The following is a 115,343-nucleotide window of genomic DNA, read 5'->3' as shown; positions in this document are numbered from 1 at the left end:
TCAACAATATGATTGGGATGTGCTCTTTGTACAGTCTCAATGGCTTCTGCGTCTTCCTCTTCACCGTAAACAGGCAATAATATTGCGTTGTTACAAATTAAGTAATTTGCGTACGATGCCGGCAGGCGGTCCCCTTCGTCATTTACAATATTAGGCAGCGGCAGATGAAACTGTTCATGCTCAGGCAGCTCAAGGGCGCACTCGTCGCACAACGCTTTCAACCCTTCAAAGTGACTGTCATTAGGACGGTTGTTACACGCCTGGATCACTAGGCCTTTGTTCGGCGTGAAACGCACTAATGTGTCGATGTGACCGTCAGTATCATCGCCTTCTAAATGACCATGTTGCAAAATAGTAACTTTGCTGCAGCCTAGCATATCTTTAAATGCATCTTCGTAAGCACTTAACGACATATCACCGTTACGTTCAGGGTTAAGTAAACACTGGGCAGTACTTAATAGGTGTCCGCCTTCATCAATTTCCAGCGCGCCACCTTCTGCCACAATTGGGCTGCTGCGAAGTACAGATTTACACATGCTGGCAAGATAACGCTGATTCGCCAGATTATCTTCAGCGGCGTTAAACTTTTTGCCCCAACCGTTAAAGCGAAATTCTACCGGCGAGCCATTGCCTTCACTGTCTTTACAAGTGATGAAGCCGTAGTCGCGCATCCATGTGTCGTTAAATGAGGCAGGAACAATAAGCACTCGAGCGTTCTCTGGTAAACGAGAATTAAGATCGTCTACGTCACTCGGCGCACATAATAAAATCACACCCGCATCGTTGCGGTTTACTGCAGCAATCACGTTCAGATACGTCGCTCTCGCGTCTTCTAACCATGGAGCCCAGTCGGTTTGCGCATGAGGCCACGCTAACATAACAGCATCAATGTTATGCCATTCAGGCGCCATAGTACGGTTGCCGTGCATAGTAAAATTCCAAATAGCTACGAAATAGGGTTCGGATTATAGCCATGCCTCAGCATGAGACCAAGGCAAATGGCGATGAAATTAATTGGCGGTGACGATTACTTTAAGCCATAAGGAAAACTGAAATGAACGAAAAGGGGGCGGTTTTTATTTCAAATGCCGCCCACCGTTGAGGTGAAGGGTTTGCCCTGTCACATAGTCACTATCAAATAAATAGTTCACGGCTTTCACGGCCTCTTGCGCCCCCGGTACTATCTCTAATAGTGATTTTTCTAACGCTTTTTGCTTATAAGCTTCGTCATCACCCTCATTGAACATAAGCAAAGCTGGGGCAATGCTATTTACTTTTACCTTTGGTGCGAGCTTCTTAGCAAATGATAGGGTCAGGTTGTGCAGGGCTGCCTTACTTGCCGCATAAGCCATGTGTTTCTCGCTGCCTGTTTCTTGAACGTAGTCAGTCATATGAATAATGTCAGATTGAACGTCGCAATCACAAAGAGCCTTTTCAAGTGCCAAGTTTATGCGGTAAGGGGCAACAGCATGGACCAACATCATTCGTTCAATCAAGCTATGCTTGTCATGGTTATCTTTTTCTTGCGCCCAATCTGACGCGTTGTGGATCACCGCTCGATAGGTTTTACTGATTGCCTTAATCTCATCAATTGCTCGATCAATAGCCGCCTCAGTGCTAAAATCCGCCTGTAAGACTGTAGCACCTTTATCCTCAAGCATTGAAATACTTGGACGAAGTGTTCGATAAGTCACGACAACGTGGTGGCCCTGGTCAAGTAAACTATTGGCCATAGCTAAGCCTAAACGTTGGCTTGCGCCTGTAATTAACACAGGTGAATTCAAGATGATGTCCTTCTTTCGTAAAAGGTAACGGTTTTATTATTCTGTGCCAAATGCACAGTCGGTAGCAATGACATTAAATAAAAGTCATGTTGCCAAGTAATCGATCTGTAACGAACTCATGCTCGTACAAGATCAAAAAAGAAGTAACTACGGATAAAGTAATGTTAGCAAAAGAAGCGGTAATTGTGCGCGACGCACTAGACCCCTCTATTTCAGAGCCAGCACAACGTGTACGAGAAGCATTAGAAGCTAAAGGTTTAGAAACACCTATGGTGGCTAATGGTCTTACTGACGAGCAAAAGCGCAAACGAATTGAAAGTGCTATGCGTGACGTAATGGACACGCTTGGCCTTGATCTAACTGACGACAGTTTGTGTGATACGCCCACGCGAATCGCTAAAATGTATGTTAATGAAATCTTCGGTGGATTGGACTACCGCAAATTTCCTAAGATTACTGCCATTGAAAACAAAATGCAGATTGACCAGCCTGTACAGGTATCTGATATAAGCCTGACCAGCACCTGCGAACACCACTTTGTTACTATTGATGGCACGGCAACCGTTTCTTATATTCCAAAAGATACAGTAATCGGCCTTTCAAAGATTAACCGTCTTGTGGGTTTCTTTGCTCAACGTCCACAGGTACAAGAGCGTTTAACTCAACAAGTGTTAGTTGCGTTGCAGACGTTGACCAATACTGAAGACGTAGCGGTGAGCATTAACGCCACGCACTATTGCGTTAAGGCGAGAGGGATCCGTGATACTAATTCATATACGAAAACGTCTGCGCTCGGCGGCCGTTTCCTCACTGATAATGAATTGAAACGAGAGTTCTTTCGGTAGTTGATGCTTGTTGAAATTCCTGCATCGGAACTTTATTCAAGAACTTTAAAAGCCGCTCATGAAGCGGCTTTTTGTTTGCTAACATTTTGCTACGCTTTCCAATGCGCTTTATTTGATAACAAGCTCTGCATCCAGTGAATCGACAATCAAATTGATACGGCCACCAATACCATCGGCCGCCGTTAAACTGAGTACTTTATTGCAGCACCCACAAGATTCATGCTGTTCGTGATACATGTCGCGAACTGTTTCTAACTGGAAGTCATTTATTGCGCCGCAATACGGGCACATGTATTCCAAAGCACTATCACTTTGCATCGTTTTATCCGTTACCATGTTAAACATATCCATATGACATAAGTCGAATCCCGCTGTGTAATACTTCTGCGTGAAGCAAGAAACAAACCACACACAACAAGAAGAGTGCTACTTCCGCGTCAATCAGTTTGAGAGCCAGTCAAACACAGGCCAAGCTACCAAAGTTATGCGGAAGCTACGTGAACTATCTATTCACTATAAAAAGTATAGTGGGTATTTATTGGTGTGCCTGTGAAAAAATGACTTATTCGATAAGTCACTGGCAGTAAAGATAATTAATTTGGCGACTAAGCCGCGGATAACTTGCTAACCACTTTTCAAACAGCAATTAGCAAGATATGACGAAAGCTCGAGCTCTAATCAGTAAGAAGCCACATTTGTTGAAAAGGCTCAAGCAATAGTGGTGATGCATTCATTTCGACCGTTTCATCAGTTAGCAAATCTCGGCTTGATGCGCCCTTTAGTGTTGCCAAAAGGCTACGCTGAATGGTCTGAGGGTGCTCACTGAAGTTACATATCACAAGCAGCTTGTGACCCTGTGTATTTTCCCGAAGAAAAGCAAAGCAATGATGGTTATCGGCATCTAAAATTTGGGTGCTAGACTGCCCGAAAATCGCATTTTGCTTTCTAATTGCTATCATTTTGCGCAATCCGTTAAACACGCGAAGGCTCGCAGTCTCTGTAGGGTTGGCAGGCGACGTGTTTCCTAGCGCCAATTCCGTATCTGCGCGGGTAACAGCAATTCGGTTTACCCATCTGTCGTCGTGCTTTTTGGTGTCATCAAATCGATAGCTGTAGTCATTAAGCTTGCCTACTTCATCACTTGAGTAAAGTAGCGGAATACCTCCAATGCTAAAGGTGATACCGTAAAGCAGCATCATTCGTTTCACAGCGTCATCAATGCCTTTTGAATCGTTGGATTTAAGTGCGCCTTCTAGCCCACATAAAGAGGCCAGTGAACCACACACACGACAATCGCCGTTAGAAGGGTTTTCAGCAAACGGCACGCCGTTGGCAAAACTTCCTTCAAAACGACCGGTATAAAATTGATTAAGAAAATGGCGGTGATCGAATGCGTTAATACCCAGTTCGTTGGCTACCGCGTCGTCGAAGGTCCATCCGATATCGTCGTGGCATCGCACGTAGTTCACCCATGTGCAGTTCTCAGAAATAGAGAAGCTCTTTTTCATTGAGCGCGTAAGCAAACGGGTTTTACGCGTGGCTAACGAATTCCACAGCAGTGCCATTAGCAAAGGGTTGTAGGATAGCTGACACTCATCTTTGTCGATGTACTTAAGTACTTCGTCAGGGTGCACGATGGCTTCTGACTTAAAGACCACGGCAGGCGCTACAATTTGTAAGCAACAGTTGAACGCTTGTATAAGAACATGGGCCTTTTCCTGATTTTCGCAGTTAGTACCAAGCTCTTTCCAAATAAAGGCCAACGCATCTAAACGCAGTGCAGCGCTACCTATATTGGCCAGAAACAACATTTCAGACGTGATAGCGTTAAACACCTCAGGATTACTGTAGTTTAAATCCCATTGAAAGCTGTTAAATGTCGTCCATACCCATTTTTCTATCTGTTCATTAAAGGTAAAGCTACCTCTTCTTACCTGGGGAAATATTTCTCTTAAAGTATGTTCGTACTGATCGGGAATGGTTCTGTCATCGAAAAGGTAGTAGTAGTCTTGAAACTGCTTCTCACCAGCCAGTGCAGCTTTCGCCCAAGCGTGCTCGTCAGAGGTATGATTGAACACAAAGTCGAGAACAAGGTTTATTCCCTCTTTCTGAAGTGCTGAAGCAAGCTTTTCCAGGTCTTTCACTGTGCCTAGCGTTGGATTAACCTTGCGATAATCCGACACAGCATATCCTCCATCGCTATCCCCTTTGGGCGCATCGTATAAAGGCATTAAGTGCACATAGGTAACGCCTAAAGACTTAAAGTAGGGAATTTTGTCATGCAAGTCATTCAGAGTGGGGCCCATCAGGTCAACATAGCAGGCCATGCCGACTTGCTGTTCATCGCGATACCAAAGCGGGTTTTTTAACCTTTCATTATCAAGCTTTTTGAGGGCTGGTTTACGGCTTTTTAACCCGTCTCTTAATATTTCAACCAGTTTTTGTAAATGAAAGTAGCAGTCATACTGGTGCCCATAAACGTAGGTATATTTGTCAAAAAGACGAGGAAAATGTTCCTTCAAGCGACGCGTAAAAGTTGTTGCATCTTTCTTACTTAGGCCAGATAAATCGGTTGATGCCAAGATTCGGTCTAAACATACACCACTGTCAGCAGCATAGCTCATAGAAAACTCCAAAGTGCGACGCTTAGGTGCGTCATACAACCTATCCTAATTAACAGGTTTACAGGCTTTTTAAATTCTGTTAACTTTTATCTTAAACGATTAAGCTCATTTATCAAGTTTATTACATCGTTATTTTTGACCTACTGAATGCGTGCAATGATCAACGTGTTTTTGTGAAGTTTAGAAGGGCGGAACAAGGCCTTTCATACCGTGCTTGTGAGACAGACTATGCCCAATCATGATCCTAGTAGCAGAATTATCAGATGGCTAACCTACCTAATGTTTATGATGTTTGCGATGACGTCAGACTCGGTAGGCGAGATAATCAAAGAAGTGAAAGTGGCGTTCTCTGTCACCAATGCTCAAGCAAGCTTAATGCATTCACTCCCCATGTTAGGTATTGCCTTATCGGGTCTATTCCTTGGTTTTTTGGCTGATAAGTTAGGCCGCAAGCCTACCATTATCATTGGTTTAGCGTTGTTTGGCCTTGCATGCTACAGCTTCTTAATTGCTAACGACTTTGTGTTGATTGTAAGTTTAATGAGCTTATCTGGTGTTGCCGTGGGTATCTTTAAAACAGGTGCGCTGGCGCTCATCGGTGATATTTCAACATCGACCAAGCAGCACACAGCAACTATGAATGGAGCAGAAGCCTTCTTTGGCGTTGGCGCAATTATCGGGCCTCTTATTGTCGCTTATCTTATTCATCAAGGCGTTGCATGGCAGTGGCTTTATGTAATCGCTGGTGGTGTTTGTACGCTACTTATAATCGGTGCTTTGCTGGTGAAATACCCCGCTTACACTCGAGATACAGCCTCAGGTGAAAAGAAAGTATCGATAGCGCAGAGCTTAAGTTTAGTGAAAAACCCCTATGCTTTAGGATTTTCAGTAGGCGCGTTTTTATATGTCGCCGCAGAAAGCGCCATTTATGTGTGGATGCCGAGTTATTTAGTGTGCGATGCGACTACGCTTAAAGCGACCTACGATTGTTATACTGAAGGCTTCTCTCAGACCCTTGCAATATACTCGGTAACGGCATTCTTTATCCTTCGTGCTGCAGGGCGTTTCGTAGGCATCTGGATGATGTCTCACTTCAACTGGGCATTGGTTCTTATGGTGTTCACTGGTGCTATTGTACTGTGTTTCGGTCTTGGTCTGTGGGGCGGAAAACAGCTTGCGTTGTTTCTATTCCCGCTAACGGGCATTTTTATGTCAGTAATTTATCCTACCTTTAACTCAAAAGGCATAAGCTGTTTCCCAAAACATCAACACGGAAGCGTAGCCGGAGTAATCTTGTTCTTCACCGCAGCAGGTGCGGCCGCAGGGCCTTTCATCATGGGCCTGGTGAGCGACGCCAACGGTGGCGACGCCAAGTATGGCTTTATGGTAGCCACGGGTTTTGCTGCCGTGCTCTTTGTTGGCTTGGTGTATAACTACATTAAGAACCCTACCAAAGAACGTTTAGCGGAAATTGAGGCAAGCGAATACGCCAACTAAATGCAATGCTCGCTCTTTATTCCTTAAAACCGTAACGTGCCGGGCTTGCTCTCGGCACTGGTTTTTCCTCACGTTGTTGTTTAAGCTTCGGTTATTCCTATCAGTTTCTAGTCTAATCACGTTCCATGGATGAGTTAAAACAAGCGCAAGCCCTTTACGACACTCTCGTAGAATTTGCAGTGACCTACAGTTTCCAAATTGTAGGCGCCATCATTATTTTTCTGCTTGGCTGGTGGGTGGCCAATAAAATAGGCCACATGGTTGAAAACCTGATGGTCAGCAGAAATATCGATATTACGCTGAGCCGCTTTACCGGCGGTGCCAGCAAGCTAGTGGTATTGGGTATCGTAATAATTATAGCATTAGGTAATGTGGGCATTAGCGTAACCCCACTTATAGCCGCCGTAGGTGCTGTAGGTTTAGGTGCAGGTTTAGCTATTCAAGGTATGTTGGCCAATTATGCCGCTGGCTTTACCATAATTATTACCCGTCCTTTCGTTGTTGGCGACACTATCCGCGTGCGTGGTGTTGCAGGGGTGGTCGATCAAGTCATGTTGCCCTATACCATTCTTATTGACGAAGACAATGTTCACATCCAAATACCCAACAAACTGATAGTCGGTGAAATCTTGCATAATTCTGCAGAGAACATGTTGATTGAACTTGAAATTGGCGTTGCCTATTCCAGTAAGGTCGATGAGGTAATCGATGTGATTCGCAAGGCTGTTGAAACGGTAGATGGAGTCAGCGAAGAAAAGTCACCCGCCATTGGTGTAGATAATTTTGGCGACAGCAGTATTAACTTTGGTATTCGGGTTTGGGCGCCAGCTGTAAGGCATTTCGAAGTGCGCTATGCACTAAACCAAGCCATTTTCAATGCCCTTCAGCAGCATGATATTGAAATACCATTCCCGCAGCGGGAAGTCAGGATGCTCGACCAATAAAAGTTTGTATCGCTATTGATAAAAATGCCGACTAAGAGACCCCTTATTCGGCATTTTTCTATTACGGCTTCGCGATTTTTAGATTTCGTATAGCTCTAGGGGTAAACCGTCAGGATCTTGGAAAAATGTAAAGCGTTTGCCGGTGTATTCATCGGTTCTCACTGGCTCGCATTCAACTCGCTTATTCGTTAGGTGGTTAATCATTTCATCAAGGTTGTCCACCTTGAACGCTAAGTGCCTAAGTCCTTGCGCTTCTGGGCGCGACGGTCTTTGCGGTGCCCCCGGAAACGAAAAAAGCTCAATCTGACTGCCATCAGGTAACGCGAGGTCACATTTGTAAGAGTCTCTGGCTTCACGGTAGTTTTCATCAATAATCGAGAAGCCCAACACGTCCGTGTAAAACGTCTTTGAGCGAGGGTAGTCACTACAAATGATAGCAACGTGGTGAAAGCCTTTCAGCATCTTAATTTCCTTAATATTTATGCTTACGGCATCTCTTGACCGCGAGCAGCCTCAAATAACTTGTACCAGTGCTCTCGACTTAAATGAACATCTTCAGCCTTTTGGCTTGCTTTAATTCTGTCAATATTGGTACTGCCCAAAACGGGCGCAATGTTGGCAGGATGTCGCATCAACCAGGCCAAAACAATCGCTTCAGGCGTAGTTTGATATTCACCTGCAAGTTGAGCCACTAAGTCTGCTGTTGCACGGTCATTACTATTTTCAACTTTTGCACCTGTGTATCTACCTTGTGCCAAGCTTCCCCATGCCTGAAGTTGCACGTTGTTCATCATGCAGTATTCAAGTGTGCCGGGCGCATAACCTGTATCGCGATTAGCAGCACTGTTGGTAGTAATGCCGTCTTCTAACCAGTCTCTAAAGCCAAGGCTCATTTCAAGTTGGTTGGCAACAATAGGTGTGGAAAGTGCAGACTGCAGGTAATTAATTTGGTGACCATGCATGTTTGAAACGCCAACATGCTTTATTTTACCTTGCTGCTGAAGCAGCTTCAGTGTACCGGCGACTTCGTCTAGCTCCATAAGTGGATCTGGACGATGCAGCAGCAGTATATCAAGCTGTTCTATTCCTAATCTAGAGAGAATGCCTTCAACCGACGTGTGAATGTGATTTGCTGAAAAGTCGTAACGCTTTGGTCCTAAATCATCCTCAAATCGTATTGCACATTTAGATTGGATAATCATTTTGTCTTTTAATTCGGGCGCTTGCTTGAGCGCTTCACCAAAAACCGTTTCGGCTTTGCCGAACGTATAAATATCAGCATGATCAAACACATTAATATCTAAACTCAGTACAGTATCGATGATGCTTCTTGCTTGGCTTATATCGGCTTTGGTTGCCGGTTTGTCGTTCCAACCGCCACCTAAGCCCATGCATCCATATATTAGGCGGCTTGCGTGTGGAAAGTGTGCATTCATGTCATTTTCTCCCTGTTTGAGAATATCGAGTGGGCAGGGCCTGTATTAGCTCAAGGCTTGTTTTAAAAGCACTGTAATATGGTCCAAGCGATAAGAAAAGTCTGATTAGGCGAGCGTATTTTTACTGTCGACCGTTAGCCTAGCTTGAAGGTTTATGGTGTTGCAGCACCGATAAAGATCATTTTTGCGATGTAGGCGTGTATTTAAATCAATCAGTGGGCTTTTTAAAAGCTGAGTTCAAGGAAAAGAGGGCATATGTTTAAGCAGTTAGTTTCAATGATTATGGCGGGTATGGTGTGTGTGGGCTTGTCTGGCTGTACTGGCGTACCTGACAAGGTAGTGCCGGTTGAAGGCTTTGAGCTTCCTCGTTATTTAGGGAAGTGGTATGAAATAGCGCGCTTTGACCATAGCTTCGAAGAAGGATTAAGCGAAGTTACGGCAACCTATAGCATGCGCGATGACGGAGGGGTTAAGGTAATTAATCGCGGTTTTTCAGTAGAAGAAAATGCATGGGATGAAGCCGAGGGCAAAGCGTATTTTGTAGAGTCTGAAACGACAGGGCATCTGAAAGTATCGTTCTTTGGCCCATTTTACGCTAGCTATGTAATTATGGAGCTAGATAAAGAAGGTTATCAATATGCTTTGATAACAGGCCCAGATAAAGACTACCTTTGGATTTTAGCGCGAACACCTTCTATTTCAGATGAAGTCCGCACCCGTTTACTAGAAAAAGCGACATCGGCTGGGTACGACGTTAGCAAGCTTATTTGGGTAGAGCACGGCGAAGAGAATTCATAGCCACTTTCGAGCGAGTTGTTCTGCGCGCAAAATGGGAATTGTGCTATTATTGCGCGCATCTTCCCCTCTGTTTGAATAAGTACTAAGAGAGACAAGGCATGCAAACGCTCACCATTACTACGCCAGACGATTGGCACCTTCACTTTCGCGATAACGAAATGCTAGCTGAAACAGTGCCTGCAACCGCACGTTGTTTCCAGCGCGCTATTGTTATGCCAAACCTTGTACCACCGGTGGTTAATGCTGAAATGGCCGTGGCGTACAAAGGGCGAATTGAAGCTGCGCGACCTAAAGGCAGTAGCTTTGAGCCATTAGTGACCTTATTCCTTACTAATCAAACTACACCTAAAGACATTATCGATGCAAAACAAGCGGGCGTAACTGCGTGTAAGCTATATCCTGCAGGGGCCACTACTAACTCAGATGCGGCTGTAAAAGGCATTCAGGCTTTATACCCTGTATTTCAAGCCATGCAAGAGCAAGGCTTATTGTTGCTAATTCATGGTGAGGTGACCGAACATCACATTGATATTTTTGACCGTGAAAAAGTGTTCATTGATACCCATTTAGGGCCTATCGTTGACGCATTCCCTAAGCTGAAAGTGGTGTTTGAGCATATTACAACAGCAGATGCCGCAAGCTTCGTAGCGGGCGCCAGCGAATTTGTTGGAGCCACCATTACCCCTCAGCACTTATTGTTAAATCGCAACGATTTACTGGTTGGCGGCGTACGCCCTCATAACTATTGCTTGCCAGTGCTAAAACGCAACACGCATCAGAAAGCGTTGCGCGATATGGTGGCAAGCGGCAACAAAAAATTCTTCCTAGGTACCGACTCGGCACCTCATGCAAAACATAAAAAAGAAAATGCTTGCGGCTGCGCGGGTTGTTATAGCGCATGGTCTGCAATTGAGCTTTATGCCGAAGTGTTCGAGCAGCTAGGCGCAATAGATAAGCTTGAAGGATTTGCTAGCCATTACGGTGCAGATTTTTATGGTTTACCACGAAATACGACTACAATGACATTAGTGAAAGAGTCGTGGACGGTGCCAGAACAAGTAACCCTAGCTGATGGCACCGATATGGTTCCATTTTATGCGGGGCAAACGTTGCAGTGGAAATTAGAAAAGGCATTTCAAGCGTAGTTTTTGTTGTTATTGTCTGTTTATGTGCCCTGTGGAGTTCATCCACTTGGGCACAAGCATTCTCTTACTCTCACGCCCCCGATTTACCAAGTACCCTTTCTCCCTCTGAGAAGCAGAGTATTCAATCTTACTCACTCACAGTGTTTAAAAATGCCTTATCAAAAAATGGCATTGATTTAACGCCTGCTACTAACACTTTATCGAATAGTGCCGACGTCCTTATCAATTTGATCAGAGATGAAAATAACGAAGATAGTTATTATTGGATCACGCCGCTATTTGCCTTTGAATGTGGAAATAATGTTCGTTGTACGCCGAATGCGGGCAGTCAGGCGACGACAATAGCAGTGAGCTATATCGCACTGAGCAAAAGTGAAGGTTCTGCCGATATTGCAGAGCGGTTGAGCGAACTGATTGCTCAATACAAAGGTTCAGATGACTTCACATTGCTTGCTAGCGCAATGCGGGATGTACTGAAAGCATCTTTCCCGGCCACAATACTTACTTTTGGAACACTAAGCTTAGCAGGTGAGCTGCATGCTAATACCGACAATCTTTGGGTCATCGCCGACATTGTGCCACTTTTTTCAGAGGTGGGAGAGCGAGGAAAGCTTAAAGGTATTGCTGCAGACTTGGTCAGAGACATATTAGATGAGATGACGCTAAAGCAGAATATCCTTTCCGCGCCATGGGAACGTATTGCAAAGGAAGCAATGACCAAGTCTAACGTATTGGTATTCTCAGTAATTCGCACGCATGAAAGAGAAAGCGTGTTTCACTGGGTAACGCCGGTATCAAGAAACCTTCATGGACTGTACGGCATCGATAAGCCCTATTTTGAATCCTTTGCCAACGTACCAAAGAACTTTAGGGTTGGTACCTTATTGGAAGACTATCGCTATAACGTTGCGATAGAGCATGGCTTCAAAGTAAAAGCCTATGATTCGTGGCAGGCATTAGTGGATGCACTGATCAACAACGAAATTGATACTATTTTCGGTTCTCAGGGGGCAATTGACTTTGGATGTAACCCAAAACAATTTAAATGTGAGACAATAACCCTATCGAGTAAATACGACATTTCAACGGCCTACCTAGCACTGTCAAAGAAAGACACCTGTGTTTTAGTTTTAGAGAAGCTCAAGTTAGCGGCGGCCGGTGTGAAAATGAGTGACAAGTTTAATGAGCAGCTTTCTTCCTGGAGTGACATGGTGTCCCAAGAATACGGCATAGCTCATCATACCGAACATGGTGTAGTGCACCTTTGGAACCCAAATTAATGACAGTTGAAACAGTTAAGCACTTAGATATAAACCCTGCCATCACCAAGGCGCTAGACTCACAAGGCATTTACCAACTTTCCCCTATACAGGCACAATCGCTCCCTGAGGCGTTGCAGGGGAAAGATGTGATAGGCCAAGCGCAGACGGGCAGCGGCAAGACTCTGTGCTTTGTAATTCCTGCCTTACAGCACGTAGAAGTGAATGATTTTACCACGCAGGCCATCATACTTTGTCCTACCCGAGAGCTTGCTGATCAAGTGGCTCAGCAGTGCCGTTCGGCGGCTAAGAACATCGGTAATATTAAAGTGACCACGTTATGTGGTGGCCAGCCTATGGGGCCGCAGATTCAGTCACTGAAACATAGCCCGCACATCATTGTGGGCACGCCGGGTCGCGTAATGGACCATGTGGAAAAGCGTCGAATTGACCTAAGTAACGTAAAGTTGCGTGTCCTCGATGAAGCCGATCGCATGTTAGATATGGGCTTTGAAGACGATTTACGCATTATTTTCGGTCAAACGCCAAAACAAGTGCAAACCCTATTGTTTTCTGCAACCTTTACGGAACAAATTGAGCGTGTAGCCAAGCAGTACCTGCACAACCCGGTAACCTGTAAAGTTGAGTCTCAAGACAGTAAACCCGCTATCACCCAATTGGGCTACAACGTGCTCCCGCACACACGCACTCAGGCGCTTAAAGCGGTACTTACCCACTACCAACCTAAAAATGCCATTGTATTTTGTAACCGCAAGGTTCAGGTAAATGAAGTGGTTGAGGAGCTTATCGAAGATGGCTTTAGCGCAGCTGGACTTCAGGGGGACTTGGAACAGCATCAACGCACATCGGTGCTAATGCAGTTCGCCAGCGATGCGCTACAAGTACTTGTTGCCACCGATGTAGCTGCGCGAGGGCTGGATATTGATGATGTTGCCTGCGTAATTAATTATACGGTAAGTGAAGAGCCGGAAACCCATATTCACCGCATTGGTCGCACGGCGCGAGCAGGCGCACAGGGCATGGCGGTAACGCTAGTCAGCGATGACGAAGAGCACTTCTTGCGAAAAATAGAAGTATTGCAAGAAAGCGATATTCCACTTAAAGGCGCACAAAGCCTGCGTTTTCATAAAAACAAAATTACTCAGCCTGAATTTACCTGTATTTCACTAAGCGCGGGTAAAAAAGAAAAGCTTCGCCCAGGCGATCTGGTGGGTGCACTTACCAAAGATGCGGGCATTCCTGGCGACGACTTGGGCAAAATTAAAGTTCAGAACAGCATGAGTTTTGTCGCAGTGAAAACGCGAAGCGTGAAAAAAGCCATGGCGCACTTTAGAGAAGGTAAGATTAAAGGAAAGCGTATTAGAGCCCGAAAGCTTTAATATGCGCTCTTAGATCTAAGTACTGACGTTATTCAATGGAAGGTGAGTGTGGTCGCTGAAACTGACTTGAGCGTGTTACTGAAAAATCTGAATCCTGTGGCGAGTAGTGAAAATTACGTTTTTACTACCTTGCCTGCTGACAGATTAACTAGTGCGTTAATTTCAGTAGCTAAGGGGATGTTTCAAGAACGCGAGGGCACCACCCTTATTCTTCCGGTTGCCGCAGCCGAGAAAGCTAATCTGCAATTTGAAGGTTATTACCGCTGTATAACCTGTGAAGTGCATTCTAGTTTGGAAGCGGTAGGCATGACTGCAGCTATGTCCACCGCACTGGGTAAGGCAGGAATTAGCGCCAACGTGGTGGCCGCTTATTATCACGACCATATTTTCGTGCCAGCTGAAAAAGCCGACTTGGCGATAGACGTTTTAACGTCGTTGTCTAACTAGGTCTGACCAATCTCTTCCTGCCTATTCTCTTTTCTCAAAAAACCATCAACCAGCCCCATGGTTAAGCAATATTGGGCACCATAGTAAGTTGTCATTACCCAAATGGTAGACAGTGGAAGCGGGGTTTTGAAAACCGACTGGGCGAGAATGGCATCTGATATCACAAAAAATAACGCACCGGTTACGATCAGCTTAGTTTGAGCCAACCACACTGCGGTTAAACCCATCAGTGTGATTACGCTAATATAGGCGACTACAGGGTAAAATAAGGCTTTCGACGCTGGCAGAATGTGCACTGCCATCATTACGGCAAAGCTAATCATAATAATACTAATGAACCACTTTGGTTTGCGTGAAATGATATGGTCGCCGGGCGTTTCTTGTAGGCGGCGATGCAGCAACGCAAAACACATAGCATACGTTAAATGGGCAACAAAAAAGCACGCCAAGCCAGTAATAAAACTATCAGCAAAGGGCAAGGCCAGACTAACATCTCCGGCAAGACTAAAAAGTAACGCCGCCAACACCATGTATCGCGGCATGGCGCTAAGTTTTGTATAGGCGAAAACTGCCAGTACCACAATAGGCAGGGCTTTGGGTAAGAATTGCGCCACGTAGGGGGTAAGCGGCAGCGTTGCCAGGTAAATCAACGCTAAGCTGCTAAAGACAATAGTTGTTCTTACATTCATATTTAGCCTTTTTGAAACTGCTCGGTCATACACTTCAACACGACAAAAAAAGCCCCAGTTTGGTGAAGCAAACATGGGGCTTTAGCTATCGAATTTTATATGCGCTATTCAATGTGCGCGAATTACCAAATTTTTACGCGTTCTTCTGGTGGTAAATACAACGCATCTTCTTCGGTCACGTTAAACGCTTCGTAGAATTCAGGTACGTTGCGAACAGCACCGTTAGTGCGGAACTTCGTAGGTGAATGGGTATCGGTTTGTACTTGGCTGCGCAACGCCTCTTCGCGATATTTGCTTGCCCAAACCTGGCCGTAACCAATGAATACACGCTGGTCGCCAGTGAAACCGTCTAGTTCAGGGGCTTCTTCACCATCAAGAGACAGGTGGTAAGCTTTAAGTGCGATGCTGATTCCGCCAAGGTCGCCGATGTTTTCACCTAGGGTATATTCACCGTTTACGTGCAAGTCAGGCAGAACCTCAAACTGGTTATACTGTTCAATCAAGTTCGCAGTGCGTGCTTCAAACTCGCCGCGATCTTCATCAGTCCACCAGTTTCGCAGAACGCCGTCACCGTCGAAGGTTGACCCTGAATCATCAAAACCATGGCCAATTTCATGACCAATTACCGCGCCAATGCCACCGTAGTTAACCGCGTCTTCGGCGTTCATGTCAAAGAACGGAGGTTGAAGGATAGCCGCAGGGAATACAATTTCGTTTAGCGGTGGGTTGTAGTAAGCATTAACAGTTTGTGGTGTCATGCCCCATTCATGGGTCCACACTGGGCCGCCTTGTTTCTTAAGCATTTCTTCGTACAGCACGTCCGAAGAACGCTTAAGGTTTCCAAACAGGTCACTGGCATTAACTGTCAGAGCTGAATAGTCTCTCCACTGGTCTGGGTAACCAATTTTCACGGTAAACTTAGATAGCTTGTCTAGTGCTTGTGCACGGGTTTCATCTGTCATCCAATCAAGATTTTCGATACTTTCTTTGTAAGCTAACAACAGGTTATTAACCATTTCCATCATGCGATCTTTTGCTTCAGGCGGGAAGTGCTGTTTTACATAAACCTTACCGATTAGCTCGCCTACATGAGCATTTGAAAGGCTTACTGCACGACGCCATTGTGGCTGTTGCTCTTCAACACCGCGAAGCACTTTGCTGTAGAAATTGAAGTTTGCTTCATCAAGCTCGGCATTTAAGCGACTGGCTGAAGCATTTAACAAGCCCCACTTAAGGAACGTTTTCCAATCTTCCAGTGAGGTTTCTGCAATAACGCCATCAATGTTTTGCATGTAGTCTTTTTGCAGGATGCCTAGCGAAGGAATGTCGCTAATGTCTGCTTCAGTAAGATAAGCGTCCCAGTCGAACTTAGGCATTAACGCTTTAAGTTCTTCAATTGTCAGTTTGTTATAGTTGGCAGCAAAGTTACGGGCCTGCTCTTTTTTCATATGTAGCTGAGCAATTTTAGTCTCAAGTGCGAACAGCATATCCGCACTTTCTTTAGGCGCGTCGAAACCCGCCAGCTCAAACATGGTTTGAATATGTTTAACGTAGGCATCGCGAATGGTTTGTGATGTTTCGTCGTCCTTGAAGTAGTACTCGCGCTCAGGAAGGCCTAAGCCCGACTGCCACGTGTACATCAAATATTCTTTTGGCGACTTAAGATCAGGGTATTGAGTTAGGCTGAACGGCGTACCGTAGCCATAGCGAGCTGCATAAGCGAAATACTCAGCAAGGTCGGTGTAGTCTTCAATGGCATCAATCTTAGTTAACTCAGGCTTTAGCGGTGTCATACCAAGTTCGTTGCGGGTTTCCATGTCCATATAGGCACGGTAAAAATCACCGACTTTTTGCTCGTCGCTGCCCGCTTTAAAGTCGCCTTCGGCAGACGATTTTATAATATCCATAACGTGATCTTGTGCTTCATCGCGAAGAATTACGAAAGAACCGTAGCTCGATTTATCTGCCGGTATTTCAAAATTATCAAACCACTTGCCGTTTACGTAGCGGAAAAAGTCATCACCCGGGTCAACAGACAGATCCATATTTTCTTTAATGACACCTGAAGAAAGCTGTTGTTGAGCCTCTTCGGTAGCCGCGCTTTGTGTCTGTTGTTCTGTGGATGAATTTTGTGGGCTACAAGCCGTGAGGGCCAGTGCCACGCTTAAGCTTAAAACGCTACGTAACATGTCGAGTTTTCCTTTTCATTTTATTGGGCGACATTTGGACTTGCCGCTTATTGTTTTAGTGCGTTGCGAAACCTGTGCATCCCTTCGAAAGAATGGTGTGGCGTATTGCGTGCACGCTTTTTACTAATTTTTAGCATGGCGGGGGGGATAGAAAAAGTGTTTATAGTGAAAATACACAGCTTGTAACAACTTGTAGGGCTAATTTCGCTATAGTGTTTTTTCTCACACACTAAAACATTCAAGGAACGGCGATGGACTTACACAATACCCCTTTCGATAGCGTATCACCCTGTGAGTACGCCGATGCGCTGCCAAGAGAGCAGTTCATGCACTATGCGATAAAACCATTGTGGGAAGGCATGCCACGCATTGCGGGTCCAGCATTTACCGTTAAGTGTGAGCCGGGTGATCATCTTATGCTGCATGCGGCGATATATCGCGCAAGCCCCGGTGACGTTATTGTGGTTGAAGCCGATGATGAATTCGCTGTGGCGGGTGGTAACGTCTGCGCGATAGCCCAGTCTCGCGGCATTAAAGGCTTCGTGATTGATGGTGTTATACGCGATCTTGCTGAAACCCGTGACAACAAATTCCCGGTATTTGCCAGGGGCGTTATACCCAAGCCAGGAGCCAAAAAGTGTATAGCCCCGTTAAATGAGCCGATTACCTGTGCAGGTGTAACGGTTCACGCCGGAGATATCATTGTTGCAGACGAAGAGGGCATTGCAGTAATTCCAAGAGATGAGGCGCTAGCAGCCTATGACATTGCTCAAAAACGTGCCCAGAAAGACGGCTCTATGTCACTTGAACAATGGCAGGCTGAACATGTTGAAAAAGTAGAAAGCATACTCGCTAAGTTAGGCTTTGCAGAGTGAAGGCTGACAGGAAACTAGCTTAGTGTTGAGTTGTTTTATGTAAGCGCTTCTCCAAATAATAATTTTCGCCAAGTATCAGCCTGTGCCAAATATTAACTAAAGTTAAACGAGCTTTGCGGTAAAAAAGCACCGCAAAGTTCAACACACTTTCAGTTATCGTGTAGAATTGTGACCTAAGCATTTTGGGGCATACGTAAACGTGCTCTGTCACTGAATAACTAACGAGTTCTACATGTTTTCATTTTTTGAAAAGCTGACCCAGCCTTTCCCTGACACGCCGCCTACCCAACCGCCAACAGGTATCGTTGCATTTTGTAAGTACTACACAAAAGGCATGTGGGGCGTAATCCTTACTGTTTCCGTGCTAAGTGCCATTGTTGCCATGTTAGAAGTGGCGTTGTTTGGCTTTTTAGGGCAGTTAGTTGACTGGTTCTCTGATCAAAACCGAGACACATTTTTAGCCGACCAAAAATTTACCCTCATTGGCATGGGTTTAACCGTGCTCGTTTTTATTCCATTGTTTATTTTATTGCGCTCGTTGTTTTCTCGTCAGTCCTTGATGGGGAACTACCCCATGCGCATTAGATGGCAAGCGCACCGCTATTTGCTTGGACAAAGTTTAACCTTCTTTCACGATGAGTTTGCCGGCCGTGTGGCCACCAAGGTGATGCAGACTGCACTTTCGGTAAGAGAGACAGTAACCAAGGTTCTCGATTTGCTGGTGTACATCAGCGTTTATTTTATCTCTATGGTAGTGCTTATTTTCAGCACTGACTGGCGCTTAGCCATGCCGCTTATCGTGTGGTTCTTTGTGTACATTGGCATTTTAAAAGTGCTGGTGCCTAAACTAAAAGAAGTCTCGCAAAAGCAAGCCGACGCGCGCTCATTAATGACCGGACGTATTGTTGATAGCTATACCAATATCACCACTGTGAAGCTGTTTTCACACAGTCGCCGCGAAGCGGATTACGCTAAAGAAAGCATGGATGGTTTTCTTAAAACGGTTTACCCGCAAATGCGTTTGGTCACCGTGTTGGAATTCTGTGTGGAAATGGCTAACGCCATTCTTATTTTCACCATCGGGGCGCTATCCGTGTATTTGTGGATGGAAAACATTGCGAGCCCTGGCGATATCGCCATTGCTATTAGTCTGTGTTTGCGACTAAACGGTATGTCGCACTGGGTTATGTGGGAAGTATCAGGTTTGTTCGAAAACTTAGGCACGGTGCAGGATGGCATGAATACACTAGCGCAGCCTATTGCAGTAAAAGACAAGCCAAAAGCCGACGCGTTAAAGGTAAATGGCGGCGGGATTAATTTCGATAATGTGCATTTTTCTTATTCAGGTGCAGACAACAAACCTATTGATGTGTTCACTAACTTGGATTTAGCCATTAAGCCTGGAGAAAAAGTGGGCTTAGTGGGGCGTTCTGGGGCGGGTAAATCGACGCTGGTTAATTTGCTCATGCGTTTTTACGACACCCAGAGTGGTCGCATTGTCATTGATGGCCAAGATATTACTGAAGTAGGCCAAGAGACGCTTCGTGCTAAAATCAGCATGGTGACTCAAGATACCTCTCTGATGCATCGCTCGGTACGCGATAACATTCTTTACGGACGCACGGATGCGACAGAAGAAGATATGATCCGTGCAGCCAAACAGGCCGAAGCGCACGACTTTATTCTTACGCTTACCGATAGTCACGGTAGAACAGGGTACGACGCTCACGTGGGTGAACGAGGCGTGAAGCTTTCAGGCGGTCAGCGCCAGCGCATTGCCATAGCTCGCGTATTGTTAAAAGATGCGCCTGTATTAGTGCTGGACGAGGCCACATCAGCGCTAGATTCAGAAGTTGAAGCGGCAATTCAAGCCTGTCTGGATAAAGTGATGGAAGGCAAAACCGTGCTGGCTATTGCGCATCGACTGTCAACCATTGCGCAAATGGACAGGTTACTTGTTCTGGATAAGGGCAACATTGTAGAGCAGGGAACCCATACCGAGCTTATTGCGCACAATGGCATATATGCCAAGCTTTGGGCGCACCAAACGGGCGGATTTATAGGCGTTGAATAGGCAAGGAGCGAATTAGCGTTCAATCGCAGATGGGATGGATAAACCGCTTGTATCTTGAAAGTGGTTAAGTATAATACGCGTCCCTCCCTTGCGATACCGCACTTTCCTTAGAAAAGACGCACAACTCACAAGGGCAGTGTAAGTAAATTTTGTCTTATCGACACCACAGGGGTGTAGTTCGAATTGGTAGAACAGCGGTCTCCAAAACCGATGGTTGGGGGTTCGAGTCCCTCCACCCCTGCCAAATTTACTTAAACTAAGAATTTTTAAGTTGCGCATTTTTTAGATGCGTAAAACAACGACGCTGTAGTGCTAGGATCGTAACATGAGCGAAAAGACGGAAAATCAGTCCAATGCATTGGACATGTTTAAATGGGTAGTGGTTTTTGCACTACTTGCCGGTTTAGTAACCGCTAATACAATGTACGGTGAGATCTCGGTACTATACCGTGCCATCGCAATTGTTGTAGTTGTTGGTATAGCTGGTTTCATCGCGGCAACTACCGAAAAAGGTAGCACCTTCTTGAGCTTCGCTAAAGAGTCTCGCACAGAAGTTCGCAAGGTTGTGTGGCCAACTCGCCAAGAGGCGAACCAAACTACACTTATCGTGCTTGCAGCGACGTTAATTATGGCACTAATTTTATGGGGACTAGACGGCATCATCGTTCGTGTAGTTGGCTTTATTACAGGAATAGGAGCATAACCGTATGTCTGAAGAAGAAGCAGTAAAGAAAAGATGGTACGTAGTTCAAGCCTATTCACAATATGAGTCTCGCGTTAAGAAGACCCTGCTTGAATACATCAAGATGCACAACATGGAAGACTACTTCGGTCAGGTACTAGTACCAACAGAAGAAGTAGTAGAAATGCGTGCTGGTCAAAAGCGTAAGTCTGAGCGTAAGTTCTACCCAGGTTATGTATTGGTAGAAATGGCGATGACGGAAGAGTCATGGCACTTAGTGAAAAGCGTACCTCGCGTACTTGGTTTCATCGGCGGCACATCTGACCGTCCTATGCCAATCACGCAGAAAGAAGCTGACGCTATCTTAAATCGTCTTGAAGAAAACGTTGATAAGCCAAGACCAAAGACGCTGTTCGAGCCAGGCGAAGTTATTCGCGTTATCGATGGCCCATTTGCAGACTTCAACGGTGTGGTAGAAGAAGTAGACTACGAAAAGAGCCGCGTAAAAGTATCGGTGCTTATCTTCGGTCGTTCTACTCCAGTAGACCTAGAATTTGGTCAGGTAGAAAAAGGCTAAGCCTATTCAAGCTACCGTATAGTATTTTTAAAAAGCCCCGTTTGACGGGGCTTTTTTGTATCTAGATAACGATAAAAGGAGAGCGGTGAATATTTATAAAAATTTGCATGTTACTACAACGTAGCATCCTCTTGACCTAAATAAGCCAGAAATAACAGCTAATAAGCGAAAGAAACATAAACATAAACTGCAATATTGTTGCGGTTTTTTCAGAGACTTTATCGCTCTTTGTAAAAGAGTCCCAAAATCTGACGCCCAGCGCACGTTTTAAGATTAGGTTCATTCCACAAACTACCATGACCCAAATGAACACCGTTCCGATATCTACCATTTTAAATTAGACCTTCACTCATCTGTTGTTTCTAAACCCTCTAGATCCGACGCCAAATTTGCTATAGCGCCCGAAACTAACCCACCACCTACGGATGTTGCGAGAGAGCTGAAACCTTTAACCGGACTTAAAGCGCCTGCACCCATTCCGGCAAGTGTTCCTGTAGCGATGGTACTGAACGATGCGTTACGCCCGCCACCAATAATTGCCCCGTAGAAACCACCTATGCCTCCGGCTATAGCGCCTAAAGCATTGGCCCAAAGTGCACCAGAAACATTTGAGATCTCATGATTGTTTAATTCTGTAGGTTTTTCCATTGTTTGATTATCCTTTCAAAATAAATGATGGGCTTCACACAGTGTGCGTAAAGCCAACTTAACTCTGATTCACTTTGCCTATGAAAAATACTGACCTTTCGATGGTTTTTTATTCTAAATAGCCCTTGCATAGTAATTAATCACCTTATATAATGCGCGCCCTTTTAAACGGAAACGGGAAGCCGATTGAGCAAATAATCTCTGTATTTGCGAGGCGTTAGACCCAAACAAGAGAGCATGTAAAATGGCTAAAAAAGTAAGCGGTATTATCAAGCTTCAGGTTGCAGCAGGTGCTGCTAACCCAAGTCCACCAGTTGGTCCTGCACTAGGTCAACACGGTGTAAACATCATGGAATTCTGTAAGGCTTTCAACGCGAAAACAGAAAGCCTTGAGAAAGGCGCTCCAGTACCAGTAGAAATTACTGTATACGAAGATCGCTCTTTCACATTCGAAACTAAGACTCCTCCTGCGTCTTACCTGCTTAAGAAAGCAGCGGGCATCAAGAGTGGTTCTGGCCGTCCTAACACTGAAAAAGTGGGTAAAGTTACTCGCGCTCAGTTGGAAGAGATTGCTAAAACTAAAGAGCCAGACCTTACTGCAGCTGATCTAGATGCAGCGGTACGCACTATCGCGGGTTCTGCTCGCTCAATGGGCTTGAACGTAGAGGACTAATCGAATGGCTAAATTAACTAAACGCGCTCGCGTAATCCGCGACAAAGTTGACTCTACTAAAGAGTACGAAATCAACGAAGCAGTAGCGCTTCTTAAAGAACTAGCAACAGCTAAGTTCGCAGAAAGCGTAGACGTATCTGTTAACCTTGGTATCGATGCGAAGAAATCTGACCAAAACGTTCGTGGTGCAACTGTACTACCTAACGGTACTGGTAAAGACGTTCGCGTTGCAGTATTCACTCAAGGTGCAAATGCTGAAGCAGCTAAAGAAGCTGGTGCAGACATCGTTGGTATGGACGACTTAGCTGAGCAAGTTAAGAAAGGCGAAATGAACTTTGACGTAGTAGTTGCTAGCCCAGACGCGATGCGTGTTGTTGGTCAACTAGGTCAAATCTTAGGTCCACGCGGCCTTATGCCTAACCCAAAAACTGGCACTGTAACGCCTGACGTTGCAACGGCAGTTAAGAACGCTAAAGCTGGTCAGGTACGCTACCGTAACGATAAGAACGGTATCATCCACGCTAGCATCGGTAAGATTGCGTTCGAAGCGAACCAAATACAAGAAAACCTTGAAGCGCTACTTGAAGCATTGAAGAAAGCTAAGCCTTCTTCTGCGAAAGGTACATACATCAAGAAGATCAGCCTAAGCACTACAATGGGTGCTGGTGTTGCTCTTGATAAGGCTTCTGTAGGTCTTTAATTTCGCTGAGCTTAGGCTTATCGAAATCTCTTAAAGGTTATGGGTTGGAGCTGTGACAATTAGCAGTGCTAATAAGCAGCTCCCGTCCTAGACCGCAGGTGCGGTGTGGTGAAAGAGGTAAGAGAACTTTCACAGTCAACACACTGCTTAATACAACAACCTGCGCAGACGGTGGTTTGACTCAGACTCTCTGGGGTAACAAACACCGTAGAGCGGTATCAACCATGAGGGTTGGTATCAATCTGTGAACCCTGACGGCGTAAGCGGGTAACCGCAAACAAAGTCAGATACAAAGAGGTGAACTCAGTGGCACTAGGTTTAGCAGCAAAAAAAGAGATCGTAGCAGAAGTTTCTGAAGTTGCGTCTCGCGCTCTATCCGTAGCCGTTGCTGAATACCGTGGGATGGAAGTTGCAGAACTGACTGACCTACGTGTTAAAGCTCGTGAGCAAGGCGTATACCTAAAGGTTGTACGTAACACACTTGCAAAGCGTGCTCTAGCAGACAGTCAATTTGCAGACTTAGACAGCGCCTTAACTGGTCCGCTTATCTATGGTTTCTCTATCGACGCACCAGGCGGTGCGGCACGTCTTTTCAAAGACTTCGGTAAGACTAACGATAAGCTAAAAGTTACAGCACTATCTATTGGTAGCGGTCTTCTTGGTCCAGAGAAATTGGACGCAGTTGCAGCACTACCTACCCGCGACGAAGCGCTTGCGAAACTACTTGCAACCTTCAAAGCACCAGTTGGGAAATTCGTTCAAACAATCAACGAAGTTCCTGGCAAGTTTGTGCGCGTATTGGCGGCGGTCAAAGACACCAAGTAATTGGCGTTTTTGGCATATTGATTTTTTTAACATTTTATACCCAGGAGTTTAGAGAACATGGCTCTAACTAAAGAAGATATCTTAAACGCAATCGCTGAAATGCCAGTAATGGAACTGGTTGAACTAATCGAAGCGGCTGAAGAAAAATTCAACGTATCTGCTGCAGCTGCTGTTGCTGTTGCTGGTCCAGCTGCTGGCGGTGACGCTGCTGCTGCAGAAGAAAAGACTGAATTCGACGTTGTAATGACTTCATTCGGTGGCAACAAAGTTGCAGTTATCAAAGCAGTTCGCGGCGCGACTGGCCTAGGTCTTAAAGAAGCTAAAGAAGTAGTTGAGTCTGCTCCTAAAGCTATCAAAGAAGGCGTAAGCAAAGATGAAGCTGAAGCACTTAAGAAAGAGCTTGAAGAAGCTGGTGCAGAAGTAGAAATCAAGTAATCTGACATAGTCAGATTATTGCCTGAGACGGCAAGGCTGGTGGTTTTTTAAACCACCAGCCTTTTTGCGCTGTATAGTGTGTAGAATCTAACCCTTGGTTACACTACTTAAAGCGCCATTCGGAAATACCCATAAAAAGCATAAAAATCCAACAAGTTAACTAATAATTGGTTAAATTTTGTTGTATGCTGGTGTATCTGCCCGAAAAAGGGTTGTGGAAGTTTGTTGCTTAGTGCGCCATTTGAAACGTAGCTTTTAGCCCATAGCACGCGTTTTAAAGCATTTTGCAGCAGGTTGGGTCATAAATCAGCAGGCTGAGGAACCCATGGTTTACTCTTATAGCGAAAAGAAACGTATCCGTAAGGATTTTGGCAAACGCCCACAGGTATTGGAAATTCCATACCTTCTTTCAATTCAGCTTGATTCTTTCAAAAAGTTTATTGAGATCGATGCAGATGCTCAATACGGTTTGGAAGCAGCATTTCGTTCCGTTTTTCCAATTAAAAGCTACTCAGGTAGTTCAGAGCTTCAGTATGTAAGCTACCGCCTGGGAGAGCCCGTTTTCGACGTTAAAGAATGTCAAATTCGCGGCGTAACTTTCTCTGCTCCGTTAAGAGTAAAACTACGGTTAGTGTTGTTCGATAAAGACGCTGCGCCAGGTACCGTAAAAGATATTAAAGAACAAGAAGTGTACATGGGCGAGATCCCGTTGATGACTGAGAACGGTACGTTCGTTATCAATGGTACAGAGCGTGTTATCGTGTCACAGCTACACCGTTCACCTGGTGTATTCTTTGATCACGACAAAGGTAAAACCCACTCGTCAGGTAAAGTGCTTTATAACGCACGTGTAATTCCTTACCGTGGTTCGTGGTTAGACTTCGAGTTTGACCCGAAAGATAACCTATTCGTACGTATCGACCGTCGTCGTAAGTTGCCTGCAACGATTATCTTACGCGCACTTGAAATGACGTCTGAAGAAATCCTAGATACTTTCTTCGACAAAGTAAGCGTACGTATCGACAAAGACAAACTAATGATGGAAGTGGTTCCAGATCGCCTACGTGGTGAGACGGCTGCTTTTGATATCATTGACGGTGAAGGCAACGTTGTTGTTGAAACGGGTCGTCGTATTTCTGCGCGCCACACGCGTGCACTAGAAAAAGCCGGTCTTACAGAACTTGAAGTTCCAGCCGATTACCTAATTGGCCGTGTTTACGCAGCTACTTATGTAAACGAAGACACAGGCGAAGTGATTGTAAGCGCGAACGACGAACTAACCCTTGAAAACCTAGCGGCACTTAGCCAAGCGGGTATCAAAGAGTTCGAAACGCTTTACATCAACGAGCTAGATCACGGTTCATACATTTCAGATACGCTACGTATCGATTCTTCAACTAACCGCCTTGAAGCACTAGTTGAAATTTACCGTATGATGCGTCCTGGTGAGCCACCAACGAAAGATGCAGCTGAAACCTTGTTCGATAACTTGTTCTTCTCTGATGAACGTTACGACCTATCTTCTGTTGGCCGCATGAAGTTCAACCGCCGTCTTGGCCGTGAAGAACTTATTGGTGCTGGTACACTAGATAAAGAAGACATTATTTCTGTAATGAAGCAGCTAATAATGATTCGTGACGGTAAAGACGAAGTAGATGACATCGATCACCTAGGTAACCGTCGTATCCGTTCTGTAGGTGAAATGGCAGAAAACCAATTCCGCGTTGGTCTTGTACGTGTTGAGCGTGCAGTTAAAGAGCGTCTAAGCTTAGGCGACCTAGACAACGTGATGCCACAAGATCTTATTAACGCTAAGCCTATCTCGGCTGCGGTTAAAGAGTTCTTCGGTTCATCTCAGCTTTCTCAGTTCATGGACCAAAACAACCCGCTATCAGAAGTAACGCATAAGCGTCGTATTTCTGCATTAGGCCCGGGTGGTCTTACACGTGAACGTGCAGGCTTCGAAGTTCGAGACGTACACCCGACTCACTACGGTCGTCTATGTCCAATCGAAACGCCGGAAGGCCCGAACATCGGTCTAATTAACTCATTGGCAAGCTTCGCGCGTACCAATGACTTCGGTTTTCTAGAAACGCCGTTCCGTCGCATTGTAGACGGTGTGGTAACAGACGAAATCGATTACTTATCTGCAATTGAAGAAGGTCAATTCGCAATCGCTCAGGCAAACATCGCGTTGACTGAAGCAGGCGAGTTGGTTGACGACCTAATTCCATGTCGTCACCGCGGTGAAACTACCTTGATGCCGAAAGAAGACATCAAGTACATGGACGTTTCACCTCAGCAAATCGTTTCAATTGCTGCAAGCATTATCCCATTCCTAGAGCACGATGATGCGAACCGTGCACTTATGGGTGCGAACATGCAACGTCAGGCAGTACCTACACTACGCGCTGATAAGCCGCTAGTTGGTACCGGTATGGAAAGAACTATCGCGGTTGACTCAGGTGTTACTGTAGTTGCTAAGCGCGGTGGTGTGGTTGATTACGTAGATGCCAGCCGTATCGTTATTAAAGTAGACGAAGATGAAATGCTTCCAGGTGAAGCAGGTATCGATATCTACAACCTGACTAAGTACACTCGTTCTAACCAAAACACGTGTATCAATCAGAAGCCTACTTGTAGTGTTGGCGACCCGATTGTTGCAGGCGACGTGCTAGCTGATGGTCCTTCAACAGACCTAGGTGACCTTGCACTTGGTCAGAACATGCGTATCGCGTTCATGCCGTGGAATGGTTACAACTTTGAGGATTCAATCCTTATTTCTGAGCGTGTAGCGCAGGAAGACCGTTTTACTACTATCCACATTCAAGAGCTTAGCTGTATCGCTCGTGATACTAAGCTTGGGCCAGAAGAAATTTCTTCTGATATCCCGAACGTGGGTGAATCTGCACTAAGCAAGCTTGATGAGTCAGGTGTTGTTTACATTGGTGCGGAAGTGAAAGGCGGTGACATCCTTGTAGGTAAAGTAACGCCTAAAGGTGAAACGCAGCTTACGCCAGAAGAAAAACTACTACGTGCAATCTTCGGTGAGAAAGCGTCTGACGTTAAAGATACGTCTCTACGTGTACCTAACTCTGTTCACGGTACGGTAATCGACGTTCAAGTATTTACCCGTGACGGTGTAGAGAAAGACAAGCGTGCGCTAGAAATTGAAGATATGCAGCTACGTCAGGTTAAGAAAGACCTTACTGACGAGTTCGAAATTCTTGCAGACGGTATCTTCGCACGTGCACAAACTGCACTACTACGTGCTGGTGTTGACCAAGCTAAGCTTGACAGCCTGCCGCGTGAAAAGTGGTTTGAAATCGCACTTAACAGTGAAGATGCACAGCTAGAGCTAGACCAAATCGCTGATCAGCATGCTGAAATCAAACTTGATTTCGATAAGAAGTTTGAAGGTAAGCGTCGCAAGATCACTCAAGGCGATGATCTAGCCCCTGGTGTGCTTAAGATCGTTAAGGTTTACCTTGCGGTTAAACGTCACATCCAACCGGGTGATAAAATGGCCGGTCGTCACGGTAACAAAGGTGTTATCTCGACTATCCAGCCTGTAGAAGACATGCCATACGATGCTAACGGTACGCCGGTAGATATCGTTCTTAACCCACTAGGTGTACCGTCTCGTATGAACATCGGTCAGATCCTAGAAACGCACTTGGGTATGGCTGCACACGGTCTTGGTGTGAAGATTGATCGCATGATTAAAGAGCAGCGCGAGCTGGCTGAACTACGTGACTTCCTGAAGAAGGTGTACGAGCTTGGTGAGAATCACCAAGAAGTAGACATCGATAGCTTCACAGACCACGAAGTTCGTCGTCTAGCGGAAAACCTTCGTAAGGGTGTTCCAGTAGCAACACCTGTATTTGACGGTGCTCGTGAATCTGAAATCAAAGAAATGCTGAAGCTTGCTGATATTCCAGAAAGCGGTCAGATTGCTTTGTTTGACGGTCGTACCGGTCGCGAATTTGAGCGTCCAGTTACGGTTGGTTACATGTACATGCTGAAACTGAACCACTTAGTAGACGACAAAATGCACGCGCGTTCTACTGGTTCTTACAGCCTTGTTACACAGCAGCCTCTTGGTGGTAAAGCGCAGTTCGGTGGTCAGCGCTTCGGTGAGATGGAAGTGTGGGCACTTGAAGCATACGGTGCAGCATATACCCTTCAAGAAATGCTTACCGTTAAGTCGGATGACGTTAACGGCCGTACCAAGATGTACAAGAACATCGTCGATGGCGACCACAGAATGGAACCTGGCATGCCAGAGTCATTCAACGTACTACTTAAAGAAATTCGCTCGTTGGGTATCAACATCGAGCTTGAAGAAAAGTAATACGGCGTTAGCCACGTAATGTTATGAGATGGCCCGGCGCTTGCGCCGGGCTCTAGAGACTGACTCCGCTGGGAGAGTAATGTGAAAGACTTATTAAAGTTTCTAAAGCAACAAAACAAGACTGAAGAATTCGATAATATTCGAATCGGTCTGTCTTCACCTGACATGATCCGTTCATGGTCATTCGGTGAAGTTAAAAAGCCTGAAACAATTAACTACCGTACGTTCAAGCCTGAGCGTGACGGTCTGTTCTGTGCGCGTATCTTTGGTCCGGTTAAAGACTACGAGTGTCTTTGCGGTAAGTACAAGCGCCTTAAGCACCGTGGTGTTATCTGTGAGAAGTGTGGCGTTGAAGTTACACTGACTAAAGTACGTCGTGAGCGTATGGGTCACATCGAGCTAGCTAGCCCGGTAGCACACATCTGGTTCCTTAAATCACTTCCGTCTCGTATCGGCCTAATGCTAGATATGACACTTCGTGATATTGAACGTGTACTTTACTTTGAATCATACGTGGTTACAGAGCCAGGTATGACTACGCTTGAGCGCAGCCAACTTCTTAACGAAGAAGAATACTTGGATGCACTTGAAGAGCACGGTGATGAGTTTGAAGCGAAGATGGGTGCTGAAGCAGTATTCGATCTTCTTACAGCACTAGACGTAGACGCAGACGTTGCGGCTATGCGTGAAGAGCTGCCTTCAATCAACTCTGAAACTAAGCGTAAGAAAATTACTAAGCGTCTTAAGTTGCTTGAGTCATTCCAACAGTCTGGCAACAAGCCAGAGTGGATGATCATGACGGTTCTTCCGGTACTTCCACCAGATTTACGTCCTCTAGTACCACTAGATGGCGGCCGTTTTGCAACGTCTGACCTTAACGACCTTTACCGTCGTGTAATTAACCGTAACAACCGTCTTAAGCGTCTTCTAGACCTAGCTGCTCCAGACATCATCGTACGCAACGAAAAGCGTATGCTTCAAGAGTCTGTTGATGCGCTTCTAGATAACGGACGTCGTGGTCGTGCGATTACGGGTTCTAACAAGCGTCCACTTAAGTCACTTGCAGACATGATCAAAGGTAAGCAAGGTCGTTTCCGTCAAAACCTTCTTGGTAAGCGTGTTGACTACTCAGGCCGTTCTGTAATTACCGTTGGTCCTACGCTACGTCTTCACCAGTGTGGTCTTCCTAAGAAGATGGCACTTGAGCTATTCAAACCGTTTATCTACGGTAAGCTTGAAGGTCGTGGTCTTGCGACAACAATTAAAGCTGCTAAGAAGCTTGTAGAGCGCGAAGCACCAGAGGTTTGGGACGTACTAGACGACGTTATCCGCGAACACCCGGTACTACTTAACCGTGCACCTACACTTCACCGTTTGGGTATCCAAGCATTCGAACCAACACTAATCGAAGGTAAAGCGATTCAGCTTCACCCGCTAGTGTGTGCGGCGTACAACGCCGACTTCGATGGTGACCAAATGGCGGTACACGTTCCGTTGACAATCGAAGCACAGCTAGAAGCACGTGCACTTATGATGTCAACGAACAACATTCTGTCACCTGCGAACGGTGAGCCAATTATCGTACCTTCACAGGACGTTGTATTGGGTCTTTACTACCTAACGCGTGACAAAGTAAACGGCTTAGGCGAAGGCATGGTATTCACCAGCCCGAATGAAGCAGAAAAAGCATACCGTACAGGTAATGCTGAGCTTCACTCTCGCGTTAAAGTACGTATTACTGAATACGACATCGATGAAGATGGCAACAAAACTGAGAAAGTAACGCTAACTGACACTACTGTTGGTCGTGCGATTTTCTCATTGATCCTTCCTAAGGGTCTGCCGTTTGAAATCATCAACCAAGCGATGGGCAAGAAGCAAATTTCAAGACTATTGAATGCTTGTTACCGTACGCTAGGTTTGAAAGACACAGTAATTGCTGCTGACCAAATCATGTATACCGGTTTCCACTACGCGATGATCGCGGGTGCGTCTGTTGGTATCGACGATATGGTTATCCCTGCTGCTAAGAAAGACATCATCGACGCAGCAGAAGCAGAAGTTATCGAAATTCAGGAACAGTTCCAAAACGGTCTTGTTACCGCGGGTGAGCGTTACAACAAAGTTATCGATATCTGGTCAAATGCCAACGAAAAAGTTGCTAAAGCCATGATGGATAACCTTAAGACTGACATCGTAATTAACCGCGATGGCGAAGAAGAAGAGCAATCATCATTTAACTCTGTTTACATGATGGCCGACTCGGGTGCTCGTGGTAGTGCCGCTCAGATTCGTCAGCTAGCTGGTATGCGTGGTCTGATGGCTAAGCCAGATGGCTCAATCATCGAAACCCCAATTACGGCGAACTTCCGTGAAGGTCTGAACGTACTACAGTACTTCATCTCCACTCACGGTGCTCGTAAAGGTCTTGCGGATACCGCACTTAAGACAGCTAACTCGGGTTACCTAACGCGTCGTCTAGTAGACGTTGCACAAGACTTGGTAATCACTAACGACGACTGTGGCACATTCGAAGGTGTTCAAATGACACCACTAATCGAAGGTGGTGACGTTGTTGAACCACTACGCGAGCGTGTACTAGGTCGTGTGGTAGCAGAAGATGTACTTAAGCCAGGTACTAACGAAGTGCTAGTAGAGCGTAACGTTCTTCTAGACGAAGCGTTAGTAGACATGCTTGAAGCTAACTCAGTTGACCAAATCATGGTTCGCTCGGTAATCACTTGTGACAACGACTTCGGTGTTTGTGCTAAGTGTTACGGTCGTGACCTTGCTCGTGGTCACATGGTGGGTAGCGGTGAATCGGTTGGTGTTATTGCAGCACAGTCAATCGGTGAGCCAGGTACACAGCTTACCATGCGTACGTTCCACATCGGTGGTGCGGCATCAAGAGCATCTGCTGAGAACAGCGTACAAGTTAAGACGGCGGGTAGCCTTAAGCTACACAATGCGAAGTTCGTACGTAACTCTGACGGCAAAGTGGTTATCGTTTCTCGTTCAACAGAACTTACTGTTATCGACGAGCAAGGCCGTGAGAAAGAGCGCTATAAAGTACCTTACGGTGCTGTACTTAGCGTGGATGACGGTGCAACTATTGCAGCTGGCGACGTTGTTGCTAACTGGGATCCGCATAGTCACCCAATCATCACTGAACGAGCAGCTAAGATTAGCTTCGCAGACATTGATGACTCTAACACCGAAATGCAGCAAGACGAGCTTACTGGTCTAACCCGTATCGTTGTTAAAGACCTTGCGAAAGTAAACTCTAAAGAGCCTAAGCTAATTCTTGAAAGCGACGAGTTCGGTCTTCAAGAAATTCGTCTTCCAAGCTTCACAACCATCGAAGCGAAAGAAGGCAAAGTGGCTAACGAAGGTGACGTGCTAGCACGTATTCCTCAAGAAAGCTCGAAGACTCGTGATATCACGGGTGGTCTACCGCGCGTTGCGGACCTATTTGAAGCACGTAAGCCTAAAGAGCCTGCAATCCTTGCAGAAATCTCAGGTACTATCGGCTTCGGTAAAGAGACCAAAGGTAAGAAGCGTCTTGTAATTACACCTGCTGAGGGTGACGCATACGAAGAGATGATTCCTAAGTGGCGTCAGCTTAACGTATTCGAAGGTGAGAAAGTGGAAAAAGGCGAAGTTATCGCCGATGGTCCAGAGTCTCCGCACGATATCCTACGTCTACGTGGTATCTCAGCAGTAGCAAACTACATCGTGAACGAAGTTCAGGAAGTATACCGTCTACAGGGTGTTAAGATTAACGATAAGCACATCGAAGTAGTTATCCGTCAGATGCTACGTAAGTGCATTATCACTAATCCAGGCGATACGCAGTTCCTTGAAGGCGAACAGGTTGAAGTATCGAACGTTAAAGTGGCTAACCGTGAAATTGAAAAACACGGCAAGATCCCAGCGCAGTACGAAACACAACTGCTTGGTATCACTAAAGCGTCACTGTCTACTGAGTCATTTATCTCAGCGGCATCGTTCCAAGAAACAACACGTGTTCTAACTGAAGCTGCGGTTCAGGGTAAAGAAGATGACCTACGCGGTCTGAAAGAAAACGTAATCGTTGGTCGTCTAATTCCAGCGGGTACAGGTTTCGCTTACCACGAACGCCGTGCACAACGTCGCAAAGAGCAAATCGAAGAAATGTCAGTGTCTGCTGCTGAAGCAGAACAGGCATTAACCGAAGCGCTTAATGCTGGTGCAGACGAAGATACTGCCGAATAAGGCAAGATCATAGGAGTACGTTAACGTACTCCTAACAATTTGGCAGTCCAGTTGTACAGATTGCAGATAAATTAACTGCTTAACCTTTGTACACCTTGACAGTCAGAGCGATGATCTTTAATATTCCGCGACCCGATTTTGGATAGCCAATAAGTGGCTCGATAAACGGTCGCGGTTTTTTGTATCAGCGCTCAGTGAATGTTGACGAGCACAATGTTCACAAACAAGAGCGATTAAGCAATTAATCGTATTAATATGGACCCAATCACAGTGATTGGGTTTTCGTAGTTTTTAATCAGGAGCTAGTTAATGGCAACAGTTAACCAGTTAGTGCGCAAGCCGCGTAGAAAGCCCGTTGAAAAAAGCAACGTAGCTGCTCTACAAGCTTGTCCACAAAGACGTGGTGTATGTACTCGTGTATATACTACTACGCCTAAGAAACCAAACTCTGCACTACGTAAAGTATGTCGTGTACGTCTAACTAACGGTTTTGAAGTTTCTTCATACATCGGTGGTGAAGGTCACAACCTACAAGAGCACAGTGTAGTACTTATCCGTGGTGGTCGTGTTAAAGATCTACCAGGTGTTCGTTATCACACAGTTCGCGGTACTCTTGACTGCGCAGGTGTAAACGATCGTAAACAAGCCCGTTCTAAGTACGGCGCGAAGAAGCCTAAGTCATAACGGTTCTCCGTTAGTAAGGCCAAACTGAAGTTTAAGAGTTTTGGGTTTTCCCTGAATTCATACGGAGAATAGAAAATGCCAAGAAGAAGAGTCGTAGGTCAACGTAAAATCCTACCAGAGCCAAAATTTGGTTCACAACTGCTTGCGAAATTCATGAATGTCGTAATGCTCGACGGCAAAAAGTCAGTCGCTGAAAAAATCGTTTACGGTGCGCTTGATATTGTTGCTGAAAAAACCGGCAAAGCACACCTAGATATCTTCGAGGAAGCGCTTGATAACATCCGCCCAACAGTAGAGGTTAAGTCTCGTCGTGTTGGTGGTTCAACTTATCAGGTTCCAGTTGAAGTACGTCCAGTTCGTCGTAACGCGCTAGGTATGCGTTGGATGGTTGAAGCTGCACGTAAACGTGGCGAAAAGTCTATGGCACAACGCCTAGCGGCTGAAATGCTAGACGCAGCAGATAATAAAGGTTCAGCGGTTAAGAAACGTGAAGACGTTCACCGTATGGCCGAAGCAAACAAAGCGTTTGCTCACTACCGTTGGTAATCAACGTTATTTAACTGAGAGAGATTTATGCCTCGTAAGACCTCGATTGAGCGTTATCGCAATATTGGTATTGTGGCTCACGTGGACGCGGGTAAAACCACGACCACAGAGCGTGTTCTGTTTTATACAGGACTGTCTCACAAAATCGGTGAAGTGCACGATGGTGCTGCTACCATGGACTGGATGGAGCAAGAGCAGGAGCGTGGTATTACTATCACGTCTGCTGCAACGACTTGTTTCTGGTCTGGTATGGAGCAACAGTTCGATCAACACAGGATCAACATCATCGACACCCCTGGACACGTTGACTTTACTATCGAAGTAGAGCGTTCATTGCGTGTACTAGACGGTGCAGTTGTTGTTTTCTGTGGGTCTTCTGGGGTAGAACCTCAATCAGAGACAGTCTGGCGACAGGCTGACAAATATCAAGTGCCACGCCTTGTGTTCGTTAATAAGATGGACCGGGCTGGCGCTGATTTTGAACGTGTTGTGGGTCAAATCCGCAAGCGTTTAGGCGCAAACTGTGTTCCGATTCAAATCAACATGGGCGCTGAAGAGAATTTCCATGGCGTCATCGACCTTGTGAAGATGAAAGCCATCAACTGGAATGAAGAAGACATGGGTATGACATTTACCTATGAAGACATTCCGGCTGAATATTTAGATACCGCTGAGCAGTACCGTACCGAAATGATCGAAGCGGCTGCAGAAGCATCTGATGAGCTGATGAATAAATACTTGGAAGGTGAAGAGCTTTCTGAGGAAGAAATTCGTTCAGGCCTTCGTCAGCGTACGCTGAACAACGAAATTGTTCTTGCCACCTGTGGCAGTGCCTTCAAAAACAAAGGTGTTCAGGCAGTACTAGACTCTGTTATTCATTATCTTCCGTCTCCAACAGAAGTTAAGGCCATCACTGGTGTACTTGACGACAAAGACGAGACAGAAGCAGAGCGTCATTCAAGCGACGATGAGCCGTTCTCAGCGCTAGCATTTAAAATAGCGACCGACCCATTTGTGGGTACGCTAACCTTCTTCCGTTGTTACTCTGGTGTAGTAAACACGGGTGATACGGTTTACAACCCTGTTAAGGGCAAGCGTGAGCGCTTTGGTCGTATTGTGCAAATGCACGCGAAAGACCGTGAAGAAATTAAAGAAGTACGCGCAGGTGACATTGCTGCGGCCATTGGCCTTAAAGATGTAACAACCGGTGATACGCTTTGTGACCCTAATCATGTTATTACGCTAGAGCGTATGGAGTTCCCAGAGCCGGTAATTTCAATTGCGGTTGAGCCTAAGTCGCAAGCTGACCAAGAGAAAATGGGCATAGCCCTAAGCAAGCTTGCAGCTGAAGATCCGTCATTCAAAGTAAAAACTGACGACGAGACTGGCCAGACGATTATCTCAGGTATGGGTGAACTTCACCTTGATATCATTGTCGACCGCATGAAGCGCGAATTTAAAGTTGAATGTAACGTAGGTAACCCTCAGGTTGCTTATCGTGAAACCCTTCGTAAATCTGTTGAAGTTGAAGGGAAGTTCGTTCGTCAGTCAGGCGGCCGCGGCCAATTTGGTCATGTATGGCTGCGCATTGAGCCTCAAGAAGAAGGTTCAGGCTACGAATTTGTGAACGAAATCGTCGGTGGTGTGGTACCAAAAGAGTTCATTCCAGCGGTCGATAAAGGAATTCAGGAGCAGATGCGAAGTGGTGTTCTTGCAGGGTATCCAGTACTTGATGTAAAGGTTACGTTGTTTGACGGTTCATACCACGACGTTGACTCTTCTGAAATGGCGTTTAAGATCGCCGGCTCTATGGGTTTCAAAAAAGGCGCCGCAGAAGCAAATCCGGTGTTACTTGAACCCACAATGAAAGTTGAAGTGACTACTCCAGAAGACTGGATGGGTGATGTAGTTGGTGACATTAATCGTCGCCGCGGCATGATCGAAGGTATGGAAGATGGCGTCGCAGGTGTTAAAATAATACGTGCTAAAGTGCCGCTTTCAGAAATGTTTGGCTACGCAACTGACTTGCGTTCACAAACACAAGGTCGTGCTTCATACTCAATGGAGTTCTTCAATTATTCTGAGGCGCCGAACAATGTGGCGCAGGCTATTATTGAATCTAGAATTTAATCTAAATGAAGGTTCGGTCCGGTCTATTGGTGGGTCGGACTTTTAACTTAGGAAACGAGAAAAATGGCAAAAGAAAAGTTTGAACGTACGAAACCCCACGTAAACGTGGGTACAATCGGCCACGTTGACCACGGTAAAACTACGCTAACTGCAGCAATCACTACAGTTCTTTCAAAGACTTACGGTGGTAACGCACAGGCTTTCGATCAAATCGATAACGCGCCTGAAGAAAAAGCACGTGGTATCACCATCTCTACTTCACACGTAGAATACGATACTCCTACTCGTCACTACGCACACGTAGACTGCCCAGGACACGCTGATTACGTTAAAAACATGATCACTGGTGCTGCTCAGATGGACGGTGGTATCCTAGTAGTAGCTGCGACTGATGGCCCTATGCCACAAACTCGTGAGCACATCCTACTTGGTCGTCAGGTTGGTATTCCTTACATCATCGTATTCATGAACAAGTGTGACATGGTTGACGATGAAGAGCTTCTAGAGCTAGTAGAAATGGAAGTTCGTGAACTTCTTAACGAATACGAATTCCCAGGTGATGACCTACCAGTTATCCAAGGTTCAGCTCTTAAAGCGCTTGAAGGCGACGCAGAGTGGGAAAAGAAAATCATCGAGCTTGGTGAAGCGCTTGATTCATACATCCCAGAGCCAGAGCGTGCAATCGACAAGCCGTTCATTCTTCCAATCGAAGACGTATTCTCAATCTCAGGCCGTGGTACAGTTGTAACGGGTCGTGTTGAGCAAGGTATCATCAAGGTTGGTGAAGAAGTAGAAATCGTAGGTATCAAAGATACTACTAAGACTACTTGTACTGGTGTTGAGATGTTCCGTAAGCTTCTTGACGAAGGCCGTGCAGGTGAGAACGTTGGTGTTCTTCTACGTGGTACTAAGCGTGATGAAGTTGAACGTGGTCAAGTACTAGCTAAGCCTGGTTCAATCACTCCACACGTTAACTTCGAAGCAGAAGTATACGTACTATCTAAAGATGAAGGTGGCCGTCATACTCCATTCTTCAAAGGCTACCGTCCACAGTTCTACTTCCGTACAACTGACGTAACTGGTGCTGTAGAGCTTCCAGAGGGCGTAGAAATGGTAATGCCTGGTGACAACCTTAAATTCAAAGTTGAGCTAATTGCTCCGATCGCGATGGAAGAAGGTCTTCGTTTCGCAATCCGTGAAGGTGGTCGTACAGTAGGTGCTGGTGTTGTATCTAAGATCCTAGACTAATCTAGACTTAGCAACACAAGCCAAAAAAAGCGCACTTAGGTGCGCTTTTTTTATGCCTGCGATTTAGTTCGTGATTGTTGTGCCCTCTGAAACACGCCGTAAACCCATCCTTGCTTTTATGTAAGAGCTCCGATACCGCAGCCCTGCGGTGTCAGGTTTAGAGAGCGATTTCCCTCTGTAATAGGCATAAAAAAGCTAGGGCTATGCCTAGCTTTGATATTTAGGTCGGTAGCAACAAGGGGGGTTACATTTGCTCGACTTTGTAGCCTTTCGCCTTTAATAAGGCGATAACACTGTCATCGCCAACTAGGTGGCCAGCACCGACTAAGACAAATTCTTGGTCATCATCGCCAAACATGGCTTCGATTTGAGGTAGCCAGTTTTGGTTGCGCTTAGTAAAAACATCGTCGTACGAAGCGGGAGACTCACGTTTGAATGTGTCTACCACCACTTCATCGATTTTCTGAGTATTCCCTTCTCTCCATGCTTTTATGGTGCTTTTAAGCATGTCTTTTAGCTCTGGTAGCGTTTCCAAAGTTTCAGAAATGAGGCGGTCTTCTTCACCGGCTCCCATATTGGCAAGCATACTGATTTGAAAATCTAACGATTCCAGATATTCACTGGCTTTTCCGTCGCGAGCAGCTAACTGCATGAAGTAGGCATCTACACCTTGTCCAGCTAGCTGAGAGCGTTGTGCTTCCATAGCTACCAGCATTGATGCAACCATGCCTGGCTTAAATTGCGCTAACTGATCGGCTGTTGCGCCAAAGTTGGCTAAATAAACATTGAGAGCCTGATAGGTCTCTTCTGATACATCATCTTTAAGCGACTTACCGTCTTTGTAAGCTAGCCCAGCCATCATTTTTTGCTGACCTTCAATATCCGTTGGGGCAGGCATTTTTACTTCAAAAACTAAAGTGTCACTTTTTTCATAGGTTTCAGTGAACGTAGCGGGCAATGGAAATTCAGAGATTGGCAGAATATGTATTGTACCACCTACATAAACCGCATCATCGCCTTTCGACACTTTCCAAACCGAGGTCTGGTCGTGCTCTACATTTCCTGCAAAGGCTGTTGCCGAAATAGCGAAACTTGCCGCCATTGCCCATTTACGAAGGGGTATTCTTTTCATTGTATATATCCTTATTAATTATTCTACCAAGATGTCTTACAGTGTATTGGCTACATGCAGCTTAATTCTTCCTGTCTGCCCCCAAAACACACTGCGCTCGACTAGTATTTCCAATCATATCAGATGCACAACCAAGTAAGGACTGATCTTCAATACAGATTTTATTACACTTTGTTGTGTCACCTTGATGTAGAACCACTATACCTGCGGTAACACGCCGCGGTCGCGAACATTTTAACTCTCGCTGAGTGAGTAATTATCTGTGCGGACTGGTATAAACTATATGTTGAAGCTTCGGGCGAGTGAATACGTTACGCTATGCACTCCATATTCGGTGTAGGCTGGTAGGATTTATACATTCTTGGCACCAACTCGCTGCTTATTAACTTTAACACTGCAAATAATGTCAAAACCTAACGAACCAAAAACACAGACCGTTAGTGATGCTCTTAAGCATGCTATCGAAAAATTTCCGACGACACCTATCGCAGAGGTTAAGGCAACGGTACCTCAAGATGCTGCAAGTTGGCGGGAGCTCGTGCAGCAACGAAATGCGCAGCAAAAGAAAAAAATAAAGAACATGCGTAAACAATTAGGTGTCAGTGTGGAGTTACTGGAAATAGCCGGCGTAACAGTTCGTAAGCTCACGCCGAAAGAGGTGTCACCGCATTTTGAAAACTATGTTTATATAGACGTGCATGGGGGCGCCTATGTATTTTTTGGCGGCTTGCCGAGTATTGAAGAAGGGTTATTGATTGCATCACGGTTAGGAATAACCGTATTGAGTGTAGATTACGCTATGCCGCCACATGCCCCAGCACCTGCCGCGCTTTGTGATTTAAAAGCTGTATACCTAGCGCTTTTAGATAGCGTTGACAGTCGTCGCATACTCGTTGGAGGGACATCTGCAGGCGCCGGGCTGGTTCTTGCACTTGTACAGTCACTGGCCGCCGAGAGTATAAGCCTTCCTTGCGCTATCTATACAGGCACACCATGGGTAGACTTAACGCAGGCAGGGGATAGTCGACAAGTTAATGAAGGTGCTGATCGTGTGCTGGTTACCTACGAAGGGCTACTACAATCTGCGGCAGCGCTTTACGCTGGAACTATCGACTTATCACACCCTAGTGTTTCGCCTATTTATGGTGACTTTACTTCGTTTCCGCCTGTTTTCATCGTGGCAGGAACACGCGATCTATTTTTAAGCGATGCAGTCCGTCTGCATAGAAAAATTCGCGATTTCAACGGTACGAGTCAACTTGAGATTGTGGAAGGACTGTCTCATGCCGAATACCTCATTGCCCATGAAACTCCAGAGTCTTATATGACTTATGATGAACTAAGGGCATTTTTCTTACAGAATCTCTAGCTCAATTCTACAAAACCATACTGTTACAAAACACCTTTAGCCAATGAAAAAGAAAGCCATATAAGCTTGTGCTTATTCTTAATCAACCCGCGTTTTATCAGTTCTGACTGTCAGTTTAGTGTAAATTTGTAAAAGCATATGCAAATAATAATAATTTGCATTTAGTTTAATCTCTCTGTATTTTACTCGGTGCCAAAATTCAACTCGGTACATTTAGGCATTTAATCACACACTTAAAAGCACTAAAGGGACTTCTTTTTCATGAAGAAAATGAATACAAAAAAAAGCGCACTAGCGCTGACAGTCACCGCAGCAATACCATTTGGAACCGCACTCGCTCAACAAGAGAATACCGCAGTTCAAGAGTTAGAAACCACTAAGGTTCAAGCTACCGAAGAAGCGGGTTATAAAGTTGACGAAACCTCTTCAGTAAAGCTAACGCAACCCATCGCGAATACCCCTCGTTCGATCAACGTGATTTCAGAACGCCTTCTTGAAGATCAGGGGATTACCAACTTAAACGATGCGCTTCGAAACGTTGCAGGCGTATCAACGTTTGGTGGTGGTGAAGGTGGTGGCGGTGTCGTGTCTGCCAGCGACAAGGTCACCATTCGTGGTTTTGATGCACGCTCAAATATCTATGTAGACGGTATTCGCGATATAGCTGGTTACAGCCGCGATACCTTCAACTACGAAGCTGTAGAAGTTATCAAGGGCGGAAGCGGCTCGTTAGACGGTCGCTCTACCGGTGGTGGTAGCGTTAACCTGGCAACTAAACGTGCGCGACTTGAAGATTTTGGTGCAGTGTCAGGTCGCTATGACTCTTTCGAAAACGCACGTGTAACACTGGATTACAATAAGAAGCTTTCTGAGAATGTTGCGGGCCGTTTAAACCTGTTATACAGCGATGGCGGTGACTTCTTTGACAATGGCGTTGAGGAATACCAAACCACTGGTGTGGCGGGCTCATTACTTTATAAAGTGAATGAAGCAACAGACATAAACCTTGATGTATTTGTGATGGAGCAGGATAACGTTCCGGTGCTTGGTCTTCCCTTCCTAACTTCAGCGGCTGCAGAAGCTACAGGTCAGCCCGAAGGACCGATAGATTCGGGTTTATGGGACGAATATTACAGTGTGCCGGGCCGCGACTTCGAAGAAGTGTCGACACAAATGTACACCTTAGTTATCAATCACAAAGTAAACGACGTGGTAACGCTTCGTAGCCAAACCCGTTTTGGTAGCAACGAAAAAGAGTCAGTAATTGGTCGTCCGTGGTGGAATTCAGGTGAAGAAGCTAACCTATTGAATGCTGAGCGCTTGCAAGCATTGGACGAAGAGACTGATTTATTTGTATCACAACTAGACGCAATTCTTTCACTTGAATCTGGGGCTTTGAAGCATCGAGTTGTGCTGGGTGCAGAAGTAGCAGAAGAAGAGCGTACCAGTTTTGGTGTGACAGCAAATTACACCTATGTCGATGGGCAAGGCAATGTGTTGGAAGCTCCCACCATTAACCCTTTCGACTTGCAAAACAACGTGTTTGTAACAGGTGGCACAACGCGTAGCGGCAATGACACTTCGGGCGATGCGAGCACGGTAGCCTTATATCTTCTAGATACCATTAAAGTCGGTGAGCACCTTCAAGTAGACATCAACGCGCGTTATGACGATTTTGATATTTCCGGTTCTGCGTGTAGCCGACGTAACGGATGCTTCGATGGCTTAGATGCGCAAGACAGTTACTTTAGCTACGGTGCAGCGGTGAGCTATATGCCTACAGAGAACGGTAATATTTACCTAAGTCACAGTAACTCTAAGCAGCCGCCCGGCGTAGCGTTAGCGCTATCAACCAACGCCGCGCAAAATGCGGTAAGGCCTGAAAATGCAGTAACCACTGAACTTGGTGTGAAATGGCAGTTCTTTAACGACCAGCTGCTTGTTAGCGGTGCTGTGTTTGAAACTACGAAAGACGTGGTCGATTCACAAAATATTGAAGACGGTGTCACAGTGTATTCGCTAGCGGGTGAGCAAGAGTCTAAAGGCTATGAAGTCAGCGTTACAGGTATGCTAACGGACTCACTATCAATCTCTGCAAACTATGCGAGTTTAGATACTGAAGTTACCCAGGACACGACAGCGGATTCTATCGGTAACGGTCTACAAGCGTCGCCAGATGATACGGCTAACATTTGGGTTAACTATGCTGCAATGGATAACAAACTGAATGTGGGCGGTGGTATCTATTACAACTCTGGTGAAACCTACTGGCGCAGAAATACGGCTTATTTCACGGTCGATTCTTACACTACGCTTTTCCTAATGGCATCTTATCAAGTGACAGAGGATCTAAAGCTTCAGTTAAACGTTGATAACTTAACAGATGAAGAGTACGTGGTAGATTACAGCGCTAAAGGGCACTTCCGTCCAGGGAACCCTCGAAGTGTAGCTGTCTTTGCTAACTATACTTTCTAATTGAGTATTCGTTATTATAAAACCAGCCTTAGGTAAAAAGACCTCTGGCTGGTTTTTTATATTTTACTCGCTTTGCCACAATGGGAACATCATGCTGGTTAGAATTGAGAACTTCCTTACCAAACAAGAAGTCACCGATGCGGTGTCGCTTCTTGAGAAAGCCGATTGGGTTGATGGCGCTGTAACAGCGGGGCATTTAGCGTTACATGCCAAGAAAAACCTGCAGTTGCCTGAAGATTCTCCCACGGCACGTCAGCTCGGAGATTTCATTTTGAGCTTGATGGGTCAGTCGCAGCATATTCTTGCAGCAGGATTACCAAACAAGATATACCCTCCTATGTTCAACTGCTATCAGAGTGAAGGAGAGTTTGGCGATCATATCGACAATACCATTAGGCGAGTGGCAGGAACCGCTGTAAAGGTTCGTACGGATATCTCAATGACGGTTTTTCTCAGTGAGCCCGAAGAATACGAAGGGGGAGAGCTCGTGATCCAAGATACTTATGGAGAGCAGCGTGTGAAATTCGCGGCGGGCGATATGGTAATGTACCCATCAACCAGTTTACATAAAGTGACGCCAGTTACAAAAGGCCGTCGGCTCGCGTCCTTTTTTTGGATGCAAAGTTTAGTAAGAAGTGCTGAACAACGCCGTATTCTGTACGACTTAGATATGAGTATTCAGGCACTTAGCGCCGAGACGCCTAATAACGCTGAAATTGTCAGGCTTTCGGGTGTGTATCACAATCTGTTAAGACAGTGGAGTGAAACCTAAGCTTAAAGACCTGCAGGTCATGCGTGTTTGCGCGGTGAAATTTTCTAAGAAATTGACTAAGCTGTGGGCCATAAACAGTGCTTATTTATTTCTTCTATGGTGCCTACGCCGCAAAGCGCCATTGTCATTTCAAGCTCGTCTCTCAACAATCGAATAGTGTGAGCAACACCTAATGCCCCCGCCGTGGCTAATCCGTACATCAGAGGCCGACCAATAAGCACGGCGTTAGCACCCAGTGCCATGAGCTTTACCACATCAGCGCCTCTGCGCACACCGCTGTCGGCCAGTACCATCATTTCATCACCAACCGTTTGGCGAATAATAGGAAGCATTTCTACCGGTGAAGGCACGCTGTCCAAAGCACGGCCGCCGTGATTCGACACTACAATACCCGCTACGCCAAGTTCTGCTGCTTTTTGAGCGTCCAGTGGATTAAGAACACCTTTCAACACAATGGGTAATGACGTGTGTTGCTGGATAAGAGCAATATCGTCCCATGTAGGAGCCTGTGCCATAAGCCCTTGAAATACCACGCTCTTGCCTTCTCCGGGGTGCACTAAGGGAGGAGGCGTATCTATATTGACCGCGCGCACATTTGGAGGGAGCGAAAATTCAGCTCTCTGCTCACGGTTTCGCAAGCCGTTAATTGGCGCATCGATGGTGATTACCAATGCTGAAAACTGAAAATGTTCTGCTTTTTGTATGAGTTCTAGAGTTTGTGAAAGGGTAGGTTGAACATAGAGTTGAAACCAGCGGGGGCTTTCCACCTGACTAGAAATATCTTCAAAGGAGCAACTGGCTAACGTGCTCATCACCCATAAGCCGCCTTGAGCTTGTGTTGCCATCGCCGTAGCAATCTCACCATTGGGATGCGCTAACGCTTGATAAGCAACAGGCCCTGAAATTATAGGGTGTTCAAACTGCTGCCCTAACAAGGTGGTTTTAGTTCCCCCCAGTTTGACATCTTTCAAAGCGCGGGGAAGTAAACACAGGTCGTCTAATTTTTCTCGATTTCTTCGCATCGACAATTCATCTGCAGAGCCACCGGCAATATATGCCCACGATTGTGGGGTTAGTCGCTCCCGAGCCAGGGTCTCGTAATCAGACAGTGCTGCAAGGGTTTTAGGAATTGTATTTAGCGGTGTTTTAAGCATATTCGTCAGTTTTATGTAAAGAAAGTAAAAAGCCTTTCAATATTAATTAAATTGCAAATGATAATAATTGTCATTAAGATGCAGTGCGATTTGAGCACGATTAGCCACTTCTTGCAAATAAGAAGAGAAATAAAGCGATGAAAATTCCCTATGACAGACAGGGGATGCAAGTTTCTACGGATAGTCTCACTTTTGGGCATTCTTTCTTGGAATAACAATAATCACACCAATTGCCCTAACTCAAATAGTTAGTGCTTTGCTCATGTTTGGCGGTAGAGCCATTTATGAAGACAAGCCGCGCGTAACAAGACACAACATTTTGAAATGGCGAGCCACTGGCTGGCCAACACTCAACACATTAAGGATTATCAAATGCCTGTAAATGGTAAGCGCATTATTTTGTTAGGAACCCTGTTTCCCATGTTGTCAGCGGGTGTGCTGGCGCAAAGCGAAGAGATAGAAACGCTCGACACCACCGTTGTGCAATCTGCGTCTGAAGAGCTGAAGCAAGCCCAAGGCGTGTCTATCATTACGGAAGAAGATTTCAAACGTCGTCCTGTCACTAACGATATCGCTGAAATTGTAAGAACCATGCCGGGTATCAACCTTACAGGTAACTCAAGCTCAGGACAGTATGGCAACAAACGTCAAATCGACATTCGCGGAATGGGTCCAGAAAATACGCTTATTTTAATTGACGGCAAGCCAGTGTTGTCGCGTAACTCTGTAAAAATGGGCCGTTCAGGCGAGCGAAACACACAGGGCGACAGCAACTGGGTTCCAGCTGAAGCGATTGAGAGCATTGAAGTTATTCGTGGTCCAGCAGCGGCTCGCTATGGCTCTGGCGCATCAGGTGGTGTTATCAATATTATCACTAAGTCTCCTGATGAAGCTTCTACCTCTATCACCGCTCAGACCGAGCTTTCTTCAAATAAATACGAAGGCGACAACCGTCGTTTTAACCTAGTAACAAGTGCGCCTTTATCTGAGCGTTTCTCTCACCGCACTATTGTTAACTACAACGAACAGGACGCTGACGACCCACGCGTAAATTTAGACGCAACAGACGTAACAACGGGCCGCGGCGGCACAGCGAAAGCGGTAGGTGCAGGACGTGAAGGTGTTGAAAACATCGACGTGCGTACTCTTGTTCGCTTCGACCAAGATGATATTAATCGCTGGGACTTTGAAGCAGCCTATAGCCGCCAAGGCAACCGCTATGCCGGTGACAATGCATTTCAAGGCGTAAGCTACCCCGTTGATGAAAATGGCAACGTCATCATTCCAGACGCTGAAGACCTGGCAGAAACCGATGCTCAGAGCTTAATTGGTGAAGAAACACTAGTAATGCACCGTCGTACGTTCGGCGTAACACACAATGGTGAGTATGACTTCGGCGATTCATTTAGCTATATCCAATACGAAAGCACGTCTAACAGCCGTTTAGGTGAAGGCTCTGCAGGTGGTGGTGAAGGTCGCATTAATAGCCTTGAGATGACCACCATCAAATTAGAGAACATTACGGCAAAGACCGAGTGGAATGTGCCTTTAACGTTAGGCGGCTTCAATCAAACCGCAACGTTTGGTGCGGAATACCGCAAAGAGACCCTAGACGATTCAGTTAGCAATCAGCTTTCTCTGAATGTGGTTGATGACGGCACTATTCCTGGTGTAGAGACTGACCCAGAAAATCGTCCATCTGAAACCGACGCCACGCTTGTAGGTGTGTATGTTGAAGACAACATCATGCTAACGGATTCAATCACGCTTACGCCTGGACTGCGTTTTGATGATCACAGCAAAGCGGGTACAAACCTTAGCCCGAGCTTGAATGCATCATGGCAGGCATCGCCTAATATTGTGGTTCAAGGTGGTATTAGCCGTGCTTTTAAAGCACCAAATCTCTATCAATTAAACCCTAACTACGTGTACTACACACGAGGTAATGGTTGCCCAGTTGACTTCTCTAACCTAGGTGGCGGGTGCCACATTCTAGGAAACCCTGACCTAGAGCACGAAACCTCAGTAAACAAAGAAATTGGTGTTAACTACACCAACGAAGAGGGTTTGAACGCGGGTATTACTTACTTCCACAACGACTATAAAGACAAAATTGGCACCGGTAATGTACCGCCAGAGTATGTGTTACCTGGCGAAGAAGGTGGCGAGGCAAACGTTCAGGTATTCCAGTGGTTTAACGTTCCTGAAGCGGTTATTTCTGGCCTTGAAGGTAACTTGTTGTTCCCTGTAACCAGCACTATTGAGTGGTCGACCAACTTTACCGTGATGCTTGAGTCAGAAGATAAATCTACTGGCCAGCCATTATCTATCGTTCCTGACTACACAGTGAACTCGCTAATAAGCTGGCAAGCCACCGATGCACTTGAGCTTGTGCTTAGCGCTCAACATTACGGTGAGACAGAAAGCCCTACGGCCAGCGTTAATTCGGGCGCCGTTATCGAAGCTGATGATCGCGAAGCCTATACCATCACCAACATTAACGCCATTTACGCGTTCGACGAAAACTTAAGCTTCAACGTGTCGGTTAAGAACTTGTTTAACGAAAGCGTTAAGCGTGAAGGTACACAAGCATCTAACGCAGGGGCGAATACTTTCAATGAACCAGAAAGAAGCTTCTTGTTGTCTGCTACTTACCAGTTCTAATACTTAGCAAGCAGTAACAAGACATTAAAAATGCCGGCCTCGATAGCGATATCGACGTGCCGGCAATCTCATTAATTCAGCCAAGAGATGTAAGGGATTTGAATGAAAGTTAAAAGAAGTGCAGCGCTTTCTTTTGTACTGGTATCACTTGCCGTGGCCTCATCAGGTATTGTGATGGCAGCAACAAAAGCCAGCGATATCGACGGGCTCACTGAAAAGTGGATTAGCATTGAGCGCCAGACGCAAAAGCTAGAAAACGAGTGGCGTGAATCAGAGCCTGCATTGCGTCAGCGTATTCAACTGCTTAAAGCTGAACGTACTCAGCTGCAGAGTATGATTGACGAAAGTAAGGCTGCAACCACCGACGTAGAAGCCCAGCGAGAAGCACTGCTCTCTGAGCAAAGTGAGCTTGAAGCACAACAGGGTGGGGTAGAGCGTGCATTGACTGGAGTAATAGGGCAAGTAGACAGCCTTTACTCGTCGCTTCCTGAAATTATTCGCCAGACGTGGGATAAAGAGCAAGCCGAATTAGCGGCTGACGCCGACACGTCAAATAAGCTTCAGGTTACCCTTGCAAAACTTTCATCCCTTGCGCAATTCAATAGCAAGCTTCTGGTTAACGAAACCGTAATGCGTGCTCCCGATGACAAAGATGTATTAGTTAAGCAGTTCTTTGTTGGCAGCAGCTATGCGTGGTTTACCAACGCCGATGGTCAATATCAGGGGGCCGGTCGCGTTAAAAATGGCGAGTGGCAGTGGCAATTCAGTGACAATGTAGATAGCGAATCGGTGGCCCTTGCCGTCGCTATTTTTGAGAAAAAGCATGAACCTGACTTTGTTTCTTTATCACTTACACTGGCTAAAGGAGAAGGCGAATGAAATGCTTATCTCACGTCCTCACAACATTTAATCCAATGTTGAAGTCCTCTCTCATCGCAGCATGTGTTGCTTTGTGCGCAGCTGTGGTTTGTGTACCGGCAGTGGCAGCGCCTGAAGATAGCATGCTGGCCAATATTAAAGACGCGAAAGCGCGTCTGGATCGCACCGAAAGCAAAATTAGTAAAGAGCGGGTAGCGCTGGCTAATGAATTGCGTGCGCTTGAACAGCAGGTAATGAAACTGCGCAATGAAACCACGGTAGCTCGCCGTAAAATGGACGAAAGAACCCTTAGTCTTTCACAGTTAGAAAATCGCCTATCGAGCTGGAGCGAGCAACAAGAGTTCCAACAAAATTTGTTGAGCCGTTTCCTGCTTCAAACTGGTGTAGACAGTCTGTCATTAAGCGAAATGAGCTTGTCTGACAAAGTCCAGAAAGTGGGTGAAAAAGCGAAAGAGTTTGCCAATCAACAAACCCCTAATTTCAGTGCAGGAAAGGTTGTACTGGCGAATGGCGAAGTGACCCAAGCAAAAGTGCTTACTCTTGGCCCGGTGACGTGGTATCTGGCGCAAGCACAAAACGTTGCGGGTACGGCAGAGCGTAAGCAAGACCTGTTTACCTCTACGTCCACTTTTTCAGATACGGATACCGAAAGCCTTGCAAGCTTGGCAAGCAGCGGCAATGGCAGCATTAAAATAGATCCTACCCTTGGCCGCGCAGCAACGCGCGAGCAAGCGTCAGAAGGGGTAATTGAACATGTTGTGAAAGGCGGAGTGTGGGTGATCCCTATCGTTTTGTTTGCCCTTCTCGCTACGCTTATCGCACTGTTTAAAGTTATTCAGCTATGGCGCTTACCGAAGGTTAAGCAAGTAGCATCAGGCAAAGCTCTGGTGAACATGGTGGGCAGTTCAGGTGTGGGCTTCTTTGATGGCATGCAGCGCGAGCTGTATGACATAACTAAGCGTGCAAGCACGCCAACTGAACGCGACGATGAGCTGTTTTCTGCACTCCAGCAAGACAAAATCAAGCTAGAAAAATACAACGGCACCATTGCTGTAACTGCTGCCGTTGCACCCTTGCTAGGTCTTCTAGGTACGGTAAGCGGCATGATTGAAACCTTTAGAATGATGACGGCATTCGGTTCAAGCGACCCCGAAGTTATTTCTGGCGGGATCGCTAAAGCCTTGGTTACGACAGAGTTAGGCTTAGTTGTGGCCATACCGGCATTAATTCTAAATGCCGTACTCTCTCGCAAAGCGCGACATTACTACGAAGAGCTCGAAAGTTTCGCGCTTGTACTTAGCAATGACGAGCCTGACGTTGCTGAGAAAAGCGACCAAAAGAGTGATGGTCAACAGCAAGCGAGCGCAAGCTAATGATTGAACAGCTAGCGGGGAATGCATTGTGTTGGTTAATGCTGCTGGTGGCATGGTTTGCTTACCAGCAAATCTTTGTGTTGTTTACTACACGCAAAGAGATAGCCCAAGTGCGTGATGGAGAGAAAGAGCTAACAAAGCGAGAAATGGTACCTGCCGTACTGGTTAGTGCTCTTCCCTTGATGGGCCTGCTAGGAACAATAGCAGGCCTACAAGTGAGTTTCACCGGAATGATGTCGTTAGGTGTCGATAGTCAAGTCGTCACTGGTGGCATTGCCGATGCACTTTTTACCACTCAGCTTGGCTTAACCTTGGCTATTCCTGGCTGGCTTTTGTTGATGTTTGTTAATGGTGCGGTAAAGCGTGCCGTAGCAAGGGAGGCGTAAACATGGCAAGTCGATTACAGCGACGCCTTGAAAACCAGCAAGCGCAAGGCATTGATATGTCTCCGCTACTAGACGTGGTTTTTATACTTTTAATTTTCTTTATCGTTTCAACAGTGTTTGTAAAAGAGACTGGGGTAGAGGTAGATAAACCACAGGCAATATCAGCACAAAAGCTCGATCAAATGGCCATTATGCTGGCAATTACCCGAACCGGTGAAGTGGTGTATGACAGTGCCAATATCGGTGTGAGCGGTGTGCGCTCTACCGTTGAGCAATTGTTGATGAAAGAACAACGCCCAGTAGTCATTCAGGTAGATAAAGCCGTTCGCTCTGAATTACTGGTAGAAGTCATAGATGAAGCCAAACTGGCGGGTGCCGACACGGTAAATATCGCCACTTTGAAGCCATAGCGAACGAGGCAAAATTCAATGAAATACAATCTTCAACCTTCTCTACTTAGCGGTGCGGTGCTCGTTAGTGCGCTCGGCGTTATGTGGCTAGGGCACTTTTTGTCTAATCTGCAGCCCGACACTATGGTTGTGCGCAAGTTAGACATTGCGGTAACACCTCCACCGCCGCCGCCCCCTAAAACGCAAAATGTAGTGGAAGAGACTGAACTTGTTATGCAGGTAGAGGGCAGTGGCGCAGCCATGACCATGGCGGATTTAAGTGTTGAGCCAGATATTCAAGTGCCAAAGCCCGACATGCCAAATGTCAAAGTGACCCAAACCCAATGGGATATGCCTGATATTGAATTGGACGCCTTTGGGCTAAGCGAACTGGATTCAAAGCCTACCTTGCTGACTCCGGTCAAAATACGTTTCCCCAAGCGACTTAAAAAGCAAGGTATCAAGCGGGTGATTGTAAAGCTCGACGTCATTATTGACGAACACGGCAACGTAAAGCTGATGGATATTGTCGAGAACCCGCATCACGAGCTCAATAAAGAAATAATGCGTTTTGTTAAAGCCAGCAAATTTACATCGCCCTACAAAGAAGATGAAGCGGTGAAGGCGCGTTTTATTTGGCCTGTAGTTATAGAGGCCTAATAGAAGCCTATTAAAGGCCTAGTTTAGCGCAATAAAGCGAAATAGAAGCTAAAGAATTTAGAGGTTGATTGAGACAATGTTAAACAAGATTACAGCCGTAACTGTCCTCAGCTGTGTAGTGAGCGCGCTGGCTTTTGTTAAGCCAGTAAGTGCGAAAATAACGGTGGAATTGGAAGAACCCGATTGGCAGTTTGTCATGCGTCAGCATCATAGAGATGATCATCGTGAACGTATATCCCGTGAAGAAGGTGAGTTTATCGGGCGCATTCAGGCCGACTTGCAAGCAGGCAATTATTCAAACGTTGCCAGCGCATTTGCAACCCAAGATATTTCTCAATTTAGTCCACGCTTGCGTGAGCTTTACGGACAAGTGCTATTGAATGAGAAAAACTACGCACTTGCCGAAAAAGTGCTGTTAGACGTTATCGATGCTATGCCAAACCTTCCATCGGCGCACAGAAGTTTGAGCATGGCGTATTTAATGACAGATAAATTGGCCAAAGCACGCACTCATTTAACTAAAAGCGTAGAGCTAGGTATTCAAGATGCCCAACTTTTCGGGCAGCTAGCCTATACCAATGTTCAGCTTGGCAAACCTGTCACCGCTATTGGTGCTTATCAAAATGCGTTGATGCTCGAACCTGAAAACAAGCAATGGTATCAAGGTTTATTGTTCGCGCTTATTGAAAGTAATGCACTTGCACAGGCGGAAAGCTTGCTAAGCGAAATGTTGGTAGATGATGAAAGTAATCAGCAGCTTTGGCTCCAACGGGGACAAATAGCGTTAAAGCAGGGTGACATGGTAAAGGCGCTGAGCAGCTTAGAGACCGCCCTTTCTTTAGGTGACCGCTCGCTGTCGAATTTGATTTCAGTGGCCAAATTGCACGTTTCTGACGGCAGTCCGCGGCGCGCAGCAGACATACTGGCTACCCATGCGAAGACTTTCATTACCGACAAAGATGGGGAAGGCTTTGACGCTTACTCCAAAATAGCGGCTTACTTAGCGGCTAATGAGCAGTGGTCTGATTTAGGTAAATTAACGCAAGCTGCCGACAACAATGTGAAAAAGCTCACGACCTCTCAAGCAGCTACGCTTAATGTACTTAAAGCTCAGTTGGCTATGGGCAAAGGGCAAAGCAAAACGGCAATTTCCCTTTTAACCAAAGCCATTGCTGACGCCCCTGACAATGGTGAGGCGCTGTTGTCTCTTGCTTCACTTTATCGTCAACAGAACAACGTCGAACGTGCCAAAATGACCTATCTACGAGCTGAGTCACTCGCCGACGTTAAACAGCGCGCCATGCTCGGGCGTGCGCAAATTGCCATAGATCAGCGTCAGTACCAAGATGCACTTACGCTTTTACGACAAGTCTATAAATCGTACCCATCCCGTTCTGATTTACTTGGCAACATCCAGTCACTAGAAAACCTAGTGAAGAACACAATATGAAAAGCCAAACGGTGAACCGCGTCGCCATAAATCGTGACCGATTGGATGTCGCACTTAGAACGCTGATTGCTGTGGCACTGGGCTACGCTTTTTCAGCGTGGCTAAGCAGTGCTATCGCCAATTTTATAGGGGCTGACGGACGAGAGCACGAAGTGCTGGTAAGAATGCTGTTCTTTTGTGTTTACTGCACCTTCATCCTTTTTACGTTCATCTTTGATACGACGAAAAAGGCGTCCATCATAATGACAGCGCTCTCTGCGTTAGCCTTATGTCTTTATTCAATCAGTACAGGGCTTTAACATGAAAGGGAATGTCAGAAAGTCTATGACGTGGCTTCATACTTGGAGCTCGATACTTGTTGGTTGGTTACTCTTTGCGATTTTTTTTACCGGTACGCTGTCGTTTTTTAGAACCGAAATAACCTATTGGATGCAGCCAGAACAACACGCCGCAGTACCCAGCGAAAAGGCGCTAGAGCACGGTTTACGTTATCTTGCGATCAATGCGCCCAATGCAAGTGAATGGCAACTCTCACTACCAGATGCGCGCTCGAATACACTCGACTTGTCGTGGCGCGACGCTAATGCAGGTAACGAGCGTCGTCGAGGTCCACGGGTCATGTTGAACCCGTCCACGGGTGAAGAGATAAAAGTAAGGGAAACGGCCGGTGGCAACTTCCTTTATCGTTTTCATTTCGAGTTATACGGTATCGACAGAACCATTGGACGCTGGATAGTAGGCGTAGTCAGTATGATGATGTTTGTTGCTATTATCAGCGGCGTCATCATGCACAGAAAAATCTTTGCCGATTTCTTTATGTTCAGGCCAAAGAAGAAGCTGCTGAGCTGGATAGATGGGCACGCCATAAGTGCGGTATTAGCACTACCATTTCATATCATGATCACCTTTTCTGGTTTGATTCTATTAGGCGCCACGCTATTGCCTTTTAACAGCGAGGAGCGCGTGCGGCACCGTCCTCAAGGTACAGAAGTACGCCAGAATGCGCAGCAGCAAAATCTAGCTTCACCAGACATTAATGCCTTATTGGCCTTACCCATCTCTTCGATGATTGCTCACGCTGAGCGCACATGGCAGGTGCCGGTTGAAAGCCTATCTATTACTCACCCGGGTAAAGCTAACGCTCAGTTTACGCTAAGTGGGAACAACAGAACGCAGTTAAGTGCGGGGCGTGGAGGAAGTAGTGCGCTGGTATTTAACGCACAAGGCGAAGTCATTAACGAGCGCCCAGCCTCAGTAGCCGCTAACGCCAGCCAGGCGACGTATAACTATTTGGATATGCTACATCAAGCGCGCTTCGCCGATACCCTTACTCGCTGGTTACTATTTTTTGCCGGTATTCTGGGTACCATTATGGTGGGAACGGGCTCTGTTTTGTGGGTAGTGAAACGGGCAAAGCAGCAGCTTGGAGAGTTTGGTTTTGAATTGGTCAGAGGCAGTAATATAGGCAGCATTGCAGGATTAATGTGTGCGACCGGTGGCTACTTTTGGGTAAATAGACTACTTCCTGCTGATCTAACGTCTCGAAGCTTATGGGAAATTAAGGTGTTTTTCGCAATATGGCTGGTATGTGTGGTTGCAGGGTTTATTTGGCGAGACAAAAAAGGGTGGGTAGTTCAACTTGGCTTTGCAGCAGTGTTGTTTGCGCTTGTCCCTTTGCTTGACCACCTCACCTCAGCAACAGGCTTAGATTTCGCGGTTGCAAATGGTGATAGCCTGAGAGTGGGTTTTGACCTTATGTGCATAACACTTGCGGCAGTATTTGGCTATGCTGCTTACCACGTCACAAAAGCCAAAGCCGTGAAAGCAAAACGGGTAAACAGCGCACCTTCACCAAAGCGAAAAGACACAGCTCGCCAAAATAAGCCGCAAGGTGACAACAGCGAGGCATTAATATGAGTATCATTCTGGATGTGGTGTTCGCATTTGTGCTTACTTATTTGAGTTTCTTACTACTCTCGCTTGGCAACAAGAAGCATGCCGGTATCACTCGACTAACCAGCACACCTTCACCACTACTTTTAATTGTACTTCATAGTTTAGCGTATTTGCTTATGGCAATAAGCCTCATGAACTGCATAGACGTGTGGAAGACCGAAATTGGCGTGGTGGTATGGATAGGGCTTTTACAGCTTGCAAGCGTGATGGTTTCAGCAACGTTTACCTATTTACCTACCCTTTACACCGTGGTGTGTAATTACCTATTGCTTGTCGCTTTTTGGGGGCCTCGTTTACGCGAAAAGTGAAGCAATACTTAAAGGTTGTTGAGCAAAAAATACAATAATGAGAATAAATCTCATTTACATTGAAAAGGGTGGAAATATCTGTATTATCTAGCCCGTTGAATTAATCAATATCACCGAGTAGTACAGAGAGTTAGCAACGAAATTATGAGTTTTTCTTTAGGCGGCATCCGCCAATGGCACTGGATTAGTGGCGCAGTCTGTCTGGTCGGGATGATGTTATTTGCCCTAACGGGGATTACGCTAAATCACGCTGCAGACATTCCAGCGAACAGAACTGTAACGTCAGCTGAATCAAGCCTACCACCGTTGGTTGTCGAACAATTGGTTTCTCTGGACACCGGTGACATAGCCATTCCAAGCGAACTCGTCGCGTTTATGCAGTCGCAAGAGGGTATTTCACTACCTTCATCGGTGACGGGAGAGTGGGATGGTATTGAATTTTATGCCGCTTGGCCTGGACCCGGTGCTGACAGTTGGATAGCAGTAGATGCTGAACTTGGCACAGTAACTTATGAAAACGTTGATAGAGGATGGATATCTTATTTCAATGACCTGCATAAAGGGCGGAACACGGGAAATGCCTGGCGCTGGTTTATCGATATCTTCGCTGTTGCCTGCATTATTTTTAGCGTAACTGGGCTGCAACTATTAATGCGTCACTCGAAAACACGCGCGTCTACTTGGCCCATTACTACGCTCGGTGTGCTCATCCCGTTTGTCATTATTTTACTGTTTGTGCACTAGCGCGACGCTAGTGGCACTTACCTACACAATTTTAAGGAGTGTTTACATGAAAATGCGAAAAGGCGCAGTTATCGCATCGACTTTATTAAGTATGACATTTGCCTCTGGCGCTATTCACGCTGCAAGCCAAGCCAAACTTGACGTGGCCTTACCGCAACTTGATGTGGCTGAATATCACAAACCTTATCTTGCCGTGTGGATTGAAGACAGTAAACGCAAGGCTACTCAAGTCGCCGTATGGTACGACGTTGAAATGCGTGAAGACAAAGGGAAAGAGTGGCTTAAAGACTTGCGCCAATGGTGGCGTCGTAGTGGGCGAAGCCTTGATTTGCCTTATGACGGACTTACCAGTGCAACAAAAGGCCCAGGCGATTACAGCCTTGATTCGCAGTTAAATAAAGCGTTAGCACAACTGCCAGAGGGCGATTACACGCTTCGCGTTGAGGCATCACGAGAAGTAGGCGGAAGAGAAGTACTGTCTCTGCCATTTTCATTACCGCTATCTGCTGCGTCACTACCGGTAGAGGTGAAAGGAAATTCAGAACTTGGGCGTGTAGTACTGCGTCTGGAAGACTAATCTGCTGAGGCGCTAATTCAACGCTCACTCAGTAGAGATCCAATAAGAGGACATTATGAAAAAACTATCAGTAAAAGCTTCAGCCATTGCGCTAGCAGCAACACTTGCCGTGTCATTTTCAGCCAGTGCGCATCGCGCGTGGTTACTTCCAAGCTCTACCGTACTATCAGGTGAAGAAGCTTACGTGACGTTTGATGCTGCTATTTCAAATACTATTTTTCACCCTGACCACTTCGCAATGAACGCCAGTAACTTAGTGGTTCAATCACCAGAAGGTGAAGCCGTAGACGTAGAAAATATGGCACGCGGTAAGTACCGAACTACGTTTGATTTGAAATTAAACAAAGAAGGTACATACAAACTGACGTCTGCCAGCAATGGTATTCGCGCATTTTGGCGAGATGAAGAAGGCAAGCGCAAGATGTGGCCGGGCCGTGGTGAAGAATATAAGCCGGAAGAGTTCGCAACAGCCGTGCCTAAGAAAGCAAAAGATCTTCGCGTAATGCAAAGCTCTCGCCGCGTAGAAACGTTTGTTACTCTTGGTGCGCCATCGAACAAGGTGTTCACGCCTGATAACGTGGGTTTGGAGCTAGTGCCAGTGACTCACCCTAATGATTTGTTCGCCACCGAAACGGCAACGTTCAAGTTACTTATTGACGGTGAGCCTGCGGTTGGCGCCGAGGTGGAAGTTGTGCGCGGTGGTATGCGCTACAGAAATGATCAGGAAACGATTAAAGTCACGTCTGACAAAAATGGTCAGATTGAAATTACATGGCCGCAAGCCGGTATGTACTTTGTAGAAATTGGCTATGAAGACGATAAAGCGCAAAAGCCTGCAACGTCTCGTAACGGTAGCTACTCAGGCACATTTGAAGTACTTCCGCTGTAATAACCGCACGTTATTGCGCAGCTAGGGGCTGTAAACGTTCTTTAAATACTCACAGAGCAACAGCCTCTTAAGTTTCTAGCTATTTCAATACAACGGCATAAAAGTTAAGCACATGACAGAAACACACCGTCTACTCATAGCAATAGTAAGCATTGGCATGTATATGCTGTGGGTAGCGGTGTTATTTTTTAAACATCGAAAGAAAAACAACTATGCGGTATCAGGCGAGGAGACCCTTGTCGTATACGCAAGCCAAACCGGTACAGCTGAAAAAATTGCCCGCGCAAAGGCCGCGGCGCTATCACAGCAAGAGCAAACGTCGGTAGTGTCCATGGCATCTTTGAAACTCAACACGTTAAGTAGTGTGTCGAAAGTCATTTTTGTTGTGAGTACCTACGGTGAAGGCGAACCCCCTGATGCGGGTAGAACCTTTAGTAAAGCGCTAAAAAAAGCGTCGTCGAATCAATCTGAGTACCTTTCCCATCTGTCTTTTGAAGTGGTGGGATTAGGCGATAAGCAATACGCCGCGTTTTGCCAATTCGCAGTCACGTTGTTTGATAATATCAGTGCACTAGGAGCACGTGCGCTTTCTCCGCTAACGACATTAGATTCAGGGAAAGGTGAGCATTTGTCTTTGCTTGGTTCGTTGCCACAGGATGAACAGCACCCCACCCATGCTTTCACACTGAAAAATCGGGTTCAATTAAATGAAATAAGTCTAGCTTCTGGCGAGATTTCAAACGAACCCTCTGACCACTCTGAGAGCAAACCTTCAAACCCAGCGTCGCCAGGCCTGTTCGGCTTGTCGTTGAACGTTGACCATTCTAATCAGACACAAGAATTACATGAACAATGGGAAGCGGGTGACGTGTTGGAAGTACTTATTCCTCAGCAAGCAGGGGAACCAACAGTTAGCCGAAGCTACACCATAGCGTCGGTACCACAAGAGCACGACGTAAAGCTTGTAGTTCGACAGCTGGTTAAAGACAACGGCCAACTCGGGATAGGTTCAGGCTTACTTACTCGTTCCTTGCCTCTTTCTCAGTCAGTACAGGCCTACATTCGTAAAAATACCAGCGCGATTATTGCAGACACAATGTGCCCATTGCTTTTGATTGCGGCGGGTAGCGGTATTGCGGGGGTACGAGCACAGCTTGCAAAGCGCGCACTACTTGAGAACGCAGGGCCAGTATGGATATTTTTTGGCGAGCGTAATCCTGCGCAAGATGACGTGCTAGATAAAACACTATCGCCTTTTCAAAATAGTGACTGTATTTTCAAAAAGTCAGTGATTTTCTCCCGTCAAGAAAACGGGGGCTATGTTCAACAGCGCCTCGTAGAGCAGCGAGATGAGGTAAAATCCTTCTTAGGTGATACCGGACAAGTATATGTATGTGGTCACTTTGAGGGAATGGGCCAAGGCGTTGATAAAGCGTTGCGGTCTATACTTGAGGAACAAGCATACAATGTGCTAGCTGACGAAGGGCGTTATCACCGCGACCTTTACTAATGTGGAGAACAGCAGGCAACTAATGTCTGTTTTACGCTTTCCTGTTTCACCGCTGAATCATCGCTAATAAACCTCAAAAGCCTTACAGCTAAATCCCAAACTTTGAGTTAGACTTTAGTCTAATGTGTCAGGCCCTTGCCTTGTCGCATGTTTAAATATGCGCAACAGTACGTTGGGCATACCTTAAATAGGTGTTTTCTTATTCAGGTATGACCTTTCGCCACCGATAATTGGTGTAATGTTTGAACTGAAAATAAGAAAATCAACAGGCTAGGGGCTGCTGACCTTTGTTGTACGTTTAAACCAAAATTCGTACACCAAAGAACAATAGGCCCTAGGGCCTGTCGATAAAACAAATTAGGACGACAGTATGCAGTCTATTGCCATTGTTATACTGGGCATCATCGGAATGTTGCTCGGTTGGTTCGTATATTCGAAGTTTATTGCGAGCCGTATATTTAAGTTGGATGATAGCTTTGTAACACCAGCCCATACAATGAAAGATGGGGTGGACTATGTTCCCACCAATAAAGTTGTATTGTGGGGGCACCATTTCACTTCCGTGGCGGGGGCAGCACCCATCGTAGGTCCAGCTATTGCTGTCTACTGGGGATGGGTTCCTGCGGTACTTTGGGTTGTGTTCGGTACGATATTATTTGCCGGTGTGCACGATATGGGCGCCTTATGGGCCAGCGCACGCCACAAAGGCAAATCAATGGGCGCGCTGTCTGAGACCGTCATCGGAAAACGCTCTCGTTCACTATTTATGATAGTGATCTTCCTAGTACTCTTAATGGTTAACGCGGTATTTGGCGTGGTTATCGCGAACTCTTTTGTCTCCCAACCCAATGCGGTATTCCCAGCTTGGATGGCAATCGCAGTTGCATTAGTCATAGGTCAATTGCTTAAACGTAATTTCAGCCTCATACCCTTGTGTATTGTGGGGATTATTGTGCTTTACGCATCGGTGTATGCGGGTAGCTATATCCCACTAAGTCTACCGGAAACCATGTTTGGTTTAGCAGATAAAGCAAACTGGATCATTATCTTATTTATTTACGCCGCTATTGCATCGCTGTTACCAGTTTGGATGCTGTTACAGCCTCGTGATTTCATTAACGGTATGCAGTTACTTGTTGGCTTGTTCCTGCTTTATGGTGCAGTGTTTTTTGCTATGCCGGATATCACGGCGCCAGCGTTTAACGCTCAAACCGCTGTCGATTCTCCAAGTCTTATCCCGCTGTTGTTCGTTACTATAGCGTGTGGCGCTGTTTCTGGTTTCCACGGTATTGTGTCTTCAGGTACCAGCTCTAAGCAGCTAGACAAAGAGACCGATGCACGCTTTGTTGGTTACCTAGGCGCGGTCGGTGAAGGTTCACTGGCACTTATCACCATTGTCGCTGTGAGCGGCGTTGCGTTTGCAGCTTCTCCAGAAGAATGGCACGAAGTATACAGCCACTTGGGTGCGGGTAGCGTGGGTGCATTTATCACTGGTGGTGCGAACCTAATTCAGCAGGGTTGGGGGTTGCCGGTAGATTTCTCGTCAACGATCCTTGCGGTAATGGTTGTTCTATTTGCTGGCACCACCATGGACTCGGGTGTGCGTCTGCAGCGCTACATAATCCAAGAATGGGGCGATATCTATTCAATTGGTGCACTTAAGAACGGCGTGGTTGCAACGCTTGTAGCTGTTGGATGTTGTCTATTGCTGGCCTTCGGTGCAGGTGGTGCGTCAGGCAGTGGCGGTATGATTATTTGGCCGTTATTCGGTTCTACTAACCAGATACTAGCCAGTTTAACCCTGTTAGTAATCTCGGTTATGCTGATTAAATTAGGTCGACCAGCGAAATATACGCTGATTCCAATGGTGTTTGTACTGATTATGGCCTTCTTTGCTGGGCTTATTAAACTTAAAGAATACTACGTTGAAGGTAACTATCTATTGGTATTCTTAGACGCAGTAGTACTTATTGTGTCTGTGCTTGTTATGCTTGAAGCTTTTTCTGTGGTGTCAAAACTCAAAAAGGAATCGAAGCTTAAAAAAGAGCAAGCCAACGGATAAGTCACTAGCGACAAAAACTTTCATGGTTGACCTCGTGGTTTAAAATTACACTTTCGAGACAGTCAACATTCGGCCAGTGCATTTGTACTGGCCATTTTTCTTTCCTTTAAAAGCAAAACGCACTCGCATAAATCAGGTTAATCAGTTTTGCTGATTTTCTGTCATACAGCATATCTGTTATTATACTTACCGTTCTAAAACACCGTTATCTTTGTTGTCAAAAGCCGCGTTCTTCAACGTGACCTTTCAACGAAATAACCTGTGAGGCTTTGTGTCAGATATCATTTTACTTGGACAAAATTTCCTAGCACTTTTCGTTGAATCCGCGCCTTGGTTACTTCTCGGTTTGCTGGTGGCGGGTATCATGCACGAATTGGTACCCGTTTCGTTTTTGGAAAAGCACATGGGCAGCTCATCGTTTGGCTCAATTACAAAGGCCGCGGTTATTGGTGCGCCTTTACCTCTGTGCTCTTGCGGCGTTATCCCAGCGGCACTTGGGCTTAGGCGTAGCGGTGCATCTAAATCTTCCACTATCTCGTTTTTAGTGTCTACGCCCGAGACGGGCGTAGACAGTGTTTCTGTGTCCTACGCATTGCTTGGACCGTTGTATGCCATTGTCAGACCCATCGCGGCCATTATAAACGCTATTTATGCTGGATTGATGGTGCGTTTTTTCGCAGAAGCAGAAGAGGCTCAACAACGACAATCTGAGGCGACGCAATCATCGTGCTGTGGTTCAAAGCAAGCACCTAAACCAGAGCCGCAAATACAGGCCAGCACGTCTTGTTGTGCAAGCGAAAAAACACATGCTCATAACCACGAAAGCACAGACAAGCCCAAACACGAGTCTTCGCCTTCGAAAATCACAAGCGTGCTTTCATATGCCAGTGGCAAGTTACTTGAAGACATTGTGATATGGTTATTAATTGGATTAGCACTTGCCGCGGCAATTAAAACGTGGGTACCCACCGACTTTTTAACGCAATGGGGTGATGGCGTGGTCGCCATGCTAGTGATGGCGCTAATCGGCATTCCTATGTACATATGTGCTACAGCATCAACGCCACTCGCGGTTGGGTTTCTTGCGGCGGGGCTATCGCCCGGTGCTGTTTTAGTGTTTTTAATGGCGGGACCCGCCACTAACGTATCAACGATGGGAATGATCAAAAAAGAAATGGGCACGCGAACGTTAGTGCTTTACCTTTTCAGTGTTATCTCTGCGAGTATTGGTTTTGGTTACGCACTGAACTACCTAGTATCTTCGTTTTCTTTAGCCTCTATGATCAAAACGCAAAGCCATGTTCATGAGCACGGTGCAGACGTTCAAGTGATTTATGGGCTATGCGCGATTTTATTGGCGGGGTTAATGTTAAGGCTGGGTATGAAAAAGCTGCAGCAACACCGTCATAACCAAGAGCAACATTCGGCGTGCTGCGGCTAACAGTAGCCCAGCGGATGCCTTTCATAATAAAGCGCTCAAATGATATTCATAGAGCGCTTGTATATCCCGCTCTATTATCCATAATAGTCGTTCAACTTATTAAAATTAAAACGCGTTTTAACCTACAAGGACGCTTGGAATAACTACATGCTTTTACTTATTGTGTACGTCTTCATTGCACTGGGCTTTTCTTTTTTGTGCTCCATTGCAGAGGCTGTGATTCTGAGTGTTTCGTCCGCTTATATCTCTGTGTTAGAGAAAGAGGGCAAAGCCAGTGGTGCGCTACTACGTAAACAAACCGATAATATAAATACGCCTTTATCAGCAATATTAACGCTGAACACTATTGCTCATACTATGGGGGCTGCCGGGGCAGGTGCGCAAGCGGCAGCAGTATTTGGTGACGCCTATCTAGGCGTTATTTCAGCAGTCCTTACACTCCTTATTCTTATTTTTTCTGAGATTATCCCTAAAACACTTGGTGCAACCTATTGGCGAACACTAGCGCCAGTAACCGCATATTTTCTTAAATACCTTTCAATTGTACTTATGCCGTTCGTTAAAATGTCTGAGCTAATGACGAAAGGCTTTAAAGAAGACAGCCCACTTCGCGGGTTAAGCCGCAGTGAGCTACACGCCATGGCAGAGTTGTCGGGGCAAGAAGGTCAGCTAGCAAATCACGAAGCGGCGTTTCTGCAAAGCTTGTTAAGTTTGCACGAGCTGAAAGTGAAAGATGCGATTACCCACCGCACGGCGCTATTTAAAGTGTCGGAGTCGATGACGGTAGAAGGCTTTTTCCACAAGCACGCCAATATAGAATTTTCTCGTATCCCTGTGTTTGAAGACAGCGACTCAGAAAACATTACCGGCTTTGTGATGCGTTCTGATTTATTGGTGGCACAAGCCAGAGGTAACACTGATAAGCCGCTTTCTGAATACGCAAAAGACATGGTTACCGTGTTAAACACTATGCCGCTGTCAGTCACCTTCGAGCACTTCATCAATAAGCACGTGCATATGTTACTGGTGGTTGACGAGTACGGCGGTTTAGAAGGGGTGCTTACGCTAGAAGACCTGCTCGAACGCTTGCTAGGTGTCGATATCGTAGATGAAAAAGACACCACGGTGAGCATGCGTAGGCTTGCCAAGATGATGATGAAACGCAAAGAACAAATGATGATCAAAAACGTACCCGATGCGTCACTTGAGAGTTCGTCTAAAAAATAGAATTAGCGCCAATTCACTCGTAATGTTTAGCCATTATTAAGGATGATAAATATGAAACAGGATTTATGGAAAAAAGCATTGAGAACAGAATATTCAGCCCACGAAAATATTGTTAAGCGAACCCAACCATCGCTCGTTTTAGCGGCTTTGCTCGCGACAGGTTTCACGGCAAGTGCAGCTGCACAGGAACTGAGTATCCCATGTGATGATCTTGAAGAAAAAGCGCTCGCAGAATCGAAAGCTGATGAAGTAGAGCGCATAAGCGCATTTACACCAGCGAAGCCTTTGAAACGTGTCGATCCTAAATACCCATCTCAAGCCATTAGAAAAGGCCGAGAAGGTTGGGTTAGGCTAAGCTACGTTATCGACGAAGAAGGCAGAGTGAAAGACCCTGTTGTAGAAGACTTCTTTGGAAGCCCTTCTTTCAAACGCAGTGCACTGTCAGCGGTTAAGAAATGGCAATATAACCCCGCGATCAAAGATGGCGAACCTACCCAGCAGTGTCATCAAGCAGTCCAAATGGATTTCGCTATAAGCGGAAAAAGCGGTGCCACACGCAAATTTATTAAAGCTTATAAAGACGCAGAAGAGTGCTTTAATGCGGGTGATGTTGATGCGGCTGATGAAGCACTTAAAGAGCTTCTAGCTTGGGATACGCTAAACCGCTATGAAAATACGTGGTTGCTAAACTTGGAGTCTCATATAGCGAGCAAACAAGGCGACGTAGAGAGGGAAGCGCAAAGCCTAACGCGATTACTTGCCAGCAACGGTAGTAAGCGCTTCAATAACATGGTGTTTAATGAAGATTATGTGGCATACGCCCTTCAGAGAAAAATCATACTCGATGCTCAGCGCGGGTATTATGCAGAAGCATTAAAATCCTACACCACACTTCAAGACATGGAAGCGCAAGAAAAGCGTATTGGCGAGATCGCGCCGCTAATTAGTCAGATTGAAGAATCTATTGCATCTGAGCAAAACTTAACCGTGCCCGTAACGATAGGAAGTGATGGGAATTGGTTCCATACTCTTGTGCGAAGTAAGTTTGCTTTTGGCAACATCCAAGGCGAGCTTGATACCGTTGAAGTCCGTTGTGATACTCATCGAGAAAAATTCACGGTTGCCGAAGCGCATGTCTGGCAAATTCCAAACTCTTGGGGACAGTGTCAGGTGATGGTGAAAGGTGACAGCGAAACAAAATTTGATTTAATTGAAGTGGCCAAAGGGTAGGACGAACAACAGTCGCGTCGCTACAGAGTTACAGTGAACGCCAGTTGAAATAGTTGCTCTCTATAGTTCTCGTCGGATTGGAAAAAACGCAAATTCTCCTGATGCCCTGAATTTAATTGCCACTCTGTGCTAACGGATAAATAAGAGGTAATGTCGTACCTTACGCTAACGGTAAAGGCGTTACCTCTGCTCCCATTCGGGTCATACATAACATCATCGTTATCTACCACCTGATACCAGTCCCCACGCATGGCTAAAGTTAAATCTTCCCAGCCTAATTGCTTTAGGTTGTATGCCGCACCGATATACGCACTGGAAAAATCGTTGTCTACGATATGCTCCCCCATCAAAGTGTCACCTAGTAGCACTTGAGAAAACACCGTTAACTCAGGTCGTGGTAAGTATCGGAGTGTTAATGAATGAAAGCGCGTATGCCAAGCATAAATACGGTCAGGGTCAACAATGTTCGGGTCTGCATTATTGTCGTAATAGTAATAACGCAACTCGGCCTTTCTAGCATAGGCTAAGTGAGCTCCTACGTAGTACCCAAACCGATTGTCAATTTCCCTGAAGGGTTCAGTCCATGCCGGTGCGTTTAACTTATCTTCATCGACGACGCCGGGAATGGGGAGGAAGTTTACGCGATCATTATAAACGGACTGCCTGTCGTGAAGGGCAAACCCTCGCCAAGAAAGCAGAGTGCCGGTGGAATCGTTACCTTTGAATACGCTGCCTAATACTTTCCATGACCAGTGGCTTCTTAATTGCCTGCCATTTTGTCGTAGACTTACTTCGATGCCGCCCGTTCTTAGTTCTTCACCCACCCAACTATTAATTGCTGAGTTGCTTAGAAAGTGAGGCGATAACCAACCCGCGTCGGTATTTTCCGCTGAGAGAGCAGGAAAAAATGCCCCTATTTTTACTTCAGGTTTTATGCTGGATGCGACTAACGGGCGATATTTTAAATAAAGTTCGGAGAATCCAACCTTTTGTTCCCCATCGCTATAACCATTGATGACGCCAACTGCCGACCAACTATCCGCTAACATAAAGTCAGCTATCACTACAGCATGAGAGAGCTGTATGCCGTTACTTTCATAACGCTGATGGCCGGCCCCCATTTGCTGAAAGCTTCGCGAATCATCTTTTGCCACAAAGCTTGTTCTTACTAGGGCCTTGGTTTCTCCGTGAGCCTGAAGTGTCAAACTCGTGCAAAGCAAACAGACGGTTAAGGCAAAGACATTACGCATTAATAATCGCCAAATCCTTCGTCGAAGTCATCGTCACTGAAAACTGCATCAAGAACAAATTTGTATTCTTGTGAGTTGGTGATATGCAATGTTGCGCTGTTAAATAGTTTCACATCAGGTTGCTGCGGGTGCCAGGTCATAACACTGTACTCGCCTACCGGAAGTGAAACATTCATTAGGCCTTCTTCATTGGTTTTTGCGAAAAATGGGCTGTCGGTTACCACAATATAGCCCAGCATCCAGTCGTGAATATTGCAGCCAATATCTACAATACCAGCTTGCTCAAAGCGAAGCGGTTCAGCGGTAAACTCTTTATAGAGTTTTAGCTCAAACTGTTTTGTAGGGGAAAAAGAATACACGTGATGAAAAAGATTATCTGCGTTTGGAAACGAAATATCTGTGCCTGATTGAACAACAAGCACGTGAGGTGCAAATTGTTTATCGATTTGATTCATTATGGCGGGCTCTTCTTCACGCTGTGGTGTTGACGCGAGCGTAAAGTTAGGCGTTAGGGTTAACACCATATCTTTCACAGGCTCCCCATTGGCGTCGCTAACGTATATCGAAATGCTTGGCGTTGCTGATAAGGATGTCTCAGCGGCATGTGCCCATGAAAGAGTAGCGCCGGCTAGTAAGAGAGCGCTCGAAGTGAATGTACCTGTGATAAAACTAGTTATGTTGAACGTGCTCGCCCTTCGATGAGAAGTAAAGAAAATAGAAAGCGCAAATGACATGGATTTAATCAATAACGTGTTGTTTTTTTGCATTGTGATTCATTCTTTATAATGGCTTTAGCCTTAGACAGAAAGACAAAGCGCTATGCGTCCATTGTTGACACGAAAGCATATGACTACGTATAGCCTATTCAATACCAATCCGTATAGATAATAACCTATGTGGACTGGTATAAGGTATGTGCTCGGCTTTCGCTATCTATGTAGCAAAGTTTATTAGACTTTAACTATAGACCGAGTTGGACGTTTTTTTCATTCATTTACATCAAAGGAAAGCGCGCGCTGACGACTACACCTGTACTATCCTTCCGATTGAATAAAGATAACTGACCTTTGTGGAAGGTCATTATGATGTTGGCAATGTAAAGCCCTAGCCCCAAGTGCGGTGAAGAGGCATTTTGCACATCGTTTTCTTTTCTCACCGACACCATAGACTGAAGCAACTGAGACCTCATTCCTTCTGGAAGGAGCGGTCCGGTATTACTAATGGTTAGCTCAGCTTGCTTGTCCTTAACCGTAATACTGACTTGGATTTCACTTTCTTTTTCACTGAAATCTACGGCGTTAGCGATAACTTTATCGAACATTTGAGCCGTAAGTTCAGGGGAGCCAAGTATGCGCGCAGTATCAGCATTGTGGGTAAAACTAAAGCGTCGATGGCTATAGGCATGTTCGTAACCAGCAATACACCCAGATATCACCTTAACTAAGTCGAATGGTTCTAAATCTTCTTGTTGAATGGCCTGCTCTAATCGGGTGGCTTCACTCATACTGTTTAATATTGTACTTAGGCGGTTCACCCCTGATTGCGCCCTCTCAACAAAAACGGCTTGTTGGTCGGCGTCATTAACCTGAGTCAGCATATCCAGCGACGATTTTACCACGGCAATGGGCGTTCTAAGTTCGTGAGACAAGCGGGACGCCATGTTTTCTAAATAGGAGTTGTACTGCTGTAACCGCGAAAGCACATCCGCAAATGAACGGGATAAGTCACCAATTTCATCACGCTGATTTGAAACCGGAAGGGTGCCAATGATTTTGCCATTATCATCTATCACCGCTTCGGTGTTATCGCGAAGGGAACGAATGCGGTTTGAAATTCGCGTGGCGAACAGCAGTAACCCTAATGTACCTATGGTCATCACTGCTAAAATCACGTGAAAGAGCTGTTCCAACGCCCGGTTCCGCAACGTACGAATACCGTTAGTGGTTTGCTCTACAATAACTGCCCCCATTACGTTGCCTTCAATAAAAATTGGGTAGGCAGCGGAGAGTACTATGGCTTTGTTATCGGGTGACAAACGCCATAGTGAATCGGGTTGGCCATTCAGCGCAGTGCCTAAATCCTGCCCTACCAATGCATAAGCATCGTCTAGCTCGTCAATGAAGTCGGCCGGTGGCCGTGTAAGAATTTGATAATAAAGTGGAAGTAACCACTCACTTTCAACCCAGTGCCAAATTGCATTTGAAGAGGTTTCTTTTTCATCTACTTCAATACCAGTGGCCGATTGAATGTCACCAGCGCGGGCGAGTACCCGCTTGTGCTTATCTACAACCCATACCCGTGAATCGGCATATTTTAAACCTGCCAGAATGCGCTCAATTTCAGGGGAAGGAGTGATAACAGTACCTAATTCAGCGAGCTCTTTTGTATTAGCCGTACCTAACGCGTACTGCTTCAATCGACTTGCCCTGTCGTCCACATCGACAATTGAAAATGCCAAGCCGCCTGTGGTCATAGATAGCGGAAAGCGCAGTTCAATGTTGTAGCCCGTGGCAGTCTCTTGCCATCGGCCTTGAATAGAGAGCGCGTTCTCTACCGCCCGAGTTGTCGTTGTGTTATCTGCGAGCTTGTACGCATTTACCCAGCCACTTTCATAAGGAGCGACAACATACCTTGCTAATTCTCCCTGTGGAGTTTCCATGCCCACAAGCAGGTGGTCGCCTGTTTCAACACTTAAACTATTGGGTTGTCGCCACAGCAGCACGTTATCACTGACTTCAAACATGGCATACAGAAATTGACCGTAGCGCCCCACCATATGCTTAAACGACAAGCTAGTGGGTTCTCCCGCATAGCCATTGTAATACTCAATAACTTCGCCACTGCCATACTCACTCATTAACTCGCTGACTTGCTGCCAGTCGTTAAGTTCGCCATCCAGTCGAATGGGGGATGGGATAGGTGGCGCGTAAAGATCTGTTCCAGGGCGCACGTCTTGAAGATACGCCGATTGGCTATCAAATAAAGCGGGACGCTCGTGAAGGGCAGTGGCAACAGCTCGCGCCGTGCCAATCATGGTTTGTTCTTGACCGTTTCGTAGATACTGCTCAAGCTCCCACACATAGTTATAACCTAAGTAGGGTATGGTGAATAAGAACAGCGACAGCACCATAAGCTGAAGGCGTATTGAAAAGCGAAATCCCATGTTTTTAGTCGGTTGCCCTTATCTTTTAATCAGACGAAACGCAGTTTTAGTCGAAAGCCCGCTACAGCTGCCAGCGATATCCCATGCCGTACACGGTGTCGATATGATCGAAGTTAGGGTCAAGCTGCACAAACTTTTTACGCATACGTTTGATATGCGAAGTAATGGTGGTGTCGTCTACCACCATTCTGGATTCATCCATGAGCTGTTGGCGGCTTTTAACATGGCCAGGGCGCTTAATAAGCGCATGCAGCATCCAAAACTCTGTTACCGTCAACAAAACGGGCTGGTTTTGCCAGCTTACCGTCATTCTCGACACGTCTACTTTTAAGTCGCCCACTTTTAGCTCATCTTTTTGTTCTGTGGGGGCAGCAAGTAAGTCTGTACGCCTGAACAAGGCTGCAATGCGTGCTAGCAGATGAGCCATGCTAATATCTTTAGTCAGGTAGTCGTCCGCGCCCATTCTAAGGCCGCTGATAGTATCTACGTCGTTATCTCGTGCAGTAAAAAAGATGATAGGTAGGGTTTGTGATAAACCTCGCAGTTGCTGACACAGCATAAAGCCCCCCTCAATTTCATCTTTCAAACCAATATCGATAATGGCTAAGTCGGGTAAGGTGTGGTTAAACGCTTCAGCAGCAGAAGGCCTGTCCTCATAGGCATTCACGCTATAGCCCTGCGCTTTAAGCGCCATAATGTAATTTTCGCGAATGGCCGCGTCATCTTCCACTAATGCAATTGTCTTTGGCATACATTAACCCGCAAATATAATTCTGATAGAGCGCACACTATACCTATGAATGACAGCTATTGCCTAAGTTCGGCATAAAATCCTCAAGCCTGCCTCATTTACGCCATATTTTAGGGGCTTATCGTGAACTTTATCTTTGGCGGCAGCCCCACACAACGTCCCGAAGCGCGGATTAATAAAACGCTTGGCGTGCAGCTTCACGTGCTAAATCTATAGGAAAGCTAAATCACCACCACATTTCCACAATTACGCGCTTTTTTTGCCATGAATAACGGGTTTAATAGTATTTGTCCGTCGAGTTTAGTGCACTGCTTTTTTTAAGTGCCAAGCAAGATAGGCGGATTGCACTGTAGAAGCCTCTTCAAAGACTAGGAGAGGGGAAACAGTGCCGTGGAAGGGTAAGGCTGAACTTCTACGTAAAAGTCTCAATGATCTATTCAGACTGGTATTAAGCTACCCTTTGCGCTGCGTGCTACCCCAACGGTACGCGGCGCTTTTTTATTGGGGTTGAAAAAAGGCGTTTTCGCTCTCATTTAGAAGACGAAAGCTTAAACTGTTTAAAGCAACCACTAAACGCGAGTGTATTCATTTAATAGCATGAACTAGGTTACACTTCGTTGGTTGTAAGTTGTTAGCGACAGATAACTGCATCTCACTAAAGTTAATTAGGGCGTGCTGACCTTTGGTTTGCATCAAAGGTCAATACGTCTTAGTGATCACACTCTCACTACGGGCAAATCATGAAAGCGTTGGACATTAAAGGGTTAACCAAAACCTACAAAGGTGGCGTACAGGCACTAAAAGGCGTCGACCTTACAGTACAAGAAGGAGACTTCTTTGCATTACTTGGCCCAAATGGGGCGGGTAAATCTACCACTATTGGTATTATCAGTTCACTTGTAAACCAAACCAATGGCAGTGTGTCGGTGTTTGGTTATGACCTCACAACGCAAAAAGAGCAAGCCAAAGCCTGCATTGGGCTGGTGCCACAAGAGTTCAATTTCAACCAGTTTGAAACTGTACTGCAAATTGTATTGAATCAGGCAGGTTACTACGGTGTGCCGCGCAGTATTGCGAAAGAGCGCGCTAAAAAATACCTTGCCCAGCTTGACCTGTGGGAAAAACGCGATGCCCGCGCGCGTGAGCTATCGGGTGGTATGAAGCGAAGACTGATGATTGCTCGAGCACTCATGCATGAGCCGAAATTGCTTATTTTAGATGAGCCAACCGCGGGCGTAGATATTGAAATTCGCCGCTCAATGTGGGGCTTCTTAGAAGAGATTAATCGTCAGGGGATCACGATTATCCTCACTACCCACTATCTTGAAGAAGCAGAAATGCTGTGTCGCAATATCGCCATTATTAACAAGGGCACCATTGTCGAGAACACCAGCATGAAAGCTTTATTGTCTAAATTAAGCCTAGAAACCTTTGTGTTGGATATCAAAATTCCAGAGGGCATGACGACGACAGATGACCTACTAACGGGCTTTGAACACCGTTTGATTGACGACCATACCCTTGAAGTTGATGTTGAGAAAACGGAAGGATTGAATCCGGTTTTCACCCAGCTAAGTGAAAAGGGTATTCAAGTAATGAGCATGCGCAATAAATCAAATCGCCTTGAAGAGCTATTTGTGCGTTTAGTTGAATCAGCGAAGCAAGCTGGCTAAACCCACAGCAGGTAAAGGTGAAAAACATGAAAACTGAAAGTACACAAATGAACACAGAAGAAAACGTGGGTTGGTTTAAGCAAAACTATGTGGCGCTAACCACTATTTGGATAAAAGAATGTACGCGCTTTTTGCGCATATGGGTACAAACCCTTGTGCCGCCAGCTATTACAATGAGTTTGTACTTCGTGATATTCGGTAGCCTCATCGGCAACCGTATTGGCGAAATGGGCGGCTTTACTTACATGGAGTTTATTGTTCCCGGCCTTATTATGATGTCGGTGATCACAAACTCCTACGCCAACGTGTCCTCTTCATTTTTTAGTGCTAAATTTCAGCGCAATATTGAAGAGCTGTTGGTGTCACCAGTACCCACTTCGGTCATCATTCTCGGGTATGTGGGCGGCGGCGTGGCCCGCGCCATACTGATAGGTATTATCGTTACCTTAGTGTCGCTGTTTTTCGTTGATGTTCAAATACACAATTTGGGCATTATTGCGCTCACGTTGTTACTCACTTCTACCTTGTTTGCGACTGCGGGTTTAATTAATGCGGTATTTGCGAAGACCTTTGATGATATTAGCGTGGTTCCAACGTTTGTATTAACACCGTTAACTTACTTAGGTGGTGTGTTTTATTCACTTACCCTATTGCCTGAATTCTGGCAGTGGGTGAGTAAGGCGAACCCTGTTGTGTATATGGTCAACGGGTTTCGTTATGGGTTCTTAGGGGTCTCTGACGTAAATGTAACCTTGTCGCTTGCCTTGTTAGTGGGCTTTAATGCACTGCTATTTGGTGTGGCGTACTACCTACTTAAAACGGGTAAAGGTATTCGTAGCTAATGGCCAGCGGTAATTCTAGAGAAATCACAACATCGCAGGTAGGTATTCACGATAAGTTAGACGACTTAGTGAAAAAGTACCAAGCGAGTGAAAATAAGCGACCGATTAGCGACCATACACAAGCCGCGTTTGATGATGTCAGCGCTTGGCTTGATGGCTTTAGCGGCGAGATCATTTTAGATTCATGCTGCGGCGTTGGCGAAAGTACGGCGAATATTGCAAGAGCAAACCCCGATGCGCGTGTTATCGGTATCGATAAGTCGGCGCTGCGGGTGGATAAACACGAGCATTACAGCGCACAGCAAGATAACTATCGGGTTATTCGTGCCGATGTGAACGACTTTTGGCGCTTAGTAAAGCAGTCTAATTGGAACGTGACTCAGCACTTTCTGCTGTATCCCAACCCCTATCCTAAAAAGACGCAGGTTCAAAAGCGCTGGCACGGTAGTGCGGCCATGGTGGACCTGATGGCGATCACTCCAAATATTGAAGTGCGTAGCAACTGGCTTATTTATCTAATGGAATTTGCGCAAGCGGCTAAACATTACGGCATGGTATCTGATTTATCTGAAGTTACTGGCGATGATCACATGACGCCGTTTGAGCGAAAGTACCGAGGGAGCGGTCAATCGTGCTGGCAGCTTAACTGCCGTAGCGAAGAAAGCTGAGTCTGCTATAGCAGCAAGAAATACTGAAAGCTGATAAAAGTGGGGTGAGATGAAAATCTCGCCCCGTTTGTTATTCAAATTCGTATAATTCGCTTGTTAATGGCGCGCAGTGGCACTTCGCACATTCGCCATGGGCGGACTAAACACATATCCCTGTGCATAACGAATGGGCAGGCGTTTTACGCGTTCTAGATGCGCCTCATCTTCTACGTGCTCGGCAATAGTGCTTACTCCATGGCGTTCACATAGCGACAGCAGATAGTCTACATATTCCCTCACTGCCTCTTGTTCGTCATAGTGTTTAATTAGCCCGCCAGCGAGCTTAATCCCCCGAACCGGCAAGTTCATAAGCGCTCGTATATTACCTGGGCATGATCCAACGTTGTCGATGAAAACGCCCAGCCCCACATGCATGCTTTTTTCGATAAATGCGGTAAGGCTTTTCGGATTGGATAGGGCAGTAGAAGCACTCACTTCTATACTTACACGCTCCGGCGTGGGATAGCTTGCTAAATGGGTGATGAGGGTATTAGTAAGCTCTACATTGTGAAGGTCATTGGCAGTTATATTGATGTTCCAAGGGATATTAACGTCGTGAAAATAGCTGGCACATTGCACAAACATGCTCGCTGCAAGCGTATTTACGTGTTGTTCGCGCTCTATAAGGTAGAGAAATTCGCTAGGTAAAAAAGTCTTATCACCTCGGGTTATCAAGCGTGCCAGGCACTCGTAGCGCCATACTCCTTGGCTTTGTAAGTCAACGATGGGTTGAAAATAAGGCACGATATCATCGATAGAGAAATCCTCGGAAATTTCACGAATGGGCATAAACAGACCCCCTTGCTTTGAAGCAGTACTTTATCGCAGCGATGAATGCTTGAATGTGAGTTCAATGGCTACTTAGGCTCGCAATTAGAAGATGGAAAACCAATACGAGAGACCCGTGTTGGTACTATTCATAAATTAAATATAGTAGAGACTGATAAAATTTGCGGTACAAAATTCGGGGGAATTCGTTTAAATACGTGTGCAGAGTTAACCGCTTCATAAGTTTTTTGCATGTAATAAAACGTTAATAGTCGCTTAAATGCCGTACGCTAACCCTTGGCGAGCATTGCAATCTGATGTAAAGTGCGACACCCTGAAAGTATTGTGATAAGTTTTCAGGTTTGGCAACGAATGGACCGCGTCAACGCGCATTAGCCCAGCCGATGTACCGTTAAGGGATATGTTGGATAAATAGCTGCACCAGTCGCAAAGTAATTGTGTCGAATGCTATTTGGCTAAAAGGAAAAGTAAGTGTCAGGCCGGTGTCCTACAAAACCGCCTGTTGATTTCGCCCAATAAATGTAAGCGAAATGTGTGATTGTTTTAAGTATGAGGTGTGTTGAGTGGGTGAAGCGCAAGTTAGTTTAGAGCACCTGTTTAGGGTCTTTACCAAGCCTGAACACAAAGACTCAAAGCTGGCTCAAATAGAGCAGCATTTATCTGACAATATCTTAGATTTTTTGTCGCAGCACGTAGTGACAAAAAAGACGTCGTTAGAAGAAATTGAAAAAGACTTTTCAGACTCCAAGGTGCCTGAGTCACCCGAGTTTGTGTCTACTCATGCTGAAAGCTTGTTAGATAAGCTTGTTGCTCATTCAGTTAATACTTATTCTCCTACCTTTATTGGTCACATGACCTCAGCGTTGCCCTATTTTCACCTGCCGCTTTCTAAGTTAATGGTCGGGCTTAACCAGAACTTGGTTAAAATAGAAACGTCTAAAGCTTTCACGCCGCTAGAACGTCAAGTATTGGGTATGATGCACAACCTTGTGTACGATCAGCCTCAAAGCTTTTACGACAACCATCTACACAGTGCGGCCCATTCTTTGGGGGCATTTTGCTCTGGCGGAACCATTGCCAACATCACTGCCTTATGGGTGGCTCGCAACAAATTACTAGGCCCACAAAAAGGGTTTTCTGGCGTGGCAAAAGCAGGTCTTGCCGCTGCCTATCGTCACTACGACATTAACAATTTAGGCGTGATGTGCAGTAAACGTGGGCACTACTCGCTGTCAAAGGCTGTGGATGTATTGGGGTTAGGTCGCGAACAATTATTAACTGTGCCCGCGCCAAAGCAAACCCTAGACCCAGCAAAAGCCCTTCGCATTGGTAAACGTTATCAAGAGGAAGGCAATAAGCTTCTTGCTATCGTTGGGGTAGGCGGTACCACCGAAACAGGGCACGTAGACCCGCTAGACGAGCTTGCTGACGTAGCCAAAGAGTTAGGCTGCTGGTTCCATGTAGACGCAGCCTGGGGCGGCGCTACGCTGTTCTCGGCGCGCTATCGCGACAGACTAAAAGGTATTGAACGCGCAGACTCAGTGACTATTGATGCACATAAGCAAATGTACGTGCCAATGGGCGCAGGAATGGCGCTTTTCAAAGACCCACAAAATGCCAATGCGGTAAGACATCACGCCCAATATATTTTGCGTGCAGGCTCTAAAGACTTAGGTGCTACCACGCTGGAAGGCTCCCGAAACGGTATGGCCATGATGGTGTACTCGGCGCTGCATATATTCGGTCGCAAAGGGTACGAGCTACTTATTGATCGCAGCATTGATAAAGCCAAAGACTTTGCGCAGATGATTGATAAAGCCCAAGACTTTGAATTGACGACCACACCTATTCTATCACTGTTGACCTATCGCGTTTGTCCCGCTGAAGTGCAGGAAAAGCTAAAGCATGTGAATGCTAAAACCCGCAACGCTATTAATGAGAAGGTTGACGCCCTTGTTGTTGCGGTACAAAAGCAGCAGCGTGAAGCAGGTAAGTCTTTTGTGTCTCGTACTCGCCTGGAAGCGCCGGATTATCCTTCCCAGTGCATTACTGTATTTCGCGTGGTGTTAGCGAATCCGCTTACCAGCCATAACGATTTGGCCGCGATTTTAGCTGAACAGCACTTAATTGCGAAAGAGACTCAGGCTTGGAAAGAGCTAATGGATTTCGTTCGCGAAACAGAAACCGTTGCGTCTTAAAGACTTCAGCAGCAACAAATAAAAAAACGCCCGATACAGGCTCTGTTTAGGAGTCATGCATCGGACGTTTTCTCTTGTAGTTCGAGACTATCCGCGAGGATTGGTATTACGCTTAATCTCGCGTAATTTGCATATTATCAATTAAGCGTGTCTTACCCATAAACATAGCAACAAGCAGAACTAATTCTTTGTCGCTATCGTTAGCTGGTTCAAAGGTGGCGGCGTTAACTACCTGACAGTAGTCTTTCTTAAAGCCTTTTGCTTCAAGGTTACTGACCATGGCATTTTCAAGCTGAACAAAGTCGGTGTTACCACTTTCTATGCCCGCTTTTAAGCGCTGCATTTCTGCAAAAATAGCACTCGCCGTCGCTTTTTCAGTGTCTGTCAGGTAGCCATTTCTAGAGCTCATTGCTAGGCCTGACGTCTCGCGTTCAGTAGAAACCCCGTGAACCTTCACTGCCATTGATAAATCGCGAGCTAACGCGCGAATAACTTGTAGCTGCTGGAAGTCTTTTTCACCAAAAAACGCATCGTCGGGCTGTACCATGTTGAAAAGCTTGGTCACCACGGTAGCGACGCCGCGAAAATGGCCAGGGCGACTGGCGCCACAGTGCGAGTCTGAAATACCGGGCACTTCAACGAACGTCTGCGCATCCAGACCTGCCGGATACATTTCCGCTACGCTAGGTAAAAACACCGCGTCTGCACCCACAGAAATAAGCTTAGCTTTATCTTCTTCGATAGTGCGTGGATACGCGTCTAAATCTTCGTTCGCACCAAATTGCATGGGGTTAACAAAAATGCTAACCACCACTTTGTCGTTGTGCGCTTTCGCTTTTTTAACTAGTTTGAGATGACCATCGTGCAGGTTGCCCATAGTGGGTACAAAACCTACGGTTTCACCATTACGTCGCCATGCGTTCACCGTGCTGCGTAATGCTGAAATACTATCAACCACCTTCATAATTTACCTCGTTACTCGAAGCTGTGTTCAGCCGATGGGAACGCACCGCTTTGCACATCTTCAATATATTTTGATACGGCTTTGCGCATATCGCCGGTTTCTACAAGGTAGTTCTTTGAGAACTTCGGCATATAGTTTGCGCTGATGCCAAACATGTCGTGCATCACCAGAATTTGACCGTCGGTATCTTTGCCTGCGCCTATACCGATTACCGGTATGGTTAGGGCTTCGCTAACCGCTTTGCCTAGCGATGAAGGCACGCACTCAAGCACTAATAACTGAATACCGGCTTCTTCCAACGCTTTCGCTTCGCTAAGCAGTTTTTCAGCCTGGCTCGCTTCGCGGCCTTGTACTTTAAAACCACCGAATACGTGCACTGACTGAGGCGTTAAGCCTAAATGGCCACACACAGGGACGCCGCGCAGGTTTAAGCCTTTGATGGTGTCGCACAACCAGCTTCCACCTTCCATCTTAACCATACTTGCACCTGCAGCCATAAGCTTTGCTGCATTGGCGTAGGTTTGCTCAGGAGTGGCGTAAGACATAAACGGCATATCGGCTAATACGAAGGCGCGTTCAGTGCCGCGACGCACACTTTTCGTGTGGTAGGCAATGTCATCGATGGTTACCGGTAGGGTGTCGTCTTCACCTTGAAGAACCATGCCTAAAGAGTCGCCAATAAGAAGGGCGTCAACGCCTTGTTCGTCGAACATTTTGGCGAAGCTGGCGTCGTAAGCGGTTAAAGAGGTGATCTTTTCCCCGGCCTGCTTTTTCTTAAGCAAGCCCGATACAGTTACTTTCTTCATGACATGTCTCAGATTGATATTGTTGGTATCGTGTGGCGAACTATACGGATTTTGCCGCTAATTGGAAGAGCGCAGGCGACGAAGTCCATCCAGCGAGCAGTTAGCGACCCATGCCGAGATGGGTTTGCCATCGTGCATAACCATATTGGGCGCAATTTCAAACAGCGGCACCATAACGAACTCGCGCTCTGCCATGCCGTAATGGGGAATGATTAAGTCTGCGGTGTCGATAGTTTCGCTGCCGTACAACAAAATATCCAAATCCAACGTGCGTGGTCCCCAGCGCTCACCTTTGCGCTCACGGCCTTCTTCCAGCTCAATGCGTTGCAGCTGCTTCAATAAGCCGTGCGGCTTTAACGAGGTCTCAATTAAGCACACCGCGTTAATATAGTCAGGTTGGTCTTGCGGCCCCATCGGTTTACTAGAATAAAGTGAAGAGGTTTTAAGTACGCGGGTGTCTTCGATTTGACCTATCGCATCAAACGCGCGCTGGGCTTTTCCTTGGCTATCGCCGAGGTTGCTACCTACACCAATGTAAACGTGCTCTTTATGCATCAGGACCTCGCTTCGCTGGTTTACGCTTGCGCTTACGCGGGGCACCTTTAGCGCCGCCTTCGCTTTTGCGAAGGGCGTTAAGCATGCCTTTCTGCTTACCGTTGTCAGCGTGCTGGAAGTGCGTCCACCACTGCGCTAGCTCTAATAGATCGCCGCCTTCAATTTGGCCGCGGGCAAGTAAAAAGTCATAGCCCGCTCTAAATTTAGGGTGCGTAAGCAATTGGAAAGCGCGACGGCCAAAGCGCTTAGGTAGGCGTTGCTGTAAAATCCAGATGTCCCGAACCACGGTAGAGAAGCGTTTAGGGATCATAATACGTTGTGTTTGACGTGCGATGACCTCGCCTGACGCAATATTAAATGCATCGTGAGCATTTAAGCCAGACTCGCTTTGTAAGCGTTGTGACTCTTCTTCAACCGGATACCAGAGTAGTGCGGCATAAAGGAACGCTGGCGTAACACGCTGGTTGCTATTAATACGCTCGTCGGTATTGGCAAGTACGCGACGTACAAACTGCATTTCACGGCTGTTTTCATCTTTCAAAAACGGTGTTAGCTGAGGGAACAAAGGCTCGATTAAGCCGTATTCGTGCAGCATTAAGAAAGTTTCTTCTCCCTTACCCGATAAAAACAGTTTAAGGGTTTCTTCAAACAAGCGCGCTGGTGGAATGTTCTGTAAAAGGTTGGCCAGAGATTTTATCGGTGCAGCGGTTTTTGCTTCAATGCGCATGCCAAGCTTAACGGCAAAGCGCACCGCACGTAGCATGCGTACCGGATCTTCACGGTAGCGTGTTTCCGGGTCGCCAATAAGCTCAACTTCTCGTTTTTCTATGGCGGCTAAGCCATTAGCGAAGTCTTTTACCGTAAAGTCTGCCACGCTGTAATACATGGCGTTAAAGGTAAAGTCACGGCGTTCAGCATCTTCTTCAATGGTGCCAAATACGTTATCGCGTACTAATTGACCGTGAGCGTCGCGCTTTGCGACAGCCTTGCCCTTGGGAAGGTTTTCGTCTTCGTCAGTCTCTTGGTGGTGCCCACGGAACGTGGCAACTTCAATGATTTCACGGCCAAACACAATGTGGGCCAAACGAAAGCGCCTGCCGATAAGGCGGCAATTTCTGAACAAGCCTTTAATTTGTTCAGGTGTGGCGTTCGTCACCACGTCGAAATCTTTTGGTTCGTGACCCATCAAAATGTCGCGTACACAGCCTCCTACCAAATAGGATTCGAAGCCAGCTCCATTAAGGCGATACATTACTTTTAATGCATTTGCGCTTACGTCTTCGCGAGATATACCGTGTTCTCCACGGGTCATAGTCCTTGGCTTTAAAGCGTTAGGAGACGAACTCTCTTTTGAAAAAGCGCGCTTAACAGATTTAAAAACACGATGAATGATGATGGTATCTCCGCAGACTATAAAGGTTCGCTATAATAAGTGGATTCATGCTGTGGAACAATAATTTCGGGTGTTTTCACTACTTTTTTCCTATCCCACATTGAAATGGCCGTCTTAAGCGCCGAATCAATATCACCAAATTCTGAGGCATTTGGAAAGGAAAAGCCTAAAAAGTGCATCACACGCACGAGATTATCTAAAGCTGTTTCGTTTTTAACTGGCGCTGCACGGTTTTGTTTACTTAGTTTTCTGCCTGGTGCCACGGCAGCGACCGGCACGTGACCGTATTCAGGAGTAGAATAGCCCAGCGTGTGATATACGGCGCGCTGTAAAGGCGTGACATCAATTAAATCACACCCTCTAATGACATGGTTAACTTGCTGAAATACGTCATCTAAAATCACGACAAGGTTATACGAAAATAAGCCGTCTCGACGTTTCAGTACTACGTCTTCGGCTATTAAATCGGAGTTTGAATTAGAGGGCATAACTTTGCCCATAAGCACGTCATCAAAGGCTTCAAGTTGAGTATCTATTTTTAAACGAACTGCACAGTCCTGTGTGTTGGAGTGTACTGGCTCAGTCCGACAGTAGCCGTTATAAACACCGCCCATGGCTTTAATTTGCTTACGTGTGCAGGTACAAAAATAGGCTTTTTGTTGTGTAAGTAAGCCATCGAGAACCGCTTGATAACGGGCATGTTGTTGGCTTTGATAGATGACGTCGCCGTCCCAATACAGGCCGTGGGCTTCTAGGGTAGTGAGTATGTCTTTATCTACACCTTTAATACAGCGCGGCTCGTCTATATCTTCCATACGTAGTAGCCATTTTCCGTTATGGCTTTTGGCATCTAGGTAGCTGGCAACAGCGGTAACTAACGAACCGAAGTGAAGTTGGCCGGATGGAGAGGGAGCAAAGCGCCCTACATAGTGGTTATGCATAATAAAGGCTTAACAAAAAGCCCCATCTTTTCGGGATGAGGCTTTCTATATCAACGTAATCGAGGCTAGTAACTTAACCTTGAAGTTGTTTTTCTTTAATTTCAGCCATGGTCTTACAGTCGATACATAAATCTGCTGTAGGACGAGCTTCTAAGCGACGAATACCAATTTCGATACCACACTGGTCACAGAAGCCGAAATCGTCTTCTTCAATTCGCTTAAGCGTTTTTTCAATTTTCTTTATTAGCTTACGCTCACGGTCACGTGTACGTAACTCAAGGCTGAACTCTTCTTCTTGAGCTGCACGGTCTACAGGATCAGGGAAGTTTGCTGCTTCATCCTTCATGTGCGTTACTGTACGGTCAACTTCTTCACGAAGTTGATTGCGCCATGCTTTAAGCAATAGACGGAAGTGCTCCATTTGGGGCTCGCCCATGTACTCTTCGTCAGCTTTTGGCTCGTACGGCTGTAAACCTGCCAGCGCTAATAGTCCTAGGGATTTTGTTTCTTTTCCTGTTGGCATCTGCCACATCTCCTACACTACGACATCCATCTTGTCCTGATTGGACCGATATCTATATCAGACTCGACAACTTCAGGCAATCAATCGTGTCTATGTAATTATTATGCTGGTGTATTGCTTTCATAAATTAGCCAGGTGTTTTTTCATTTAGCCCACTGGCTACCAGCAAACGCATTAGTGCGTTCTCCCACTAAAACAAGGCGCAAATATGAAGGCGAAATGAAAAAAATCAACCTATTTTTTATAAAATCAAAGGGAGTGTTTGATTTAATAGGATTTTTTGTTCCTCTATTATACAGCTTGCCGCCAAAACCGTTACGCCAGCGTTTGCGGCAATCTTTACGCTTTCTGCATAAGTTGGATCAATATGCTCGGCCACTTGTACACTTTCGATGGCGGTGTGTTGTACGCAGAATAATAGATTGGTTTTTATACCACTGTCAGATAAACGAGCAAGTTCTAAACAGTGCTTCGCGCCGCGTTGCGTGACTGCGTCGGGGAAGAACCCTTTGTTTTCATCTGCTAAGGTGACGGATTTAACTTCCATATACTCAGTAACACTCTGATGTTCGGCATTTTTTCGAGTTAATGCAAAGTCGAACCGGCTATTGGCGGTTGGCGGTGTTACTTCTGCTTTCCAATCTGTGATGTCTGAAAATTCGCTTAGCACCTTGTTATCTAGCGCTTCCGCCACCAGTTTATTAGCATTGTGCGTATTAATGCCGATGAAGTGACCATCAAATGTTTGGGCTAGCTCCCATGTATACTTGAGTTTTCGATTAGGGTTGGTGGACTCACTTAAAAAGACAGTGTATCCAGGAACAGCGCAGCCAGTCATAGCGCCAGTATTTGGGCAATGTGCAGTTACAATAGTGCCGTCGTCTAACTCAACATCGGCAAGAAATCGCTTGTACCTTTTTATAAGGGTGCCGCGTAATAAGGAAGGTGAAAACTTCATGTGACGCCTTTTTTAGAATGTAGGTGAAAACACGTTAGTGTGTTTCGCTAATTGATATGTGTGCTTTTGAACGAGCACGTATAGCGTATGCGCTTAGCGAACAAAGCGTATGTGGTTAGCGAACAACAAGCGCAGTAAACAAGGCGCCAAAGAGTAACAAACATTTGTGCAAGCGCAAAAAGCGCTTTGCAATAATATAACGATGTAATAAGGAATAAAACGCGATGGCAGAATTTACCGTTAGCCTTTCTAGAAACAGTGCTGAAGCAGTGTGGGGCGAGAGTGCTAAGCTTTCTTTCACTGAATCAGGTGCAGTTATTCACCTGCCTGACGACAAGCTTAATGAGCGTTTAATTCAGCAAGCGGCAAGAAAACTAGATGGCTTAAGCCTGCCAGCAGTTACGCTAAGCGGTGATTGGCACAAAGAGCAGCAGTGGGCTTTTGCACTTAGCTTCACGCGTGCGCGCAAACCAGCGTTAATAAAATGGGCCGAAACGGCTGACAAAGAAGCGCTAGAGCAAGAATATGCGGCGTTACTATTTACCCGTCAGCTGGTAAACGAAACACCTGAAGATCTAAGCCCTGAAACCTTAGCAACCCGAGCAGCACAGTGGCTTAAGTCACTGGGTGGTGACAAGGTCACTTACTCAATGACGGTAGGTGAAGATCTTAAAGAGCAGGGCTGGATTGGCATTTATAATGTGGGCCGCGGTAGTGAACGTCCGCCTGCAATGCTGGTACTTGATTACAACCCAACAGGTAATACGGATGCGCCGGTTGATGCCGTGCTAGTTGGAAAAGGCATCACCTTCGACAGCGGTGGCTACAGCATTAAATCAAGCGAAGGCATGTTAGATATGAAATGTGACATGGGCGGCGCAGCGACGGTAACAGGGGCATTAGGGCTATCTATTTCTCAAGGCAGTGAAAAGCGTATTCAGCTTATTTTGTGCTGTGCAGAAAACCTTATTAGCGGTCACGCTTATAAGTTGGGTGATGTGCTTACCTATAAAAATGGGGTAACCGTTGAAGTGGTTAATACCGATGCTGAAGGACGTTTAGTGTTGGCTGATGGCCTTATGGCGGCAACAGAAACGGGCGCACCGCTGATTATTGATGCAGCAACACTAACCGGTGCTGCAGTGGTTGCACTGGGTTCTGATTACCATGGCGTATTCTCGTTAGATGATAATGCCCGCGAACAAATGCTTAAAGCAGCAAAGGCAGAAAACGAACGTTTTTGGCCGCTACCACTTGAAGATTTCCACGCAGAGCGCTGTCCATCGGCGTTCGCAGATACAGCAAACAGTCGCCCGATGAAAGGTGGCGGTGGTGGCGGTGCATCAAACGCTGCGGGCTTCTTATCACGCTTTGTTAAGCCAGAAGGCTGGGTACATTTGGATTTAGCCGCTGCTTACCATGGCGGGGCAACATCTGAAATGCCGGTAGGGGCAACAGCGAAAGGTATTCGCTCAATTGCGAGAATGCTGAAAGACTTCAGTGCATAAATAAAATAGCGTTCGACGCCTCCAATGGCTGTCGAACGCTGCTCTATTTTTAAACGTCGCACGTTGTGCCACGTGGATGTGTAGAGGCAAAGCGAATAACGTTACTTGAACTAACGTCGCTTCGCGCAAAAAAATAAAAAGGGCGTGACTTTGCAAAAAATCACGCCCTTTTTCTGTAAATTAGATCCCGCCTAAACGCTCGGCTAGCGTTTTATAGCGTTCAACGTCGCCACTGTCGAAAAGTGGGTTACCGTCGGTGTCTTTATCTTTCGAAACCAAAAGGCTTTCACGCTCAAGGCGCTCTACGCGCACTTCTTGTACGCCAAGAAAAGCAGCCACTTCTTTAACAGTCATCAAACTCATTGCAATATTTCCTATTTTTGGTTGTTCTTATTGAGGATTAACAGGTTCCAACGCCGAACAATGCGCAGAACAAAACGTTAAACAAAATGATGTTACCCACTATTACATCAAAAGCTCTGGAGATAAGACATTATCCAAAAGGTGTAGAAAAAGCCAATTGGGCTGTTTGAATTCTGACCGTGAATAAGGCGAAAACACCGCTTAGAAATGACAAACACTTCTCCCTACGCTTTAGTAAAGCGCACTTTCGTTATTTTTCGAGTATTTTTTGCAGGCTCTAGATAAATGAAAAACAATCATGCCTTAAAAGGTGTTTTTAACTAAGTCAGCTTGGTTTACCATTGCGCGCCTAAAACGACCATCAGTAAGAACTTTGAGTTATACTCAATGGTTTACGCGCAAACGGGCTTAGCCTCACAACCGGAGACAGTAAAAAAATGGATACTTGGTCTGCTGCCATCATGCTCTTTTTGATCATGGATCCCTTAGGTAACCTCCCTGTGTTCATGTCGGTACTCAAATCGATAGAACCAAAGCGTCGTCAAGTCATCCTAATTCGAGAATTATTATTCGCTCTTGGCATCCTGTTTCTCTTTTTGTTCAGTGGCCAATCGGTTCTCAACTTTCTGAACGTGGAACAAGAGACTGTAAGTATCGCTGGGGGAATTATTCTGTTCCTTATTGCGCTTAAAATGATTTTTCCATCATCGGGCAACCCCAGTGGATTAGCTGTAGGTGAAGAGCCTTTTCTAGTACCTCTAGCTATTCCTATGATAGCGGGCCCTTCAACGCTGGCTGCGCTTATTCTTCTTGCCAACCAAGCGCCAGACAGAATGGCTGACTGGTCGATTGCGCTTGCGGCTTCATGGTCGATAAGCGCAGTGATCTTACTATTTTCAAATGTGTTCCATAAAATTCTGGGGGAGCGCGGTCTAGTTGCGATGGAGCGATTAATGGGTATGATCCTAGTTATGATTGCTATCCAAATGTTGCTGGATGGCGTTACCCAATATTTCATGCATGCCACTGGAGCCCTTTAAATGGCAAAGCAAAAACTTAATACCTTTGGGCGCGTTCGCGCCTTGGAAGGCTGGAAAGCCGTTGCATTCGGTGCTGCATTACTTGAGCGTATGCTACCCAACTACACGCTTTTCTGTGAATTAACGGAAAGTGGTGATGCAAGCGCATTGCGCAACTGTTTGAATTTGGTGTGGGAAACGTTGAAATCACCCAAGAGCAAATTCAACATTGCGGTACAGCTTGAGAAAGTTGAAGTGGCTACACCTGATACCAGTGAGCATGACAACTATGGCGTTTATCCAGCAATTGATGCAGCTATCGGTCTAGCTGGTTTGCTAAATTTGATGGCAGGCGACGATCCGCAAGGCGCAGTGGTCATCAGCAAGTTATCGCAAGGCAGCGTAGAAGCCTATTTGCTAGAAAGCGAAGAAGCCGATGACGAGACTGTAAAAGGGCATCCGCTGATGGAGTTTGAAGTTGAGGTACAAAACGAATTGCTTGATTATGTAGAGCAAGCCAAATACCCAGCGAAAGCGGCAGACGAAATGAAAGCACTTGCCTTGGAAGCTGGAATCTCCAATATTGGTCTTGAGCTTTAATGACAATGCAACTTGATCTTGCTTAGGTAAAACGAGCAACAGATCCTTAGCTCTTATGCTCAATAAAAGCCGTGTACTTAGTTAAAGGTCACGGCTTATCTCTACTCAATTGAGGCACTTCAATCGTTATCAATCAACATATCTCAATTAGCATATAGCGCAGCGCGCTAGTTTGTTTGTCTTTAATAATTTGCCAATGGGCGGGGAGAGCGGGCGTTGTTAGCGCACTTTCGTGCTCTAAATACACCACGCTACCACTATGAACAAGTTTGTTATCTTCTAGCGCAGCCAGCGTAGGTGCTACCAATGATTTCGCAAAAGGCGGATCGACAAAAATAATATCGTAAGGCGCTAGGCTGATGCCTTTTAAAATACCTAGTGCGTCCCCTTGATGAACGATTGCTGACGCCAGTTCATTTGCTTTTAATAAGGTAAGATTACTTTTAAGCTGGCTTGCTGCCTGTTTATCCAGCTCTATAAAATCACAATGTGCTGCATAGCGAGACAGAGCTTCTAAACCTAGTCCACCAGAACCCGCAAATACATCCAAGCAGCGTGCATCGTTTATGTACGGCATTAACCAGTTAAACAAGGTTTCTTTGTTTCTGTCTGTAGTTGGCCTTAACCCTTCTGCATTGAGTACGGGTAACTTTCTACCACGCCATTGGCCACCGATAATGCGTATTTGCCCAGGACTATTTGTGCTTTGGGTTTTCCCTGATTTTTTCCCTTTTTGGGATGAATAAGGTTTTTTTGCAGAAGATGTTGCCCGAGTAGGGCGAGAAACTCGCTTCATAGTGGCTGACAATGGTATCATGCGTTCATACATTAGGCGGCAAGTGTAGCCGAAATTGCTAAGAATTTATAAGGATTTGTCCTAACGATGTCGAAACTTTTTGGCTGGTTCAGTAAGAACAAAAAAGCAGATAAACAAAAAGCCCAAGCGGAAGAAGAAGCTCGCTTACAGGCAGAAGCTGAAGCAAAGGCGAAGGCGCAAGCTGAAGAAGACGCCCGCGCTAAGGCAGAAGCTGAAGCAAAGGCGAAGGCACAAGCGGAAGAAGAGGCCCGCGCTAAGGCAGAAGCTGAAGCACAGGCGAAGGCGCAAGCGGAAGAAGAAGCTCGCGCAAAGGCAGAAGCTGAAGCACAGGCGAAGGCTAAAGCCGAAGAAGAAGCGCGTGCAAAGGCAGAAGCTGAAGCGCAGGCGAAGGCGCAAGCGGAAGAAGAGGCTCGCGCAAAGGCAGAAGCTGAAGCACAGGCGAAGGCTAAAGCCGAAGAAGAAGCGCGTGCAAAGGCAGAAGCTGAAGCACAGGCGAAAGCCCAAGCGGAAGAAGAAGCCCGCGCAAAGGCAGAGGCTGAAGCACAGGCGAAGGCTAAAGCGGAAGAAGAGGCCCGCGCAAAGGCTGAAGCGCAGGCGAAGGCGCAGGCGGAAGAAGAAGCGCGCGCAAAGGCAGAGGCTGAAGCACAGGCGAAAGCCCAAGCGGAAGAAGAAGCCCGCGCAAAGGCAGAGGCTGAAGCACAGGCGAAGGCGCAAGCGGAAGAAGAGGCTCGCGCTAAGGCAGAAGCTGAAGCGCAGGCGAAGGCTAAAGCGGAAGAAGAGGCTCGCGCTAAAGCAGAAGCACAGGCTAAAGCCAAAGCCGAAGAAAAGCCTAAAGAGAAAAAGTCGTTATTTGCACGTTTAAAAGAAAGCCTATCTCGTACAAAAGAAAACCTAGGCAGTGGTATTGTTAGCCTGTTTAAAGGCAAAACCATCGATGACGAGCTGTACGAAGATCTTGAAACACAACTGTTAGTTGCTGACGTGGGCATGGATACTACGCAAAAAATCATCGATCACCTAACCGATAGTGCTTCTCGAAAAGATTTAAAAGATGCCGAAGCCTTGCTGGAGATCATGAAGCAGCAAATGTCGGGAATGTTGTCTCAAGTGAATCAGCCTCTGTCAGAAGTGATGCAGGCCCATGATTCCAGTGAAGGCCCGTTCGTTATCTTAATGGTTGGCGTAAATGGCGTAGGTAAAACCACGACTATTGGTAAGCTGGCTAAGCAGTTCCAGCAAGAAGGTAAGAAAGTGATGCTTGCTGCGGGTGATACCTTTAGAGCGGCGGCGGTTGAACAGCTTCAAGTATGGGGCGAGCGCAACGATATTCCGGTTATCGCACAGCACACTGGCGCTGACAGTGCATCGGTACTTTACGATGCACTAGAAGCAGCAAAATCGCGCGGCACAGATATCCTTATTGCCGACACGGCAGGGCGCCTGCAGAATAAGAACAACTTGATGGAAGAGCTTAAGAAAGTGGTTCGCGTAATGAAGAAAATTAATCCGAATGCGCCTCACGAAGTTATGCTTACATTGGATGCAGGTACAGGGCAAAACGCCATTAGCCAAGCCAAGTTGTTTAATGAAGCCGTGGGCTTAACAGGCATCACGCTTACCAAGTTAGACGGTACAGCGAAAGGCGGCGTTATATTCTCTATTGCCGATAAGTTTAAAATTCCTATAAGGTATATAGGTGTTGGCGAAAGTATTGATGATTTACGCCAGTTTGATGGACAAGAATTTATTGATGCGTTGTTTAGCGAAATGGACACACCTGAAAGCTAAAACCAGCAAAGCGGTAGGGAAAAATAATGATAAAGTTTGAGCAGGTAAGCAAAACCTATCCGGGCGGACAACGTGCGCTAAGCAAGGTGAATTTTCATATTGCGCCGGGTGAAATGGCCTTTTTAACAGGGCATTCTGGCGCAGGAAAAAGCACGCTACTTAAACTTATCAGCCTAATGGAGCGCCCAACAGTAGGGCGCGTTCTTATTAATGGCCACGACCTTAACGCTATTACCCGTCGAGATATTGCCTATATACGCCGCGATATCGGCATGATCTTCCAAAGTCACCAGCTGCTGATGGACAAGTCGGTTTTTGACAACGTGGCGTTACCGCTAGTCATTGAGGGTTACACCCACAAAGAAATTCGCAAGCGCGTAGAAGCTGCGCTTGAAATGGTAGGGCTAAGAGATAAAGCGCGTTGCCTGCCTATTACGTTGTCTGGTGGTGAGCAGCAGCGAGTGGGGATCGCGCGAGCAGTAGTAAATAAACCCCCGTTACTGCTGGCAGACGAACCGACCGGTAACCTCGACCCCAAGCTTTCCATGGAAATCATTCGCCTTTTTGAAGACTTCAATCAAGCGGGCGTGTCAGTACTTATTGCAACCCATGATTTAGGGCTGATTGCTCGCATGCGTTATCGCACGTTGACCCTCAAAAATGGTCAAATGATCACCGATGGCCTTACTGACGACCTTGATGGCACAAGTTCAGCCAGCAGTGAAGGAGACTGGTCATGAGCATTTTGTTTAAAGGGCGTGCAAAAGGGGCGTCTTCTGCCAAAGTAGGCTTTGTCCAATCTATCGTGATGTTCTTTGTCAGCCATGTGCGCCAAGCGCTGGCGAGTCTTGGAGAGCTGTGGCGTCAGCCGCTGGCATCTTTAATGACTATTGGGGTACTAGGCCTGAGTATTACGCTACCTAGTACGCTTTATATCATGGTGAAAAATACTGAGAAAATTACAGCAGGCTGGGATCAGGCGTCAGAAATATCTCTGTTTTTAAAGCCAGATATCAACGCGGCAAGTTCGCAACAGCTGGTGGCACGATTAAACAGCTGGTCTGAAATAGACAGCGTTGTTTATATTCCAGCGGATGATGCGCTTAAAGAATTTCAGCACTTGTCAGGGTTGGGCGATGCCATCGCCTATCTAGAGAAAAACCCACTGCCTGATGTAGTGCTAGTAACGCCAAACGAAAAACACGCGTCGCCGACGGCAGCGAAAGCACTGCTAGATAAACTGCGACAGCAGCGTGAAGTTGATATAGGTAAACTGGATATCGAATGGTTAGAGCGTTTATATGCCGTTATCGATATTGCCAGAGACTTGGTTACGCTAATAGGATTACTACTTTTCATCGCCGTTGTACTAATTATTGGTAACACCATTCGTCTGAATATTTTGAACAAGTATGACGAAATCGTAGTGATGAAGCTGGTTGGCGCAACCGATGCGTTTATCCATCGCCCGTTTTTATATACAGGCTTCTGGTATGGCCTATTGGGCGGACTAATGGCGTGGTTTGCCGTTATTATCATACTATGGTGGATGGATAGCAGCATCACTACGTTTGCAGCTATGTATCAGAAGGATTTCAACATTACCGGATTAACCGGTTCTGCATTGCTGACTATGCTGGGACTATCGGTGTTGCTCGGTTTACTGGGCTCACTTATCTCTGTGCAGCGTCATGTAAGGGAAATAGAGCCCAAGTAGTCGTAGACGTGAGTATACTTACACGCCTACAGTGCGAAATATATAAGTCACTGTATGACGTTATTGGTGGTAAGTAGGCGTGTGCTTAGTTTTGTACTTAAGCTATCGCACGGGGGTAGTGTGAGGAGATAGCGCTGCGTACTCCATTGCCCCAAATGATGGCTTGGTTATACAGCATATGCAGCTGCTTCTGGTCAATATTAAGCACTTTAGCTTGTTTTATGACATTCATCCAAAGGGCGCTTTCAAAGGCGCGAACCAAAGTCATATAGCTGTTCATTTCCAAGTTCTTGCCAAGTAGTGCATCGTTAACCTCATCGGAGAGCGGCAGCTGCTTTACAATGTCTGTCATAGACTGATCAAGTAACCCTTCAAGAAGCGAAAATAAACCAACCAAAAAGGAGATGGGCGGATTATTTCTAAGACCTCTACGCTCAGCAAGTAAGTCGAAAAACTTAGCGCGAACTAAAGACATATGAATGATTTCAAGGGGCTTTTCATCGCCTAAGTTCGTTAAACTTAACAAAGCGATGAATTTCTTAATCTCTACTTCACCCATGTAATTAAGCGCGTGCTTTAGTGATGTAATTTTGTAACGCTTATTAATAGTGGGGTTATTGATAAACTTCAGCAATAAGAAGCTTAAGGTGGCGTCTCGCTCTATAATTTGGCTGATACGGTCTATGTCAAAGTCGCTGCTAGAGCTTTCGCCCATCAAATCAACAATGTTCATTTTAGACGCAGGAAGCTGTCGTAGAATACGTGCTTCCGGTTGCGAGAAAAAATAACCCTGGAAGAAGTCGAAACCCAAATCTACGCACGTTGAAAAATTATCTTGCGTATCAACCTGTTCCGCCACTAATTGCACGTTCGCATCGTGATAGCGCGGAATGTGCTTTTCAATGGTTTCAAAGCGGGTTTTTGTCACATCGACTTTCACAATATCGATAAGAGGAAATATGTCGTGTTTTGAACCCACCATCATGGGATCATCGATAGCTAGCTTAAAGCCAAGTTGCTTTATGTGCTGGCATGCTTCGAATAGTCCGCTGGTGTTGTCGGATGGATCAGCCAGTTCAACCACTACCGACTCAGGGTTAAGCGATGTAGGAAAGCGCGAAATAATTGTATCTGACGAGAACGTGATAAAAGACGTTTTTTCGCCGCTGATATCATCAAGCCCAAGTGGATGGAAGTGCTCAGAAATATACTTAGCTTTCTCTTCGTTATGTTCCGGATAAGCACCAGACTTGCCATCTCTGAACAGAAGCTCATAGGCGAAAACACTTTTGCTTTTATCTAAAATAGGCTGGCGAGCTATAAACGCGAACATAATCTATTCCTGATACAACACGGTTAAGGTTATTTTTATTGTTATATTTAGAGGCTTAGCTAGCGCTACGTCACACGCTAAGGTTAGGTGTTCTTTAATGTGTCATCCAAAAGAACTGACCCTAGTCTATGATATGTAAGCGCAATCTAACAACTATTCAACGATTAATTTCACATCAACTGGCGTAATCGTAGGCTTAGTTGTCGTTCAAAGCGGCCTTATGAATGTGTTTAGCCCACTTTATCGCTTCGTTGTAATAACTATGCAGAAGACTCTGTTTAACACCATACTTTGTTGCGAATTGCTGAATGCCCGTCCATTTAGCTCTTTCAAAGAATTGTGACAGCGTCAGGCAGTTGCGAAGCACACCAGGGCTTCCGCACAGGGCATCTTTAACGTCGTCACTAATTGGAACCTTGCTGACCAAATCGTCAATTCGCTGTTCCATCATGGCATCAAGCAAAGAAAGCAGGCCAGTAAGAAAACCTTTTAACGGGTCATCGGCACCTTTAAGCTGGGTGTAGACCAGTTCACAGAACTTTGCGCGAACAAGCGCCATTTGCATTAGCTCAGTAGGCTGACCATCGCTTAGGTTTGCAAGAGCCAGCAGTGATATGAACTTCTTCACTTCTACTTCGCCCATAAAGGTTAACGCGTGTTTAAGTGACGTTATTTTATGTCGCTTGTTGACCAGAGGATTGTTGATAAACCGCAGCAGCAAGTAGGTAAGCGAGGGATCTCGTTCAATGATTTTGTTTACTTCATCGAAATTAAGTTTTGCTTGGCTACTTAGCGTAAGTAACTCCATCATGGTTAGGCTGCTGGGCCCTAACTTTCTGTGCCTTACAATTTCGGGTTTAGCTAGAAAGTATCCTTGGAAATAGTCGAAACCCATATCTTTGAATTTATTGAATTCTTCATAGGTCTCAATTTTTTCTGCAACCAACTGTATTTTGTTCGACTTGAAGCGTTCGACAAGGGCGGGAATTTTTTCGTGGGGGATCTCTGTAATGTCAATTTTGACTATGCTGGTAAATGGAATGAATGCTTCCCACTTCCCTTTCATGTCATAGTCGTCAAGAGCAATAGGATAGCCAAGACCTCGAATATGTTTGCAAGCGGCTACCAGCGCATCATCAACGTCAACGGTTTCTACAATCTCAATGACCACTTTGCTTGCATCCAGAGAGGTCGGAAAACGAAACATAAGTGTGTCGCGGTGAAAGTTGATGAAGGCTTTCTTATCTCCGGTTATCTCCTCAATACCTAAGCTTAAATGGGTAGAGGTAAGAATTTTCGAGGTAGCCTCGTCAGGAGGTATATCGGGAAAGCAGTTATCTTCTCCAACACGAAAAAGTAGTTCGTAGGCGTAAACTTCTCTGTTTACATTAAATATGGGCTGTCTAGCGACGTAAGCAAACATCAAGATCCTCTTTGCTTCACTTGCCTTACTCCTTTCCTTAAGTATTTCCCTTCCAGTCTTTTATAATTGTTGTCTGGAAAATGCTGTACAGCGGTTGTAGTGCAAAATCGATTAATTCAATCTATTATTTTCAGTTTCCAGCCAGAAAAGCAAGGTATAAGATGACATATACAAGGTTTATATACTGTATTGACGCGTAGGCACCTTGCTGCCTTATCTTAGAGATAGTGGAAATCTTATGTTTCGGGTAACTAGCGTGTAATAAATAAGCGTTGGATTTCATACCAGTGAGATTAGACTTCACTTTGGTATGTGTAATTAAAGTATAATGATGTAGTGGTTAAATGACCGACCCAAAGGCACGACGCCAGAAAGTGCAGCGTGTCATTCGATGTGAAGTCGATAGTCTAGGCTTAGTGTTTGCGGTGAATGCATTCGTAAATGGACCGCAAGCTTTAAAGTTGAACTTTTTTTCTTAATTTAGGTCTTGATATTGTAGAAATAGTCACTATACCTACATATCGGTTAGACTTCATATCTTAATTAGGTCTCGCGCAGCTTCGGTTACTTTGCTAATATGAAGCGGCAATAAATGAGGTGAACAATGAGCAACAATTTGCAATCTATGGCCCTGTCAGTGCCACACAGCGGTAGCATTGAAGGCTACATCCAAGCTGTAAGCAGCATTGATATGCTTAGCGCTGAGGAAGAGCGCGAGTTGGCAGTGCGCCTTCGCGAAGACGAAGACTTACAAGCCGCTCGTAAGCTAGTAATGTCACATCTTCGTTTTGTAGTGCACATTGCAAAATCTTACTCAGGTTATGGCTTACCACAAGCCGACTTAATTCAAGAAGGTAATATCGGTCTGATGAAAGCCGTTAAGCGTTTCGACCCAACAGTGGGCGTACGTTTGGTTTCTTTCGCGGTACATTGGATCAAAGCAGAAATTCATGAGTTTGTACTTAAAAACTGGCGAATAGTGAAAGTTGCGACAACCAAAGCGCAGCGCAAACTGTTCTTTAACCTTCGTAAGGCGAAGAAGCGTCTTGGTTGGTTTACTCATGACGAAGTGCAAACAGTAGCGAACGAATTGGGTGTGAGTACAAAAGAAGTGCTTCAAATGGAAGCGCGTATGAGCTCTCAAGACCAAGCGTTCGATTTAACTGCGGACGAAGATGAAACAGGTAACTTTGCGCCAGTTCAGTATTTAGAAGACAAATCTTCAGATGTTGAAACTGACGTAATTAACAACGACTGGGATACAGCGGCGAGCAAGCGCTTGTACTCAGCGATTAAAACGCTAGACGAGCGTAGCCAAGATATCATCGAAACTCGTTGGTTAGCAGACAACAAGATTACTTTGCAAGACTTAGCTGATAAATATCAGGTTTCTGCAGAGCGTGTTCGTCAAATTGAAAAGAACGCGATGAAAAAGCTTCAAGCAGCTATGGTCGCGTAGTACACGCAGTGCATAGCTTACAAATAGCTTAACGACAAAAAAAGCGCCTTAACGGCGCTTTTTTTATGAGTGGATTTTTGTTCTTAGTGACGGCTCGTACGAATTAGTGATGATCGCTAACCCGTAACGCTACTCTTCTTCATTTTTAGAGGGAGGAAGTACGTAGAATACCCCTTCAAATTCCGCCACAGGGGTGTCGCCATCTAAAATTGCCACACTCAGCTCAAACCTTGCCTTGTTGTCGTTCTCTAGCGGCTTGAATTTTCCAGACAAGGTTTCAATATTACAGATTGCCCTTGGTTTCATCGTGATGGGTTTGTGGTAATGAATATCACCATCGCCCAATACAATGTCACCGTCTAATCCACGCTCTTTAAGCTGCAGGTAAATCATGCCCCAGCCAGTTAGTGTAGCTAAAGAAAAAATACTGCCAGCAAACATAGTGCCGTGAATATTGATGTTTTTGTTTAATGATGCACGGGTTTCAAGCGTGCGGCCTGTGTACTGGTAAAGCTTAATTCCCATGTGCTCGGTAATGGGAATGGTCTCAGACCATGTCTCTTGCAGTGATTTACACCACTTAGGGTGAAGTACTAATGTGTTGTTTTCAGTGAACTTCTTGACCATTTGTTGACGTTTCAGCATGCCTAGTTCGTTAGGCGCTTCACGCTCAACTTCAAAGCCACATGCGCTAAAAAAGTCGATAGATATTTCGCGGCTGTTCGTTACAGCGCGCTCGGCGCCCAAGTCTTTCGCAACGTTTTCGAGTGCGGCCATGATCATTTGGCCTAAGCCCTTGCGTTGATGGCCTGGGTGAACCGCAATATGACGAATTTGTGCCTCTTCGGCTGTGTTCAAATGCACACGGCCGCAAGCTACAATTTCGCCATTTCGGTTAGTAATAATACGGTGCTCTGCGACTTGTTCATATTCGTCTTTTTCAGAGCCTGGAGGGAAATTCCATGGCTGGCGTAAGTGTTCCCACCGAAAATGAAAATAGGCTTCAAACTCGGCATCGCTTTTTGGTGTGACTACCTTGTACACAATAAACCGGCCTTCTTAAATGAATGAACGAGTATTTAAACGTAAGAATACATGCGGTACAAGCTTAATTATGTAAGCAAGTTTGGGATGCTGACGAAGCGTACGATTTTACCCGCTAAACGCTAAATTGAAAGGTGACGGGGCCGTCATTAATTAGGCCTACTTGCATATCAGCGCCGAACTCGCCGGTGGCCACCACCATACCTTTATTTTTTAGAGACTGAACGAACTTTTCATAAATGGCTTGGCCGTGTTCTGGCGATGCACCGCGTGAAAAACCAGGACGATTACCTTTCTGCGTATCGGCTACGAGTGTGAACTGAGAGACCACCAGTATTTCGCCTCCCACTTGCTCAACATTTAGATTCATTTTTCCGTCTTCGTCACTGAACATGCGATATCGACAGAGCTTATTTGCTAGTTTCTCTATTTCCGCGTCACCGTCTTCTTTCTCAACACCCAAGAGCACCAACATGCCTTTACCAATTTCGCCGATAACATTACCGGCAACGGTGACATTGGCTTCCGATACGCGTTGAATTAGTCCTATCACTTCGACGACTCCTGAATAAAGCGAGACATGTCGCGGGTAGCACGGCAGAGCGCGTAACCTATACTAGGCTCGGAAGTACTGTGCCCCGCGTCGGGGATAATTTGTAGCTGACTTTGAGGCCACGCTTTGTGAAGTGCCTCCGCCGCTTCTGTTTTGCAGATCATGTCGTAACGACCATGTACAATTGTTCCAGGAATATGACTTATTTTGCTAATGTTTTCAAGAATATAGTTTTCATCTAGGAAACATTGATTAGATAGGAAATGGCATTCCAATGTGGCTAAACAGGTGACTAGCTGCATAGGGTAATTAGTTGTCGAATCACCCACACCAGGTGGTAGAGTTATACGAGAAAGTCTCTCTTCCCATTGGTACCATCTTTTAAGCGCTGAATGTCTTAGTACATCATTGCTAGAACGCACCATTGCGCTATAGAAATCACACACTGAATTAGAGGTCACAGGCTTAGGCACATCTTTTGTAAATTTCCGGTAATACTCGGGAAATAACTGAGCTGCACAGCCATTTGGCGATAAAAACCAATCCCTGTCTTCCTGTCGAGCTAAAAATACGCCACGTAAAATGAGTCCTGTCACTCGCGGTGTGTACTTTAACGCGTAGAGCAGGGCGAGTGTCGAACCCCACGAACCGCCAAACAAGAGAAATTTTGGAATTGAAAGGTGTGTACGTAATGCTTCGATATCTTCAACATTCGACCAGGTGTCGTTATTTAGCGTGTCAGCTATAGGCGTAGAGCGGCCGCAACCACGTTGCTCATAGCCGACAATGCGATACTTATTGCTGTCAAAAAAGCATTTGTAATTAGGGGGTAAGCCTGCACCTGGGCCTCCGTGAATAAAGAGCACGGGGATGCCGTTTGGATTACCACTTTGCTCGAAGTAAAGCGAATGCCCACTTCCCACTTCGATAAATCCATTTTCATAGTAGGTAACATCGGGGTAAAGTCGTTTCATTTTGTTTCTGCGCGTTGTGTGAGTGCCTGTTTTAGTTTAGTTTATTGTTATACAAACGGTTGCGTGCTGACTGCTTCAACGCTGTTTATGCTTGTAAAATAAGCGATAAATCTTAAGTGTATACTATAGAACAAGTGTCATTACGTGCTAGCTAATCATATTATAGTCATAAATGCGAGGATGTTTATATGGCAGGTCAAGGATCGGGCGGTAATGTAATCGCCGCAATTTGTAACTTCTTTATTCCTGGTTTAGGTCATTTGGTTCAAGGCAGAATACTGGGCGCGCTGTTCTATTTCATTACCGTAGGCGTGTGCTATGCCCTGGCTGCGACCGTCGTTCTTGCTATCGTATTCTGGCCATTAGGTGCCATTTTGCATCTAATCAGTATTATAAGCGCAGCGCGCTTTAGAGGTGGAGTAACCGCATGAAGCTACTTGCATCAGCATTTGTTGCTATGCTTGCCCTTAGTGGGTGTCAGTCTGCATATTACGCAGCATGGGAAAAGGTGGGCGTTGAAAAGCGTGATATCTTAGTAGACCGCGTTGAAAACGCGAAAGAATCACAAGAAGACGCTCAAGAGCAGTTTAATTCGGCGCTGGAGGCATTCAGCGCGGCAGTTGCGTTCGATGGCGGTGAGCTTGAAGATGTTTACAATCGATTAAACGGTCAGTACGAAGATAGTGTTGCCGCCTCGGAAGAAGTGAGTTCACGTATAGACAAGGTGGAAAGTGTAGCTGAGGCTTTATTCGATGAATGGTCTGAAGAGCTAGAGAAGTATGAGAACGCATCGCTGAAGCGAGATAGCGCAGCGAAGCTTCGCGAAACTAAGCGTCGTTACGCTTCACTAATGACGGCTATGCGCAAAGCGGAAAGTAAAATGCCGCCGGTATTAAGCGCGCTTCAAGATAATGTGCTGTACTTGAAGCACAACTTAAATGCCAGCGCGATAGGCGCGCTGCAGGGCGAACTCTCTACTATCGAGAACAACGTCGCTCAGCTTATCAGACAAATGAATTCTGCTATTGCAGAGTCTGATGCGTTTATTTCTTCAATGAAAAACTAGCTTTTAAGCAGTAATAGATAGAGAGGGAGCGAGCAGCTCCCTTTTTTATTTTAAACCTAAAGGGCTGGTTATTCTTGGGGTACCTTGCGGGGTTCGTTTTCTGCTTTTCGGTTTTCAAACGCTTCACCCAGGCTGCAGGTAAATTCAGCACCAAACAGCACAATTATCCACGACAAATACACCCATAAAAACAGAATGGGTACCACCGCAAGCGCGCCGTAAATAAGTTCGTATGAAGGAAAGTTCGTAACATATAGCGCAAAGCCTGACTTGGTAATTTCAAAAGCGATAGTAGCCACGATAGCGCCCACCAGTGCGTGACGAGCAAAGACTCTTCTATTAGGAACCACCATGTATAAAATGGTGAAAGCAAGCATGGCTGCGCCGCTTGGTACAAGGCTGAGTAAGAAGGTGCCAAGACCTGGTGTGTATTCTTCGGTGAATGCCGCTAATCCAGTCAAATAAGAACTGACCACCACACTGGAGCCGATTAACATAGGACCAAGAGTGATCACCATCCAGTAAATAGCAAAGGTATACACAATCGGTCTGTCACTTTGCGTACGCCAAATTCTATTTAAGGTTTTATCTACGTTTGATATAAGCATTAACGCAACGACCAGCAGCGACAAAATACCAATAGCACTCATTTGTGAGGCATTGCCTACGAAATCGGTCATGTATTTATGCACCACATCACTGGCGGTAGGAACAAAGTTGCTAAAAACAAAATGTTCGAGCTTGCTTCTCACAGATGCAAAGGCAGGAAAAGCCGACATAATGGTAAAGGTCACCATAATAAATGGTACTAAAGATAACAACGTTACATAGGCTAAATGCCCAGCAGAGATAGTAATATTGTCTTCTCTACAGCGCTTTATGAAGATGCTAAAGAGATCTCTAACCTGAGGAGTAACATTGTCATATAAGGCTTTAACCTTGTCTAAATCCACTCAATTTCTCCTGACGATACCGTGTAAATGGTAAACAGCGCGGTCTTATCTATGCGGACTGTTATAAAGCATCGATAGTTCATTACATGTTATATCAGATGGTAACTGCGGGCGGCCTTGGTGGCAAAGTTTAATGCAGGCTTTATACAACAAAGGCGCATTGACTGCGCCTTTTGTGGAGTGCTTCGTTAAAAAACTTAAGCACGGTCTTGATTGTCGTATGTATTAAGCGCCTGAACGCACGCCGAGCATGTGGCAGATGGCGTAGCTTAATTCACTACGGTTCAACGTATAGAAATGGAAGTGTTTTACCCCTTCTTTAGCGAGTACTTTAACTTGGTCCATAGCAATGTTAGCGCCTATAAGATTACGGGTAGCTTGGTCGTCGGCATCAAGGCCGTCGAACATTTTGTGTAACCATCCCGGCACATGAACATTTGTGAACCCCGCAAATTTCACCAGTGTTTGGTAGTTGGTTACCGGCAAAATACCCGGAACGATATCTAAGTCGACACCCGCTGCGGCTGCACGGTCTCTAAATCGAAGGTACACACTCGTATCGAAAAAGAACTGGGTTATCGCTTCTGTGGCACCTGCTTCTGCTTTGCGCTTAAGGTTTAGTAAATCAAACTGCGCATTTGGTGCTTCAGGGTGCTTCTCTGGATAGGCAGCAACAGAAATATCAAAATCGGCAACGTCTTTTAGCAAGGCAACAAGATCAGAGGCATACATCTCTGTCTTTTCTACTCCTGGCGGTAAATCGCCACGAAGCGCAACAATACGGCGAATACCTGAGTCCCAGTAGTCTTTTGCAATTTGCTTAAGCTCATCACGGCTAGCATCAACACAGGTCAAGTGAGGAACCGCCGCGACACCGGTTTGCTGCTGAATGCGTTTTACAACGTCGTGGGTTCTGTCACGCTCACCGCTATTCGCGCCGTAGGTTACCGACATGTAGCTTGGCTTTAGTGGCGCTAGACGTTCAACTGACTTCCACAGGGTCTGTTCCATGGCTTCCGTTTTAGGCGGAAAGAATTCAAAAGATACATCAATATCACGCAGTTCCGACAGGGACTGGTTTAATGCATCGATACCTTGTGCGTAAGAAACCATGGCTTTTTCTCTCAAAAATGTATTCTTATAGACGTTTAGACGTCTAAATTAAAGAATATATGTCTAGACGTCAAGAGGTTTACACTGCTCAATTGACCTTTTCGTGAACTTGTTTAGAATTTCTCTTCATAACATAAAAAAGAGTAGACCGAGTTAGTACAATGGCAGAATGGAACGGTAAATATATTCACCCCTACGCAGAGCATGGCAAGAAGAGCGAACAGGTAAAGAAAGTCACTGTCTCTATACCTATTAATGTGCTTAAGGCGCTTACTGATGAGCGTACTCGCCGCCAAATCAATAATCTGCGTCACGCCACTAATTCAGAACTGTTGTGCGAAGCATTTTTGCATGCGTTTACCGGTCAACCATTGCCTAACGATGATGACCTGCGCAAAGACAATCCCAATCGCGTACCGGCTGAAGCAAGACGCATTATGGAAGAAATGGGCATTGATCCAAGCTTCGAAAACGATGTGTCGGAAGACGACTGATATTTGGTATTAAAGAGAAACGGCGCTTTGTTGTAAGTTATTGCTAATTGATAACCTACAACACGGCGCCGTTTTTATGTACTTGTATTCTCGAAGCGCACTTTTTAGCAAATAAAGGTTGAGCACTAGCCCCTCCATTTTTTGCCTTATGCGCCAGAATTTTATTCTTCTGGGCTTTCAGGCACGCGTGCAACGCCAGATTCAATCGCAGCCTTAGATACGGCGGTAGCAATACGCTCGCATAAACGCGGGTCCATAGGTTTAGGAATAATGTACTCCTTACCAAATGTCAGACTAGTACTCTTACTGGCAGCTAGTACTTCTTCTGGTACAGGCTCCTTCGTGATAGCACGAAGGGCTTCTACTGCCGCTACTTTCATTTCATCGTTAATGGCCGTTGCACGAACATCTAGTGCTCCACGGAAAATAAACGGGAAACACAGTACGTTGTTAACCTGGTTAGGGTAGTCCGAGCGTCCGGTAGCCATAATAAGATCTTTACGTACTTCGTGAGCAAGTTCAGGCTTTATCTCAGGGTCTGGGTTAGAACATGCAAATACAATTGGGTTTTCAGCCATCAAGGCCAGTGTTTCTGGTGGTAAAACATCCGGTCCTGACACACCAACAAAAATATCCGCGCCTTCCATTACATCTTCAAGCGTACGCTTGTCAGTATTGTTAGCAAATAGCTTTTTGTGCTCAGTTAAGTCTTCGCGACGAGTATGGATAACGCCTTTTCTGTCTAGCATATAAATACGCTCACGCTGGGCACCACACTTTATAAGCAGTTCCATACAAGCGACCGCTGCTGCACCGGCACCCATACACACAATTTTAGCGCTCTCTATGCTTTTACCCTGAATTTCCAGAGCATTAAGCATGCCCGCTGCAGTTACAATAGCGGTACCGTGCTGATCATCATGAAATACCGGAATTTTACAGCGCTTAATTAGCTCTTGTTCAATCTCAAAGCATTCAGGCGCTTTAATGTCTTCTAAGTTAATGCCGCCAAATGTGTCAGCGATATTCGCTACCGTATTAATGAACTCTTCGGTCGTACGATGCTTCACTTCAATGTCAATGGCATCCAGGCCAGCAAAGCGTTTAAACAGAAGGGCTTTACCTTCCATAACAGGTTTCGATGCCAGTGGGCCTAGGTTACCCAACCCTAAAATTGCGGTTCCGTTACTGATAACGGCAACCAGGTTTCCTTTACCCGTGTACTTATAGGCGTTATCTGCATCTTCAGCAATTTCTCTGACCGGCTCGGCAACGCCTGGGCTGTAGGCAAGAGCAAGGTCATCGACGCTGTCTGCTGGCTTAGATAACTCTACGCGGATTTTTCCAGGTGTGGGTTTGGCGTGATAGTCGAGTGCGCGTTGTCTAAAATCTGACATGTAAAAAGGTATCCTTAGATGTAGGGTTCATCGGTGTTTTCGTTCACGCTCTGTAGCTATTTTATTGTCGTTATAGTTATAGGTAGATAAACGTAAGCGCGTTACAACCAAGTAATGACAAAAGTGATTATAAATAGTTGTTAGCACTAGGGCTTGTTGATCTTTGTTTTACAGCAATCATCAATAGGCCCCAAGGTGGCATGTGGAAAAGCAGACTAGGCGTTAACCTTTACTGATTTTGTTCACATACCTTAATGGATACAAGCCTCTGGTTTATGTACCCAAAAGCGCCATAAGTCTTGAAAGCAATGCATTATTCACAGAATTAATGCTCACTATCAAAGTGCCGATCGCAACTCTAACACAGCCAATCACTGTGTACATATCTGATCAGAATTCTCATATACCAATGTAGGTTAGGCGTACTAATTAGACCAGTAAAATGGGGCTATAATTGCCATTCATGCTATTTATTTTGACTTGTCATAACATTCTGTAGGTCTATTGTGTGGAGGATAAAAACAAAGCTATCAAAGGGATCCACGTTCTCATAAATGCATTGGACAGAAACCCAAATCAGGAAAATAGAACGCAGGGAGACACCTCGTTAATTCTCCATCCAATATTTCTGATAAAATCCTGTGAAAGCCCACTCAAAATTCGCGCTGAAGGCGAGGATATGACAGAAAGAAAACTAATAACCGTGCTAACCGATGTGTGCGAAAGCGTAAAATCTACCAATAATGGATTTGTTTGGCTAACTCACGTAGGGCATTGGAGAGCGCCGCAAGTGATTGCCGTGTTTAATACTGAGCAGGAGAAGCAGCGGGCGTTAACTAATGGTTGGGATATAGACTTCATAAACCAAGTGAATATTGCTTTAGCGTCAATTAAGTCAGCACCCGTTGGTATTTATTTTGATAGCGAAGAAGAGTGTAAGAAAGTGAGTGGCGGCAATTGGGATAGGCATTTATCTAATGTTAAAAACCTTCACTGAGTTCAGGTTACGCTGAATGTTGTAAATTAAGCTAAAAACGTTTTCAGAAAGGCGAGTTGCAGGGCTTGTTACACTGGCTAGGTACTGGCCTGACGTAGGATAACGGCGGTAAAGCGCTGTTTGGCACACCTTGTTTGTGTGAAGCGTGAATTTTAAGCAATAAAAAAGCGCCATAAAGGCGCTTTTTTCGAACTCGATATCAGGCTTACTTTTTGCCCAATGCACCGAAACGCTTCTTGAAGCGATCAACACGACCACCAGTGTCAACGTTACGTTGCTTACCAGTGTAGAATGGGTGACATGAAGAACATACGTCTAGGTTGATGTCTTTACCAAGCGTAGAACGAATGTTCATTACGTTACCACATGAGCAAGTTGCTGTGATTGCTTCGTATTTTGGGTGGATATCTTGTTTCATTGGGTTACCTCACATAATAAGGCCGTATCGCTATACAACCCGAAGTCGCACACCATACGTTACTTAATTCAAATGATAAGTCGTTCAAAGAACAGCCTATCGCAAAAGAGCGGCGCATAATAAAGGATGGCAGGGCCTTGATCAAGCGGTTTTTGGCCAAATGCTAAACAAGAGAGCTAGTCAAGGCAGCCGTATAAAAAGGTAGCCATATAAAAAGGCCAAACTAAAAACATTCCTTTTATGCTTACCTGTAAAGTATGTTTAAATATTTGTCTTTCAAGGCTGGGCCAGATGCTCTAGTGGCAAAATCATGCGCCAATAGCAAAATGTGTAGCTAGCTGTTAGCAGCGCAAACTGCTGTAACGTATAGGTCTGCAAGAAGCCTCAGTATAATTAGTTTCAACATAAGAAGCTTAGTAAGCGCATTACGCGCTGTAACAATCGTCAAATAAGGTAGAACCTTCGCAATGGCCTTTATCCAAGTTGCCGTGCCAGTGCCGCTGCGCCAACTTTTCACGTATACCCACGATAACGCACTAAGTGCGGGTGTAAGAGTGGTTGTGCCTTTCGGTCCGCGCAAACTTGTGGGTGTAGTTGTTGAAACCCTACACAAACCTGAAAGCGACATTGAAAACTCCAACAAGCTAAAAGCCATTGAGTCAGTACTGGACGATACCCCCATTATAGACGAGGTGTTGCTGAAAATGGCCCAATGGCTGTGGCAGTACTATCATCATGCGCCGGGTGAAGTGCTACACGCCATGCTGCCTGTTTTATTGCGCAAAGGCGAGTCAGCAGCGCCAGCACCCCAAGACATGTTAATACTTACCGAAGAAGGTAAGCAAACGACTGCAGACACGTTATCGCGGGCGCCTAAACAACAAGCTTGTTTTACTGCAATGGCTGGTGGTGCCTTATTAGCGTCCCAAGCGCGCAAGCAGTATGGCGCACCTGCGGTCAAAGCACTTGTCGATAAGTCATTGGCAAGCATTGAAGAAGTCGCGCCTGAATTTAAGTCAGGCAGTTGGCTTGCCTCGTTATCGGTGTCTGAAAAGCCAATTCCAGATACTGAGCAGTCGGTTGCCATTGCCGCACTTAATCGTCAGCAGGGCAATTTCGCTGTAAGTTTGCTTGAAGGGGTTACCGGTAGCGGTAAAACGGAAGTGTACCTTCAAGCCATCGAACCCTTACTGCGCGACGGAAAACAAGTGCTTATACTTGTGCCAGAAATTGGGCTGACGCCGCAAACGGTGTCACGCTTTGAAAAGCGCTTTGGTATTGCAGTGGGCGTTTTACACTCTCAGCTTTCTGATAAAGAACGGTTACATGTATGGCAGAGAGCAAAAGCAGGTGAACTCGGGATAATCATCGGTACTCGCTCGGCTATTTTCACCCCGCTGCACAACCCCGGCATGCTGATTGTGGATGAAGAGCACGACGAGTCTTTTAAACAACAAGATGGACTTCGCTATCACGCCCGTGACCTAGCAGCCATGCGGGCTAAGCAGCACAATATTCCTCTTTTATTAGGCAGCGCCACGCCCGCACTCGAAACACTTAATAATGCGCTAAGCAGTCGCTATGCCCATTTGCAGTTAACTAAGCGAGCGGGAGGTGCGAAAAGCACGCATCAGCATGTGTTGGACGCGCGTGACCAACCCATTCACTACGGTATTTCACAAGGCTTGCTAACGATAATGCGCCAGCATATCAACGCGGGAAATCAGGTATTGGTGTTTGTGAATCGCAGAGGCTATGCGCCAGCGCTGCTTTGCCATCACTGCGGCGAAACCGTCATGTGTAAGCGTTGTGACCGCCCGTATACGGTGCATAAAGCGCAGAACCGTTTGCAGTGTCATCACTGCGGCGGCATGCGCTCAATGCCATCAAACTGCGAAGCGTGCCATCACAATGAATTAGTTACGGCGGGTACGGGCACCGAGCAAGTCGAGCAAGGGCTTGCAAGTTTATTTCCCGATGTTAAACAGGTACGAATAGACAGCGACACCGTGCGGGGCAAAGATAAACTGCACCAAACACTGGATGCAATAAACCGCCAAGAGTACCAGCTTCTGGTCGGTACCCAAATACTATCAAAAGGTCACCATTTTCCGCATGTAACCTTAGTGGCGGTGCTAGATTGTGATGGTGCACTTTTTAGTGCCGATTTTAGAGCACCAGAAAAGCTCGCTCAGCTTGTAACTCAGCTTGCAGGAAGAGCAGGGCGCGCCAGTAAACCTGGTGAGATGTGGCTTCAAACACACAACCCTCATCACCCTTTGCTACAAGATTTAGTGCACAATGGCTATGGGCATTTCGCCAGACACGCTTTAATGGAGCGAAAAGCGGCAGGGCTTCCCCCATTTATTAGCCAGTTTGTCATTCGCGCAGAAGCGACCGACAGCAGTTTGGCCTATCGCTTTTTACAAGACAGTAAGCAAGTATTTCTCCAGCAGCATGCCATTGAGCTAAATGGCCCTTTTCCTTGTCTAATTGAAAAGCGGCAAGGCAGGTTTCGGTTTATGCTGGTATGCAGCCATGAAAAGCGTGCGCCGCTTCACAATGCGCTGCGTTTGGCGCTGCCATTTTTACAGGCGTTGCCACAGGCAATGAAGGTAAGGTGGTCGATAGATATTGATCCTACCGATTTCAGTTAGCTTGTTGGGTAGCAATACGTTAAAATTTCTGCAGGATTGAAGTGCAGGAAAGCTGCTGCTTCATAAAGATTTGGTATATGACGTTTTCTTACGCATACAAACAACGATAACAAGTAGGAATATTGCCGACTATGGCTCAACGCGATTATGTCTCTCGTGGACGCTCTCCTCAAAAAAAGAAGCCTGCTGGTAAAGGTAGAAAACCGGCCAGAAGCGCTCAATCAAATGCGCAATCTAACGCCCCGGTTTCTGGAAAACTTCCTATTGTGCGCCTTGTTGGCGTATTCGCATTGGTGATTGGCTTTGGTGCATTTTTGTGGTCAATAAAAGACAATGTAGAAGACGACGTGGATACACAAGCTTCACGACCTGTGGCTCCTACAGAAGAGACGTTACCTGAGCTTCCTGAAGAAGAATGGGAGTACATTAAGACCCTTCCAGGATATGAAGTAGAAGTTGAGGTCAAAGAGCAAGAAAAATCTGACAAACGCTATTTAATGCAGTGCGCCTCGTTTAGAACCCGCGCGCAGGCTGAAGAGATGAAAGCCAAAATTGCATTCCAAGGTTTAGAGGCGCTTATCAGACACAGCACTGGCAGCAACGGCGATTGGTTCCGCGTTATTCTGGGCCCTTACGAGTCTAAGCGTGACGCAGAAAAAGCCAAGCACAGTCTGCGTAAAGTGAACATTGCGACATGCCAAATTTGGTACTGGAATTTGTAGCAGTTTGTTGTAGGTAAAACTTAATGCGGTGCATACGGCGCTGAAATAGCGCGTAGAGAAAGGATGCGTTTACAAGGAAGTATCAATGAGTATTGCCATCACCGAACAACCAAATTACGCCGCTTATAGCGTAGAAGAGCTTGAGGACGTTCTGGAAAATATTGATAAGCAGGCCTTTCCAGAACGCTATCAGGCCGCAAAAAATGAGCTCGCTGCTAAGCGGGCAACGCTGCCACCTGAGAATGATACGGATAGCGCCCATCAAGATGAGCATTTTACTCGACCTAAGTGGTCTGAGCTTCATCCAATAACACGTATCAGTAACGGCGCTTTTTTAGTACTTATTGGCGCTTTGATTGTATCGGCATTCACCAACTTTATCGTGATTAACGCATGGCTAGATAATTCAACATGGGCCATTGTTTTATTTACTTTTGTTTATTGTGCCTTTTATTACCTGTCTATTTCCATCGATAAACGACAAGCGCAATTTGTGATGAAAGATTGGCGTGGAAAAGTAACAATTTTCACCATGCCGTTTTTGGGGCTTATTTTTACTTGGAATTTTATTGATAGGGCATTGCCCTACACGCTTCACTTAGCGTCTGAAAAACAAGAAACGGAACTGAAATTTGCTTATGAAAAAGGCAGCGGCTCTAAACACTGTCGACACTCACTGTTGTTAAAAGAGAGCGGTACCTTGTCAGATGGGCGATTATGCTTAAATCAAAGTGAGCACAAACGCTTACCAAATAAAGGATGGGTGTATGTTAAGGGCTCCGAAAGTGGTTTTGGTTTTGACATTGAAGGGTATAGATTTCGCTAAATTTCAACCATGAATGCCTGCGTACTAATCACTTCAAATGCAATTAGCCCAAGCAAAATGAGATTGACCAAAACCGTTACCCAATAAACCCTCATGAATGCCGATTTACTACGCTTGTGTTTAAAAATTTGTTGGGCAAGCAATGCGCCAGGCCATCCCCCCACTAAACTTAATAAGTGCAGCTTTGCTTCTGATACTCGCCGTTTTTCCTTTTTTGCAGCCGATTTGTCTATGCCGTAAAACAGTATGGTAAGCAAACTTACCGCGCCATAAACGATAGGTACTATAAACGGTAGCCGACCTGACAATGTAAATAACGCAAGTGCACCGAAGAAAATACTCAGAATGATAATATTACGTTTTCTTTGCGAGGTTGGCTTATTGGCGCGTAAACGTTTTGCTTTGTGATCCTTGAGTAAGCTGATGTTGCAGGCGCGGTGATTACCATTTCTATCCTGCTCAACTTCATAAACAATAATGTCGCCATTAACAGGGCGCCTAGAGCGTTGTTTAAACGCTTTGATATGAGTAAACGCGCGCGTGCCTCCACCGTTAGGCTCTACAAAACCATAACCTTTAGCATCATCCCACTGTTGAATTCTTCCCTGATACTTCACTACCACTCCTTTAAAACCATAATGTAGCGTCTTCAGTGTTACCACTTTATCTGCATTTCATTACCTAGGCATCATTTCAACTGACCATAGGCTCCATTGGCGAGAGTATGCACTCGATAAATGGTGTATTCAATAAGCACCGTATGCGCTAAGCCCATATAGTAGGCAGCTCTGAGCGCACATTCTTTTGTCTTACCCTTGAAATTAAAAAGCCTTCCCCCACTTATTTGTTATTGAATTTGAACGCTGCTGCCTTTGCTAGACGAAAAACGCAGCGGCGCCCAGCTAAACGGGGAATTAACGTGACAACGATTGTATCTGTACGACGTGGGAATCAAGTGGTAATGGCCGGTGACGGACAGGTATCACTGGGCAATACCGTAATGAAAGGTAATGCGCGCAAAGTGCGCCGTTTATACCACGACAAGATTTTAGCGGGCTTTGCTGGTGGCACGGCCGACGCATTTACGCTGTTTGAGCGCTTTGAAGCAAAGCTTGAAGCCCACCAAGGCCATTTGACCAAAGCGGCAGTAGAGCTCGCCAAAGATTGGCGGACTGACAGGGCGCTTCGCAAACTAGAGGCACTGCTTGCCGTAGCCGACGAAACCGCATCGTTTATTATTACCGGTAACGGTGATGTGGTGCAGCCAGAACAAGATCTTATCGCGATTGGCTCTGGTGGTAACTACGCGCAAGCCGCAGCTACTGCACTACTTGAAAATACAGAGCTAAGCGCAAAAGAAATTGCCGAAAAAGCGTTGACCATAGCGGGTGATATTTGCGTATTCACTAACCATAGCCAAACGGTTGATGTACTAGATTACTAAGTAATAGCTGAGTGCTGTTATCGGCTTGCTGTCGCTCGTATGAATTTGAGTACAGCAAGCGCTGTTAGAAAAGGGTTTATTCATGTCTGAAATGACACCAAGAGAAATTGTTCACGAGTTAGACCGACATATTATTGGTCAACAAGGTGCCAAGCGCGCTGTATCTATTGCACTTCGAAATCGCTGGCGTCGTATGCAGCTTGAACCTGAGCTGCGCCAAGAAGTTACGCCAAAAAATATTTTGATGATTGGCCCTACGGGTGTGGGTAAAACTGAAATAGCCCGCCGTTTAGCAAAACTTGCTAACGCGCCGTTCATTAAAGTTGAAGCGACTAAGTTCACTGAAGTGGGTTATGTAGGTAAAGAAGTTGAGACCATTATTCGTGATCTTGCTGATATTGCGGTGAAGATGACGAAAGAAAATGAAATGAAAAAGGTGAAATTCCGCGCAGAAGAAGCAGCGGAAGAGCGCATTTTAGACGTTTTGCTGCCTCCACCAGAAGATGCATGGGGTAATAAGGAAAACGTTGAAGATCGCGGTACGCGCCAAGCATTTCGTAAAAAGCTTCGTCAGGGCGACTTAGACGACAAAGAAATTGAAATTGATGTGGCACTTCCGCAGGTGGGCGTAGAAATTATGGCGCCTCCAGGTATGGAAGAAATGACCAATCAGCTTCAGGGCATGTTCCAGAACTTGTCGGGTTCGCAAAAGAAAAAGAAGAAGCTGAAAATTAAAGAAGCGTTCAAACTACTTATTGAAGAAGAGGCTGCACGCCTTGTGAATCAAGAAGATTTGAAAGAAAAAGCCATTGAGTCGGTAGAGCAGCACGGTATTGTGTTTATCGACGAAATTGACAAAATCTGTAAGCGTGAGGGCAACTCGTCGGCCGATGTGTCTCGCGAAGGTGTTCAGCGTGACTTGCTTCCACTTGTGGAAGGTTCAACGGTATCGACAAAACACGGCATGGTTAAAACTGACCATATCTTGTTTATCGCTTCGGGCGCATTCCAAATGAGCAAGCCGTCTGACCTTATTCCAGAGCTTCAGGGGCGTCTTCCAATTCGCGTTGAGCTATCTGCCCTTAAAGTCGGTGACTTCAAGCGCATTCTTACCGAGCCGAATGCGTCATTAACTCACCAGTACATTGCGCTAATGAAGACAGAAGGCGTGGATATTAGTTTCGACGATTCTGGTATTCAGCGTATCGCCGAAGCGGCATGGCAGGTGAATGAGCGCACTGAAAATATTGGTGCCCGCCGTTTGCACACCGTCCTAGAGCGCCTTATGGAAGACATCTCGTTTGACGCCTCTGAAAAGAGCGGTGAGTCGTTCGTGATTGATGCAGACTACGTTAACAGCCACCTAGAAACCTTGGTAGATAACGAAGATCTGTCGCGCTTTATCTTGTAATTTAGCGCTAAGTAGAAGTTTTCCCGTTAGTTGATATGTTCAACTAACCCTTCTACATGAACAAGAATTAAAAAGCCGACGTTAAGTCGGCTTTTTTACCATTCTACTTTTTCCCAATGGTCTTCGACTTCTTCAAGACGAATTATTTTTGCAGCTTCTTCCGCTTGGGTATTTGCTAGTAAATCAAGAAAGTAACTTACGGGATTATTCTTCTCTTGGCTTTCCATGTATAAGGCTCTTAAGGCTGCATCTGTTGTCCGTGGAATTTTTGTTTGACCTTTCTCATAACGCGCAATGGTCTGTTCATCAACACCAAAACGATTCGCCAGCATTTTTTGAGAAACATTTAGTTCTACACGTAAGAATTTAAACTCATCATGAGCAAGAGGCTTGTTGGTATTAACAATTGTCTGTGCTATCGCACTATGAAGACCGTTCATATCGTCAATGCTTGTATATTCTTCACCGTCTACAACTTCAACGGTAACACCGTTTTTCAGGTATACATTTGATAACCCGCTTTCAGTGTAATGGTACATTTTACCCTCTCAACTTATCCATACAGTAATTAGAAATGACATTGGACTATCATGATGATTTTTAAGTGCAACAGTGAGTTCGATAACTTTGCCCGCAGCTAAACCTTTCAAATTAAATTTCCAGTCTCCAGAAATATCAAGATATGGCCCCTCTCTAAATACTGAGTGCTTACTTTTTAATAAAGTGATCACCTGACCTGTAGTGATTCCTCGCTCATGCATGCGCTGTTTAACATGTTTAGTCCACCGAATCCGGTGAGTATAGTTTTCTGCGAGGTCATTCATTATTTTTCTGGCAGTTTCCTCTGTAAGAGGGAATTCATTAATTCCTTGGGGATTGTGATTAGCCATGAATGCCTTTTGAAATTCACCCTATCATATTGATAGGTTGTTGGGGTATTGTCAATGATTGCGTAAAGGCTTCTAAACAATCGCAAATTTGTTTTGGAAACCCAATTAGCCTCTAAACGTCCTGCTTGCTACTACGAAGTCTTTACCAGCAGTGCTACCAATTTTTCTGTTATATCTAGACCGGTATCGTTCTCTACTTTTAGGAAGTAAGGGCTGGGGTTGGCCTCTAGAAAAAAGTATTTTCCCTTCGCACTTTTACGCCAGTCGATAGCACACCAGTGCATACCTAATGCTTTGCATATTTTGATAGCTAACTGCTTAACGTCGCTGGGGACTAGGGTCACCGATACGCTCGCATTGTCGTCATTCCTGTAATCTAATTCACTTGAGTCGATTTGTACGCTGAGTACGTCATTGCCAAGCACATAGCTTCGTACATTCACGCCTGCAATATATTTTTGAAAGGTAACAGGGCGTTCACCTAAAAGCGCATTGAGTAACGGGCGCATGTTTGGTTGTTTATTCACAAACTGCGCAGTTCGACCGCCGCGTACAGGCTTGTAAATAACGTCTCGCATATTGTTACAAAACTGCGAAGCAACCTCGGGTGCATTGCCAACAAAGGTGTAGGGAATATGTGCTCCTAGTTTGCCAGCAATACGCGATTGATAAGGTTTACACTGGTGGCTTCGAACAGCGTCGATAGAGTTCACCCATTTAATGTCGCTATAGCTGAACCAGCAAAGTAGCGTACTTGCTCGCTCTTGCTCAACCCACCCTGCGTTTTCTAGCAAAGTAGATTCACCATCATGAGGTCTATCACCTTGTGTTTGAGCATCTGCACTGGCATCGTTTTTAGCATTATCACGAGGGGCTTTTAGCGGTATGCCAGGTAGGTACTCATGCCAATAAGCGGCTTGGGTATTCGAGAACGTGACTCTAGGTTGGTCGCAAAGTGAAGGCGAATTGAAATGAATTAGCCCGTCATCGAAGTCAGGGTCATAGCTGATCTTCCAAGTAGAACCAAAATGTTGCGTATTGGCAAAATAAAAGGGCGTGTTATTTTGGTGAAGTGCTTTGGCTATATGTTGAATTTGTGGGTCTTGCTCACTGCCTAGTAGTGCGACGTGCATTTGCGTTCCTTGCTAGCGTTGTAAGTGTTCAAAGAATCTAGTATCCCTTAAAGCAACACATGGGATACTGCCTAAACCGTATCCATGTGTTGACTTTGATAGGCGGTAAGTTACGACAAAATATCAGGTAGTTTGCCGCCGCCTTCACCAATAGCCATGGTTATGTAAACGGGCTCTTTAGGTGTTGGACCGACTACCGGCACACTTTCACTTAGGCGAGCTCGTAGTCCGCCGGATACCTCAAATAGCTGAGATTCAGCAACGGTAGCAAGCTTAGTATTTGCTGGTTGGTTCTGAGTTAATGGATGGTTTTTCATAATGTACGCTCCTTGTAGTGGCGTGGTGAGTAATGAAGTGGACACGCTTACAGCGAAGCCACTTCTTGGTAAAGGGTTCTAAAACAGCAGGCAATAAGCACAGAACGGTTGCTAATGTTGAGCTTTTTGTAAATGTTGGCGCAGTGAAATTTGACGGTCCTTTCACTGATGAATAGCTCTGAGGCAATAACCTTATTTGAGCGTCCTTCCATTATTTTGTGTGCAACTTGTAGTTCGCGTTTTGATAAACAGTCAATGGGGATAACGCTGTTCCGAGCGGTAATGCCGTTCGCATCTATTTGCATGCGTTCAGCTGCTGTCATCAATACTGCGGGTTCTCTGATTTCATGTGTTTTCATAGTGTTTCTCCGTGTTTACCTGATGTTGCGCTTCCTGTTACTTCAGTGGGAGGGCATAGATGTAAGTTGCCGTTTTCCAGACGATAAACCTTGTCTGCCATGGCAATTGATTGAGGGCGATGTGCCACAATAATTCGCGTCATATTTAGAGACTTAAGGTGATGATTTATCTGAGCCTCGTTTTCCATATCTAGGTGACTGCTTGCTTCGTCTAAAAATAAAATGTCTGGCTCTTGGTAAAGCGCTCTTGCAAGAAGCAGACGCTGTTTTTGACCACCACTTAAGCTGCTACCCATATCACCGACCAAGGAGTGGTATTGCATAGGCATTTGCATGATGTCTTCATGGATACAGGCAAGCTGAGCGACGTAAACCATTTTCTTGAGGTCGGGAGCTTCTTCAAAACAACAGATATTTTGCGCGATGGTGCCGCTTAAACAGGTATCCTCCTGAAGCACTGACGCGATGACTGGGTTTGTAGAGCTTGGGTGTTCGATATTGCCTTCTGAAACAGGGTACAGTCCCATCAGGCACTTAAGCATTGTGCTTTTTCCACAGCCGCTATCGCCTGTGATTGCGACGATCTCTCCGCTATGTACCGAGAACATTAGATTTTTAAACACCCACGCATTGGTTTCACTGTAGCGATAACTGAGCGCCGTCGCTTTAAGCGCTACAGGGCGAGTTTTGGCATCAAGAAGCGAGGGCGTACTTGCGCCATCAGGCGTTAAAACGTTAGGTGCAAGTGAGTTGGACGTGGATGAGTTGGGAACGTCTGCATTGCTAAAATGAACGTTTTGTTTTTCAAATGTATCGTCCTTAGCTTTTAACGACAGAGGCTTATGCTGTGATGGTGTAAGTAAAATGTCGCTTAAGCGGTTGAAGTGAACACCTAACATACTCAACTCAATCAGCTTGTTAACCACGCCATCTAATGCGCTGACAAAGCGAGCTTTGTACGCCATAAATGCCAGCAGCATCCCTATCGAAAGGGTTCCTTCCATAACCAGGCTGGCACCAATATACACAACGACCAAATTTTCAGCGCCAAACAATAGCTGATTGGTCAGTGCGCTGCCTATGTTGATTTTTCCAAGAGTAATGTCTTTGTTTAGCGTGGCGACAAGCTTGTTTTGCCACTGCCCGTGGCGCTGTACTTCTTGGCTGTATACGCGAATAGGTAGGATAGCGCGTACGCTTTCCATAAAGTGACTTTGTTCTAATGCTGCAAGCGCAATGCGTTCAGTGGTAAGACGTTTAATAAACGGCAGCAGTCCAAAACGAACGGCGAGGTAGGCAAGCATGATCGCCACTACAACAAGCGTGAGTTTGGGCGAATATAAAATCATTACTGCTAGTGTGATCACTGCCATGAGCCCGTCTAACAGCGCAGTAACCAGGCCGGTGGTTAGGAACTCACGAATACTTGCCAGTGAGCCAAAGCGGGATACCACATCGCCAATATGTCGCTTGTCGAAGTAGTCCAAGGGAAGCGATAATAAGTGCTTAAATACCGACGCCGACATTTGAAGCTGAAGGCGAGACGACACCGACAGAATAACGAACTTTCTTATCCCGCTAGTAAAAGTTTCTATTATTAGTAGCAGGGCAAACCCTATTGCCAGCGCTTTCAGTAATGCATCGTTGTTGTAAATCAATACATCATCTACGACTGTTTGCATGTAATAGGGTGAAGCAAGTGCAAATAACTGCAACACAATCGATAACGCGAAAAGGGTTAGAAGATTGCGCTTAAACCCTGTTGTTCGAGTGAAGAATTGACTAAGACCCAAACGTGGCGCGGACTTCTTGGGACTAAATGTGTCGCTAGGCGTGACCTCAAGTGCAATACCGGTAATGTACTTCGACGCCTCAGAATAAGTGAGTTTTCTTTCTCCAAGCGCGGGGTCGTGAATGGTAAGGGTTTTTCCCTTCACTTTAGTTAACACAACAAAGTGATTCATGTTCCAATGTAGAATTGCAGGGCAAGATAATTGCGCCAAGTGCTCCATTTCTATCTTGATGGCGCGGGTTTGGAAACCCAAATCACTGGCAATGCGCATTACGTCTTTTAACGTAGTGCCTCGTAGCGACACAGACACAGACTGACGTAGAGCATTTAGATCACGTTTATCAGAATAGTACTGCGCAATCATAGTCATACAAGCAAGTCCACACTCAGCTGCTTCGCTTTGCAGTACAACGGGCACACGCTTTTTTGTATAAAGGATTTGCGTTGAAAGTGGGTGTGTAATGTTCATCATGATTACAGCTTCCCAGTAATGCTATACAGTGGTTCCATTAACCACTCCATCAACGTGCGTTGACTTAAATCTACGTCTGCAGAAAATGTCATCCCAGCTTTCAGTGAAATATTGTTTCCATAAGCCAATATTTCTTTTGTATTTAGCGTTGCAGTAACAAGATAAGCGGGTTCACTAATAGAAATAGGGATGTCGGTAAGCTCACCAGGTAGCACCAACGAAGGTGAAATGTTCACTATCTCCCCTGACTGCACACCAAATTTTTGATAAGGAAATGCGTCGTATCGAATATGCAGGGCTTGGCCTTTGCGTAAAAATCCAGCAGACCGCACGGGAACTGCAATACGCGCTTGAATGTCGGC

105 protein-coding genes and 1 tRNA gene (2 of these 106 cut by a window edge) are annotated in these 115,343 nt (G+C 45.8%); 64 read left to right on the top strand and 42 right to left on the bottom strand.

The features are described 5' to 3' along the window. Positions 1–929 carry the 5' portion of an agmatine deiminase family protein gene (locus tag AC0J2X_RS10295; protein WP_069945102.1) on the bottom strand. The gene continues 136 nt to the left of window position 1, outside the view, so only the first 929 of its 1,065 coding nucleotides appear in the window; its start codon is at positions 927–929; its stop codon lies beyond the left edge, outside the window. 147 nt (positions 930–1,076) lie between these two features. Next, positions 1,077–1,784 (bottom strand): dihydromonapterin reductase, encoded by a 708-nt coding sequence (gene folM / locus AC0J2X_RS10290; RefSeq protein ID WP_014977635.1) that lies wholly within the window; start codon positions 1,782–1,784, stop codon positions 1,077–1,079. Positions 1,785–1,945: 161 nt separating this feature from the next. On the opposite strand from folM, the gene folE reads away from it, so the two are divergent. Beyond that, positions 1,946–2,629 carry a GTP cyclohydrolase I FolE gene (gene folE, locus AC0J2X_RS10285; RefSeq protein ID WP_014951061.1) on the top strand — a complete coding sequence of 228 codons (684 nt, stop codon included), beginning with the start codon at positions 1,946–1,948 and terminating at the stop codon, positions 2,627–2,629. Between the two features lie 108 nt (positions 2,630–2,737). Here folE and AC0J2X_RS10280 read toward each other — a convergent pair whose 3' ends face one another. Both AC0J2X_RS10280 and AC0J2X_RS10275 read right to left on the bottom strand, forming a co-directional pair. Then, on the bottom strand, positions 2,738–2,965 hold the full coding sequence (locus tag AC0J2X_RS10280) for a hypothetical protein (protein WP_230598813.1): 228 nt from the start codon (positions 2,963–2,965) through the stop codon (positions 2,738–2,740). Positions 2,966–3,303: 338 nt separating this feature from the next. After that, positions 3,304–5,253: an amylosucrase gene (locus tag AC0J2X_RS10275; RefSeq protein WP_252119276.1), complete on the bottom strand. Its 1,950-nt coding sequence runs from the start codon at positions 5,251–5,253 to the stop codon at positions 3,304–3,306. Positions 5,254–5,532: 279 nt separating this feature from the next. Between AC0J2X_RS10275 and AC0J2X_RS10270 the strand changes: the two genes are divergently transcribed. Both AC0J2X_RS10270 and AC0J2X_RS10265 read left to right on the top strand, forming a co-directional pair. Next, complete coding sequence (locus AC0J2X_RS10270) at positions 5,533–6,750, top strand: MFS transporter (protein ID WP_014980533.1); 1,218 nt, start codon at positions 5,533–5,535, stop codon at positions 6,748–6,750. Between the two features lie 125 nt (positions 6,751–6,875). Beyond that, the gene (locus AC0J2X_RS10265; RefSeq protein ID WP_014977631.1) at positions 6,876–7,694 is read left to right on the top strand and encodes a mechanosensitive ion channel family protein; all 819 of its coding nucleotides are present in this window, start codon (positions 6,876–6,878) and stop codon (positions 7,692–7,694) included. Positions 7,695–7,772: 78 nt separating this feature from the next. Here the strand turns inward: AC0J2X_RS10265 and gloA2 are convergent, their stop codons facing one another. Then, complete coding sequence (gene gloA2, locus AC0J2X_RS10260) at positions 7,773–8,156, bottom strand: SMU1112c/YaeR family gloxylase I-like metalloprotein (RefSeq protein ID WP_014951056.1); 384 nt, start codon at positions 8,154–8,156, stop codon at positions 7,773–7,775. Between the two features lie 23 nt (positions 8,157–8,179). Further along, positions 8,180–9,130 (bottom strand): aldo/keto reductase, encoded by a 951-nt coding sequence (locus tag AC0J2X_RS10255; RefSeq protein ID WP_061486714.1) that lies wholly within the window; start codon positions 9,128–9,130, stop codon positions 8,180–8,182. Between the two features lie 255 nt (positions 9,131–9,385). Between AC0J2X_RS10255 and AC0J2X_RS10250 the strand changes: the two genes are divergently transcribed. The 5 genes from AC0J2X_RS10250 (at position 9,386) to AC0J2X_RS10230 (ending at position 14,179) form a co-directional block, all read left to right on the top strand. Continuing rightward, positions 9,386–9,928 carry a lipocalin family protein gene (locus AC0J2X_RS10250; RefSeq protein ID WP_014951054.1) on the top strand — a complete coding sequence of 181 codons (543 nt, stop codon included), beginning with the start codon at positions 9,386–9,388 and terminating at the stop codon, positions 9,926–9,928. 98 nt (positions 9,929–10,026) lie between these two features. Next, positions 10,027–11,073, top strand: a complete 1,047-nt coding sequence (gene pyrC / locus AC0J2X_RS10245) for a dihydroorotase (protein ID WP_278346707.1) — start codon at positions 10,027–10,029, stop codon at positions 11,071–11,073. Continuing rightward, complete coding sequence (locus AC0J2X_RS10240) at positions 11,043–12,353, top strand: substrate-binding periplasmic protein (RefSeq protein ID WP_069945096.1); 1,311 nt, start codon at positions 11,043–11,045, stop codon at positions 12,351–12,353. The genes pyrC and AC0J2X_RS10240 overlap by 31 nt, the downstream gene beginning before the upstream one ends. Continuing rightward, positions 12,353–13,732, top strand: a complete 1,380-nt coding sequence (gene dbpA, locus AC0J2X_RS10235) for an ATP-dependent RNA helicase DbpA (protein ID WP_014951051.1) — start codon at positions 12,353–12,355, stop codon at positions 13,730–13,732. The genes AC0J2X_RS10240 and dbpA overlap by 1 nt, the downstream gene beginning before the upstream one ends. Before the next feature lie 48 nt (positions 13,733–13,780). After that, positions 13,781–14,179, top strand: a complete 399-nt coding sequence (locus AC0J2X_RS10230) for an ACT domain-containing protein (RefSeq protein ID WP_039229305.1) — start codon at positions 13,781–13,783, stop codon at positions 14,177–14,179. Here AC0J2X_RS10230 and AC0J2X_RS10225 read toward each other — a convergent pair. Together AC0J2X_RS10225 and AC0J2X_RS10220 are read right to left on the bottom strand one after the other, a co-directional pair. Next, positions 14,176–14,868 (bottom strand): lysoplasmalogenase, encoded by a 693-nt coding sequence (locus AC0J2X_RS10225; protein WP_039229366.1) that lies wholly within the window; start codon positions 14,866–14,868, stop codon positions 14,176–14,178. The genes AC0J2X_RS10230 and AC0J2X_RS10225 overlap by 4 nt on opposite strands. 122 nt (positions 14,869–14,990) lie before the next feature. Beyond that, positions 14,991–17,057, bottom strand: a complete 2,067-nt coding sequence (locus AC0J2X_RS10220) for a M13 family metallopeptidase (protein ID WP_069945095.1) — start codon at positions 17,055–17,057, stop codon at positions 14,991–14,993. A 251-nt stretch (positions 17,058–17,308) separates the two neighbouring features. Here AC0J2X_RS10220 and AC0J2X_RS10215 point away from each other — a divergent pair, with 251 nt between their 5' ends. The 5 genes from AC0J2X_RS10215 (at position 17,309) to nusG (ending at position 21,265) form a co-directional block, all read left to right on the top strand. Continuing rightward, positions 17,309–17,932: an RraA family protein gene (locus tag AC0J2X_RS10215; protein ID WP_069945094.1), complete on the top strand. Its 624-nt coding sequence runs from the start codon at positions 17,309–17,311 to the stop codon at positions 17,930–17,932. A gap of 232 nt (positions 17,933–18,164) precedes the next feature. Then, positions 18,165–20,006 carry an ABC transporter ATP-binding protein gene (locus AC0J2X_RS10210; protein ID WP_014951046.1) on the top strand — a complete coding sequence of 614 codons (1,842 nt, stop codon included), beginning with the start codon at positions 18,165–18,167 and terminating at the stop codon, positions 20,004–20,006. A gap of 167 nt (positions 20,007–20,173) precedes the next feature. Further along, positions 20,174–20,250, top strand: a tRNA-Trp gene (locus tag AC0J2X_RS10205). An 81-nt stretch (positions 20,251–20,331) separates the two neighbouring features. After that, positions 20,332–20,709, top strand: a complete 378-nt coding sequence (secE, locus tag AC0J2X_RS10200; protein ID WP_014951045.1) for a preprotein translocase subunit SecE — start codon at positions 20,332–20,334, stop codon at positions 20,707–20,709. Positions 20,710–20,713: 4 nt separating this feature from the next. Then, positions 20,714–21,265: a transcription termination/antitermination protein NusG gene (nusG, locus tag AC0J2X_RS10195; protein WP_014951044.1), complete on the top strand. Its 552-nt coding sequence runs from the start codon at positions 20,714–20,716 to the stop codon at positions 21,263–21,265. Between the two features lie 345 nt (positions 21,266–21,610). Here nusG and AC0J2X_RS10190 read toward each other — a convergent pair whose 3' ends face one another. After that, entirely contained in the window at positions 21,611–21,913 is a 303-nt protein-coding gene (locus AC0J2X_RS10190) for a hypothetical protein (protein WP_061096048.1), read from the bottom strand. Between the two features lie 244 nt (positions 21,914–22,157). Here AC0J2X_RS10190 and rplK point away from each other — a divergent pair, with 244 nt between their 5' ends. The 10 genes from rplK to tuf all read left to right on the top strand — a co-directional run bounded on the left by rplK (position 22,158) and on the right by tuf (position 37,762). Next, on the top strand, positions 22,158–22,586 hold the full coding sequence (gene rplK / locus AC0J2X_RS10185; RefSeq protein ID WP_014951043.1) for a 50S ribosomal protein L11: 429 nt from the start codon (positions 22,158–22,160) through the stop codon (positions 22,584–22,586). Between the two features lie 4 nt (positions 22,587–22,590). Continuing rightward, entirely contained in the window at positions 22,591–23,286 is a 696-nt protein-coding gene (gene rplA, locus AC0J2X_RS10180) for a 50S ribosomal protein L1 (protein WP_014980521.1), read from the top strand. Between the two features lie 306 nt (positions 23,287–23,592). After that, a complete protein-coding gene (gene rplJ, locus AC0J2X_RS10175; RefSeq protein ID WP_014951041.1) occupies positions 23,593–24,111 on the top strand; it encodes a 50S ribosomal protein L10 in 519 nt (172 codons plus the stop codon). A gap of 57 nt (positions 24,112–24,168) precedes the next feature. After that, positions 24,169–24,546 carry a 50S ribosomal protein L7/L12 gene (rplL, locus tag AC0J2X_RS10170; protein ID WP_015068303.1) on the top strand — a complete coding sequence of 126 codons (378 nt, stop codon included), beginning with the start codon at positions 24,169–24,171 and terminating at the stop codon, positions 24,544–24,546. Between the two features lie 325 nt (positions 24,547–24,871). Continuing rightward, positions 24,872–28,900, top strand: a complete 4,029-nt coding sequence (gene rpoB, locus AC0J2X_RS10165; protein WP_014977618.1) for a DNA-directed RNA polymerase subunit beta — start codon at positions 24,872–24,874, stop codon at positions 28,898–28,900. A gap of 81 nt (positions 28,901–28,981) precedes the next feature. Beyond that, positions 28,982–33,154 carry a DNA-directed RNA polymerase subunit beta' gene (gene rpoC / locus AC0J2X_RS10160; RefSeq protein WP_039229319.1) on the top strand — a complete coding sequence of 1,391 codons (4,173 nt, stop codon included), beginning with the start codon at positions 28,982–28,984 and terminating at the stop codon, positions 33,152–33,154. A gap of 309 nt (positions 33,155–33,463) precedes the next feature. Beyond that, positions 33,464–33,838, top strand: a complete 375-nt coding sequence (gene rpsL / locus AC0J2X_RS10155; RefSeq protein ID WP_014951037.1) for a 30S ribosomal protein S12 — start codon at positions 33,464–33,466, stop codon at positions 33,836–33,838. Between the two features lie 75 nt (positions 33,839–33,913). Continuing rightward, positions 33,914–34,384: a 30S ribosomal protein S7 gene (rpsG, locus tag AC0J2X_RS10150; protein WP_014951036.1), complete on the top strand. Its 471-nt coding sequence runs from the start codon at positions 33,914–33,916 to the stop codon at positions 34,382–34,384. Positions 34,385–34,411: 27 nt separating this feature from the next. Next, on the top strand, positions 34,412–36,514 hold the full coding sequence (fusA, locus tag AC0J2X_RS10145; RefSeq protein ID WP_014951035.1) for an elongation factor G: 2,103 nt from the start codon (positions 34,412–34,414) through the stop codon (positions 36,512–36,514). Positions 36,515–36,577: 63 nt separating this feature from the next. Continuing rightward, complete coding sequence (tuf, locus tag AC0J2X_RS10140; RefSeq protein ID WP_014977498.1) at positions 36,578–37,762, top strand: elongation factor Tu; 1,185 nt, start codon at positions 36,578–36,580, stop codon at positions 37,760–37,762. 244 nt (positions 37,763–38,006) lie between these two features. Here tuf and AC0J2X_RS10135 read toward each other — a convergent pair whose 3' ends face one another. After that, on the bottom strand, positions 38,007–38,894 hold the full coding sequence (locus tag AC0J2X_RS10135; RefSeq protein WP_069945090.1) for a TraB/GumN family protein: 888 nt from the start codon (positions 38,892–38,894) through the stop codon (positions 38,007–38,009). A 403-nt stretch (positions 38,895–39,297) separates the two neighbouring features. On the opposite strand from AC0J2X_RS10135, the gene AC0J2X_RS10130 reads away from it, so the two are divergent. The 3 genes from AC0J2X_RS10130 to AC0J2X_RS10120 all read left to right on the top strand — a co-directional run bounded on the left by AC0J2X_RS10130 (position 39,298) and on the right by AC0J2X_RS10120 (position 43,510). Further along, complete coding sequence (locus AC0J2X_RS10130) at positions 39,298–40,263, top strand: alpha/beta hydrolase fold domain-containing protein (RefSeq protein ID WP_069945089.1); 966 nt, start codon at positions 39,298–39,300, stop codon at positions 40,261–40,263. 261 nt (positions 40,264–40,524) lie between these two features. Beyond that, positions 40,525–42,738, top strand: coding sequence for a TonB-dependent receptor (locus AC0J2X_RS10125; protein WP_069945088.1), 2,214 nt, complete (start codon positions 40,525–40,527; stop codon positions 42,736–42,738). Positions 42,739–42,829: 91 nt separating this feature from the next. Next, entirely contained in the window at positions 42,830–43,510 is a 681-nt protein-coding gene (locus AC0J2X_RS10120) for a Fe2+-dependent dioxygenase (RefSeq protein WP_069945087.1), read from the top strand. 56 nt (positions 43,511–43,566) lie between these two features. Here the strand turns inward: AC0J2X_RS10120 and AC0J2X_RS10115 are convergent, their stop codons facing one another. Next, complete coding sequence (locus tag AC0J2X_RS10115) at positions 43,567–44,664, bottom strand: alpha-hydroxy acid oxidase (protein WP_069945086.1); 1,098 nt, start codon at positions 44,662–44,664, stop codon at positions 43,567–43,569. A 372-nt stretch (positions 44,665–45,036) separates the two neighbouring features. On the opposite strand from AC0J2X_RS10115, the gene AC0J2X_RS10110 reads away from it, so the two are divergent. From AC0J2X_RS10110 to AC0J2X_RS10025, 18 genes are all read left to right on the top strand, one after another. After that, a complete protein-coding gene (locus tag AC0J2X_RS10110; protein WP_069945085.1) occupies positions 45,037–47,328 on the top strand; it encodes a FepA family TonB-dependent siderophore receptor in 2,292 nt (763 codons plus the stop codon). A gap of 102 nt (positions 47,329–47,430) precedes the next feature. Next, the gene (locus tag AC0J2X_RS10105; RefSeq protein WP_472996003.1) at positions 47,431–48,207 is read left to right on the top strand and encodes a DUF3450 family protein; all 777 of its coding nucleotides are present in this window, start codon (positions 47,431–47,433) and stop codon (positions 48,205–48,207) included. Continuing rightward, on the top strand, positions 48,204–49,580 hold the full coding sequence (locus AC0J2X_RS10100) for a MotA/TolQ/ExbB proton channel family protein (protein WP_069945084.1): 1,377 nt from the start codon (positions 48,204–48,206) through the stop codon (positions 49,578–49,580). The genes AC0J2X_RS10105 and AC0J2X_RS10100 overlap by 4 nt, the downstream gene beginning before the upstream one ends. Further along, positions 49,580–49,966, top strand: coding sequence for a MotA/TolQ/ExbB proton channel family protein (locus AC0J2X_RS10095; protein WP_014951025.1), 387 nt, complete (start codon positions 49,580–49,582; stop codon positions 49,964–49,966). Before AC0J2X_RS10100 ends, AC0J2X_RS10095 begins: the two co-directional genes overlap by 1 nt. Positions 49,967–49,968: 2 nt before the next feature. Next, entirely contained in the window at positions 49,969–50,376 is a 408-nt protein-coding gene (locus AC0J2X_RS10090) for an ExbD/TolR family protein (RefSeq protein ID WP_014951024.1), read from the top strand. A gap of 18 nt (positions 50,377–50,394) precedes the next feature. Continuing rightward, complete coding sequence (locus tag AC0J2X_RS10085; RefSeq protein WP_014977608.1) at positions 50,395–51,015, top strand: energy transducer TonB; 621 nt, start codon at positions 50,395–50,397, stop codon at positions 51,013–51,015. Between the two features lie 76 nt (positions 51,016–51,091). Next, entirely contained in the window at positions 51,092–52,465 is a 1,374-nt protein-coding gene (locus AC0J2X_RS10080; protein WP_069945083.1) for a tetratricopeptide repeat protein, read from the top strand. Beyond that, positions 52,462–52,764 (top strand): hypothetical protein, encoded by a 303-nt coding sequence (locus AC0J2X_RS10075; protein WP_039234916.1) that lies wholly within the window; start codon positions 52,462–52,464, stop codon positions 52,762–52,764. Before AC0J2X_RS10080 ends, AC0J2X_RS10075 begins: the two co-directional genes overlap by 4 nt. 1 nt (position 52,765) lies before the next feature. Then, positions 52,766–54,382: a PepSY-associated TM helix domain-containing protein gene (locus AC0J2X_RS10070; protein WP_240491620.1), complete on the top strand. Its 1,617-nt coding sequence runs from the start codon at positions 52,766–52,768 to the stop codon at positions 54,380–54,382. Further along, positions 54,379–54,729, top strand: coding sequence for a DUF3325 domain-containing protein (locus AC0J2X_RS10065; protein WP_014951019.1), 351 nt, complete (start codon positions 54,379–54,381; stop codon positions 54,727–54,729). Before AC0J2X_RS10070 ends, AC0J2X_RS10065 begins: the two co-directional genes overlap by 4 nt. Before the next feature lie 144 nt (positions 54,730–54,873). Further along, positions 54,874–55,473 (top strand): PepSY-associated TM helix domain-containing protein, encoded by a 600-nt coding sequence (locus AC0J2X_RS10060; RefSeq protein WP_039227019.1) that lies wholly within the window; start codon positions 54,874–54,876, stop codon positions 55,471–55,473. A 46-nt stretch (positions 55,474–55,519) separates the two neighbouring features. Then, complete coding sequence (locus AC0J2X_RS10055; RefSeq protein ID WP_472996002.1) at positions 55,520–56,050, top strand: DUF2271 domain-containing protein; 531 nt, start codon at positions 55,520–55,522, stop codon at positions 56,048–56,050. 55 nt (positions 56,051–56,105) lie between these two features. Continuing rightward, positions 56,106–56,939 (top strand): DUF4198 domain-containing protein, encoded by an 834-nt coding sequence (locus AC0J2X_RS10050; protein ID WP_014951017.1) that lies wholly within the window; start codon positions 56,106–56,108, stop codon positions 56,937–56,939. Between the two features lie 112 nt (positions 56,940–57,051). Continuing rightward, positions 57,052–58,449, top strand: coding sequence for a flavodoxin domain-containing protein (locus AC0J2X_RS10045; RefSeq protein WP_069945081.1), 1,398 nt, complete (start codon positions 57,052–57,054; stop codon positions 58,447–58,449). 370 nt (positions 58,450–58,819) lie between these two features. After that, positions 58,820–60,511, top strand: a complete 1,692-nt coding sequence (locus tag AC0J2X_RS10040) for a carbon starvation CstA family protein (protein WP_014951015.1) — start codon at positions 58,820–58,822, stop codon at positions 60,509–60,511. A gap of 271 nt (positions 60,512–60,782) precedes the next feature. Further along, a complete protein-coding gene (locus AC0J2X_RS10035) occupies positions 60,783–61,952 on the top strand; it encodes an SO_0444 family Cu/Zn efflux transporter (RefSeq protein WP_069945080.1) in 1,170 nt (389 codons plus the stop codon). A 147-nt stretch (positions 61,953–62,099) separates the two neighbouring features. Continuing rightward, positions 62,100–63,179, top strand: coding sequence for a CNNM domain-containing protein (locus tag AC0J2X_RS10030; RefSeq protein ID WP_014951013.1), 1,080 nt, complete (start codon positions 62,100–62,102; stop codon positions 63,177–63,179). Positions 63,180–63,230: 51 nt separating this feature from the next. Then, positions 63,231–64,409 carry an energy transducer TonB gene (locus AC0J2X_RS10025; protein ID WP_069945079.1) on the top strand — a complete coding sequence of 393 codons (1,179 nt, stop codon included), beginning with the start codon at positions 63,231–63,233 and terminating at the stop codon, positions 64,407–64,409. Positions 64,410–64,429: 20 nt separating this feature from the next. Here the strand turns inward: AC0J2X_RS10025 and AC0J2X_RS10020 are convergent, their stop codons facing one another. From AC0J2X_RS10020 to pdsR, 4 genes are all read right to left on the bottom strand, one after another. Beyond that, on the bottom strand, positions 64,430–65,563 hold the full coding sequence (locus tag AC0J2X_RS10020) for an outer membrane beta-barrel protein (protein WP_240491619.1): 1,134 nt from the start codon (positions 65,561–65,563) through the stop codon (positions 64,430–64,432). 95 nt (positions 65,564–65,658) lie between these two features. After that, positions 65,659–66,426, bottom strand: a complete 768-nt coding sequence (locus AC0J2X_RS10015) for a methylamine utilization protein (RefSeq protein WP_069945077.1) — start codon at positions 66,424–66,426, stop codon at positions 65,659–65,661. Between the two features lie 227 nt (positions 66,427–66,653). Then, positions 66,654–68,822, bottom strand: coding sequence for a proteobacterial dedicated sortase system histidine kinase (pdsS, locus tag AC0J2X_RS10010; protein WP_069945076.1), 2,169 nt, complete (start codon positions 68,820–68,822; stop codon positions 66,654–66,656). A gap of 61 nt (positions 68,823–68,883) precedes the next feature. Next, positions 68,884–69,573 carry a proteobacterial dedicated sortase system response regulator gene (pdsR, locus tag AC0J2X_RS10005; RefSeq protein ID WP_014951008.1) on the bottom strand — a complete coding sequence of 230 codons (690 nt, stop codon included), beginning with the start codon at positions 69,571–69,573 and terminating at the stop codon, positions 68,884–68,886. Positions 69,574–70,313: 740 nt separating this feature from the next. Between pdsR and AC0J2X_RS10000 the strand changes: the two genes are divergently transcribed. From AC0J2X_RS10000 to trmB, 3 genes are read left to right on the top strand one after another with little or no spacing between them, the layout of a single operon-like run. Then, on the top strand, positions 70,314–71,246 hold the full coding sequence (locus AC0J2X_RS10000; protein WP_039226809.1) for an ABC transporter ATP-binding protein: 933 nt from the start codon (positions 70,314–70,316) through the stop codon (positions 71,244–71,246). 26 nt (positions 71,247–71,272) lie between these two features. After that, entirely contained in the window at positions 71,273–72,088 is an 816-nt protein-coding gene (locus AC0J2X_RS09995; RefSeq protein WP_014951006.1) for an ABC transporter permease, read from the top strand. Next, positions 72,088–72,756: a tRNA (guanine(46)-N(7))-methyltransferase TrmB gene (gene trmB, locus AC0J2X_RS09990; protein WP_168533207.1), complete on the top strand. Its 669-nt coding sequence runs from the start codon at positions 72,088–72,090 to the stop codon at positions 72,754–72,756. Before AC0J2X_RS09995 ends, trmB begins: the two co-directional genes overlap by 1 nt. Positions 72,757–72,852: 96 nt before the next feature. On the opposite strand, the gene AC0J2X_RS09985 is transcribed toward trmB, so the two are convergent. After that, positions 72,853–73,584 (bottom strand): EAL domain-containing protein, encoded by a 732-nt coding sequence (locus AC0J2X_RS09985; RefSeq protein ID WP_014951004.1) that lies wholly within the window; start codon positions 73,582–73,584, stop codon positions 72,853–72,855. A gap of 563 nt (positions 73,585–74,147) precedes the next feature. Here AC0J2X_RS09985 and panP point away from each other — a divergent pair. After that, positions 74,148–75,782, top strand: coding sequence for a pyridoxal-dependent aspartate 1-decarboxylase PanP (gene panP, locus AC0J2X_RS09980; protein ID WP_014977595.1), 1,635 nt, complete (start codon positions 74,148–74,150; stop codon positions 75,780–75,782). 112 nt (positions 75,783–75,894) lie between these two features. Here the strand turns inward: panP and panC are convergent, their stop codons facing one another. From panC to sfsA, 7 genes are all read right to left on the bottom strand, one after another. Continuing rightward, the gene (panC, locus tag AC0J2X_RS09975) at positions 75,895–76,746 is read right to left on the bottom strand and encodes a pantoate--beta-alanine ligase (RefSeq protein WP_110289378.1); all 852 of its coding nucleotides are present in this window, start codon (positions 76,744–76,746) and stop codon (positions 75,895–75,897) included. A gap of 11 nt (positions 76,747–76,757) precedes the next feature. Continuing rightward, complete coding sequence (gene panB / locus AC0J2X_RS09970; protein ID WP_014977593.1) at positions 76,758–77,552, bottom strand: 3-methyl-2-oxobutanoate hydroxymethyltransferase; 795 nt, start codon at positions 77,550–77,552, stop codon at positions 76,758–76,760. 57 nt (positions 77,553–77,609) lie between these two features. Next, positions 77,610–78,107 (bottom strand): 2-amino-4-hydroxy-6-hydroxymethyldihydropteridine diphosphokinase, encoded by a 498-nt coding sequence (gene folK / locus AC0J2X_RS09965; RefSeq protein ID WP_014951000.1) that lies wholly within the window; start codon positions 78,105–78,107, stop codon positions 77,610–77,612. Next, the gene (gene pcnB / locus AC0J2X_RS09960) at positions 78,100–79,419 is read right to left on the bottom strand and encodes a polynucleotide adenylyltransferase PcnB (RefSeq protein ID WP_278711847.1); all 1,320 of its coding nucleotides are present in this window, start codon (positions 79,417–79,419) and stop codon (positions 78,100–78,102) included. The genes folK and pcnB overlap by 8 nt, the downstream gene beginning before the upstream one ends. A gap of 98 nt (positions 79,420–79,517) precedes the next feature. Then, positions 79,518–80,441 carry a tRNA glutamyl-Q(34) synthetase GluQRS gene (gene gluQRS / locus AC0J2X_RS09955; RefSeq protein WP_278711846.1) on the bottom strand — a complete coding sequence of 308 codons (924 nt, stop codon included), beginning with the start codon at positions 80,439–80,441 and terminating at the stop codon, positions 79,518–79,520. Positions 80,442–80,514: 73 nt separating this feature from the next. After that, positions 80,515–80,964: an RNA polymerase-binding protein DksA gene (gene dksA / locus AC0J2X_RS09950; protein WP_014950997.1), complete on the bottom strand. Its 450-nt coding sequence runs from the start codon at positions 80,962–80,964 to the stop codon at positions 80,515–80,517. Between the two features lie 241 nt (positions 80,965–81,205). Then, positions 81,206–81,922 carry a DNA/RNA nuclease SfsA gene (gene sfsA, locus AC0J2X_RS09945; protein WP_278711845.1) on the bottom strand — a complete coding sequence of 239 codons (717 nt, stop codon included), beginning with the start codon at positions 81,920–81,922 and terminating at the stop codon, positions 81,206–81,208. Positions 81,923–82,146: 224 nt separating this feature from the next. On the opposite strand from sfsA, the gene pepB reads away from it, so the two are divergent. Continuing rightward, on the top strand, positions 82,147–83,430 hold the full coding sequence (pepB, locus tag AC0J2X_RS09940) for an aminopeptidase PepB (protein ID WP_061486687.1): 1,284 nt from the start codon (positions 82,147–82,149) through the stop codon (positions 83,428–83,430). Between the two features lie 180 nt (positions 83,431–83,610). Here pepB and AC0J2X_RS09935 read toward each other — a convergent pair whose 3' ends face one another. After that, positions 83,611–83,793 carry a hypothetical protein gene (locus AC0J2X_RS09935; RefSeq protein WP_014950994.1) on the bottom strand — a complete coding sequence of 61 codons (183 nt, stop codon included), beginning with the start codon at positions 83,791–83,793 and terminating at the stop codon, positions 83,611–83,613. A 437-nt stretch (positions 83,794–84,230) separates the two neighbouring features. Between AC0J2X_RS09935 and AC0J2X_RS09930 the strand changes: the two genes are divergently transcribed. Next, positions 84,231–84,833 carry a YhgN family NAAT transporter gene (locus tag AC0J2X_RS09930; protein WP_014977587.1) on the top strand — a complete coding sequence of 201 codons (603 nt, stop codon included), beginning with the start codon at positions 84,231–84,233 and terminating at the stop codon, positions 84,831–84,833. After that, positions 84,834–85,412: a YjaG family protein gene (locus AC0J2X_RS09925; RefSeq protein WP_014977586.1), complete on the top strand. Its 579-nt coding sequence runs from the start codon at positions 84,834–84,836 to the stop codon at positions 85,410–85,412. Positions 85,413–85,545: 133 nt separating this feature from the next. On the opposite strand, the gene rsmD is transcribed toward AC0J2X_RS09925, so the two are convergent. After that, positions 85,546–86,229, bottom strand: coding sequence for a 16S rRNA (guanine(966)-N(2))-methyltransferase RsmD (rsmD, locus tag AC0J2X_RS09920; protein WP_278711844.1), 684 nt, complete (start codon positions 86,227–86,229; stop codon positions 85,546–85,548). Between the two features lie 66 nt (positions 86,230–86,295). Here rsmD and ftsY point away from each other — a divergent pair, with 66 nt between their 5' ends. Genes ftsY through ftsX form a run of 3 tightly spaced genes read left to right on the top strand, consistent with a single transcriptional unit; the run spans position 86,296 to position 89,734 of the window. Further along, positions 86,296–88,017, top strand: a complete 1,722-nt coding sequence (gene ftsY / locus AC0J2X_RS09915) for a signal recognition particle-docking protein FtsY (protein ID WP_472996001.1) — start codon at positions 86,296–86,298, stop codon at positions 88,015–88,017. A gap of 26 nt (positions 88,018–88,043) precedes the next feature. Beyond that, on the top strand, positions 88,044–88,757 hold the full coding sequence (ftsE, locus tag AC0J2X_RS09910) for a cell division ATP-binding protein FtsE (protein WP_049589056.1): 714 nt from the start codon (positions 88,044–88,046) through the stop codon (positions 88,755–88,757). After that, entirely contained in the window at positions 88,754–89,734 is a 981-nt protein-coding gene (ftsX, locus tag AC0J2X_RS09905) for a permease-like cell division protein FtsX (RefSeq protein ID WP_061096014.1), read from the top strand. Before ftsE ends, ftsX begins: the two co-directional genes overlap by 4 nt. Positions 89,735–89,831: 97 nt before the next feature. On the opposite strand, the gene AC0J2X_RS09900 is transcribed toward ftsX, so the two are convergent. Beyond that, on the bottom strand, positions 89,832–91,067 hold the full coding sequence (locus AC0J2X_RS09900; protein WP_039226795.1) for an EAL and HDOD domain-containing protein: 1,236 nt from the start codon (positions 91,065–91,067) through the stop codon (positions 89,832–89,834). Positions 91,068–91,263: 196 nt separating this feature from the next. After that, a complete protein-coding gene (locus tag AC0J2X_RS09895) occupies positions 91,264–92,490 on the bottom strand; it encodes an EAL and HDOD domain-containing protein (protein WP_014950988.1) in 1,227 nt (408 codons plus the stop codon). A gap of 604 nt (positions 92,491–93,094) precedes the next feature. Here AC0J2X_RS09895 and rpoH point away from each other — a divergent pair. Continuing rightward, positions 93,095–93,949 carry an RNA polymerase sigma factor RpoH gene (gene rpoH / locus AC0J2X_RS09890; protein WP_014950987.1) on the top strand — a complete coding sequence of 285 codons (855 nt, stop codon included), beginning with the start codon at positions 93,095–93,097 and terminating at the stop codon, positions 93,947–93,949. A 129-nt stretch (positions 93,950–94,078) separates the two neighbouring features. Here the strand turns inward: rpoH and AC0J2X_RS09885 are convergent, their stop codons facing one another. The 3 genes from AC0J2X_RS09885 to pip form a co-directional block, all read right to left on the bottom strand. Next, entirely contained in the window at positions 94,079–94,993 is a 915-nt protein-coding gene (locus tag AC0J2X_RS09885; RefSeq protein ID WP_014950986.1) for a bifunctional GNAT family N-acetyltransferase/hotdog fold thioesterase, read from the bottom strand. Positions 94,994–95,108: 115 nt separating this feature from the next. Next, positions 95,109–95,546: a D-aminoacyl-tRNA deacylase gene (dtd, locus tag AC0J2X_RS09880; RefSeq protein ID WP_039226792.1), complete on the bottom strand. Its 438-nt coding sequence runs from the start codon at positions 95,544–95,546 to the stop codon at positions 95,109–95,111. Further along, the gene (gene pip / locus AC0J2X_RS09875) at positions 95,543–96,520 is read right to left on the bottom strand and encodes a prolyl aminopeptidase (RefSeq protein ID WP_014950984.1); all 978 of its coding nucleotides are present in this window, start codon (positions 96,518–96,520) and stop codon (positions 95,543–95,545) included. Before pip ends, dtd begins: the two co-directional genes overlap by 4 nt. 188 nt (positions 96,521–96,708) lie before the next feature. Here pip and AC0J2X_RS09870 point away from each other — a divergent pair, with 188 nt between their 5' ends. Further along, positions 96,709–96,951 carry a hypothetical protein gene (locus tag AC0J2X_RS09870; protein ID WP_014950983.1) on the top strand — a complete coding sequence of 81 codons (243 nt, stop codon included), beginning with the start codon at positions 96,709–96,711 and terminating at the stop codon, positions 96,949–96,951. Next, positions 96,948–97,586: a DUF2959 domain-containing protein gene (locus tag AC0J2X_RS09865; RefSeq protein WP_014950982.1), complete on the top strand. Its 639-nt coding sequence runs from the start codon at positions 96,948–96,950 to the stop codon at positions 97,584–97,586. The genes AC0J2X_RS09870 and AC0J2X_RS09865 overlap by 4 nt, the downstream gene beginning before the upstream one ends. Positions 97,587–97,654: 68 nt before the next feature. On the opposite strand, the gene AC0J2X_RS09860 is transcribed toward AC0J2X_RS09865, so the two are convergent. Together AC0J2X_RS09860 and metF are read right to left on the bottom strand one after the other, a co-directional pair. Then, complete coding sequence (locus tag AC0J2X_RS09860; RefSeq protein WP_014950981.1) at positions 97,655–98,539, bottom strand: virulence factor BrkB family protein; 885 nt, start codon at positions 98,537–98,539, stop codon at positions 97,655–97,657. Positions 98,540–98,764: 225 nt separating this feature from the next. Then, positions 98,765–99,652: a methylenetetrahydrofolate reductase gene (gene metF / locus AC0J2X_RS09855; RefSeq protein ID WP_014950980.1), complete on the bottom strand. Its 888-nt coding sequence runs from the start codon at positions 99,650–99,652 to the stop codon at positions 98,765–98,767. Between the two features lie 161 nt (positions 99,653–99,813). Between metF and metJ the strand changes: the two genes are divergently transcribed. Continuing rightward, positions 99,814–100,146: a met regulon transcriptional regulator MetJ gene (metJ, locus tag AC0J2X_RS09850; RefSeq protein ID WP_014950979.1), complete on the top strand. Its 333-nt coding sequence runs from the start codon at positions 99,814–99,816 to the stop codon at positions 100,144–100,146. Positions 100,147–100,307: 161 nt separating this feature from the next. Here metJ and AC0J2X_RS09845 read toward each other — a convergent pair whose 3' ends face one another. Continuing rightward, positions 100,308–101,543, bottom strand: coding sequence for a malic enzyme-like NAD(P)-binding protein (locus AC0J2X_RS09845; protein ID WP_014950978.1), 1,236 nt, complete (start codon positions 101,541–101,543; stop codon positions 100,308–100,310). Positions 101,544–102,222: 679 nt separating this feature from the next. On the opposite strand from AC0J2X_RS09845, the gene AC0J2X_RS09840 reads away from it, so the two are divergent. Continuing rightward, on the top strand, positions 102,223–102,540 hold the full coding sequence (locus AC0J2X_RS09840) for a hypothetical protein (protein WP_039226843.1): 318 nt from the start codon (positions 102,223–102,225) through the stop codon (positions 102,538–102,540). 205 nt (positions 102,541–102,745) lie between these two features. Here the strand turns inward: AC0J2X_RS09840 and rpmE are convergent, their stop codons facing one another. Beyond that, on the bottom strand, positions 102,746–102,958 hold the full coding sequence (gene rpmE / locus AC0J2X_RS09835) for a 50S ribosomal protein L31 (protein WP_014977577.1): 213 nt from the start codon (positions 102,956–102,958) through the stop codon (positions 102,746–102,748). 467 nt (positions 102,959–103,425) lie between these two features. Here rpmE and priA point away from each other — a divergent pair, with 467 nt between their 5' ends. From priA to AC0J2X_RS09820, 3 genes are all read left to right on the top strand, one after another. After that, entirely contained in the window at positions 103,426–105,615 is a 2,190-nt protein-coding gene (gene priA / locus AC0J2X_RS09830; protein WP_472996000.1) for a primosomal protein N', read from the top strand. A gap of 131 nt (positions 105,616–105,746) precedes the next feature. Then, positions 105,747–106,337, top strand: coding sequence for a cbb3-type cytochrome oxidase assembly protein (locus tag AC0J2X_RS09825; protein ID WP_014977575.1), 591 nt, complete (start codon positions 105,747–105,749; stop codon positions 106,335–106,337). Between the two features lie 85 nt (positions 106,338–106,422). After that, positions 106,423–107,163, top strand: a complete 741-nt coding sequence (locus AC0J2X_RS09820; protein WP_321824896.1) for a hypothetical protein — start codon at positions 106,423–106,425, stop codon at positions 107,161–107,163. Here AC0J2X_RS09820 and AC0J2X_RS09815 read toward each other — a convergent pair. Next, positions 107,160–107,780 carry a DUF1294 domain-containing protein gene (locus AC0J2X_RS09815; protein ID WP_472995999.1) on the bottom strand — a complete coding sequence of 207 codons (621 nt, stop codon included), beginning with the start codon at positions 107,778–107,780 and terminating at the stop codon, positions 107,160–107,162. The genes AC0J2X_RS09820 and AC0J2X_RS09815 overlap by 4 nt on opposite strands. Before the next feature lie 302 nt (positions 107,781–108,082). Between AC0J2X_RS09815 and hslV the strand changes: the two genes are divergently transcribed. Both hslV and hslU read left to right on the top strand, forming a co-directional pair. After that, complete coding sequence (gene hslV, locus AC0J2X_RS09810; RefSeq protein ID WP_014950969.1) at positions 108,083–108,607, top strand: ATP-dependent protease subunit HslV; 525 nt, start codon at positions 108,083–108,085, stop codon at positions 108,605–108,607. An 82-nt stretch (positions 108,608–108,689) separates the two neighbouring features. Continuing rightward, on the top strand, positions 108,690–110,018 hold the full coding sequence (gene hslU / locus AC0J2X_RS09805; RefSeq protein WP_462558521.1) for an HslU--HslV peptidase ATPase subunit: 1,329 nt from the start codon (positions 108,690–108,692) through the stop codon (positions 110,016–110,018). A 95-nt stretch (positions 110,019–110,113) separates the two neighbouring features. On the opposite strand, the gene AC0J2X_RS09800 is transcribed toward hslU, so the two are convergent. The 7 genes from AC0J2X_RS09800 to AC0J2X_RS09770 all read right to left on the bottom strand — a co-directional run. Further along, a complete protein-coding gene (locus tag AC0J2X_RS09800; protein ID WP_014950967.1) occupies positions 110,114–110,557 on the bottom strand; it encodes a helix-turn-helix domain-containing protein in 444 nt (147 codons plus the stop codon). A 9-nt stretch (positions 110,558–110,566) separates the two neighbouring features. Beyond that, positions 110,567–110,908, bottom strand: coding sequence for a DUF4258 domain-containing protein (locus tag AC0J2X_RS09795; protein WP_061096005.1), 342 nt, complete (start codon positions 110,906–110,908; stop codon positions 110,567–110,569). A gap of 131 nt (positions 110,909–111,039) precedes the next feature. Continuing rightward, complete coding sequence (locus AC0J2X_RS09790) at positions 111,040–112,041, bottom strand: ATP-grasp domain-containing protein (protein WP_039226772.1); 1,002 nt, start codon at positions 112,039–112,041, stop codon at positions 111,040–111,042. Positions 112,042–112,151: 110 nt separating this feature from the next. Then, positions 112,152–112,358, bottom strand: coding sequence for a hypothetical protein (locus AC0J2X_RS09785; RefSeq protein ID WP_014977570.1), 207 nt, complete (start codon positions 112,356–112,358; stop codon positions 112,152–112,154). A 47-nt stretch (positions 112,359–112,405) separates the two neighbouring features. Continuing rightward, on the bottom strand, positions 112,406–112,717 hold the full coding sequence (locus AC0J2X_RS09780; protein ID WP_014950963.1) for a helix-turn-helix domain-containing protein: 312 nt from the start codon (positions 112,715–112,717) through the stop codon (positions 112,406–112,408). Continuing rightward, positions 112,714–114,981 carry a peptidase domain-containing ABC transporter gene (locus AC0J2X_RS09775; RefSeq protein WP_472995998.1) on the bottom strand — a complete coding sequence of 756 codons (2,268 nt, stop codon included), beginning with the start codon at positions 114,979–114,981 and terminating at the stop codon, positions 112,714–112,716. The genes AC0J2X_RS09780 and AC0J2X_RS09775 overlap by 4 nt, the downstream gene beginning before the upstream one ends. A 2-nt stretch (positions 114,982–114,983) precedes the next feature. Continuing rightward, positions 114,984–115,343, bottom strand: the 3' end of a protein-coding gene (locus AC0J2X_RS09770; protein WP_039226767.1) for an HlyD family secretion protein. 894 nt of this gene lie beyond the right edge of the window; the window shows 360 of its 1,254 coding nt (coding positions 895–1,254); its start codon lies off the right edge, out of view — the gene reads right to left on this strand; the stop codon is at positions 114,984–114,986.

The sequence above is a fragment of the Alteromonas sp. R7 genome, assembly GCF_055755235.1.
This window is presented reverse-complemented; position numbering and strand designations above follow the sequence as displayed.

Coding starts and splice junctions, on each gene's coding strand:
- folE (WP_014951061.1), top strand. CDS start 1,946: ATGTTAGCAAAAGAAGCGGTAATTGTGCGCGACGCACTAGACCCCTCT.
- AC0J2X_RS10280 (WP_230598813.1), bottom strand. CDS start 2,965: ATGGTAACGGATAAAACGATGCAAAGTGATAGTGCTTTGGAATACATG.
- AC0J2X_RS10275 (WP_252119276.1), bottom strand. CDS start 5,253: ATGAGCTATGCTGCTGACAGTGGTGTATGTTTAGACCGAATCTTGGCA.
- AC0J2X_RS10270 (WP_014980533.1), top strand. CDS start 5,533: ATGTTTATGATGTTTGCGATGACGTCAGACTCGGTAGGCGAGATAATC.
- AC0J2X_RS10265 (WP_014977631.1), top strand. CDS start 6,876: ATGGATGAGTTAAAACAAGCGCAAGCCCTTTACGACACTCTCGTAGAA.
- gloA2 (WP_014951056.1), bottom strand. CDS start 8,156: ATGCTGAAAGGCTTTCACCACGTTGCTATCATTTGTAGTGACTACCCT.
- AC0J2X_RS10255 (WP_061486714.1), bottom strand. CDS start 9,130: ATGAATGCACACTTTCCACACGCAAGCCGCCTAATATATGGATGCATG.
- AC0J2X_RS10250 (WP_014951054.1), top strand. CDS start 9,386: ATGTTTAAGCAGTTAGTTTCAATGATTATGGCGGGTATGGTGTGTGTG.
- pyrC (WP_278346707.1), top strand. CDS start 10,027: ATGCAAACGCTCACCATTACTACGCCAGACGATTGGCACCTTCACTTT.
- dbpA (WP_014951051.1), top strand. CDS start 12,353: ATGACAGTTGAAACAGTTAAGCACTTAGATATAAACCCTGCCATCACC.
- AC0J2X_RS10225 (WP_039229366.1), bottom strand. CDS start 14,868: ATGAATGTAAGAACAACTATTGTCTTTAGCAGCTTAGCGTTGATTTAC.
- AC0J2X_RS10220 (WP_069945095.1), bottom strand. CDS start 17,057: ATGTTACGTAGCGTTTTAAGCTTAAGCGTGGCACTGGCCCTCACGGCT.
- AC0J2X_RS10215 (WP_069945094.1), top strand. CDS start 17,309: ATGGACTTACACAATACCCCTTTCGATAGCGTATCACCCTGTGAGTAC.
- AC0J2X_RS10210 (WP_014951046.1), top strand. CDS start 18,165: ATGTTTTCATTTTTTGAAAAGCTGACCCAGCCTTTCCCTGACACGCCG.
- secE (WP_014951045.1), top strand. CDS start 20,332: ATGAGCGAAAAGACGGAAAATCAGTCCAATGCATTGGACATGTTTAAA.
- nusG (WP_014951044.1), top strand. CDS start 20,714: ATGTCTGAAGAAGAAGCAGTAAAGAAAAGATGGTACGTAGTTCAAGCC.
- AC0J2X_RS10190 (WP_061096048.1), bottom strand. CDS start 21,913: ATGGAAAAACCTACAGAATTAAACAATCATGAGATCTCAAATGTTTCT.
- rplK (WP_014951043.1), top strand. CDS start 22,158: ATGGCTAAAAAAGTAAGCGGTATTATCAAGCTTCAGGTTGCAGCAGGT.
- rplA (WP_014980521.1), top strand. CDS start 22,591: ATGGCTAAATTAACTAAACGCGCTCGCGTAATCCGCGACAAAGTTGAC.
- rplL (WP_015068303.1), top strand. CDS start 24,169: ATGGCTCTAACTAAAGAAGATATCTTAAACGCAATCGCTGAAATGCCA.
- rpoB (WP_014977618.1), top strand. CDS start 24,872: ATGGTTTACTCTTATAGCGAAAAGAAACGTATCCGTAAGGATTTTGGC.
- rpsL (WP_014951037.1), top strand. CDS start 33,464: ATGGCAACAGTTAACCAGTTAGTGCGCAAGCCGCGTAGAAAGCCCGTT.
- rpsG (WP_014951036.1), top strand. CDS start 33,914: ATGCCAAGAAGAAGAGTCGTAGGTCAACGTAAAATCCTACCAGAGCCA.
- fusA (WP_014951035.1), top strand. CDS start 34,412: ATGCCTCGTAAGACCTCGATTGAGCGTTATCGCAATATTGGTATTGTG.
- tuf (WP_014977498.1), top strand. CDS start 36,578: ATGGCAAAAGAAAAGTTTGAACGTACGAAACCCCACGTAAACGTGGGT.
- AC0J2X_RS10135 (WP_069945090.1), bottom strand. CDS start 38,894: ATGAAAAGAATACCCCTTCGTAAATGGGCAATGGCGGCAAGTTTCGCT.
- AC0J2X_RS10130 (WP_069945089.1), top strand. CDS start 39,298: ATGTCAAAACCTAACGAACCAAAAACACAGACCGTTAGTGATGCTCTT.
- AC0J2X_RS10125 (WP_069945088.1), top strand. CDS start 40,525: ATGAAGAAAATGAATACAAAAAAAAGCGCACTAGCGCTGACAGTCACC.
- AC0J2X_RS10120 (WP_069945087.1), top strand. CDS start 42,830: ATGCTGGTTAGAATTGAGAACTTCCTTACCAAACAAGAAGTCACCGAT.
- AC0J2X_RS10115 (WP_069945086.1), bottom strand. CDS start 44,664: ATGCTTAAAACACCGCTAAATACAATTCCTAAAACCCTTGCAGCACTG.
- AC0J2X_RS10110 (WP_069945085.1), top strand. CDS start 45,037: ATGCCTGTAAATGGTAAGCGCATTATTTTGTTAGGAACCCTGTTTCCC.
- AC0J2X_RS10105 (WP_472996003.1), top strand. CDS start 47,431: ATGAAAGTTAAAAGAAGTGCAGCGCTTTCTTTTGTACTGGTATCACTT.
- AC0J2X_RS10100 (WP_069945084.1), top strand. CDS start 48,204: ATGAAATGCTTATCTCACGTCCTCACAACATTTAATCCAATGTTGAAG.
- AC0J2X_RS10095 (WP_014951025.1), top strand. CDS start 49,580: ATGATTGAACAGCTAGCGGGGAATGCATTGTGTTGGTTAATGCTGCTG.
- AC0J2X_RS10090 (WP_014951024.1), top strand. CDS start 49,969: ATGGCAAGTCGATTACAGCGACGCCTTGAAAACCAGCAAGCGCAAGGC.
- AC0J2X_RS10085 (WP_014977608.1), top strand. CDS start 50,395: ATGAAATACAATCTTCAACCTTCTCTACTTAGCGGTGCGGTGCTCGTT.
- AC0J2X_RS10080 (WP_069945083.1), top strand. CDS start 51,092: ATGTTAAACAAGATTACAGCCGTAACTGTCCTCAGCTGTGTAGTGAGC.
- AC0J2X_RS10075 (WP_039234916.1), top strand. CDS start 52,462: ATGAAAAGCCAAACGGTGAACCGCGTCGCCATAAATCGTGACCGATTG.
- AC0J2X_RS10070 (WP_240491620.1), top strand. CDS start 52,766: ATGAAAGGGAATGTCAGAAAGTCTATGACGTGGCTTCATACTTGGAGC.
- AC0J2X_RS10065 (WP_014951019.1), top strand. CDS start 54,379: ATGAGTATCATTCTGGATGTGGTGTTCGCATTTGTGCTTACTTATTTG.
- AC0J2X_RS10060 (WP_039227019.1), top strand. CDS start 54,874: ATGAGTTTTTCTTTAGGCGGCATCCGCCAATGGCACTGGATTAGTGGC.
- AC0J2X_RS10055 (WP_472996002.1), top strand. CDS start 55,520: ATGAAAATGCGAAAAGGCGCAGTTATCGCATCGACTTTATTAAGTATG.
- AC0J2X_RS10050 (WP_014951017.1), top strand. CDS start 56,106: ATGAAAAAACTATCAGTAAAAGCTTCAGCCATTGCGCTAGCAGCAACA.
- AC0J2X_RS10045 (WP_069945081.1), top strand. CDS start 57,052: ATGACAGAAACACACCGTCTACTCATAGCAATAGTAAGCATTGGCATG.
- AC0J2X_RS10040 (WP_014951015.1), top strand. CDS start 58,820: ATGCAGTCTATTGCCATTGTTATACTGGGCATCATCGGAATGTTGCTC.
- AC0J2X_RS10030 (WP_014951013.1), top strand. CDS start 62,100: ATGCTTTTACTTATTGTGTACGTCTTCATTGCACTGGGCTTTTCTTTT.
- AC0J2X_RS10025 (WP_069945079.1), top strand. CDS start 63,231: ATGAAACAGGATTTATGGAAAAAAGCATTGAGAACAGAATATTCAGCC.
- AC0J2X_RS10015 (WP_069945077.1), bottom strand. CDS start 66,426: ATGCAAAAAAACAACACGTTATTGATTAAATCCATGTCATTTGCGCTT.
- pdsS (WP_069945076.1), bottom strand. CDS start 68,822: ATGGGATTTCGCTTTTCAATACGCCTTCAGCTTATGGTGCTGTCGCTG.
- pdsR (WP_014951008.1), bottom strand. CDS start 69,573: ATGCCAAAGACAATTGCATTAGTGGAAGATGACGCGGCCATTCGCGAA.
- AC0J2X_RS10000 (WP_039226809.1), top strand. CDS start 70,314: ATGAAAGCGTTGGACATTAAAGGGTTAACCAAAACCTACAAAGGTGGC.
- AC0J2X_RS09995 (WP_014951006.1), top strand. CDS start 71,273: ATGAAAACTGAAAGTACACAAATGAACACAGAAGAAAACGTGGGTTGG.
- trmB (WP_168533207.1), top strand. CDS start 72,088: ATGGCCAGCGGTAATTCTAGAGAAATCACAACATCGCAGGTAGGTATT.
- AC0J2X_RS09985 (WP_014951004.1), bottom strand. CDS start 73,584: ATGCCCATTCGTGAAATTTCCGAGGATTTCTCTATCGATGATATCGTG.
- panC (WP_110289378.1), bottom strand. CDS start 76,746: ATGAAGGTGGTTGATAGTATTTCAGCATTACGCAGCACGGTGAACGCA.
- panB (WP_014977593.1), bottom strand. CDS start 77,552: ATGAAGAAAGTAACTGTATCGGGCTTGCTTAAGAAAAAGCAGGCCGGG.
- folK (WP_014951000.1), bottom strand. CDS start 78,107: ATGCATAAAGAGCACGTTTACATTGGTGTAGGTAGCAACCTCGGCGAT.
- pcnB (WP_278711847.1), bottom strand. CDS start 79,419: ATGACCCGTGGAGAACACGGTATATCTCGCGAAGACGTAAGCGCAAAT.
- gluQRS (WP_278711846.1), bottom strand. CDS start 80,441: ATGCATAACCACTATGTAGGGCGCTTTGCTCCCTCTCCATCCGGCCAA.
- dksA (WP_014950997.1), bottom strand. CDS start 80,964: ATGCCAACAGGAAAAGAAACAAAATCCCTAGGACTATTAGCGCTGGCA.
- sfsA (WP_278711845.1), bottom strand. CDS start 81,922: ATGAAGTTTTCACCTTCCTTATTACGCGGCACCCTTATAAAAAGGTAC.
- pepB (WP_061486687.1), top strand. CDS start 82,147: ATGGCAGAATTTACCGTTAGCCTTTCTAGAAACAGTGCTGAAGCAGTG.
- AC0J2X_RS09935 (WP_014950994.1), bottom strand. CDS start 83,793: ATGAGTTTGATGACTGTTAAAGAAGTGGCTGCTTTTCTTGGCGTACAA.
- AC0J2X_RS09930 (WP_014977587.1), top strand. CDS start 84,231: ATGGATACTTGGTCTGCTGCCATCATGCTCTTTTTGATCATGGATCCC.
- AC0J2X_RS09925 (WP_014977586.1), top strand. CDS start 84,834: ATGGCAAAGCAAAAACTTAATACCTTTGGGCGCGTTCGCGCCTTGGAA.
- rsmD (WP_278711844.1), bottom strand. CDS start 86,229: ATGATACCATTGTCAGCCACTATGAAGCGAGTTTCTCGCCCTACTCGG.
- ftsY (WP_472996001.1), top strand. CDS start 86,296: ATGTCGAAACTTTTTGGCTGGTTCAGTAAGAACAAAAAAGCAGATAAA.
- ftsE (WP_049589056.1), top strand. CDS start 88,044: ATGATAAAGTTTGAGCAGGTAAGCAAAACCTATCCGGGCGGACAACGT.
- ftsX (WP_061096014.1), top strand. CDS start 88,754: ATGAGCATTTTGTTTAAAGGGCGTGCAAAAGGGGCGTCTTCTGCCAAA.
- AC0J2X_RS09900 (WP_039226795.1), bottom strand. CDS start 91,067: ATGTTCGCGTTTATAGCTCGCCAGCCTATTTTAGATAAAAGCAAAAGT.
- AC0J2X_RS09895 (WP_014950988.1), bottom strand. CDS start 92,490: ATGTTTGCTTACGTCGCTAGACAGCCCATATTTAATGTAAACAGAGAA.
- rpoH (WP_014950987.1), top strand. CDS start 93,095: ATGAGCAACAATTTGCAATCTATGGCCCTGTCAGTGCCACACAGCGGT.
- pip (WP_014950984.1), bottom strand. CDS start 96,520: ATGAAACGACTTTACCCCGATGTTACCTACTATGAAAATGGATTTATC.
- AC0J2X_RS09870 (WP_014950983.1), top strand. CDS start 96,709: ATGGCAGGTCAAGGATCGGGCGGTAATGTAATCGCCGCAATTTGTAAC.
- AC0J2X_RS09865 (WP_014950982.1), top strand. CDS start 96,948: ATGAAGCTACTTGCATCAGCATTTGTTGCTATGCTTGCCCTTAGTGGG.
- metF (WP_014950980.1), bottom strand. CDS start 99,652: ATGGTTTCTTACGCACAAGGTATCGATGCATTAAACCAGTCCCTGTCG.
- metJ (WP_014950979.1), top strand. CDS start 99,814: ATGGCAGAATGGAACGGTAAATATATTCACCCCTACGCAGAGCATGGC.
- AC0J2X_RS09845 (WP_014950978.1), bottom strand. CDS start 101,543: ATGTCAGATTTTAGACAACGCGCACTCGACTATCACGCCAAACCCACA.
- AC0J2X_RS09840 (WP_039226843.1), top strand. CDS start 102,223: ATGACAGAAAGAAAACTAATAACCGTGCTAACCGATGTGTGCGAAAGC.
- rpmE (WP_014977577.1), bottom strand. CDS start 102,958: ATGAAACAAGATATCCACCCAAAATACGAAGCAATCACAGCAACTTGC.
- priA (WP_472996000.1), top strand. CDS start 103,426: ATGGCCTTTATCCAAGTTGCCGTGCCAGTGCCGCTGCGCCAACTTTTC.
- AC0J2X_RS09825 (WP_014977575.1), top strand. CDS start 105,747: ATGGCTCAACGCGATTATGTCTCTCGTGGACGCTCTCCTCAAAAAAAG.
- AC0J2X_RS09820 (WP_321824896.1), top strand. CDS start 106,423: ATGAGTATTGCCATCACCGAACAACCAAATTACGCCGCTTATAGCGTA.
- hslU (WP_462558521.1), top strand. CDS start 108,690: ATGTCTGAAATGACACCAAGAGAAATTGTTCACGAGTTAGACCGACAT.
- AC0J2X_RS09800 (WP_014950967.1), bottom strand. CDS start 110,557: ATGTACCATTACACTGAAAGCGGGTTATCAAATGTATACCTGAAAAAC.
- AC0J2X_RS09795 (WP_061096005.1), bottom strand. CDS start 110,908: ATGGCTAATCACAATCCCCAAGGAATTAATGAATTCCCTCTTACAGAG.
- AC0J2X_RS09790 (WP_039226772.1), bottom strand. CDS start 112,041: ATGCACGTCGCACTACTAGGCAGTGAGCAAGACCCACAAATTCAACAT.
- AC0J2X_RS09785 (WP_014977570.1), bottom strand. CDS start 112,358: ATGAAAAACCATCCATTAACTCAGAACCAACCAGCAAATACTAAGCTT.
- AC0J2X_RS09780 (WP_014950963.1), bottom strand. CDS start 112,717: ATGAAAACACATGAAATCAGAGAACCCGCAGTATTGATGACAGCAGCT.
- AC0J2X_RS09775 (WP_472995998.1), bottom strand. CDS start 114,981: ATGATGAACATTACACACCCACTTTCAACGCAAATCCTTTATACAAAA.